At 65.8% G+C, this 85732-nt stretch carries 95 protein-coding genes; 44 read left to right on the top strand and 51 right to left on the bottom strand.

Going from position 1 to position 85732, the window contains the following annotated elements; translation table 11 throughout:
- The first annotated feature begins 281 nt into the window (after positions 1–281).
- Complete coding sequence (locus EKH81_RS02720; RefSeq protein WP_132057874.1) at positions 282–590, top strand: DUF8065 family protein; 309 nt, start codon at positions 282–284, stop codon at positions 588–590.
- A 2-nt stretch (positions 591–592) separates the two neighbouring features.
- Complete coding sequence (locus EKH81_RS02715) at positions 593–1204, top strand: hypothetical protein (RefSeq protein WP_202935036.1); 612 nt, start codon at positions 593–595, stop codon at positions 1202–1204.
- Positions 1205–1261: 57 nt separating this feature from the next.
- Here the strand turns inward: EKH81_RS02715 and EKH81_RS02710 are convergent, their stop codons facing one another.
- On the bottom strand, positions 1262–2434 hold the full coding sequence (locus EKH81_RS02710) for a M20 family metallopeptidase (protein WP_132057875.1): 1173 nt from the start codon (positions 2432–2434) through the stop codon (positions 1262–1264).
- Between the two features lie 31 nt (positions 2435–2465).
- Positions 2466–3629 (bottom strand): trans-sulfuration enzyme family protein, encoded by a 1164-nt coding sequence (locus EKH81_RS02705; RefSeq protein WP_132057876.1) that lies wholly within the window; start codon positions 3627–3629, stop codon positions 2466–2468.
- A 275-nt stretch (positions 3630–3904) separates the two neighbouring features.
- Here EKH81_RS02705 and EKH81_RS02700 point away from each other — a divergent pair, with 275 nt between their 5' ends.
- On the top strand, positions 3905–4420 hold the full coding sequence (locus EKH81_RS02700; protein WP_132057877.1) for a P-loop nucleotide/nucleoside kinase family protein: 516 nt from the start codon (positions 3905–3907) through the stop codon (positions 4418–4420).
- 550 nt (positions 4421–4970) lie between these two features.
- On the opposite strand, the gene EKH81_RS02695 is transcribed toward EKH81_RS02700, so the two are convergent.
- Positions 4971–5864 (bottom strand): glycosyltransferase family 2 protein, encoded by an 894-nt coding sequence (locus tag EKH81_RS02695; RefSeq protein WP_132057878.1) that lies wholly within the window; start codon positions 5862–5864, stop codon positions 4971–4973.
- 218 nt (positions 5865–6082) lie between these two features.
- On the opposite strand from EKH81_RS02695, the gene nucS reads away from it, so the two are divergent.
- Complete coding sequence (gene nucS / locus EKH81_RS02690) at positions 6083–6835, top strand: endonuclease NucS (RefSeq protein ID WP_132057879.1); 753 nt, start codon at positions 6083–6085, stop codon at positions 6833–6835.
- A 25-nt stretch (positions 6836–6860) separates the two neighbouring features.
- On the opposite strand, the gene EKH81_RS02685 is transcribed toward nucS, so the two are convergent.
- Positions 6861–7586 (bottom strand): hypothetical protein, encoded by a 726-nt coding sequence (locus EKH81_RS02685; protein WP_132057880.1) that lies wholly within the window; start codon positions 7584–7586, stop codon positions 6861–6863.
- Positions 7587–7815: 229 nt separating this feature from the next.
- On the opposite strand from EKH81_RS02685, the gene EKH81_RS02680 reads away from it, so the two are divergent.
- On the top strand, positions 7816–8418 hold the full coding sequence (locus tag EKH81_RS02680; protein ID WP_132057881.1) for an NUDIX hydrolase: 603 nt from the start codon (positions 7816–7818) through the stop codon (positions 8416–8418).
- A gap of 61 nt (positions 8419–8479) precedes the next feature.
- On the opposite strand, the gene EKH81_RS02675 is transcribed toward EKH81_RS02680, so the two are convergent.
- From EKH81_RS02675 to EKH81_RS02655, 5 genes are all read right to left on the bottom strand, one after another.
- Positions 8480–8839: a DUF8048 family protein gene (locus EKH81_RS02675; protein WP_132057882.1), complete on the bottom strand. Its 360-nt coding sequence runs from the start codon at positions 8837–8839 to the stop codon at positions 8480–8482.
- Positions 8836–9105, bottom strand: a complete 270-nt coding sequence (locus tag EKH81_RS02670; protein ID WP_132057883.1) for a MoaD-like domain-containing protein — start codon at positions 9103–9105, stop codon at positions 8836–8838. Before EKH81_RS02670 ends, EKH81_RS02675 begins: the two co-directional genes overlap by 4 nt.
- Positions 9106–9375, bottom strand: a complete 270-nt coding sequence (locus EKH81_RS02665) for a ubiquitin-like small modifier protein 1 (protein WP_132057884.1) — start codon at positions 9373–9375, stop codon at positions 9106–9108.
- 84 nt (positions 9376–9459) lie between these two features.
- Positions 9460–9918 carry a hypothetical protein gene (locus EKH81_RS02660; RefSeq protein ID WP_132057885.1) on the bottom strand — a complete coding sequence of 153 codons (459 nt, stop codon included), beginning with the start codon at positions 9916–9918 and terminating at the stop codon, positions 9460–9462.
- Between the two features lie 21 nt (positions 9919–9939).
- A complete protein-coding gene (locus EKH81_RS02655) occupies positions 9940–10323 on the bottom strand; it encodes a DUF7971 family protein (protein ID WP_132057886.1) in 384 nt (127 codons plus the stop codon).
- A 386-nt stretch (positions 10324–10709) separates the two neighbouring features.
- Here EKH81_RS02655 and EKH81_RS02650 point away from each other — a divergent pair, with 386 nt between their 5' ends.
- Together EKH81_RS02650 and EKH81_RS02645 are read left to right on the top strand one after the other, a co-directional pair.
- Positions 10710–11123 carry a MoaD/ThiS family protein gene (locus EKH81_RS02650; RefSeq protein ID WP_132057887.1) on the top strand — a complete coding sequence of 138 codons (414 nt, stop codon included), beginning with the start codon at positions 10710–10712 and terminating at the stop codon, positions 11121–11123.
- On the top strand, positions 11123–12301 hold the full coding sequence (locus tag EKH81_RS02645; protein WP_132057888.1) for a hypothetical protein: 1179 nt from the start codon (positions 11123–11125) through the stop codon (positions 12299–12301). The genes EKH81_RS02650 and EKH81_RS02645 overlap by 1 nt, the downstream gene beginning before the upstream one ends.
- Here EKH81_RS02645 and EKH81_RS02640 read toward each other — a convergent pair.
- The 9 genes from EKH81_RS02640 to EKH81_RS02600 all read right to left on the bottom strand — a co-directional run bounded on the left by EKH81_RS02640 (position 12298) and on the right by EKH81_RS02600 (position 21995).
- Complete coding sequence (locus tag EKH81_RS02640; RefSeq protein WP_132057889.1) at positions 12298–13107, bottom strand: GNAT family N-acetyltransferase; 810 nt, start codon at positions 13105–13107, stop codon at positions 12298–12300. The genes EKH81_RS02645 and EKH81_RS02640 overlap by 4 nt on opposite strands.
- Positions 13108–13181: 74 nt before the next feature.
- Positions 13182–13769, bottom strand: a complete 588-nt coding sequence (locus EKH81_RS02635) for a hypothetical protein (protein ID WP_132057890.1) — start codon at positions 13767–13769, stop codon at positions 13182–13184.
- A gap of 4 nt (positions 13770–13773) precedes the next feature.
- Positions 13774–13968, bottom strand: a complete 195-nt coding sequence (locus EKH81_RS02630; RefSeq protein WP_132057891.1) for a hypothetical protein — start codon at positions 13966–13968, stop codon at positions 13774–13776.
- Between the two features lie 139 nt (positions 13969–14107).
- Positions 14108–15859, bottom strand: a complete 1752-nt coding sequence (gene arcS / locus EKH81_RS02625) for an archaeosine synthase subunit alpha (RefSeq protein WP_132057892.1) — start codon at positions 15857–15859, stop codon at positions 14108–14110.
- A 278-nt stretch (positions 15860–16137) separates the two neighbouring features.
- Entirely contained in the window at positions 16138–17616 is a 1479-nt protein-coding gene (gene tgtA / locus EKH81_RS02620) for a tRNA guanosine(15) transglycosylase TgtA (RefSeq protein WP_132057893.1), read from the bottom strand.
- Positions 17617–17811: 195 nt separating this feature from the next.
- Complete coding sequence (locus tag EKH81_RS02615; protein ID WP_132057894.1) at positions 17812–18951, bottom strand: NAD(P)/FAD-dependent oxidoreductase; 1140 nt, start codon at positions 18949–18951, stop codon at positions 17812–17814.
- A gap of 131 nt (positions 18952–19082) precedes the next feature.
- On the bottom strand, positions 19083–19661 hold the full coding sequence (locus EKH81_RS02610; protein ID WP_132057895.1) for a DUF302 domain-containing protein: 579 nt from the start codon (positions 19659–19661) through the stop codon (positions 19083–19085).
- A 100-nt stretch (positions 19662–19761) separates the two neighbouring features.
- On the bottom strand, positions 19762–20724 hold the full coding sequence (locus EKH81_RS02605; protein ID WP_132057896.1) for a ribose 1,5-bisphosphate isomerase: 963 nt from the start codon (positions 20722–20724) through the stop codon (positions 19762–19764).
- Between the two features lie 854 nt (positions 20725–21578).
- Complete coding sequence (locus tag EKH81_RS02600; RefSeq protein WP_132057897.1) at positions 21579–21995, bottom strand: SPW repeat domain-containing protein; 417 nt, start codon at positions 21993–21995, stop codon at positions 21579–21581.
- Positions 21996–22153: 158 nt separating this feature from the next.
- Here EKH81_RS02600 and EKH81_RS02595 point away from each other — a divergent pair, with 158 nt between their 5' ends.
- The 7 genes from EKH81_RS02595 (at position 22154) to EKH81_RS02565 (ending at position 27123) form a co-directional block, all read left to right on the top strand.
- Complete coding sequence (locus EKH81_RS02595) at positions 22154–22963, top strand: DUF63 family protein (RefSeq protein WP_132057898.1); 810 nt, start codon at positions 22154–22156, stop codon at positions 22961–22963.
- 432 nt (positions 22964–23395) lie between these two features.
- Positions 23396–24304, top strand: a complete 909-nt coding sequence (locus tag EKH81_RS02590; RefSeq protein WP_132057899.1) for an ATP-dependent ribose-1-phosphate kinase — start codon at positions 23396–23398, stop codon at positions 24302–24304.
- 171 nt (positions 24305–24475) lie between these two features.
- Positions 24476–24742: a hypothetical protein gene (locus tag EKH81_RS02585; protein ID WP_132057900.1), complete on the top strand. Its 267-nt coding sequence runs from the start codon at positions 24476–24478 to the stop codon at positions 24740–24742.
- A 228-nt stretch (positions 24743–24970) separates the two neighbouring features.
- Complete coding sequence (locus EKH81_RS02580; protein ID WP_132057901.1) at positions 24971–25702, top strand: guanosine phosphorylase; 732 nt, start codon at positions 24971–24973, stop codon at positions 25700–25702.
- 74 nt (positions 25703–25776) lie between these two features.
- Entirely contained in the window at positions 25777–26418 is a 642-nt protein-coding gene (locus tag EKH81_RS02575) for a helix-turn-helix domain-containing protein (RefSeq protein WP_132057902.1), read from the top strand.
- A gap of 89 nt (positions 26419–26507) precedes the next feature.
- Positions 26508–26840 (top strand): DdfA family disk-determining factor, encoded by a 333-nt coding sequence (locus tag EKH81_RS02570; protein ID WP_162224349.1) that lies wholly within the window; start codon positions 26508–26510, stop codon positions 26838–26840.
- Positions 26827–27123, top strand: coding sequence for a hypothetical protein (locus EKH81_RS02565; RefSeq protein WP_162224348.1), 297 nt, complete (start codon positions 26827–26829; stop codon positions 27121–27123). Before EKH81_RS02570 ends, EKH81_RS02565 begins: the two co-directional genes overlap by 14 nt.
- A gap of 202 nt (positions 27124–27325) precedes the next feature.
- On the opposite strand, the gene EKH81_RS02560 is transcribed toward EKH81_RS02565, so the two are convergent.
- Both EKH81_RS02560 and EKH81_RS02555 read right to left on the bottom strand, forming a co-directional pair.
- On the bottom strand, positions 27326–27679 hold the full coding sequence (locus EKH81_RS02560; protein ID WP_132057904.1) for a hypothetical protein: 354 nt from the start codon (positions 27677–27679) through the stop codon (positions 27326–27328).
- Between the two features lie 64 nt (positions 27680–27743).
- Positions 27744–28928 carry an NAD-binding protein gene (locus EKH81_RS02555; RefSeq protein ID WP_132057905.1) on the bottom strand — a complete coding sequence of 395 codons (1185 nt, stop codon included), beginning with the start codon at positions 28926–28928 and terminating at the stop codon, positions 27744–27746.
- 92 nt (positions 28929–29020) lie between these two features.
- On the opposite strand from EKH81_RS02555, the gene EKH81_RS02550 reads away from it, so the two are divergent.
- The 3 genes from EKH81_RS02550 (at position 29021) to EKH81_RS02540 (ending at position 31853) form a co-directional block, all read left to right on the top strand.
- On the top strand, positions 29021–30322 hold the full coding sequence (locus EKH81_RS02550; protein ID WP_132057906.1) for a DUF8167 domain-containing protein: 1302 nt from the start codon (positions 29021–29023) through the stop codon (positions 30320–30322).
- Positions 30319–31479, top strand: coding sequence for a cation:proton antiporter regulatory subunit (locus EKH81_RS02545; RefSeq protein WP_132057907.1), 1161 nt, complete (start codon positions 30319–30321; stop codon positions 31477–31479). The genes EKH81_RS02550 and EKH81_RS02545 overlap by 4 nt, the downstream gene beginning before the upstream one ends.
- Before the next feature lie 101 nt (positions 31480–31580).
- Entirely contained in the window at positions 31581–31853 is a 273-nt protein-coding gene (locus tag EKH81_RS02540) for a ubiquitin-like small modifier protein 1 (RefSeq protein WP_132057908.1), read from the top strand.
- Between the two features lie 27 nt (positions 31854–31880).
- On the opposite strand, the gene EKH81_RS02535 is transcribed toward EKH81_RS02540, so the two are convergent.
- Positions 31881–32879, bottom strand: coding sequence for a GNAT family N-acetyltransferase (locus EKH81_RS02535; RefSeq protein ID WP_132057909.1), 999 nt, complete (start codon positions 32877–32879; stop codon positions 31881–31883).
- A gap of 4 nt (positions 32880–32883) precedes the next feature.
- On the bottom strand, positions 32884–34125 hold the full coding sequence (gatD, locus tag EKH81_RS02530) for a Glu-tRNA(Gln) amidotransferase subunit GatD (protein ID WP_132057910.1): 1242 nt from the start codon (positions 34123–34125) through the stop codon (positions 32884–32886).
- A gap of 331 nt (positions 34126–34456) precedes the next feature.
- Between gatD and EKH81_RS02525 the strand changes: the two genes are divergently transcribed.
- Positions 34457–34975 (top strand): hypothetical protein, encoded by a 519-nt coding sequence (locus EKH81_RS02525; RefSeq protein ID WP_132057911.1) that lies wholly within the window; start codon positions 34457–34459, stop codon positions 34973–34975.
- 29 nt (positions 34976–35004) lie between these two features.
- On the opposite strand, the gene EKH81_RS02520 is transcribed toward EKH81_RS02525, so the two are convergent.
- From EKH81_RS02520 to EKH81_RS02510, 3 genes are all read right to left on the bottom strand, one after another.
- Positions 35005–35808, bottom strand: a complete 804-nt coding sequence (locus EKH81_RS02520) for a metalloregulator ArsR/SmtB family transcription factor (protein WP_132057912.1) — start codon at positions 35806–35808, stop codon at positions 35005–35007.
- A gap of 92 nt (positions 35809–35900) precedes the next feature.
- On the bottom strand, positions 35901–36851 hold the full coding sequence (locus EKH81_RS02515) for a DUF7096 domain-containing protein (RefSeq protein WP_132057913.1): 951 nt from the start codon (positions 36849–36851) through the stop codon (positions 35901–35903).
- A 115-nt stretch (positions 36852–36966) separates the two neighbouring features.
- Positions 36967–37629, bottom strand: a complete 663-nt coding sequence (locus EKH81_RS02510; RefSeq protein WP_132057914.1) for a DUF1405 domain-containing protein — start codon at positions 37627–37629, stop codon at positions 36967–36969.
- A 300-nt stretch (positions 37630–37929) separates the two neighbouring features.
- Between EKH81_RS02510 and EKH81_RS02505 the strand changes: the two genes are divergently transcribed.
- A complete protein-coding gene (locus EKH81_RS02505; protein WP_132057915.1) occupies positions 37930–38292 on the top strand; it encodes a DUF5802 family protein in 363 nt (120 codons plus the stop codon).
- A gap of 30 nt (positions 38293–38322) precedes the next feature.
- On the opposite strand, the gene carB is transcribed toward EKH81_RS02505, so the two are convergent.
- The 3 genes from carB to EKH81_RS02490 all read right to left on the bottom strand — a co-directional run bounded on the left by carB (position 38323) and on the right by EKH81_RS02490 (position 42622).
- Entirely contained in the window at positions 38323–41520 is a 3198-nt protein-coding gene (carB, locus tag EKH81_RS02500) for a carbamoyl-phosphate synthase large subunit (RefSeq protein ID WP_132057916.1), read from the bottom strand.
- 432 nt (positions 41521–41952) lie between these two features.
- The gene (locus tag EKH81_RS02495; RefSeq protein ID WP_132057917.1) at positions 41953–42363 is read right to left on the bottom strand and encodes a type II toxin-antitoxin system VapC family toxin; all 411 of its coding nucleotides are present in this window, start codon (positions 42361–42363) and stop codon (positions 41953–41955) included.
- Positions 42344–42622: an antitoxin VapB family protein gene (locus tag EKH81_RS02490; protein WP_132057918.1), complete on the bottom strand. Its 279-nt coding sequence runs from the start codon at positions 42620–42622 to the stop codon at positions 42344–42346. The genes EKH81_RS02495 and EKH81_RS02490 overlap by 20 nt, the downstream gene beginning before the upstream one ends.
- A 106-nt stretch (positions 42623–42728) precedes the next feature.
- Here EKH81_RS02490 and EKH81_RS02485 point away from each other — a divergent pair, with 106 nt between their 5' ends.
- Complete coding sequence (locus EKH81_RS02485) at positions 42729–43316, top strand: NUDIX hydrolase (protein WP_132057919.1); 588 nt, start codon at positions 42729–42731, stop codon at positions 43314–43316.
- Positions 43317–43337: 21 nt separating this feature from the next.
- On the opposite strand, the gene EKH81_RS02480 is transcribed toward EKH81_RS02485, so the two are convergent.
- From EKH81_RS02480 to EKH81_RS02470, 3 genes are all read right to left on the bottom strand, one after another.
- Positions 43338–43967, bottom strand: coding sequence for a MogA/MoaB family molybdenum cofactor biosynthesis protein (locus EKH81_RS02480; protein WP_132057920.1), 630 nt, complete (start codon positions 43965–43967; stop codon positions 43338–43340).
- Between the two features lie 189 nt (positions 43968–44156).
- Positions 44157–44474 carry a cupin domain-containing protein gene (locus EKH81_RS02475; protein WP_132057921.1) on the bottom strand — a complete coding sequence of 106 codons (318 nt, stop codon included), beginning with the start codon at positions 44472–44474 and terminating at the stop codon, positions 44157–44159.
- Between the two features lie 352 nt (positions 44475–44826).
- Positions 44827–45039, bottom strand: a complete 213-nt coding sequence (locus EKH81_RS02470) for a DUF8142 family protein (protein WP_132057922.1) — start codon at positions 45037–45039, stop codon at positions 44827–44829.
- 116 nt (positions 45040–45155) lie between these two features.
- Between EKH81_RS02470 and EKH81_RS02465 the strand changes: the two genes are divergently transcribed.
- The 3 genes from EKH81_RS02465 to EKH81_RS02455 all read left to right on the top strand — a co-directional run bounded on the left by EKH81_RS02465 (position 45156) and on the right by EKH81_RS02455 (position 47908).
- Complete coding sequence (locus EKH81_RS02465; protein ID WP_132057923.1) at positions 45156–45839, top strand: MBL fold metallo-hydrolase; 684 nt, start codon at positions 45156–45158, stop codon at positions 45837–45839.
- An 87-nt stretch (positions 45840–45926) separates the two neighbouring features.
- Positions 45927–47312 (top strand): 7,8-didemethyl-8-hydroxy-5-deazariboflavin synthase subunit CofH, encoded by a 1386-nt coding sequence (gene cofH, locus EKH81_RS02460; RefSeq protein ID WP_132057924.1) that lies wholly within the window; start codon positions 45927–45929, stop codon positions 47310–47312.
- A 38-nt stretch (positions 47313–47350) separates the two neighbouring features.
- A complete protein-coding gene (locus EKH81_RS02455; protein WP_132057925.1) occupies positions 47351–47908 on the top strand; it encodes a metal-dependent hydrolase in 558 nt (185 codons plus the stop codon).
- A 23-nt stretch (positions 47909–47931) separates the two neighbouring features.
- On the opposite strand, the gene cofG is transcribed toward EKH81_RS02455, so the two are convergent.
- The 5 genes from cofG to EKH81_RS02430 form a co-directional block, all read right to left on the bottom strand.
- Positions 47932–49059, bottom strand: coding sequence for a 7,8-didemethyl-8-hydroxy-5-deazariboflavin synthase subunit CofG (gene cofG, locus EKH81_RS02450; protein ID WP_132057926.1), 1128 nt, complete (start codon positions 49057–49059; stop codon positions 47932–47934).
- 54 nt (positions 49060–49113) lie between these two features.
- Positions 49114–49722, bottom strand: coding sequence for a hypothetical protein (locus tag EKH81_RS02445; RefSeq protein ID WP_132057927.1), 609 nt, complete (start codon positions 49720–49722; stop codon positions 49114–49116).
- Positions 49723–50988 (bottom strand): ATP-dependent nuclease, encoded by a 1266-nt coding sequence (locus EKH81_RS02440; protein WP_132057928.1) that lies wholly within the window; start codon positions 50986–50988, stop codon positions 49723–49725.
- A gap of 55 nt (positions 50989–51043) precedes the next feature.
- A complete protein-coding gene (cofC, locus tag EKH81_RS02435) occupies positions 51044–51712 on the bottom strand; it encodes a 2-phospho-L-lactate guanylyltransferase (RefSeq protein ID WP_132057929.1) in 669 nt (222 codons plus the stop codon).
- Positions 51713–51785: 73 nt separating this feature from the next.
- Positions 51786–52223, bottom strand: coding sequence for a VanZ family protein (locus EKH81_RS02430; RefSeq protein WP_132057930.1), 438 nt, complete (start codon positions 52221–52223; stop codon positions 51786–51788).
- Between the two features lie 144 nt (positions 52224–52367).
- On the opposite strand from EKH81_RS02430, the gene EKH81_RS02425 reads away from it, so the two are divergent.
- Positions 52368–54299 carry an aldehyde ferredoxin oxidoreductase family protein gene (locus EKH81_RS02425; RefSeq protein WP_132057931.1) on the top strand — a complete coding sequence of 644 codons (1932 nt, stop codon included), beginning with the start codon at positions 52368–52370 and terminating at the stop codon, positions 54297–54299.
- 66 nt (positions 54300–54365) lie between these two features.
- Here the strand turns inward: EKH81_RS02425 and EKH81_RS02420 are convergent, their stop codons facing one another.
- Entirely contained in the window at positions 54366–54704 is a 339-nt protein-coding gene (locus tag EKH81_RS02420; RefSeq protein WP_132057932.1) for a DUF6176 family protein, read from the bottom strand.
- Between the two features lie 128 nt (positions 54705–54832).
- On the opposite strand from EKH81_RS02420, the gene EKH81_RS02415 reads away from it, so the two are divergent.
- Both EKH81_RS02415 and EKH81_RS02410 read left to right on the top strand, forming a co-directional pair.
- Complete coding sequence (locus tag EKH81_RS02415; RefSeq protein ID WP_162224347.1) at positions 54833–55366, top strand: GNAT family N-acetyltransferase; 534 nt, start codon at positions 54833–54835, stop codon at positions 55364–55366.
- 169 nt (positions 55367–55535) lie between these two features.
- Positions 55536–56849 carry a trans-sulfuration enzyme family protein gene (locus tag EKH81_RS02410; RefSeq protein WP_202935035.1) on the top strand — a complete coding sequence of 438 codons (1314 nt, stop codon included), beginning with the start codon at positions 55536–55538 and terminating at the stop codon, positions 56847–56849.
- A gap of 18 nt (positions 56850–56867) precedes the next feature.
- On the opposite strand, the gene EKH81_RS02405 is transcribed toward EKH81_RS02410, so the two are convergent.
- A complete protein-coding gene (locus tag EKH81_RS02405) occupies positions 56868–57710 on the bottom strand; it encodes an MOSC domain-containing protein (RefSeq protein WP_132057934.1) in 843 nt (280 codons plus the stop codon).
- 132 nt (positions 57711–57842) lie between these two features.
- On the opposite strand from EKH81_RS02405, the gene EKH81_RS02400 reads away from it, so the two are divergent.
- Positions 57843–58166, top strand: a complete 324-nt coding sequence (locus EKH81_RS02400) for a DUF7991 family protein (protein ID WP_132057935.1) — start codon at positions 57843–57845, stop codon at positions 58164–58166.
- Positions 58167–58267: 101 nt separating this feature from the next.
- Positions 58268–59122, top strand: coding sequence for an isoaspartyl peptidase/L-asparaginase (locus EKH81_RS02395; RefSeq protein ID WP_132057936.1), 855 nt, complete (start codon positions 58268–58270; stop codon positions 59120–59122).
- A 63-nt stretch (positions 59123–59185) separates the two neighbouring features.
- Here EKH81_RS02395 and EKH81_RS02390 read toward each other — a convergent pair whose 3' ends face one another.
- Positions 59186–61159 (bottom strand): hypothetical protein, encoded by a 1974-nt coding sequence (locus tag EKH81_RS02390; RefSeq protein ID WP_132057937.1) that lies wholly within the window; start codon positions 61157–61159, stop codon positions 59186–59188.
- Between the two features lie 257 nt (positions 61160–61416).
- Here EKH81_RS02390 and map point away from each other — a divergent pair, with 257 nt between their 5' ends.
- The gene (gene map / locus EKH81_RS02385; protein ID WP_132057938.1) at positions 61417–62313 is read left to right on the top strand and encodes a type II methionyl aminopeptidase; all 897 of its coding nucleotides are present in this window, start codon (positions 61417–61419) and stop codon (positions 62311–62313) included.
- Positions 62314–62428: 115 nt separating this feature from the next.
- Here the strand turns inward: map and EKH81_RS02380 are convergent, their stop codons facing one another.
- Entirely contained in the window at positions 62429–62629 is a 201-nt protein-coding gene (locus tag EKH81_RS02380) for a DUF7835 family putative zinc beta-ribbon protein (protein ID WP_132057939.1), read from the bottom strand.
- 385 nt (positions 62630–63014) lie between these two features.
- Between EKH81_RS02380 and EKH81_RS02375 the strand changes: the two genes are divergently transcribed.
- Positions 63015–64499 (top strand): TrkH family potassium uptake protein, encoded by a 1485-nt coding sequence (locus EKH81_RS02375; RefSeq protein ID WP_394352034.1) that lies wholly within the window; start codon positions 63015–63017, stop codon positions 64497–64499.
- 113 nt (positions 64500–64612) lie between these two features.
- Positions 64613–65146 (top strand): HIT family protein, encoded by a 534-nt coding sequence (locus EKH81_RS02370; RefSeq protein ID WP_132057941.1) that lies wholly within the window; start codon positions 64613–64615, stop codon positions 65144–65146.
- Here EKH81_RS02370 and EKH81_RS02365 read toward each other — a convergent pair whose 3' ends face one another.
- Positions 65147–65536: a winged helix-turn-helix transcriptional regulator gene (locus EKH81_RS02365; RefSeq protein ID WP_132057942.1), complete on the bottom strand. Its 390-nt coding sequence runs from the start codon at positions 65534–65536 to the stop codon at positions 65147–65149.
- Between the two features lie 379 nt (positions 65537–65915).
- Here EKH81_RS02365 and EKH81_RS02360 point away from each other — a divergent pair, with 379 nt between their 5' ends.
- A complete protein-coding gene (locus EKH81_RS02360; protein WP_132057943.1) occupies positions 65916–66848 on the top strand; it encodes a cation diffusion facilitator family transporter in 933 nt (310 codons plus the stop codon).
- A gap of 9 nt (positions 66849–66857) precedes the next feature.
- Here the strand turns inward: EKH81_RS02360 and EKH81_RS02355 are convergent, their stop codons facing one another.
- Both EKH81_RS02355 and EKH81_RS02350 read right to left on the bottom strand, forming a co-directional pair.
- Positions 66858–68108, bottom strand: coding sequence for a tRNA (N(6)-L-threonylcarbamoyladenosine(37)-C(2))-methylthiotransferase (locus tag EKH81_RS02355; RefSeq protein ID WP_132057944.1), 1251 nt, complete (start codon positions 68106–68108; stop codon positions 66858–66860).
- Positions 68109–68168: 60 nt separating this feature from the next.
- On the bottom strand, positions 68169–68381 hold the full coding sequence (locus tag EKH81_RS02350) for a hypothetical protein (protein ID WP_132057945.1): 213 nt from the start codon (positions 68379–68381) through the stop codon (positions 68169–68171).
- A gap of 111 nt (positions 68382–68492) precedes the next feature.
- Between EKH81_RS02350 and EKH81_RS02345 the strand changes: the two genes are divergently transcribed.
- Together EKH81_RS02345 and EKH81_RS02340 are read left to right on the top strand one after the other, a co-directional pair.
- Entirely contained in the window at positions 68493–69503 is a 1011-nt protein-coding gene (locus EKH81_RS02345; protein ID WP_132057946.1) for a sodium:calcium antiporter, read from the top strand.
- A 409-nt stretch (positions 69504–69912) separates the two neighbouring features.
- Positions 69913–70674: a mechanosensitive ion channel family protein gene (locus EKH81_RS02340; protein ID WP_132057947.1), complete on the top strand. Its 762-nt coding sequence runs from the start codon at positions 69913–69915 to the stop codon at positions 70672–70674.
- 146 nt (positions 70675–70820) lie between these two features.
- Here EKH81_RS02340 and deoC read toward each other — a convergent pair whose 3' ends face one another.
- Positions 70821–71465, bottom strand: coding sequence for a deoxyribose-phosphate aldolase (deoC, locus tag EKH81_RS02335; RefSeq protein ID WP_132057948.1), 645 nt, complete (start codon positions 71463–71465; stop codon positions 70821–70823).
- Between the two features lie 90 nt (positions 71466–71555).
- On the opposite strand from deoC, the gene EKH81_RS02330 reads away from it, so the two are divergent.
- Both EKH81_RS02330 and hmgA read left to right on the top strand, forming a co-directional pair.
- Positions 71556–72086 (top strand): DUF5817 domain-containing protein, encoded by a 531-nt coding sequence (locus tag EKH81_RS02330; protein WP_132057949.1) that lies wholly within the window; start codon positions 71556–71558, stop codon positions 72084–72086.
- A 421-nt stretch (positions 72087–72507) separates the two neighbouring features.
- Complete coding sequence (gene hmgA / locus EKH81_RS02325; protein ID WP_132058228.1) at positions 72508–73758, top strand: hydroxymethylglutaryl-CoA reductase (NADPH); 1251 nt, start codon at positions 72508–72510, stop codon at positions 73756–73758.
- A gap of 147 nt (positions 73759–73905) precedes the next feature.
- Here hmgA and EKH81_RS02320 read toward each other — a convergent pair whose 3' ends face one another.
- Complete coding sequence (locus EKH81_RS02320; RefSeq protein ID WP_132057950.1) at positions 73906–74262, bottom strand: hypothetical protein; 357 nt, start codon at positions 74260–74262, stop codon at positions 73906–73908.
- A gap of 304 nt (positions 74263–74566) precedes the next feature.
- On the opposite strand from EKH81_RS02320, the gene EKH81_RS02315 reads away from it, so the two are divergent.
- Positions 74567–74905 carry a cupin domain-containing protein gene (locus EKH81_RS02315; protein ID WP_132057951.1) on the top strand — a complete coding sequence of 113 codons (339 nt, stop codon included), beginning with the start codon at positions 74567–74569 and terminating at the stop codon, positions 74903–74905.
- Positions 74906–74911: 6 nt separating this feature from the next.
- Here EKH81_RS02315 and EKH81_RS02310 read toward each other — a convergent pair whose 3' ends face one another.
- From EKH81_RS02310 to tmk, 4 genes are all read right to left on the bottom strand, one after another.
- A complete protein-coding gene (locus tag EKH81_RS02310; protein ID WP_132057952.1) occupies positions 74912–75814 on the bottom strand; it encodes a hypothetical protein in 903 nt (300 codons plus the stop codon).
- 85 nt (positions 75815–75899) lie between these two features.
- The gene (gene icd / locus EKH81_RS02305; RefSeq protein WP_132057953.1) at positions 75900–77177 is read right to left on the bottom strand and encodes an isocitrate dehydrogenase (NADP(+)); all 1278 of its coding nucleotides are present in this window, start codon (positions 77175–77177) and stop codon (positions 75900–75902) included.
- Between the two features lie 118 nt (positions 77178–77295).
- Positions 77296–77742 (bottom strand): hypothetical protein, encoded by a 447-nt coding sequence (locus tag EKH81_RS02300; RefSeq protein WP_132057954.1) that lies wholly within the window; start codon positions 77740–77742, stop codon positions 77296–77298.
- Between the two features lie 50 nt (positions 77743–77792).
- Positions 77793–78395, bottom strand: a complete 603-nt coding sequence (gene tmk / locus EKH81_RS02295; protein WP_132057955.1) for a dTMP kinase — start codon at positions 78393–78395, stop codon at positions 77793–77795.
- Between the two features lie 214 nt (positions 78396–78609).
- Here tmk and EKH81_RS02290 point away from each other — a divergent pair, with 214 nt between their 5' ends.
- The 6 genes from EKH81_RS02290 (at position 78610) to EKH81_RS02270 (ending at position 83502) form a co-directional block, all read left to right on the top strand.
- Positions 78610–79494: a complex I NDUFA9 subunit family protein gene (locus tag EKH81_RS02290; RefSeq protein ID WP_132057956.1), complete on the top strand. Its 885-nt coding sequence runs from the start codon at positions 78610–78612 to the stop codon at positions 79492–79494.
- 288 nt (positions 79495–79782) lie between these two features.
- Positions 79783–80961 carry a tubulin/FtsZ family protein gene (locus EKH81_RS02285; protein ID WP_132057957.1) on the top strand — a complete coding sequence of 393 codons (1179 nt, stop codon included), beginning with the start codon at positions 79783–79785 and terminating at the stop codon, positions 80959–80961.
- Positions 80939–81730: a TrbJ/VirB5 family protein gene (locus EKH81_RS02280; protein WP_132057958.1), complete on the top strand. Its 792-nt coding sequence runs from the start codon at positions 80939–80941 to the stop codon at positions 81728–81730. The genes EKH81_RS02285 and EKH81_RS02280 overlap by 23 nt, the downstream gene beginning before the upstream one ends.
- 172 nt (positions 81731–81902) lie before the next feature.
- Complete coding sequence (locus EKH81_RS02275) at positions 81903–82988, top strand: archaeosine biosynthesis radical SAM protein RaSEA (protein WP_132057959.1); 1086 nt, start codon at positions 81903–81905, stop codon at positions 82986–82988.
- Positions 82989–83203: 215 nt separating this feature from the next.
- Entirely contained in the window at positions 83204–83329 is a 126-nt protein-coding gene (locus EKH81_RS19710; protein WP_274380463.1) for a hypothetical protein, read from the top strand.
- Complete coding sequence (locus tag EKH81_RS02270; protein WP_162224346.1) at positions 83326–83502, top strand: hypothetical protein; 177 nt, start codon at positions 83326–83328, stop codon at positions 83500–83502. The genes EKH81_RS19710 and EKH81_RS02270 overlap by 4 nt, the downstream gene beginning before the upstream one ends.
- Positions 83503–83521: 19 nt before the next feature.
- Here the strand turns inward: EKH81_RS02270 and purQ are convergent, their stop codons facing one another.
- Together purQ and purS are read right to left on the bottom strand one after the other, a co-directional pair.
- A complete protein-coding gene (gene purQ / locus EKH81_RS02265; RefSeq protein WP_132057960.1) occupies positions 83522–84199 on the bottom strand; it encodes a phosphoribosylformylglycinamidine synthase I in 678 nt (225 codons plus the stop codon).
- Positions 84200–84254: 55 nt separating this feature from the next.
- Complete coding sequence (purS, locus tag EKH81_RS02260) at positions 84255–84506, bottom strand: phosphoribosylformylglycinamidine synthase subunit PurS (RefSeq protein WP_132058229.1); 252 nt, start codon at positions 84504–84506, stop codon at positions 84255–84257.
- A 155-nt stretch (positions 84507–84661) separates the two neighbouring features.
- On the opposite strand from purS, the gene EKH81_RS02255 reads away from it, so the two are divergent.
- Entirely contained in the window at positions 84662–85618 is a 957-nt protein-coding gene (locus EKH81_RS02255) for a formyltetrahydrofolate deformylase (RefSeq protein WP_132057961.1), read from the top strand.
- The last annotated feature ends 114 nt before the right edge of the window (positions 85619–85732 follow it).

The following is an 85732-nucleotide window of genomic DNA, read 5'->3' as shown; positions in this document are numbered from 1 at the left end:
GGGGGCCCCCCGGGGCTTGGTTTTCTGGGTTTTTTGGGGCGGTGTGCGCCGCCCGCCCCCCCCCCCCACGACCTGCTTCGAACGGTTCGGTGCGCTGAATACCTCGGTTCCAGTAGTCGAAAATCCGGTTCCAGTGTCGAAACCCCGGTCCCAGTAGTCGAGCACACGAGTTCGTCGTCCGAGGGAGCGATATGTCGTGTCCTGCCTCCCCAACCAGATTGTAATGACACGGATGGCTCGTCACAACAGCTATATCCGAGGAGAGCGAACCGACATCCAAGATGGCGACCAACGACGACAAAATTCAGTTCCGCGGGAGAGCCGAGAAGGAGGCGTCGCAAGCCGTCGACGAGATGCGTCTCGGTGGCATCAATATTAGCGAACTCGCCCGACAAGGTCTCCAAGAAAAACTCCGAGAGACGCTTTCGGACGAGGAGAAAATCAGCTTTCACCAGAAGTACAAGAAGGGCGAACTCTCCGACGAAGCCGCTGAAATCCTCCTCGGAGACGCCTTAGAGGAAATTGAGCGGGAGCAGGAGGCCTTCGAAGCGGCGACGGAGTTGGATACCGATGGCGTATTTCAAGAGTGAGGATGGGAGACGACACGCTTCGAAGTCCGGTCATCGTCGATACGGATGCGCTGATTGCGGTCGCGAACACGTCTCTCTGGAATCGTATCACGGATACCTTGCAGTTGACGACGACGAATGTCTGTCTTCACGAACTCAAACGCCATCTTCGTGAGAAATCCGAGCATGCACGCGAAGGGACGAGAGAACGCCGGATTCACGACGGAAGTAAGCGCGCTGTCGGACTGTTCGATACCGAAGAGAACGAATCGTTCAGCGTGGTGACCTGCGTCCCACGACCGCACGGGGAAGACGCCGGAGAACGGTCGGTGAAGGCCGAAGTCGAACAGCACACTGCGTTCTACACGTTCGCCATTCTAATGGACAAGCACGGTCGGAAATCCATCAACCGAGTGTTCGACGAAGCCGAGGGGGCCGCGGGAAAAGCAGTCGCCCCCACGTTTCTACTGTACCTACTGCTAGACAGCGAAGCGTGTACGGAACGGGAGTTTTGCGAGGCTTGCGGTGAGATGCTGCGCGGAGAGGGTTGGACCGGGTATCAAGCGATTCAAGCGGCGTGGGAAGCCATCCCCGTCGATTGCTCGCGGTATCTCTCCGGCGATTTGCTTCCCTGAGTGGTGTGAACACAGAAATCGAATTACCGCCGACCGCTACTCCGACCGACGGGGGGGCTACTCCGACAACAGCCCTCTCGTCGCGTCTTTCAGAATCTCCAAACCGAGCGCGGCGTCGTCCAAGTCGATGTACTCGTCGGCCGAGTGGGCCTGCGAGAGGTTCCCCGGCCCCCAGATGATGGCGGGCGTCCCGTCTTTCACGAACTCGCGGGCGTCGGTCGAGGCCTCCATCCCCCACGGGTCGTCGGGTGCATCGGCGCGCTCGGCCGAGAGTCGCCGGAATCGCTCGGCGAGGGGGCTGTCGTCCGGGATTCCGGCCGACGCGTAGTGCTGGACGAGTTCGCGGTCGGTCACGACGTCCGACTCGCGCTCGACGGTCTCGAAGAGGGCGTCAAGTTCGTCCTCCACGTCATCGAAGCTCTCGTCGGGGAGGATGCGCCGGTCGAGCAGGAACTCCGCGCGCTCGGGAATCACGGCCATGTTCGAGTCGGTGCCCGCGGTGAACTCCGTGACCGTGGCGTACGCCCGGCCGCAGAGGTCGTCTTCGCGCTCGCGGATTCGGGCGTCGTACTCGTCGATAGCGTCGAACACCGGACGGGCCTGGTCCACCGCGTTCGTCCCCTCGTCGGGGTGGCTCGCGTGCGAGGACTCGCCCGAGACGCCGACGCGGTAGGTCGCGACCCCCTTCGCGCGAGTAGCGACCCGGAAGTCGGTCGGCTCCAGCACGATTGCACAATCGCCGTCGTAGCCCGCGTCGATGAGGCTCCGCGTTCCGGGGTCGCCGGTCTCCTCGCCCATCGCGGCGTGGACCACTATCGACCCATCGAGGTCGCCCGATTCGAGGTCGGCCGCGAGGTCGCGGGCGGTCAGCATCGCGAGCGCGACCCCGGTCTTCATGTCCACGCTCCCCCGGCCGTAGAGCCGCCCGTCCGCGATTTCGCCGCCGTAGGGGTCGTGGCTCCACTGGTCGGGGTCGCCCGCCGGAACCACGTCGAGGTGGCCGTTCAGGACCACGGTAGGTCCGGCGTCCGGGTCGCCCACTTCGGCGGCGGCCTGGGCGCGCTCGGCGCTCGGTTCCTCGACCAGCACGGCGTCGAGCCCCTGCGATTCGAACCACTCGACCACGAACTCCGACCCCGGTCGCTCGTTGCCCGGCGGATTCTCGGTCTCGATGCGGACGAGGTCGCGTGCGAGGGACGCGAGTTCGTCGGCGGTTTCGGTTTCCGTCATGGTATCACTCGGTCGGGCGTCCGTGATAGTCTTACTCGAACGCCGTCTCGATTGCCTGTTCTACGTCCGCCAGCAGGTCGTCCTCGTGTTCGGTGCCGACGCTGAGTCGGACCAGACTCACCGGGATGCCCGCGTCGGCGAGTTCGTCGGCCGAAAAGTCCTGATGAGTCATCGTGGCTGGCTGTTCGGCGAGGCTCTCGACGCCCCCGAGACTCTCGGCGAGCGCGACGACGTCGAGGTTCGAGACGAAGTCGCTGGCCTCCTCGATACCGCCCGCGAGTTCGAAGCTCATCATCCCGCCGAAGTCGGCCATCTGGCGCGCCGCGACCTCGTGGTTCGGGTGGCTTTCCAGACCGGGGTAGTGGACGCGTTCGACCTTCTCGTGGCCGTCGAGGAACTCGGCGACCGCGCGGGCGTTCGCGCAGTGGCGCTCCATCCGAGCCGAGAGGGTCTTCATCCCTCTGAGGACGAGGAAGGCGTCGAACGGACTCGGAATCCCGCCGCGAGCGTACTGGTAGTACGCGATTTCCTCGGCGAGGTCGGCGTCGTCGCGGGTCGCGACTGCACCCGCGATTACGTCGGAGTGGCCGCCGAGGTACTTGGTGAGCGACTCAATGACGATGTCCGCGCCGAGTTCGAGCGGTCGCTGGAGGTACGGCGACGCGAAGGTGTTGTCCACCGCGAGCAGGGCGTCGTTGGCGTCGGCGACCGCCGCGGCGGCTTCGATGTCCGCGATTCGGAGCATCGGGTTCGTGGGCGTCTCGAAGTACACCATCGTCGTTTCGGAGGTCACGGCGTCCGCGATAGCGTCGGCGTCGGTGATATCGACGTGCTCGACTTCGACGCCGTACTCCGAGTATACGTTCGCGAGCAGTTCGTGGGTCTCGGCGTAGAGATTCTTGCCCGCGACCACGCGGTCGCCCGACGAGAGGAGCGAGAACACCGCGTCGATGGCGGCCATTCCGCTCGCGAACGCCGAAGCGTCCGTACCGCCCTCCAAGTCGGCGAACGCGGCTTCGAGGTCGTCGCGAGTCGGTTCGGACATCCGGGAGTAGCGGTGGTCGCCCCGGAGGTCGCTCGGCGTGTCGTACTCGTAGGTCGCAGTGGCGTAAATCGGCGTCGTGAGCGCGCCGTGTGCGTCGTCGTCGGGACCAGTATGAATCTCCTTCGTCTCGAACCGCCGGTCGTCGTTCATGTCTCCCCGTGGGAACAGCGGGCGTATAAGTCCGGTTCATTCGGGCGACGAAACCGAAACTGTCGTGGCGATTCGGGATGTCAAGTGACAAATCGTCAGTCTGTGGCCTCGCGGCTCGGAGAGAGGAACGGCGTTGACACCGCCCGTCCCGTCGCGTGAACGAATCGGATTCCCCACACATTCATAACGAGCGGCGCGCGAGAGTACCGATACGCAGATGACTTGGGGACCCGCACTCGCTGGCACGCGCCGTCCGCGCACACACGGTGGTATCGATGGCTGACTCGCTCGTCGTGGTGTGCGGTCTACCCGGCGTCGGGAAGACCACCGTCGCCGAGACCGTCGCCGACCGACTCGACGGCCGACTCCTCCGGACCGACGTGGTTCGCAAGGAGATTCTGACCGACCCCGACTACACCGAAGAGGAGTCCCGGATGGTGTACCGGGAACTGTTCGACCGGGCGCGCGCGACCGTCGAACAGGGTCGGAGCGTCGTCCTCGACGGCACCTTCCAGGACGAAGTCCGCAGGACCGACGCCGCCGACCTCGCCGCGACCCTCGGCGCGGAGTTCCGACTCGTGAAAGTCGAGTGCGACGAGGCGGTCGTCAGAGAGCGAATCGAGAGCAGAGAAGGCGACGAGAGCGACGCCGACTTCGAGGTCCACCGGATGTACCGCGAGACGTTCGACGACCTCGCGCGCGACCACGCGACCGTGGACAACTCCGACGGACTCGATTCGACGCTCCGGCAGGTGGACGAGCAGTTCCCGGAAAAACGAGTGACGCAGTAGGAGTCGAACTGTTTATTGTCTGGGTTCGAACTGTACTGTGGGACAATCGGCTCGGACATCTCTGCTCAGTCGCTTCGAATCGCAGAGACAGAGCTGCAGAGAACAGCCAGAAAGCCTCGCTTCGAATCACAGTCTATAGAATCAACAACAGTTAGAAAGCCCCCGCCCGGTCGCTACGCACCCTATAAAATCCGAGAACCAACAACACTCAGAAAGCCCCGGCCCGGTCGCCACCGGCAGACGGTCCTGCTCGCTTCGCTGCGCGGGCTGCGACTGCCGAGGTCTCGTTCGCTTCGCTCACGAGACGGTCGCTGACCGACATATCTGCGCTCTCAGCACCACCCGCGCAGATAGGGGTCGGTCAGGCGACTAAACTGGACGCGACCGGCCCGCCCCTTTCATTCCCGCGAGGGAACCGAGCGGGAAGTCGAAAGACGTGTCTTTCGGAAGTCCCACCCCTGTTGATTGGTCAGTCGGCCGTTTTCCGTGGATAGTTCACCGGCAGTTTCCCGTCGATTGTGTCACCGAGCGTAGCGACCGAGAACCCGACTCAGGACAGAATCCGGTCGGCGGCGCGCACGCCCGGCCGACCGAAGACCGACGCGAGACACTCGCCGACGTAGTCCGCCCGGTCGTCGGGCGTGTAGTACGCCGCGCGAGCGAACTCCACCGTCGCTCGGGGCGACCACCCCCGCTCTTCGAGGTGCTTTCGCGCGGCCTGATAGTGAGTCTCGCGGACCGCCCGACGGCGGACTCGCGGGGGAAACGACCGATACACGTCGGCGAACGTCCGGAGCACCTGCTTGCGGCCGTCGAGGTAGGCCCACGACTCCGACAGCGAGGTGTCGGTCCGCCCCCGGAACACCAGCGGTTCGTTCACGAAGTCGAACTCGGTGTGCATCGCGAGTTCGATTTTCAGGCCGGTGTCGTCCGCGCCGTGACGGTGCCGGAGCGGGAGCATCTCCGCCAGCACGTCGGCGTCGATGAGCATCGTGGAGTTGATGCAGGGGAACGTTCGCATCTCCAGCGCGTATTCGAGCACGTCGCCCCGGACCGCGGGGTTCGGGAGAATCTCGCCGCGGAGTTCGTCTATCATCCCGGAGTAGGCCACGCCGACCGGCGAGTCGAGGAGGGCGACCTGCTCGCGGAGTTTCGAGGGGGCGAGCCGGTCGTCGTCATCGAGGAACTGAACGTACTCGCCCGACGCGCGCTCCGCGCCGAGGCTCCGGGCGGCCTGCGGTCCCTCGTCGCGCTCGGTGAGTCGGTACTCGGCCCCCTCGAACGACTCGGCGACCGGGCGGGCGTGGCCGTCGTCGGAGCTATCGACCACCACGACCTCGATGGGGTCGTACTCCTGAGCCTCGACGCTTTCGAGCGCCGCCCGGAGTCGGTCGTTCCGGTAGTACGTCGGAATCACGACCGAGACGAGGCCGTCCGAACTCATGGTTTCGGACGACTACGACTCGCAGGCTAAAAGCCGCCACGGCCCTCGGGCGGGAAATCACTGGCCGACCAAACCGCGGCGAGTGGTCCGACCAATCGTGGGCGGGCGGGGGCTTTCGAGGTGTTCTCAGAGAAAGTGTCCGCGAACGTAAACGCCCCACGTATCGAACTCCAAGTAGCTACCTTTTTGCCCCCGAGGTGACCACCGAGCAAAGACAGATGGTGGTCGAGAAACTCGACGCGCCCGACCCCGAGACCGTCGCGGAAGCGACCAAAGCGGCGGTCCGGGACGGCGCGGTGTTGACGGTGGAGGCTCGCTGCGAGGTGGAGTACGAGGGTCGGACGAGCGGCTATCTCGGACCGGGCGACCGCGTGCTGGTCGCCAAGCCCGACGGCACGTTTCTGGTCCACCAGCCGACCGGCCACAAGCCGGTCAACTGGATGCCCGGCGGCGGGAGCGTCTCGGCGCGCGTGAGCGAAGGAGACGCGGTCCTGCTCGCGCGGCGCACGAACCCGAACGAGCGCGTGGAGGCCCGCGTGCGCGAGGCGTACGGCCTGACGCGGTTCGACGCCACCGACGGCGCGACCTACGAGGAGTCGGGCACCGAGGCCGAGATGCACGAGTACATCGAGGCCAATCCCGAGGTGCTGGAACCGGGCCTCCGAATCGTAGAGCACGAACGCGAGTCGAAGTACGGCTTCATCGACTTCTTCGCCCGTGACAGCGATAGCGTGCCGGTCGTGGTCGAAGTCAAGCGAATTCAGGCCACGCTGAACCACTTCGACCAGCTTCAGCGATACGTCTCGCTCTACGAGGAAACGAACGAGGAGGTCCGGGGCATGTTGGTGGCTCCGTCGGCGTCAGAACGCGTGAAGCGCGCGCTCCGGGACAACGGTCTAGAGTTCGTCGGTCTCTCGGAGTTCGGGACCGACGCGAAGGGTTCGACCGAGGCGAAACTGACGGATTTTTAACTGTCTTGGGACGCCGGTCGCGTCGTCAGCCCCGTCGCCCGTCTCCGGCGTGTCTAGCGGCGATTCCGGCTTCGAGATTCCATGGCCCGGCGAAGGGGTTCTCGGCGGCGTGGACCACTGTCCCGTCCCGCCCGTCGTACAGTTCGACCGAGTCGAGTGCGAACGGATACGCGTCGTTCTCGCGGGTGAGCGTCGTCTTCGCGCCGGTCGCCGCGCCCAGCGACTCGTACTCGGTGCCGACGCCGTCGGCGTACATCGTCGTGACGTGGCCCCGAGCGTCGGTCCACTCGCCCGAGACGACGGCGGTGTGGCCGTCCACGAACTCGACGGGGGTCTCGGCGGCGGGGTGCGACCCGATTCGGTCGAGTGCGAGGCGGTCGCCGTTTCGGAACACCCGAATCGAATCGGCGGTCTCGGCGGTCACCGACGCGCCGAAGTTGACGATTCCGCCCGAGTACCGAAAGGCGACACCTCCTCCGGCGAGGGTGCCGCGGACGATGCCGCCCTCGACGACCGTCCCGTCGCCGTCGCGCGAGACGCATTCGTCGGCGACCGGCGCGGTGGAGGCGTCGTCGGTTCGCTCGACGTCCTCGCTGACGACGAGCATGTATTCGAGCGTGCGGTCAGGGCCGTCGGCCGCGATAACGAGGTGGTCGCTCAGTCCGTCGGAATCGGAGTCAGACGTTTCGAACGCGGCGCTCGTGGTTCCTGCGACGCGACTTCGGAACGTGCGCCGATTGGAGTCGTCCATCGTGTTGGCTAAATACAATGAAGACACTGATAAAAGATGGGAACTGTTCGGCGACTTGAGTAGACCGGGGCTGTTGTCCGATATTTGATTGGATGGGGTCGCGTGACTCGAAGCCGGTTCGCCATCGACGCCGACTCGCGTTCGCGAGTCGGCGTCGATTTACGAGTCGTGGAAGCCGCCACCAGTCGCAAGCGGTGACTCTTTGACGCGTCTACCCCATACCCCGCACATGCGTAGCGACGAACCGACGACCGGCGGCGACGAGACCGACGACCCGCTCGCGTGGGAGACGTTCGACACGCGAGTCGCGTACTCGTGTCCGGGCTTCGACGTGCGCCACGACGACGTTCGCCTGCCCGACGGCACCGAGACGGACTTCGACTACCTCGACGAGTCGCCGAGCGTCGTCGTCCTGCCGTTCACGCCCGACGGCGACGTGGTCGTCATCGAAGAGTGGCGGCAGGCGGTCCGGCGCGTGAACCGAAGCCTCCCGGTCGGCGGGATGGAACCCGAAGACGACGACCGGGCGGCCGCGGCGCGGCGCGAACTCCGAGAGGAGACCGGACACGAGGCCGACAGCGTGGAGTTTCTCACCAGCGTCGAACCGGCGAACGGCATCGCCGACTCGGTACTTCACTTCTTCGTCGCCCGCGGGTGTACCCCGACCGCAGAACAGGAGTTGGACCACAACGAGTCGATTCGCGTCGATACCACGACGCTCGACGACCTCCGGGAGCACGTCGCTTCGAGGGAGATTCGGGACGGCCGGACCACGCTCGGGATACTCTACTACGAGGCGTTCGGAACCGAGAGCGCGGCGTCGGAACGGTAAGCGGCACCGCAGAAACCGAATCACTCGCGGGGGCACTCCGAACGCCAGAATCGCCTCAGTTTCACGCCCCGACGACGACCGCCTCCCGGAGTTCGAGCGCGGTCTCGAACTCCTCGCGGCGGTCCTCGCGCCTGCCGACTCGAAGCAGTTGCTCGGCGTGAGCGCGGGCCACGGCTTCGTGTTCGCGGCGCGACCAGCCGAGGTCGTCGCCGACCTCCGCCCAGAACCCCTCGGGCACGAGGAAGACGGTCCGAACGTCGTCCTCGTGGACGCACTCGTAGGACCGCCGGAGGTCGTCGGCGCGGGGTTCGACCTCCCGGCGGGCCTCGGCCACGAGGTCCGGCAGGCGCTGGCCGCCGACGCTCGCCTTCGCCGCGGTGAGGACGAGGATTTGGCCCTCGATGGGGTTATCGATGGTCATCCGCCAGCACGCATCGCCTTCCGCGAGAAGTCCTCGATGAGGGCGTCGAGCGCGTCTTCGTCGCCCTCGAAGACGACCGTCACCTCGGTCAGTTGGACTGACGGCCCGATGCCCACCTTCTCGGACGTGATGGCCGCCCGCCAGTCGTCACCGAGGACGTCGGCGTCGCCCTCCGGGTCGCCGTCGGCAATCTCGCCGCCGAGGTTCGAGAGGTAGTGGTGCGCGAGTCGCTCGGAGATGCCCCGGTAGGACTTCTCGACCCGCATCTAACCCCCCGCGACCGGCGGGAACACGCTCAGGGTGTCGCCGTCTTCGAGCGGCGTGTCGAGACCGTCGAGGTGGTACACGTCCTTGCCGTTTTTCATCACCGACACCTGCGGTCGGATGTCGCCGTCTTCGAACAAATCGAGGTCGTACTCGGCCACGAGGTCCGAGAGCACGTCGCCGACGATTGTGTCGCCGTCAACGTCGCGTTCGAGGACCTTCTGGCCGACCGCCTCGCGGAAGTTGGCGAAGAATCGGAGTTCGAGAGTCACGTCACGACCTTCGAACGCCGTGGGCATAAAGACTCATAGTGATTGCTGTGACTACCTCCCGGGACAGCGTCACAGCAATCACTATCATGCGTCGGCGCGGCGGCGACCGCCGAGAGAGCCGATTAGCGCGCCCACGCCACCCCCGACCGCGACCGCCGAGACCAGCGCGACCGGGAACGTCGCCCCGCCGAGCATCGACGCCATCCGGTCGGGAGTGAGCAGGACGGCCGCGAACGCCGCGCCCGCGGTCGATGCGGCGAGCGCCGTCGCTCCGTGGCGCGCGCCGCGACCCGCGCCCGGGCCGCCGAGCCATCCCGCGACGTAGGCTCCGAACAGGACCGCGAGCAGCGTGACCGACGCGACCACGCGCACCATCGACTCGGGGATGCTGGCGGCCAGCAGGAACGCCGGAAGCGTCTGCGGGCCGAGGGCGCCGACCACGCCGGCCGCGACCGCGCCGCCGTCGAGCCATCGGTCGCTCCGCTGGCGCGTCTTCGCGCGTCGGACCCGGTCGAGGGTGTCGGCTTCGTCGTCACTCGTCATCTGTCGCCTCACTCGGCTCTCTTACCGTCCGGGTCGGATGCCGTCGCTGACGAGACGCGAGTGGCGCTCGCGGTCGATGTACTCCGAGAGGTCCTCGTGGTCGTAGAGTTGGCGCATGAGCGCGACGTGGAGGTCGCGCCACGCCATCGCGTAGATGGGCGACTGGCCCCACGCCCGGAGTTCGACCACGAAGTCGTCGTAGCGTTCGAGCCTGTCTTCGAAGCGTTCGAGCGCGTCCACGACCGCGCCCGCGGCCGCCTCGTCGGTGTCGGCCTCGTCGGCCGCGCGGTTGAGTCGTCGCTCCCACCCAGCGACCGCCCGCTCCATGTCGCGGGCGGCGTCCTCGCCGTCGGCGGGGAGCGACTCGACGATTCGGTCGGGCAAAGTCAGCGTGATGTCTTCCATGCCCGTGGGTTGTTCCTTATCGTTCAAATACCTACGGTGGAGCGAACTGGCGAGAGTGTGGATTCTGGACGAGACTGGTGAGGTTATGGTAGGGTCGGAGTATCGGTAGAGGAGAGTGTCGGTACGGGAGAGTGTCGCTTGTGTATCAAATAGCTAGCTATCTCCGGTACCTATGAGGGCCACGCCGCAACCGCGACAGCCACACGCCTCCCCAGCCGATTCGCTCACTCCCGTTGGTCGCTCACTCATCCCTCGCGCGCATGGGCGCAACGTCAAACCACGACGTTGCGCCAGCGCGCGCCGGGAGTGAGGATTCCTCGCCGACACCACCTCAACCGAACATGTTCGCGACGGCCTATTTTCCCGCGGAGCGCGTACCGTCGAACATGAAGACGGCCACAGAGCGGACGGCCGAGAGTTCGACCGGCGAGACGGGCGAGCGAACCACGGTCGAGGTGCGGTGTACCGGCCACGTCAGGGGTGCAGTCGGGGAACCACGGCTGGAGTACACCTTCGAGGGAACCACGCTCCGGGACTTCCTCGACGCCTTCTTCGCGGAGTACGACGTGAAGGACCTCCTCATCGCCGAGACCGAGGAAGACGCGACGACGTCCGGGTGGGCGTCCCCGCCCGACGAACTCCCCGGCACGTGGAAGAAGAACCCCGAGGGCGAGCAGACCCGCCAGTTCGCCCGCGTGGCGGTCAACGGCCAGTTCAACGAACACCTCGCCGGACTCGACACCGAACTCGAAGCGGACGACAGAGTCTCGCTGATGTACCCGTTCATCTTCTGCTGTTGATGGGCGCCCAATCCGTGACACGGTGGGCGCGCCGGTTCGTCGGCGCGAGCGCGCTGTTTCTCGTCGCGTGGCAAGTCGCGGCGCTCGCCGAAGCCCCCCGACAGGTCGAAGTGAGCCTCGCGGTCTACGGGTTCGTCCTCCACGCGGTTTTCGGAAAGGCGTATTCGCTCGTCCCATCGTACTTCGACCGCAGGCTCGCGCTCCCGCGCGCGCCTGCGGTCCACTTCCCGTTCGCGGTAATCGGCACTCTCGGACTCGCCCTCGCACCCTTTCGAGGCGTCCCGGAGGGGGTCGGACTCGTCGGCGCGGTCTGCTGGACGGCGGGCGCGGCCGTCTTCGTCGCCGCGCTCGGGTGGACCCTCCGCGGGAATCTCGCCGGGCGCGAGACCGGGACCGGCGGCCCGAACGCCCACCGCAGGGGAGTGGACCGGTACGCCAACGCCTTCGTCCCGGTCGTCTTCGCGTACCTCGTAGCGGGGAGCTACGGGACGCTCGCGGCACACACTGAGATTCCCACACCCATCCCGTTCGGATTCGCACAGACCGCCCACCTGCTCGCCGCGGGGACCGCCGCGCTCCTCGTCTTCGCGGTCGGCTTTCGGCTGTTCCCGCGGTTTCTGGCGGCCGACCCCCCGAGCGTCCTCGTCGCCGTCGTCCTCCCGGCGGGCGCGGTCGCCCCCGCGATTCTCGCGTCGAATTTCTACCGCGACCCGTGGTTCCGGGTCGGTGCGGCGCTCGAAGCCGTCGCAGTCGTGGGGTTCGCGCTTGCCTACGCCGCGCTGTTCGCTCGCTCGGAGCGCCCCCGTGTCGGCTTCTACGCGGTGCTGGTCGGGGCGGTCTGCGGCGTCGGCGGGGTTCTCCTCGGCCTGCATTTCGCGTTCGGCGGGGCCGCGCCCGCGCTCGTCGCGGTCCACTTCCGCCTGAACGCCCTCGGCTTCCTCGGTCTGACGATTGCGGGCGCGACCTACCAGTTCTACCCGCCCGCAGTCGGCGAATTTCCGGGTGCCTCCGACCGGACCGCGCTGGCGTCTGTCGGGCTCATCGGTGGCGGCCTGCTCGCGGAAACCGCGAGCGTCCTCGCGGGCGTCGAGGGCGGGGTCGTCGCCGGGCACGTGCTCGCCCTCGCCGGAGCGGCGATTTTCGCAGGCCTCACGATTGGCGCGTTTCTCGACCGCTAATCGTCGAGTCGCTTCGCCATCTGGACCTCGTCCACGAGGTCGTCGCCGACCCGGTAGTGGTCGGTCCGGGTGGCTTCGCGCTCCCAGCCGTGTTCTTCGAGCAGGTCGAAGGCGTCGTCGTTGGTCGCCGGGAGGCTCTGGTACACCTTGATACACTCGCGGTCTGCGGCCCACGACATCCCGCGTTCGAGGAGGTTCCCGCCGATTCCCTGCCCGCGGTGTTCGGATGCCACCCCGACGGTGAGTTCGGCGGTGTGGTCGCGCGCCGGGAGTTCGAAGCCGTGGACATGGACCCAGCCGAGGAGTTCCGATTCGTCGCGTTCGCCCTCCTCGGCGTCTCGCTCCGCGACGAAGAACATCCGCGATTCGCGCTCGTTGAGCCGAATTAGCGCGCTCTCCTCGATAGCGTCGGCCACGCGCTCGTCCACGACGATGGCTCCTTCGGCGGCCACCTCGCGGATGAGTCGGGCGATTTCGTGGCGGTCGTCCTCGTCGGCCGGGCGCACGACGTACTCGAAGTCGGCGGCCTCGTGGGTCTCGGCCTCCGCGTCGGGCGAGACGTAGAGGGTGCCGTCGCGCTCGGTCAGGGGACCACCGTCGAGGAGGTCGTCGATGTACGCGTTCAGGTCCGGCACCGAGAGGCGGGCGGGCGATTCGGTGCCCGACCGGGGCGGCTTGGCTCCGGCGGTCTGCTCGACCCGAACCGCGTCTCGGACCTCCTCGCGCGTGGCCGACCCGCGGCGCTCGACGTACTCGTAGATTCGACCCTCGACGTCGCTTTCGAACTCCAAATCGGGCGCGGACATACGGCCGGATTCGCGGTCAGCCACCAAGGTTATTCACCGAGTACGGTCGCGGTATGCACTCACTTCTCGCCGACTCACCGGCCGGAATCGTCGCGCAGGGGCGTCGAGTACGGCAGGACGGGAATTTCGAACGTGTCGGCGAGCGTGGCGAGCGTCCCGTCGAAGGTGAACAGATACACGGGGACGTTTCGGTTCCGGTTCTCGCGGGCGAGACCCAAAACGAGGGCGGCCTCGGGAAAGCTGAACTCGATTTTCGGCCGTCGCTGATACAGTTCGGCAACCGCCCGGAATACTGCTCTTGGTGACCTGTTCTGAGCAGATGTGGTCCACTCGTCGCGACCATCGTAAACGCGAACGATGGACCCCACGAGGTTTTCGTGGAACGCGACAGTCGCTCTCGCGGAACGTTCGTATCGAATCTTCGTGAAGACTTCTACGAGTGGATAGATGCTGGTCTTGAATAGCACTCTCGGGTGACCGACATCGTACAGGCGGTCGAGCACCTCTCGGTGTGTTTCCGACCGGACTTCGGTAAACCACGAGAGCAACACTTCCTTTCCGAGATACGCGACCACGTTTTGCGGTCCCGGTGGAAGAAGCACATCGTCGGGATGATGTGCCAACGGCTCGGTCTCCTTCGAAGCGCCAGCGGAAGGCGTCACGGAGTCAGTCCCCGTCGCCTTCCATTCTGATACGGCCGCCGTGGATGAACGGGTCCTTCTCGTCTTCGTCCGGCCATTCCAGTTCCGGCAGTTCGTCGGGGTCGCCGTAGATGAACTCCTTCAACTCCGGAGAGAGGTCCTCGTCGGCGGGATGCGGGTCGTCCATCGTGTACCGGCGTTCGTCCTCGTCAGTTGCCACAGTGACACCTCCTCGGCGCGAAGTTGTTCGTCGGTCTACTAAAATCCACGGTGCGGTTCGCGGCCGAAAGTCGTCCAGTTCGAGTCACACTCCGGGTTGGCTCCGCTCTCCGATTTAAACCTGAGCCTCCTTCTCTCGCCTACTTTTCTTCGACGTGCCTGACGCTGGTCGCGATGCCGCGCGTGCTCTCGGCCATCTCCGGGCCGGACATCTCGGCGCGACCCACCGCGAACGCCTTCGGGCCTTCGACGACCACCTCGTCGCCGACTCGGATGTCGTCGTCCGCGTCCACGACGCCCGGCGCGAGGACGCTCCCGTGAGGCGCGAAGGCGTCGATTTCGACGCGCTTCGTGGGGGCGTCGGACTCGACCCACCGCTTGCCGCCTTCGAGGGTGAACGAGAGGACGCCGTACTGGGGAACCATCGCCGCGAGCTGTTCGCCCTCGCCGTCGAGAACGCGGAGTTTGGGGTATCTGCTCTCGGTTTGAATGTCTTCGAACAAGTCGTCGCCAGCGCCGTCTCCGAGTTGGTAGTCGGCGATGGCTCGAATGGTGTTGTGCTGGCGCTCGCGCTTGCCGTACTTGAGTTCGCCGTCGAGGGTTCGCATGAGATTCCCGAGCGATTCGGTGGTCGTGGGATGTTCCTCGACGGTGTACTCGAACTCCATTCCCAGCGCCTCCTCGACGCGTTCGCACACCTCGCGGTAGCCCTCGGGCGGAACGTGGGCGATGACACGGGGGTAGTCGTTGCGTTCGAGGTAGCGCCGGAGGACCTCGGCGACGAACTCCTTCTCGTCCTCGGACCACCGCCCGGTCACCACCGAATCGTAGTGCTGGGCGGGGTAGGTGAGTTCGAGTTCTTGGGGCACGACTCCGATTGGGGAGGTCATCGAGACGGTGTGGCCCCGGAACTGAATCGCGTCGTGGAACTGGCCGTGGCTCTGAGAGTCGCTGTAGGGCTTCGTCGCCGAGCAGGGCACGAGGACGAGCGGATTGTCGAACCGGTTCCGGTACCGGGTCGTCACGCGCTCGGCGAACCGCTGAATCTCGACTCGCCTGAGCGAATCCTCGGTGGCGGCGGTGAGTTCGGTGTCCCGAATGACGGGCGTGCGCTCCTCGACGTAGCTCCACTGCTGGTCGAACTCCCGGAACGCGGCGGTGAGCCACTGGTCGTGGCGGGCCTGTCCCTCGATGTAGTCCCGGAGTCGTCCCGCCCGGATGCGCTCGCGGACGATTCCCAACTCGGCACGGAGCGCGTTCTCGTTGTGCTCGGCGCAGTCGGCGCGGGTGAACTCCGAGACGGGCTTTTGGCACGCCGGGCACGCGCACGGGAGTTCCGAGAGGTCTTCGAGGAAGTGGCTCCCCTCGGTCGTGAGGTACTTTCCGCGCGTGCCTTCGACCACGGCGCGGTCCGAGTCCACGAGGTCCGCGCCAGCGTACACGAGCGTCGAAACGTTCGCGGGCGTGGCGACCCCCGAGAGGTAGAGCGCGCTGTCGGCCGGAATCGCCTCGCGGGTCTCGATTACCGCCTCTTTGAATCCCGCGCCGTGGCCGACGAACCCCTGCGCGCCCGAGAGGACGTAGGCATCGGCTGCGTAATCCGCGGCGGTCTCGGGCGCGACGACCGCCGCGCTCGGGTAGTCCACGTCGGGGTACTCGACCGCGAACGAGTCCATGACTTCCTCGTCGGTGCCGCTCGGGAAGCCGCGATGGGGCAGAATCGTGAGTTCATCGTCGCTCCCCTCGGGCATCTCGCGGTCGGCGACCCAGAGGCTTCCGGCGTCCGAGACGAAATCGTCGGCGAGAGCGGGCGTCGTCACCGGGTCGGAGAGGCGCAACTCCGCGACCCGCGCCGCGCCGTCGCGGTGGTGAACTTCGAAGTAGTCGGTCATACCGTCGGGTCGGGGAGCGAGACGCAATTATCTTCCGAGATAGGAGCGCTCCCGCGACAGTTTCTGTTCTCCGTACAGTTTCTCGTTCTCCGTTTGGACTACAGGGGAGAACACTCCGAAAGCCCCCGGGTGCTAAACTCCCGCGGCTCGCTGTGCGCTTCACTCGGTCGCTACGCTCCCTCGTTCCAGTGCTTGCGTCGCCGGGGTTCGTTTAGCACCCGGCCCCTTTCAGTCCCACCCCGCGGTGGTCTGCGAAGGGTTCGATACCTCGGGGAACGTCACTCCCCGTTCAGGTCCACCACGTCCACGCGTTCGGGAACCAGATTCAGCGCGCTCTCGGGCCATCCTCGATGGGCCAGCGTGAACGCCACGTCGGGGTTCACGTCCGCGAGCCGAGCGACTCCTTCCGCGGCCGCTCGGTACCCTTCGGCGTCCATCCGGTCGGGCACCTCGGCGGTCAGGGGGTACGACTCGGAGAGGTGACGCGGGAACGGGCCGAACGGCGGGACGACCCGCCACGACGCGTCGAAGTTGTCGCTCGGGCCGCCCTCGGTCAGGAGAACGCGCTCGCCGGGGTCGAGACTGAGGCGTTCGAGTCGCTCGTGGTGGCGGACGACTTCGGGCCGCCGGGCACTCTCGCCCGAGAGGTAGAAGAACGCGCCCTTCGAGACCGAGTCCTCGCGTTCGAGTTGGTCTGCGTGGTCGGTCAGCGCGCGGTAGCCGTCGAGCATCGCGGGGTGGGCACGGGCGCGGGTCTCCACGAGTTCGAGTAGATTGCCCGCCCGAAGCGCCTGCTTGATGGTCCGAATCTCCTCGAAGGTGACGTGGAGATTGTGTTCGGCGAGCAGTTCCTCGCGGGCGCGGCCTCCCACGTTCCGGAGTTCGGCGGGCGCGTAGTCGGCGCACACCGGACACGAGCAGGGGAAGTAATCGAGGTCGTCGAGGTGTTCGGTCCCGCGAACCGTGAGATACCGGTCGTCGCGGGCGTAGAGCGCGTAGGCCGCCGAATCGAACAAGTCGCATCCCATCGCGACCGCCAGCGCGAACATCATCGGGTGGCCCGCCCCGAACAGGTGGACGGGGGCGTCCCGGCCCAAACCGCGCTTCGCGCCAGCCACCACGTCCACCATGTCGCCGTACCGGTAGTCGTTCATCAGCGGCACGACCGCGCCCACCGGGAACACGTCGAGGTCGGTCGCGTCGGCGTGTCTCCCCGCCCGCTCGCGGAGGTCGGGGTAGGTCGAACCCTGGACTGGAGCGTTGACGAGCATCTCGCCCACGTCCACGCCCTCGGCGACTTCGAGGCGTTCCTGCGTGGTCCGGAGTTCCTCCTCTGCTCGTTCGCGCGCCACGTCGGGGGGCGTCGGAATATCGACGGGCGTGCCGATGTCGCTCCCGATGTCGCGCTGGAACGCGAGGATTTCGGGCGTCGTCACGTCGATTTCGCCGTACTCGGCCAACTGGAACGACCCCGAGTCGGTCATGATGGCTCCGTCGAAGCCGAGCACGTCGTGGAGACCGTCTTCGAGCGCGTCGTCGCGGTACTCGTCGCTCCCGTAGAAGCTGTAGGAGTTGGTAATGAGGATGTCCGCGCCGAACTCCGACCGGAGCCGCGAGGGTTCGACGGTCCGGACGTGGGGGTTGATGACGGGGAGGAGCGCGGGCGTCTCGACGGTCACGCCCGCCCGCGGGACGGAGAGTTCGCCGATGCGACCCAAGCCGTCCTGGTCGCGGATTTCGAAGGTCTCTCTGGTCATTGTGGCGAGGTAGCCCCACGACGGGGGTAAGGATTGCGTTCCGCGGCGTTCGGATTGCATTCTGCGACGTTCGGGGCGATTTCGCGCGCAGGACTGCGCGCGAAATCGCCTTCGTGACTGCGAGCGATTAAAGCTCCCCCGCGACTGCGAACGACCGGATTCTCGGCTCCCCCGCGAATCCCGGTCGGCCGAGTCTCATCCCTCGAATCGCTCGACGCCGAACGCCGAGATGTCGGTCTCCACGTCCGCGCCCCGGGCCGCCTGCGCGACCAGTTTCCCGCTGTAGGGGCCGAGCTGAAGCCCGGTCGCGCCGTGACCCGTGGCGATGAACGCGCCGTCCACGTCGGGCACCTCGCCGAGGACCGGAAGCTTGTCGGCCGAAACGGGTCGGAGACCCACCCGGATTTCCTCCAGTTCGGCGTCGTCGAGTCCCGGGACGACCCGGAGACACTCGTCGAGGACCTCGCGAACCCCGCCCGCGGTCTTGTAGGGCGCGAACCCCGACCCGGCTTCTCGGGTCGCGCCCGCGACGACTCGGTCGTCCGGCCACGGGACCACGTAGTGGCCCCGGAACGGGCTGACGATGGGCCAGTCGGCGGTGTCGAGTTCGGCCGCGCCGAGGTGGGCGATTTGGCCGCGCTTGGGTTCGACCGGAATCTCGACGCCGAGGTCGTCGCCGAACGCGCCCGACCACGCGCCGCCAGCGACCACGACGCGCTCGGCATCGAGCGCGCCGTCTTCGGTTTCGACGCCCGCGACCGCGCCGTCTTCGACCCGAATCCCCTCAGCTTCGGTTCGGCGGATTTCGAGTCCGTGCGCTCTTCCGGCCCGCCGGAGCGCCTCAGTGAAGATTCGGCCGTCCACGCGCGCGGCGTTCTCGTAGGAGGCCGCGCGCCGAACGTCCTCGGCGAGCGCGGGGAGTCGCTCGCGCGCCTCAGCGGGCGAAAGCTCGCGGAACGAACCGGGTTCGGGACTCCCGAGGTCGGCCTGCCTGCGCTCGATTCGGCTCATCGCCGCCTCGAACGCCTCGACCTCGGCGTCGTCCAGCGCCACGCTCAGCAGGCCGGGCCGAGCGTAGCCGGTATCGCCGTCCTGCTCGGCTTCGAGCGCGGCCACGAGGTCGTCGTAGTACGCGACCGCCTCGATGGCGAACTCGAACCACGTGTCGGAGTCCGTGCGACTGCTCGTCGCGGGCGAGAGGATGCCCGCGCCCGCGGCGGTCGCCCGCCCCTCGTCCTCGCGGTCGAGGAGGACGGTATCAACCCCGGCGCGCGCGAGGTGGTACCCGACCGACGACCCGACGATTCCGCCGCCGATGACTGCGACTTCGTGCATGCGTATTCTGCCCTCCGATTGGACCGGGTGGGTCTAAGAAGTGGGGTTCGCGGCGGTTTGGACGGCGCGCGAGACGCGCAGGGCGCGTCTCGCGCGGTCCGCCGTCTCGTCCGGTCAGTCGTCTCGCCCGGTCAGTTGCCGCCGGTCGCCAGCGATTCGAGCGCGCCGGAAATCTGAGCCAGCACCTCGTCGCGACCCTCGACGCCGTGGCGGTCGGCGAGCCACGCGGGGTCGTTGTAGGTCACGTTCACCGACCCGTCCTCGGCCTCCCAGACCAGCATCTTCTGGGGGAGGTCGATGGCCGCGCTCCGACTCGCCTGCATCAACTGCGTGCCGAGTTGCGGATTGCCGAACGCGAGGAGCGTGGTCGGCGGGAGGTCCAGCCCCGCCGATTCGGCGTTCTCGGCGTGGTCTACTGTCGTCACGAGCGTGAGATTCTCGTTGCCCTCGATGGCCCCGGTGATGCGCTCGACCGTCGTCTCGAAGTCGTCGTCGCTCTCGACCGTGACGAGACCGGCGTCGTCGCTCGCACCGGTCGTTGTCTCGTCGCTTTCGGTGGTCGCCTCGCCGCCTTCGGTCGTCGTCTCGTCTCCGCTCGCGGTGGTGTCACCTTCGGTGGTCTCCTGCCCGGCGGCGGTTCCCGCGAGCGCGAGGCCGCTCGCGCCCGCGAACGCGGCCCGGAGAATCGTCCGTCTGTCTGGTTCTCGCATCGCCGCGAGACAACCACGTCCCGGCGATTAGGTATTGGGAGACTAAAGCCGCGAAACGAGGCGTTCGAGTCCGAAGTGGGCCGATACCCGACTGACGCGATTACGTCTCCCACGGCTCGCCGCCCTGCTGGTCGCCGAACAGTTCGCGCATCAGCGTCACGATGCTCTCGGGCGGGAACTGACCGCGCTCGGTCACGATGGCGTCCACGTACCGCGGCGGGGTCACGTCGAACGCGGGGTTCTCGACGGTCACGTCGCCGATGTCGGCCTCGTCGTCGAGCGTGAGGACCTCGCGCTCGTCGCGCATCTCGATTTCGACCGTGTGGCCCGTCATGGTGTCGGGGTGGAGTTTGAGCGTCTGGGCCGCGACCATGATGGGGACGCCGCGCTCGCGGGCGTTGACCGCGAGACCGGAGGTGCCGATTTTGTTGATAACCGAGCCGTCGGCCGCGATGGAGTCCGCGCCGACGAGGACGTGGTCGGTCTGGTCCAAGTACCGGCGGGCCGCGTTGTCCACGATGAGCGTGACGGGCACGTCCATCTCCCGGAGCCAGCGGGCGGTGATGTGGCCCTGCTTTCGCGGGCGGGTCTCCTTCACGATGGCGTGAATCTCCTTGCCCTGGTCGAGCGCGTGTTCGACACAGGAGAGCGCGTCGGTCGAGTGGCAGTGGGTCATCACGGTGTCGCCGTCCCGGAGGCGGTTCGCGCCGATTCGTCCGAGGTTGTCCTGCGCCTGGTCGAGTTCTCGGCGGAACTCCGCCGCGCTGTCGAGGATGCTTGACCGAAGCCCTTCGACCGACTCGCCCCCCATCCCTCGCAGGACGTACCGCAGGGCGTTCGGCAGACTGACCGCGGTCGGTCGGGTCTCCACGAGCCGTCGGCCCGCCGCGCGCATCGTCGCTCGGAACTCCGCGGGCGTCTCGGCCTCGCTCTCCTCGGCTTCGACCGCCAACGCCTCGGCCGCCGCGTCCGCGATGGTCGCCGCGCCCCGGATTTCCATCGTCGCGATGTCCTCCGCGGCCGATTCGACCGCCGGATGGACCTCGGAATCGGATTGAGTCATGGCTCGGCGTACGCGTCGTAGGTGCAAAAACGGACGGGTGGCGCAGAATGGCCGGGTGTGTTCGATTCCGAGATTCGATATAGCGCTCGAAGATTTACCCCCGCGAGGTCGTCATCCCCCGTCGAAAGACACGGGTGACGAAACCGACTCCGCATCGAATGAACCGACTCCGCATCGAATGGACTCCGGTTCGACCGTTCGCACTCACAGATGGTCACGGTGTCATATTGCTTCTGACAGTTCCCCGAGTTCGACCAGTAGTAGTTGTTACGCGCGCGAACCACCCCAACGTGAGTTGCTTTCCAGTATGTAGCGAAAGGACAGTGCGCAGTCCAGGGAACCAACGGCTCCGTGCAAATCCGTGATAGTCCGAAACAAGGGCGGTGAAAATCTGCGGTCGCCTAGCGGCCACGACTCAGTCTACGAGAGACGACACCCCCTCCAGAACGCCTCAGACATTCGGATTTTCGATAGCGACGAACAATTCGGCGACGCTCTCGCGGAAGACCCGCTTCGTGAAATCGCAGAAACCGATCCCGTCTCGGTGACTCTGACCGACTTGGAAATGCTCCATAATCAGATTCGCGTGATTTTCGCTCGCTCGACTCACCTCCCACAGGGACGTTTCCGTCGAGAACGCTTCAGCGGTCAGTCCCGCTGGCCGATTCGTTCGGCGTCGCGGTGGCTGTACCGTCGGATGTCAACGCACCTTCGAAATCGGCGAAACCCCGTCGTTGGCCGTCCTCGTACGGCGAACCCCAACCGTAGCTCGTCGGCCAACCGATTGGTGAATTACATAATGCAATATAAAATAGAGTGGTCGCGCAAAAAAGGCGGCTTAGTCGGTCGTCGGGCTACCGAGTCTCGGCCTCGGCAGTCGCGGTACGGCGCGGGGCCGACCGCGACTGATACGCGTTGTAGCCGCCGAGGACCGCGACCAGCGCACCGGTGATTACGTCGCTCCAGAACGCCGTCTCGGTCAGCGTCTCGAAGACGAACGGCGCGACGACCATCCACAGGCCGAGGAGCGCGACCAGCGACGCGGCCCCCGTGCTGACCGCCTCGTAGTCGTCGGTCTTGATGGCGTTGTAGCCCGCGATGATGCCGATGGCGGCACCGACGATGATGTCGTTCCAGAAGTTGGCGGCGGGCGGTTCGAAGACGAACGCCGATACCACCAGCCAGCCGCCGAGGAGCGCGACGATGGCCGAAATCCAGCCGCCGGTACTCCCCGTCTCGGTCGTGTCGCTTGTCGTTGCTGTTTCACTCATTGGGAACCCCCGGGCGCATCTAGTCGGTGAACAGTTTAAGTCGCACGGCCCGATTCGGGGCGGTCGATGCCGCGACGGAGAGCCGAGTAGAGGCCTCGCTCGCGGACGGTTCACGGCCAATCGCAAGCCTTTCGGCCCCGCGCTCCGCCGTTTGGCGCATGGTACTTCCAGAGGGGTTCGCGCTCCCGGCGCTTCCGTATCTCCTCGCGCTTCTCGCGGCGGTGGCGGTGGTCGGCGCGGCGCTCTACCGAGCGAAGCCACCGGTGTCCGAACGGACCGCGCTCGCGCTCGCACCGTGGGTGCTCGTCGGGTCGAGTCTCCACGTCCTCTACGTCGTCGATTGGGTGCCAACGGCGCTCCGCCCGCTGTTCGGCACGCCAGCGGTCTACCTGACGACGTTCGTGGTCGCGGGCGCGGTGTGGTTCGCGACGAGTCGCGCGGGTGCGAACGTCGAGCGCACGCTGGCCGCGACCGGTCTCGGAGCGACCATCGCAGTCGTCGGCTACGCGCTCGTCCGGGGAGCCGAGGTCGGGGAGCTCCAACTGTTCTGGCCGAGCGTGGCCGTCGCCGTCGCGTCCGTGCTGGCGCTCGCGCTCTGGCTCGCGACCCGGCGCGTCTATCCCGGCGTGGCCGCGACGACCGGCGCGGTCGGCGTCCTCGCGCTGTTCGGCCACGCGCTCGACGCGGTCTCGACCGCGGTCGGCGTGGACGTGCTCGGCTTCGGCGAGCGAACGCCGGTCTCCCGGCTCGTCCTCGACGCGGCCGGAAGTCTGCCGACCGCCGAAATTATCGGCGTCGGGTGGCTGTTCGTCCTCGTGAAGCTCGTCATCGCGGAGTTGGTGGTCGTGCTGTTCGCCGACCTCGTCCGCGAGGACCCGCGAGAGGGCTTCATCCTACTGTTCGCGGTCGCGGCCATCGGACTCGGGCCGGGCGCGCACAATCTGCTCCTGTTCGCGATTGCGGGATGAGTCACCGGCGATTCGCGCATTTTCACGGACCTCTCGGCGCGCGCTGGCGCACCCCCCGTGGGTGCGCCGAGATGCGCGAGGGATGAGTATCGCAGGGAGGAGCGAAGTCGTTCGAAAATCGAAGATTTTCGTGATCACGAGAGAGCAAAGCTCTCTCGGACGACGACGACCGAGAAACGCAGTCGGTTGGGGAGGCGTGTGGTCTGCGGTCGCGGTGCGGTGCGGTTTTCATAGGTACCGGGAGTCGCTCGCTTCGACAGTTCTCTGAGCAAATCAAAAACACGGTTCCAAAGATAACAGCCGAGTACGACCGGACGACGAACTCGACACGAGGAAAAACATCTGTCCCGCGAAGGTGACCCAAGCGTTTTGACGAGCGGGTGCATACCGTGGCGGTATGTCGCTCTCCGAACGCCCCCATCGCCGCGAGTCATGGTCGAGGTAGTCACCGCCGGGCACGTCAACTGGGACGTGACCCTCCGGGTGGATGCGCTTCCTGTCCCGGACGGGGAAGCACGCATCGACTCCCAGCGCCGGTCCGGCGGCGGGAGCGCCGCCAACGTCGCAGTCGCGCTCTCGGGAATGGAGTTCGAGACGGGGCTGGTCGGGAGCGTCGGCGACGACGACACCGGTCTGCTCGCCCGTCGGGAACTCCGGGACGCGGGCGTGGACTGCACCCACCTGCTCGAAGTCGAGGACGCCGAAACCACCACGAAGTACCTCATCGTGGACGAGGGCGGCGAGGTGATGGTCCTCGGCAACGAGGGCGCGAACGAGGCGGTCGCGCCAGCAGACGTGACTCCCGAGTACGTCGAGGGTGCACGCCACCTCCACCTCACCAGCCAGCGGCCCGACACGGCGGCCGAACTCGCCCGGGTCGCGACCGAGGCGGGCGTGACCGTGAGCTTCGACCCGGGCCGCCGACTCGCCGACCGCGACTTCGCGGCCGCGCTGGCCCACTCCGATGTGGTGTTTCTCAACGACCGCGAGGCCCGGACGATTCTGGACGACGACCTCGAAGCGCCCGCCTCGGAACTCCACGGTCGCGTGGTCGTCATCAAGCACGGCGAGGACGGGGCGCGCGTCGATACCCCCGACGGGTCGTACAGCCACCCCGGTTTCGACGCCGAAGCCGTGGATACGACGGGCGCTGGTGACGCCTTCGCCGCCGGATTTCTGGCGGTGCTCGTGCGCGGGGACAACCCGGTCGGCCCCGACGCCGACTACGAGCGCGCGCTGGAGTTCGCGAACGCGTGTGGAGCCTTGGCGGCGATGGAGGACGGTGCGCGGACCGCGCCGACGTGGGAGGACGTGCAGGCGTTTCTCGACGGGCAGTTCTAGGGGTCAGCGTTCGAGCAGGACTTCTCGATACCCGGGCCGTTCAATTCTCCCGTCAGTTCCCTACTGACGAGCGCGAACGATTGGGATAGTGGGACTCCAGTCGGCGTTTATTTCATTTTCAACAAAGATTCTATTGGAATTCTTATTACTCACCGATTCATCGAACTCCTTATGGGCCGGACCAATGGCGACAGTGGTTTCTGGAAAGTAGCAGTCATAACTGTTACCGTAGCCACGTTTCTGGTCGGAGCCTGGATGATTCTCTGGAATAATCTGGTCACGGCAACCGGCTTGTTCGTAATCACCACCTTTGGCGTGTTGAGGCTTTACTCACGTGATTTTCGGCTCTGGATGGACGACAATCGGTACAAGGTGCTGGTAATTCTCCTGATTGATTACCTTATCGCATTGGCTGGCGTTGCTCCTTTGGGGTGGTGATTTCGATTAAGAGTTACAAGACGCGGTCATCACTGCGTTTCATCAGTGGCTCCGGTGTCGCTTCTCGCACTACAAGCGCTACCTCGATTCACTCGGTAGTTCGGTGAGGCGGTCGAATTCGGGCAGAGACCACCACGAATTCCAATCGCCTCATCCCTCACCCTTGTCCGAACAGTCGCCCACAGCGAACCCCTACGCTTTTTCTCCCTCTCGCGAGAATCGACCGGTATGGCGAAACAGCCCCACCTTCTCGTCGAGCAGGGCGACGTGAACGACATCGCGCTCATCCCCGGCGACCCCGGTCGCGTGGACCGCATCGCGGGCCTGTGCGACGACTCCGAAGTCGTCGCGCAGAACCGCGAGTACAAGGTCGTCAACGCCGAGTACGAGGGCACGCCCCTCACCATCTGCTCGACCGGAATCGGCTGCCCGTCGGCCGCAATCGCAATCGAAGAACTCCACGCGGTCGGCGTCGAGACCGTGATTCGGGTCGGGACGACCGGCGCGCTCCAGTCCGACATCGAAATCGGCGACATGATAGTCGCGACCGGCGCGGCGAAAAACGAGGGCACGAGCAGGCGCTACGAGGCCGTCGAGTACCCCGCTGTCCCCGACTACGGCGTCCTCTCGGCGCTGGTGGACTCCGCGAAAGCCAACGACGAAGACGTTCACGTCGGCGCGATTGCGAGCGACGACGCCTTCTACGCCGAGACCGACGAGTACGTCGCCGACTGGGAGGCCGCCAACATTCTCTCGGTCGAGATGGAGGCCGCCGCGGTGTTCTCGCTCGCGCGCCGGAAGGGCATGCGCGCGGGAGCCATCTGTACCGTGGACGGCAACCTCGTGGCAGGGACCCAGAAGGGCGAGACCGAAGACGACGAACTCCCCGAGAAGGCGAAGAACAACGTCGAGCGCGCGATTCTAATCACGCTCGACGCCGTGGTGGACCTCGCGGCGTAGTCGGTCGTTCGCGACACGACCGTCGTTGACTGATAAGGCACGGCCATTATTTCCGTCCCGTGCTGTAAGTGCACATGGCTACGATAGCCGAGTTTTCCATCCCGGCCGACGACTTCCCGCTGGGCCACATCTTCGAGAGTCTGCCGGACGTGACTATCGAAATCGAGCGCGTCGTCCCCACGGAAGACGCGATTCTGCCGTACTTCTGGGTCCGAAACGTTTCGGTCGAGCGCGTACGGGAGACGCTCGAAGCGCGGGGGGCGCTCCAGTCGTTCGCCGTCGTGGACGACCTCGGCACGCAAGGGCTGTTTCGCGCCAACTGGGACGCGAACGTCGAGGGCGTCCTCACCGGTATCGTGGACGCGGAACTCACGTTGCTGTCGGCGACCGGCACGCAGGAGGAGTGGATTTTCGAGTTCCGCGCGGAGGACACCGACCGAATCGCGGCGTTCCAACAGTACTGCACGACCCACGACATCGACATCGAGTTGAGTCGCCTCCACGCAGTCGGGGGCCGAAACGGCACAAATCAGTACAGTCTCACGCCCGAACAGCGAGAAGCCCTGCTTCTCGCGTACAACGAGGGATACTACGAGACGCCCCCGCAGACGAACCTCGCGGAGTTGGCCGAGAAACTCGGTATCGCGCGACAGTCGTTCACCGACAGGCTTCGCCGAGGGTACAAAAATCTCCTCGGAGACACGCTGGCTCACTGATAGACATCCTCCCCCTTTTGAAAGGCCTGCATGCGCCGTCTCGGGACTCAACCGACTCAGAACCGTACGGTACGGTGGAGATAGTTCGAATGACTCATTCAAATTCAGCAGAGATTACAGCATCAAAAGGTGGCGGCGAAGGGATACAAAAAGACGGGGAGACGACGTACCGCATAGAGGAGGGTGAAACGGTTACGGAGGCCGTCGTCCGGGCCGTGAGTCCGGGGGCGAAGTCCGGCCGAGCGGAGTTGAAACCGCTCTACTCGGTCATCGACACCGACGCGCTGAACGCGCTGTTCGCCCCGCTCGAAAACGGCGTCTCGCGCCGGACGAGCGGCACCGTCGAATTCGATTACGGCGGCAAGCACGTTCGGGTCGTGAGCGATGGCAGCGTCGAAGTCGAACGGGGTGGCACGAGATAGCGTGTTTCAGCTCGATTGTGAGTTCTGTGACTCGAAAGTCGAGGCCGAGGCAGTCGCCAGGGCGAAAACGCGAGCGAGCGACCACCTGCAGCAGAACCATCACGACGGCGTGGTCGCCGAACTGGGCGACAGATACGACGAGATAGCCTGCGAGTCCGGGTGCGGGTACACATTTCCGGTCGGTGTCGAGGACGTAACAGGGATGAACTGTCCGAAATGCGGTCACGACAACGCCGAGTCGCTGCTAGAGCGGTACGTGTACTGGCAAATCGCCGAAAAGTGATTCGAACCGCGACGGCTTCCCGATGCGTCGGTCGGTCAGCGGTAGCGGCCGCGAGAAGGGACTCGAAGCGCTCGATTCGTATCTGCAAACCAAGAACATCTCGGTGAGTATCGACGAGCGGTAGGCGATTGGTCGCGAATCCGCAATCTTCGCGGCACGTTCGAGCGATTCAGCCACCGAAAATTCGCTCGCCGAACCGAAGTCAGGAGGCGAACGGTTCACAGGCGGCGACGCCGACTACCAGACAGACCAACACGCCGCCGTACAGCAACAGGTGTACCGGACTGTCGGGGACCAGAATCGATTCGATGAGAACCATTCCGACGAGGTAGGCGACCAGCCCCCCGCCCGCGAAGTTGCGCGGCGAAATCGACGCGAACAGACACACGACGACGCCGACACCGACGCAGACGCCCGCGACGAGCAGGAGCGTGACCGGCACGCCAACCACGTCGGAAACCGCGGTCCAGTACACGCGTCGGGGAGGCCAAATCAGATAGCCCACGACGAACGCGAGGATTCCGCTGAGGAGGATTTCCGGCACATCCCTCGACATATCGGAGAGTCTGTGACGGCAGTCAAATAAACTTCGGGCGACGGCCGTCGCCCCGAAATCTCGTTCAGTCGCTCCCCGGCTTTTCAGGCGACCCCGACGACTTCCCAGTGAGTCGGTCGGCGATGCTCTCCATCTCGTCGCTCCCGAGCGCCGACCGCACGAGCAGGTGGCCGCCGATGGTCGCCGGACTGATGACGGTGTCGGCTCCCGCCCGCTTGAGTTTGTCCACGTTCTCGCGGTCGGTCGCGGCCGCCACGATGCGAATTTCGGGATTGAGTTGGCGCGCGGTCAGCACCGCGAGCGCGTCCTCGGCGTCGTTGTTAGTGGCCGTGAGGACCGCCCTCGCGCGCTCGATGCCGACCCGTTCGAGCGTCTCCTCGTCGCTCGGGTCGGCGGTCAGGACGTTCATTCCGCGGTCGGTCAACTCCGCGGCGCGCGCCGAGTCGTTCGTGACGACGACGAACGGCGTGCGGTCGCGGAGTTCCGACAGAATCGGTTCGGTCAGGTCGCCGTGCCCGAGAACGATGACGTGGTTTTCGAGGAGTTCGAGTTGTGTTTCGGTCATTTTTCCGAGTGCGGAGGCGAGGCGGGCTTCGATTGCGGGGCCGAGCAGCGACGCGAGCGCGATGGCGAACGAGGCCGTGCCGACCACGACCACCGACAGCGCGAACACTCGGGCGGTCTGAGTGGCCGGGGTGGCATCGCCGTAGCCAACGGTGCTCGCGGTAACGAGCGTGAAGTAGAACGCGTCGAGCGGCGTATCGACCCCGTTGAACTGGTCGGCGAGCGCGTAGGTTCCCATGGTGCCGTAGACGAGGACGCCGACGAGCGCGGTGACCGCCGCGAGCTGTGCGGTCGAGAGTTGGACTTCGCGGTCGAAGTGGCGGCGGCCGAGCGCGACGACCGGGAACGCCACGGCCGAGACGACGACCAGCGGCACCGAGTAGGGACTGGACTGGACCACGCCCTGCACCGCGGTCAGCGGGAGGAGAAGCGCGGTCGAGTACCACGCGGCTCGGAGGTGTCGGCGCATGCCGAACGCGCTGGCGAGCATCAGAAAGCCCGTGAGCGTGCCGGTGAATCCCGCGGTCTCCTGTGCCCACACCGGAATCGTGTCGCCGAACAGGTCGGTCCCGGCCGCGAGACCGATGCTGGAGATGCCGGTCGCTATCGAGAGCACCGCCACCGCGAACGTGAGCGTGATGGACGCTCGCACGCCCACCCAGTCCCGACGCGTGCCCGACTCCATACGTTGCTGTCCTCTCGGCGTGATAGATAAACTGTCGGTACTGTCTACAAACGTCGATACTGATTTACGGCGGGTGTGCATGCCAAAACCCAATGGATTCGCTTCCGGTTCAGGTCGCTCTCGGTCTCTATCTCGGCGCGTTGACCGCGGTCGTTCCCGCGCTCGTGGCGTGGTCGCTCGGGTTCACCTTCAAGTACTTCACCGGCGTCACGATTCCCGGCTTCGGTGTCCTCGTCCTCGGCGTCGCCATCGCGGGCGTGCAGGGCGGTCTGCTCGGCCTGCTCGACACCCAAATCATCAATTCGCCCATCGCGCTGGTCTCGGCGCTCGTCGTGATGATGGTGACGCTGTACGCCCACGCCCAGGGCGACAAGATGGGCGCGGAGTTCCCCCGGCGGTTCACCCTCCGAAAGCTCCGCGAGCGCGGCCTGTCGAGCGACGTGGTCGAACGGGTCGGCCAGTTCGGACAGGCGCGAATCAGGGTCCGGGGCGAGGTGGCCGACATCGAGGGCTACCCGCCGCTCCCCGACGACCTCCGGGCGACCATCCGCGAGGGCGAGTGGACGTTCCCCGACGACCTCCCCATCTCGGAACTCGAATCCCGACTCGAAGAGCGCCTTCGCACCGACCACGACCTCGCGGAAGCGACCGCGAGCATCGACGCCGACGGCCGGGCGACCGTGAGCGCCGCACCCCCAGTCGGCGCGCTCTCGCGTCGGATTCCGGCGGGCAAGCGCGCGGTCTCGACCGACGCGCTCGTCCCGACCGGTCTCGCCCGAAGCGACGAGGTCACGGTGGCGACCCCCGACGGCGACGTGACGGGGACCGTCGTGAGCGTGCGCTCCGACGGCGGAACGGCGGGCGGGCGGTCCGCGGGCGAGACGGCGGGCGGACCGCCCGCCGTCTCGCCCGCGAGCGGAGCGGTGAGTTCGAAAGACGCCGCGCCCGGAAGTGCTAGCTCCGGAAACCCCGACTCCAGAGACGCCGAGACCCGGCCGCCAACGGCGGCCGGGTCGTCGCCGCGCGCGACCGGCGGCGACGGCCGCGTGACCGTCGCGGTGCCGATACGGGCGGCCCGGACGCTCCTCGACGCGGATTCGGCGGCAGTCCGGGTCCACGCCCGCGGGACGCGCCGGGAGTTCGAACTCCTCTCGCTCCTCCGTCGCGACGGCAAGCGACTCCGACGAGTGAAGATTCGGGAAACCGGGTCGCTCGCGAGCGAGACCGACGAGGACGCCGCCCTAGCCGACCCGGAAATCGCAGTGCTCGCGGTTCGGCACGGCCGAACGTGGACGTTCGCACCGACAGACATCGGTGACCTCGCCGCGGGCGACGAACTCTACGTGGTCGGGAGTCCCGGTGCGCTCGACCGCTTCGAGGAGGTGGTCGCGTGAGCGCCCTCACCGCGGTCTCGGAGCTAGTGTCACCGGTCGGGCGCGCGGTCGGTCTGACTCTCCTCTCGGGCGCGGTCGCCACCGTCCTCGGCCTGCTCTACAAGTCCTACGCCCGCGAGCGGATGCCCGAGGGCCTCGCTGTCCTCGTGGGTCTCGGCACGGTCGGTCTGTGGCTCAACACCGCGACCGCGCTCCAGCAGTTCCTCGGGGGCGGCGAGGCGCTCCCCTCTCACGCGACCGCGGTCACGAACGTCGCGGCGTTCGTCTTCGGTGCCGTCGCGGGGGTCGCGGGCGCTCGCGTCGGCGACCGACTCGCGACCGACGCGGTCGCGCTCACGGGCGCGGCCGAACTCGACGGCGACGTGAGCAGACTCGTCCGAACCGTGGGTCGGTTCACCACGGTCGAGCTTCCGGGCGAAATCGACGATATGGAGGGGTACGAGCCGGTCGCACCCGAGACGAAGGAGTCGCTCGCAGGCAAGACGCTCCGATTCCCGCGTAGGCTCACGGTCGCCGAACTCCGCGACAGGCTCGCGACCCGACTCCGCGACGACTACGGCGTCGGCCACGTGGATGCCGACATCGGCGACGACGGCGCGGTCGAGTTCCTCGCGCTCGGCGGTCGGGTCGCCGGTATCGGTCCGACGCTCCCCTCGGGCACCGTCGCAGTCGCGGTCCGGGCCGACCCCGCGTTCAGCGCGGGAGCGGGCGACCTCGTCCAAGTCTGGACTCGTGAACCCGACCCCGAGCGGGTCGCCACCGCGGAACTCCGCGCGGCGGTCGGCGACGTGGCGACCCTCGCGGTCGGCGCGGACGACGCGACCAACCTCGACCCCGACGCGGAGTATCGGCTGGTAACGCTCCCGACCGAACCCCGCGCCGACCGGGAGTTCTCGGCGCAACTCCGGGCGGCCGACGAGACGGTCGGCGTGGTCGAAATCGCCGGGGGGAGCGCGCTCGACGGCGCGACGGCCGGCGGTCTCGACGTGAGCGTGGTCGCGGTCCGAACCGACGCGGGCGTCGAGACGCTCCCCGCCCCGGACCGCGTTTTCGCGCCGGGCGACACCCTTTACGTCATCGCCCGGCCCGACCGACTTCGAAAGGTCGAATCCGCGGCGACCGAGACCGCGGAATCGGCCGCCCCGGACGTCCGGTGAGTCGTCCGTCCGGACGCCCGATAAATCGACGGGAGCCACGACCGAACCCGTGTCCCGAACGCTTGGGCAACCCTCTTTGCGCTCCCATTCCCACACCGACTATGGAGTGGAAACTGTTCGCGGACCTCGCCGAGATAGCCGGGGGAAAGCAGGTCGAAGTGGACGCCGAACCGGGCGATACGGTCGGCGAGGCGCTGTCGGCGCTGGTCGCCGACCACCCCGACCTCGAAGACAGAGTCTACGACGACGGCGACCTGCGCGAGCACATCAACGTCCTCCGGAACGGCGAGAACGTCAGCGACAAGAGGGGACTCGACACCGAACTCGAAGCGGGCGACGAACTCGCGCTGTTCCCGCCCGTAAGCGGCGGGTGAGAATCGAACGGACGATACCGCGAAGAATTACTCGACCGTCAGGTCGGCGGCCAACACGAAGTCGGGGTCGTCGGAAACCTCGACCCGACAGAGCGCGGCGTCGCTGACCGCCCGGACCGTCTCGGGAATCGGAAGCCTGACGCGGTCGGCCCCGCGGTCGGCGGCGTGACGCGCGATTGCAGCGAACAGGGCGTCGGCGCTCGCGGCGTCCCGCCACGCGCCGACGCCGTACTCGACCCACGTTTCGGTCTCGCCGTCGCTTCCATCGTTTTCGCCGCCCTCGCGCTCGAACTCCCTGACCCGATGGGCGAACCCCGCGGTTCCGTCGGCCTGCACCACGAGCAAATCGCCCGCGTCGGCCGCGCGTTCGAGGTCCTCGCGGGTCAGATACGAGACCGCCCACGATTCGTCGTCGTCGAGCGCCAGCCCCCGGAAGTGGTCGCGGGCCGCGCTGTCGGTCCAGAACCGCCACGCCGCGTCGGGGTTCGAAGTGATTTCGAACTCGGCGGACGCGGCGCTCGCCGAGGCGAGCGCCGCGTCCGCGTTCGGTTCGACGTTCGAGCGGAGTTCAGCGTCCGGATTGGGTTCGGCGTCCGGGTCGGGGTCGGGGTGCGCCCACCGGAACTCGGTCACGGGGTCGTAGCCGGTCGCCCGCGACTGGCCGAGTCCGGGCGCGTTCCACGAGAACACCATGTTCCGGGCGACGGTCGCGCCCTGCTCGCGCGCCCAGTCGAACAGGTCATCGGTAATCACGGTGCTGACGCCCCGCCCACGGTAGTCCGGATTCACGCGGAGTCCCTGATTCCACGCCTCCCACGGAGAGAGCAGGACGGTTTGGGCGAGGCCCGCGACCACGCCATCGACTTCGGCGACGACGGTGTGCTTTTGCGGGTCGTCGTCCCCGAGCCAGTCGTGGTAGACCCGCGGGATGTAGTCGCCGCCGTCGCGGCCGGGCCACGTGTTCTGCGTGAACGCCGCGATGGCTTCGTAGTCGTCGTGGCGGGCCTCGCGAACGCGAATCGTCACGCTCTCACTCCCAGGGAACCGAGCGGTCGGTGATTTCGCCCGCGATAGGTTCGCGGACCGCCGTTGCGGGGTCGTCGCCGTTCGCGAGCGCCCACATCAGCTTCACCTTCGCGGTGCCGGGGAGCATGTCCTCGCCTTCGATGACGCCCGCGTCGAGCAGGTCCCGACCGGTGTCGTAGACGCGGTCGCAGACCCGGCCCTCGATGCACTGACTAGTCATGACGACCGTCGTGCCTGCGTCTACGAGTTCGGCGATGCGGTCGGCCCAATCCGAGTGGACGTGACCGAGACCCGTGCCTTCGAGGACGAGTCCGACCTTGCCTTCCGCAACATCGAGCGAGGACTCGTCCATGCCGGGTGTGAACTTCAGGAGTTCCACCTCGGATTCGAGGTCGGGCGCGATATCGAGGTCGGTCGCGCCGCGCTCGGCGTAGTCTCGGCGGAAGGAAACCTCGCCCGTCTCGTACTCGACTTCGCCGAGGGGTTCCGCGCCGACCGTCTCGAAGGCGTCCCGGCGCGAGGTGTGGTTCTTCCGGACGCGGGTCCCGCGATGGAGCGCACAATCGTCGTCGCTCTCTGTGGCGTGCATGCAGACCATGACCTCGGCGGCGTCGGCCTTGGCGGCCTCGACGGCGCACACCGCGTTCATCACGTTGTCCGAGGAGGGGCGGTCGGCCGACCGCTGGCTCCCGGTGAACACGATTGGGACGGGCGTGTCGAGCATAAAGGAGAGCGCGCTCGCGGTGAACTGCATCGTGTCGGTGCCGTGCATCACGACCACGCCGTCCGCGCCGTCCTCGATTTCCTCGGCGACGGCGTGGGCGAGGTCCTGCCACACGTCGGTCGTCATGTTCTCGCTGAGGATGTTTGCGACGACTCGCCCGCGGTAGTTCGCCCGGCCCGCGAGGTCGGGAACCGCGCGAAGCACGTCCTCGGCGTCGAACTGCGCGGTCACCGCGCCGGTCCGGTAGTCCACGGTCGAGGCGATGGTGCCGCCGGTCGAGATGAGCGAAATCGTCGGGAGGTCGGGGTCGAACTCCACCGCCGAGGAGTCGTCGGTTTCGCCGGTCTCGATGTCGTACACGTCGGTTTCGAGGACGTCAACGTCGGCGTCCTCGCGGTCGATACCGACGTTGTACCCGCCTTCGAGTTTGACGACGAGGTTCTCGGCCGTCGATGAGGGGAGCAGTACGCCCTCGTAGGTCTGGTCGGCCCGCTCGACGCGGACGCGGTCGCCGGGATTCATACCTCCGAGTACCGGCGCGCGCGACTTGAAACCATCTTTTCGGCGCGTGGACCAGACGTAGCGTCGTTCACGGAACGCAGGATGACAGAAGCAGTGAAAGTAGCTACTCCCGGTACCTATGAGACCGCACGGCACCGCGGGGGCTCCCCACTCGACTGCGGTCCTCGGTCGTTCGCTTTGCTGCCTCCGATTCTCATCCACCGGCGGAGAACCGTGTTTGCCGAGGTCCCGAATAAATCGGCACAGTTTCACCCCGGAATGAGCCGAAATCTCGAAGCCGATTTTTCTCCCCACGAAAAGACCCATTACCTCCGCGATTCCATACCCACGTATGACCCAGCGTTCCGACCAGCACTCCGGTGACTCGGTCGCGGACGAGTACGCCGACCTCCTCGACGACGACATCGCGACGTCGGACGCCGATACCGAATCGTCCTCGTCGCGGTCCGCCGAGTCCTCGTCGTTCGCCGGACGCCTCCAGAATCGCGCGACCAGCATCTTCTCGCCCAAGGTGTTCCTCTACGCCGTCCTCCTGCTCGGGGCCGGGATGTTCGCCGGAAACGCGTTCGTCCCGCTCCCGTTCCTCGACAGCCTCGCGGGACTCGTCGGCGTGTTCGTCAGCGCGTTCGTCCTCGGTCTCGCCGTCAAGCGCTCGACTCTGCTCGAATCCGCGGCCGCCGGAGCGGTCGCGGCCGGACTTATGACCGTCCTCGGCCACCTCGCGCTGAGTGCGTTCGGCGGGGCGGGCGTCCCGCTCGCGGTCGTCGGCGCGGGGTCGGGTCTGGTGGCTGGCGCGCTCGGCGCGCACTTCGGCGGCGACCTCCGGGACGGACTCACGCAGGACATCTGACTCTCGGTCTCTGATTACTTTCGGCCGCGCTACTCCGCGAGCGACCACTCGTCGCCGTCGCGTTCGGCGAATCCCCGGTCTTCGAGCGCGTCCAGACACTCCTCGACGACCGGGCGGGGTGCCTCGACCGCGCGGCTCACGTCCGCGGACGTACTCGCGCCGCCCGCGACCGCCGACAGCACCTCGGCGTGGAGTCGCGTCTCGCCGTCGGTGCCGGTGTCGAGTGCGTCGCTCAGTCGGTCCTGCACGTCAGCGATACGGCCGTGAACCCACCGCTGGGCGAGCGAGAGTTCGCTCTGGAGCTGCTGGAGTTCGTCGAGTTCGGACGCCAGACCGGTCGCGCGTCCGACGGCTTCGTCGTCGGACGCGCCGGTCTCGTCGGCGTCCGTCCGAGACGCGCGGTCCGCATCGGCGTCCCCGGTTCCGGTCTCGTCCGCGTCGGTCTCGCTCGCGTCGGCCTCTCCCCCTCCTTCGCTCGGTGGCGTTTCCGCCAAGTCCGCGAGCTGGACGTTGAGAGAGATGTGCCGACACCGACTCACGTCGAGGCTCTTGCTCGCGGGGTAGGCGCTCTTCATCCCGAACTCGTACGGCGAGACGCTCACTTCGAGTCGGAGGTTCCGCGAGATGCTGAAGTATTTTCGGCGCTGGTCGTCGGTCCGACTCTCGACGAGACCGGCGTCTTCGAGCTTTCGGAGGTGGTCGATGACCGCCTTGGGACTCACGCCGAGGTACTCGCTGATTTCGGTGACGTAACACGGTTTGCGCGCGAGCAGTCGGAGGATACGCCGACGGTTTTCGTTTCCGAGGATGTCGAGTAGTTCGGCGGAGTCCATTCCGGCGAAGAGTAGGAAACGAGCGCCCAAAAGGGTGTCTCTCGTCCGGTGGGTCGCGTCTCGCTCGCCGACCCACGCGGGGTCCGAACTCGCTACACGTCGTCGAACGCGCTCGACGCGACCGAGACGGAATCGGTGGCGTTCGCGTTCGAGTCGCTGGCTTCGCTGGAGTCGTTCGCCGCCGAGGGCGGGGTGGCGTTCGACGCGCTACTGGCGTCGGTCGGATTCTCGGAGTCGCCGTCCACCGGACGCTTCTCGGGCGGTCCACGCTCGCCAGAGGCGTTCGTATCTGTGGTGTTGGGCGGCTTCGCGGCGTTGGAACCGGTGGCGGCCGTGTCGTTGGCGCTTTCGTCGATTCCCGTCTCGTTCACGCCTTCCCCGACGCCGGTCGGGGGACCGCTTTCGTTGCCCTCGGCTCCGGCGCTTCCGGGCGGTCCGTTCCCGACGCCGGTCGTGTTCCGAGCGACCGCGGCGATTTCGGGACCGGACAGATTCCGAGTGTCGGCTTCGAGCGTCCGAATCTCGTCGGTGTTCATGCCAGCCTGTTTCGCCCGCGATTCGGTCGCGTTGATGGCCGACTGGAGCGCGTTGATTCGTCCCGTCAGTTGTCCGACCTGCGCTCTGTAGGCCGGTTTCGATATCTCGCCCGCCTCGCGCTCGGCGGCGAGTTCCTCCTTGCGCTCCTGAAGGTCGGTCAGGTCGCCGCGGAGTTTGTCGGTTCGGCGCTCGACGAGTCGCTCCTGACTCGAGCGGTTCGCGGTCGCGTTGAACGACGCCGACCACATGCCGGTCTCGACCGCGCCGCCGATTTCGGCGGCGCTCGACTGCATGAACGACGAGATGTTCGCACCGAACGAATCGTTCGTCTCGTTCTCCGTCGTTTCGTCCTGGGTCGCGTCGGTCTGGGCGGTCGAAGGCCGGAGGTCTTCCGACGCGAGCGCATCGTCGGCGCTCGCGTCTGTCATCGCACTCGTCGGCGCGGCGACCACCAGCGAGCCACAGATGACGAGCAACGTCAGGAGGACGGCTCGATGGGCACTCATCAGTTCGACGTATAGCGCCCCCGTTTAAAAAGGCAGACATTCGTTCGTTCCGTTCACGTCGGACGCTTACACGTCGAGAGCGCGTATTAGCGTTCAAAGCCCGATTAGCTCGCGCCTACTCGGTTTCAAGCCGGTTCTGACCCTCGGTTCGGGGGAGGCGGTCGAACGCGCGCGCCGCGGCCCCGACCGCGAGGACCGAGAGCGCGACGGTCGCAATCGGCAGGACGACGCCGGGTTCGTACCGCAGGGGCGGGTGGTAGCCGAGCAGGTAGTCGAGCGCGTCGTTGGCGAGGAGCGCGGCGAGCGCGGCCGCGAGCGCCCCGCGAGTCGTCGCGCCGTAGTGAGGGAGGAGATACGCCTCGACCACGAACCCGAGGTGCGTGAGGACGATGAACCAGTACGACCACAGCGCGTCCTCGCTCCACGGCGGCCCGAAGTACGACGAGAAGCCGAGGTTCAGCGAGACCGCGGTCCAGAGACCGTACTTTACGAGCCACGCGAACGCGAACGTGTGGAGGTACGCGAGCGCGCGGTTGCGCGGCGCGTCGGACACCCGATTGCCGAGATTCGGCAGGAGCGTGACGAGCGACAGCGTGACCAGAAACAGCGCGGCGGGCGAGTCGGCGTACAGCGGCCAGAGGTACGTCGGCACCTCGGGGAGTGTCTCGACGTAGAACAGCACCCCGACCAGCATCGCCAGTACGTTCACCGAGACGAGCCACGCGAGATTCGGCCCGTCTTCGAGAAACTGGCGCGCGTACCGGTCGGGAATCACCATACGTCCTCGCGGGCCGCGAGCGCCAAAGTTCTTATCGGTCGAAAGACGTGTGACGGGATGCGAGCGAAGACGGAGACGGAGCACAGAATGCGACGGGCCTCGGACCCCCGAAACGTCCCCGCCGGTCGCGCGAGCGCGACCGGCGGGGACGTTCGGTCCCCTCGGAGGGGAGCCGTCTCACCGAGAAACGTCCGCCCGAACGACGGGAGAGATTGCGAGTAGTTAAATAGTGTTTTTGCGCGACTATATAAACCTATCCGAAACGCTTATTCCTGGTCCTGATATACGTTAGCTTGTCCCATGTTCGAGGAGTTCTCCAGCGGCTACTACCTCGGTCGGTTGTACGTCGAACCGTCCGACGGCGAGCAGGCGGCCATGCGGCGCGACCACCACGAGCAAATCAACGAGCAGTTGTACGCGACCGGCGAGGGAATCGAGCGACTCGACAATCCACTCGTGATGAAAGTCGATAGCCACCACCTCGCGGTCCACGGCGAGGACGACGTTCCGGAGGGAACGCTGGCGCTCCCGAGAGACGTACTCGAAGACACCCGAATCAGGAATCCGCCCGCGCTCAAGGAAGTGCTGTTGGCGAAGGCCGACCGGGCGGCGCAGTTGCTCCGGATTCAGGGGACGCATCCGGGTATGGACGCCGGAGTCTGAATTTTTGCTCGAAAAGCGAAGGTCCGCCGCTTACCGGCCCCACTCGCGAGTCGTCTTCGGCCGGTCGCCGACGGGCAGCACGTCGAGGGGTTCGTCGCGCGCGTCGAGCGCCTCCAGCGCGGCCTGCGCGCTCGCCTCGGTCGAGAAGTAGGTCACTTCCTCCTCGACCGCAGTCTCCAGCACGTCGCGGTTCCGCGAGACGATGAGGTCGATGTCGCCGCTGAGAATCGCTTCCTTGGCGGCGTCGGCCTGCTCGGTCGGGTCGTCGCCGAACTCCTCGGGCGTGACGACCTCGAAGTAGTCGCCGAACTCGTCGATGCTGAAGTACTCGCCGAAGTCGTCGGTCAGGTCCACGAGGGCGGTGCCCGAGTCGGGGATGGGCTTGCCGGTCGCGTCCTGAGCCTTGTCGTAGGCCTTGCCGAAGGTGTCGGCGCTCCCCATCACCTCGCCCGTGGACTTCATCTCCGGGCCGAGGCGCGGGTCGCTTCCCGGCAGGCGGTCGAACGGGAGGACGACCTCCTTCACGCTAATCTGGTCGGGCACCTGCTCGGCCACGCCGAGGTCGGCGAGCGAGTCGCCCGCCATCACTTTTGCGGCGAGTTTCGCGATTGGGACGCCGGTCGCCTTCGAGACGAATGGGACCGTGCGCGACGAACGGGGGTTGGCTTCGAGGACGTACACTTCGCCGTCTTGGACGGCCAACTGGACGTTCAGCAGGCCCACGGTGTCGAGCGCGACCGCGATGTCCTCGACCACGCTCCGGACGCGCCCGAGCGTCTCCTCGGAGAGCGACCGGGTGGGAATCAGGCAGGCCGAGTCGCCCGAGTGGACACCGGCACTCTCGACGTGTTCCATGATTCCCCCAATCAGCACGTCGTCCCCATCGGCCACCGCGTCCACGTCGAGTTCGACCGCGTTGGCGAGGAACTGGTCCACGAGGATGGGCTTGTCGGGGCTGACCCGGACCGCCTCCTCGATGTACTCCTTGAGTTCGTCGTCGTCGTGGACGACTTCCATCGCGCGTCCGCCGAGGACGTAGGAGGGACGGACGAGGACCGGGTAGCCGATATCGTGAGCGAGGTCGAGCGCCTCCGATTCGCTGGTCGCGGAGCCGCCGACCGGCTGTGCGATGCCCAAATCGTCCATCAGGCGGTTGAAGCGGTCGCGGTCCTCCGCGAGGTCCATCGCGTCCACGGTCGTACCGAGAATCTCACAATCGAGGTCCCGGCGCTCGATTTCGTCTTCGAGCGGCCGTCCGATATCGACCGAGGTCTGGCCGCCGAACTGCACCATCACGCCGTCGGCGTCGGTGGTCTCGATGACGTCGGCGACCTCCTCGGCGGTGATGGGTTCGAAGAAGAGGCCGTCGGAGGTGTCGTAGTCCGTGCTGACGGTCTCGGGGTTGTTGTTGACGACGTGGGCGTCGATGCCCTGTTCGCGGAGCGCCTGAACCGCGTGGACCGAGCAGTAGTCGAACTCGACGCCCTGCCCGATGCGGATGGGACCGCCGCCGACCACGACCACGCTCTCGGCGTCGGTATCGACCTGCACCTCGTTCCGGCCGAGTCCGACGCCGGGACGGCGCGAGGAGTAGTAGTACGGCGTCGAGGCCGCGAACTCGCCCGCGCAGGTGTCCACCTGCTTGAAGTCGCGCTCGGGTGCAGCGGATTCGACAGCGCCGACATCCGCGCCAGCCTTGGCCGCGACCTCTTGATTCGTGAAGCCCGTTTCGGCGGCCTGCTCGAAGGTGCCCTCTTGGGCCGCGACCGAAGCGTCGGCCACGTTCTCGTAGCGCTCGACGTACCACTCCTCGATGCCGGTGAGTTCGACCACGTCGGCCACGGTGTACCCGCGCTCGAACGCCTCGAACATCGCGTACGGGCGGTCAGGCGTCGGCGATTCGAGGTAGTCGGCTTCGAGGGTCGCGTCGTCCACCTCGGGCCAGTCCACGTCGGGGTCGTACTCCGAGGAGCGCAGGGCTTTGAGGAGGCTTTCCTCGAACGTCCGGCCGATTGCCATCGCTTCGCCCGTCGATTTCATCGCGGTGCCGAGTTCGAAGTCCACGTCGGTGAACTTGTCCTTGGGCCAGCGCGGTACCTTCGTGACCACGTAGTCGATGGCGGGTTCGAACGCGGCGGTGGTCTCGCCCGTAATCTCGTTCTCGATTTCGTGGAGTCGTTTTCCGAGCGCGACCTTCGCGGTCACGCGGGCGATGGGGTACCCCGTCGCCTTCGAGGCGAGTGCCGAGGAGCGCGAGACGCGCGGATTCACTTCCACGACGCGGTACTCGCCGCCGGGGGTGCCGTCGTCGCGCCACGCGAACTGGATGTTACACCCGCCCTGAATCTTGAGGTCGCGGATGACTTCGAGGGCGGCGTCGCGCATCTCCTGGTGGCCCTCGTCGGGGATGACCTGCGAGGGCGTGACGACCGTGGACTCGCCGGTGTGGATGCCCATCGGGTCGATGTTCTCCATGTTGCAGATGATGATGCACGAGTCGCCCGCGTCGCGCATCACCTCGTATTCGAGTTCGACCCAGCCCGCGATGGACTCGGTGATGAGGACCTCGCTGTTGCGCGAGAGGCGCAGACCCTTCCGAACGCGGGCCACGAGTTCGTCCATCTCGTGGACGACGCCCGACCCCGACCCGCCGAGGGTGTAGGTGGTCCGGGCGATGACGGGGAGGCCGCCGACAGTCTCGACGGCGTCCTCGACGCGCTCGCGCAGAGCCTCCTCGTCGAAGTCGGTGACCGACTCGTCCTCGTCGAGCGCGATGGTGGTCGAGCGCGGCACCGGCTGATTCAGCTCCTCCATGCGCTGGCGGAACAGGTCGCGGTCCTCGGTGGCGTAGATGGTCTCCAGCGGCGTGCCCATGATGTCCACGTCGTACTCCTCCAAGACGCCCTCCTCGGAGAGTTCGGCGGTGACGTTCAGGCCGGTCTGGCCGCCGAGACCCGCGATGACGCCGTCGGGGCGCTCTTCCCGGATAATCTCGGCGATGGCCTCGGTGGTGATTGGCTCGATGTACACCTTGTCGGCCATCTCGGGGTCGGTCATGATGGTCGCGGGGTTGGAGTTGACCAGCACGACTCGCGCGCCCTCCTCCTGAAGCGCGCGGCAGGCCTGCGCGCCGGAGTAGTCGAACTCCGCGGCCTGTCCGATTTGGATGGGGCCACTTCCGATGAGCAGGATGGTCCGTCCGTCGCCAGTCGTGGTATCCTCGGTCATTCTGTTGATAGACCGAAGTTCGCTCATCGTAATAAATCCGACGATAGATTACGACTTCCGAAACGAAATTTCGAATTTCGAATTTGCGAGAGAGTGCCACGCAAGGTGGGCGAGCGGCGATTTGTGCGAATTTGGAGAAGCGACGGTTTCGACCATCTGGCCATCCACCCCGGCGCGCGCTGGCGCGGCCCGCAAGTGGCCGCGCTATCATTCGCGCGAGGGATGACGGAGCGACTGAAAGGAGCGACGGAATCGGTTGGGGAGGGTGTGGCCGTCGCGGTCGCGGTGCGGTTCTCAGAGGCGACGTGCGAGCAGGACGCTTCAATCGAAAAATCAGCGTTTCTGATACGGTGACAGAATGACGGGCGAACGAGACGCTTCAATCGAAAAAGGGTGGCGGGGAATCTCCAAAGCTCTCGGACACGCTCGCTCTTAGTACGTCTCGACAGAAACGCCATCGAACAGCTCAAAATCCTCGACGTTTCGCGTGACGACGGGCGCGCCCAACTCCGCCGCGACCGACGCGATGAGGAGGTCGCCAGCGAGCGCGTTCACCTTCTGCTGATTGATGTCGTCGTCTTCGCGCAGACTCGCTTCCAGCTCGCCAGCCGAGAAGGCGTGTTCGACGCCGAACGGCACGAGACGAACCCACTCGAACTTCGAACGTATCTCGCGCGGGTCGAACTGGCCCTGTAGCTTCCGTCCGACCGCAATCTCTTTGAGATTGATGGCGGTCGTGGCGAACTCGCAGGTGTCCTCGCGGGCTTCGAGGTACTCCGCCACGGCGTCTCGTCCCGCCCAGTAGTGGATGAGAAACGTCGTATCAAGCAGTTTCGTCGTCATCCGTCACCTCCGCCAGCGCTTCGAGCGCCTCCGCCTGTCGATTCGTCACTCCTTCAGCCGTCGCTTCGCGCGATTCGCGGACGACCGATTCGAGTTCGTCAGCCTCCCCATCCGAGAGCGTCCCGAATCCCTCTCGCCAGTCGGGCGTCGTCTCGTCCATCAGGCGGTCCATCACGTCCGTGAAGCTCTCGCCCTCCCGCTTTCGGGATTTCAGACGCTCGTACACGTCGTCCCGGAGGCCGATGGTCTTCGTCCCCATGGTTTGTGTTTGTGCGCACAAGCACAAAAGTATTCTTCCGCGGTCTCGCTCGTGCCACCGCGAACTATCGAAGACGGTTTTACCTATCCCCCGCAATTCGAGTCCAATGAGCGTAGACGACACGACGACGGACGCGAGCGCACCCGAGACCGACGAGCGCCACAAGAACGCCCGACAGAACGTCGTCGCGGTGGACGAAGACGACAACGAAGAGGGACTCGTCAACCGACTCGACGCCCACACGAACGGCGGCACCCGCCACCGGGCGTTCACCTCGCTGGTGTTCGACGGCGACGGCAACATCCTGCTGGCCCAGCGCGCGCCCGGCAAGCGCCTCTGGGGGACGTGGTGGGACGGCACCGTGGCCTCCCACCCCGTGCAAGGTCAGTCTCAGGAGGACGCCACCCGCCAGCGACTCGAAGAAGAACTCGGCGTCACGCCCGACCAGTACGACGACCTCCGGGTCACCGACCGCTTCGAATACAAGCGCTACTTCGAGAACGCGGGCGTCGAACACGAGGTCTGTGCCGTCCTCAAACTCACCCTCGACGACCGCTCGCTCGACCCCGACGAGGAGGAGGTCGCGGGCCTGATGTGGGTGCCCTACGAGCGACTCCACGAGCACCCCGAGTGGTACCGCCAACTCCGACTTTGTCCGTGGTTCGAAATCGCGATGCGCCGGGATTTCGAGTAAGACGCGCCACTTCCGACCGACTCACTCCCGACTCGCCAACCCCGCGAGGTGGCCCGCCTCCTCGACGATTATCTCCTCGGTTCCGAGTCGGGCGGCGTTCTCGCTCCCCGGCAGGCAGAAGACCGGGACGCCGTCGGCCACGCCCGCTGTCGCGCGCGTGCCGACGATTTTCGTTCCGATTTCCTCGAACGACAGCGACCGGAACAGTTCGCCGAACCCCGGCAGTTCCTTCTCGAACAGCGGCGAAATCGCCTCGACGGTCACGTCGTCGGGCGTGACGCCGGTCCCGCCGGTCGTGACGACGATGTCCACGTCGTCGCGCCGGACCAGCGCGTCGAGCGACCCCTGCACGCCGTCGCGGTCGTCGTTCACGAGGTCGCGGCTGACGACGGTGTGGCCCGCGTCTTCGAGGGCGGCCACGACCGCGTCGCCCGAGGGGTCGTCCGAGAGCGACCGCGACGAGGAGACGGTGACGACCGCCGCACCGAGCGATTCCACGTCGTGCGCGTGATGGTCGTCCTCGTCGTGAGAGTGGTCGCCCTCCCCGTGGTCGTGGCCCTCGTCGTGACCGTCCTCGGCGGGGGAATCGTCGTCGGGGGAGTCCTCGTCGTCGAATCCGCGGCTCGTATCGCGCGATTGGAAATCGACCATATTCGACCATTCGGCGGACGGCCCCTTAAAACACGGTCGCGAAGCGCCACCGCGCTCCGCGCCCGCCGCCCCGTTGTGACTCCGCGAAGGTTCGAAAAAGCGTTCCCGCCGGACTCGTCGGGCGACCGCGGCGCGTTCGCCCGACGATGGCCGAACCGAGTTCGGACTGCGACGAAAACTGGATTCGGGCTACGAGGGGAGCGGACAGAGGCTCGCGGTCAGCACCACGCGCTCGTCGGTGTCGTTTCGCGCGCCGTGGACCTCCCCGCGCTCGTGGAGGACCACGCCCGGAGCTTCGATTGCTTCCTCGTCGTCGCCCTGCACGACGGTCGCAGTGCCTTCGAGGACGTGAAAGACGTTCGTGGCGTTCGGGTGGTCGTGTGCGGAAAGCTCCGCGCCCGGACCGAGCGCGAACGCCTTCACGAGTACGTCGTCGGTCACGGCCAACTCCGCGTCGAGGACCTCGCCCTCGTCGGGGTCGAGGTCGGGGTACCGGTCGAGTCCCATGCCACTCCGAACGCGGGGCGGAGCCTTAAAGGTCGGCTCGAAGGAGGGCTGAAAGGGCGGCGGTGGTGCGAGCCGTGTGTGCCTCTGTGGCGGCCGGGTGTCGGCGGTGACGAGCGCGGTGGTCGGCTGTCGTGCTGGCGGAAACCGGACCGATGGGCGGGTCCGGCCCGGTCGGGTGTGCTCGTCGTCGCGCCGGGATGTGCGGTCGTCGTCGCGCGCCGCCGGAGCGGAGACGGCGCGAATCCGTCCGCGACCGCACTCGCTCGTACGGACGGATTCCACTTCAACCGAGGTGACCGTCCAGACCGTTTCGCGCCGTTCACCCCGAATAAACGGTCGTGAACGGTCCGAACTACTCGCGGTCGTCGATGAACCCGGTCGAGAACGCTATCCACGCCAGCGCGCTCACGAACAGAATCGGCGGCAGGATGGCGAAGCCCCAGAGGGGGTCGACCCCCCACAGGAGCAACAGGGCGAGGTCGGCGAGACCGAGCGCGAGGAAGGGTAGCACCGCGAGCGCGGCACGCTTGCGGTCGCGCGACTCCGACGGGAAGCGACTCTCCATACCCGAGGTCGGTTCCGCGCGGACAAAAATCGACCGTTCGACGCGTCGGCGGAGGGAGCGTAAGGCGATAGCCGTCTGGGGGGTAGGATTTTGGTTCGCGGTCTCGTACCGCGGTCATGGCGAGTACGACCGAACTTCGGGAGGGCGAACAGGCTGGCGTCTGGTGGTTCGACCTCGGACACGTGAACGCGTATCTGGTCGAGGACGGCGACGACGTGGTGCTCGTGGACGCCGGGACGCCGCGAGACGCCGACGCGATTGCGGCTGGCATCCGCGACGCCGGCTACGCCGTCGGCGACGTGACCCGAGTTTTGCTCACGCACTTCGACGTAGACCACGTGGGCGCGCTCGGAAAACTCGGATTCGACGCGCCCGTCTACGTCGGACGCGAAGACGCCGCCGTGCTGGCCGGGCAAGACCGCCCCGACTGGCGGAACCACAAGGGACTGTTACAGCGCGTGACGCTCCCGTTCGTGGTCGCGCCCGGCGTGCCGATTCGCCCCGTCTCGGACGGCGACGAAATCGGGGGGTTCACCGCGTACCACACGCCCGGACACTCGCCGGGCCACGTCGTCTACGTCGGCGACGATGTGGCGTTTCTCGGCGACCTCGTGCGCGAACGCGGCGGTCGGCTCGAACCCTCGCCGTGGCACCTGAGCGACGACACCACCGAAGTCAGGCGGAGCGTCCGGGCGTTCGCCGACCGCGCGCCCGACTTCGAGGTCGCCGCGATGGGTCACGGTACGCCCATCCTGCGAAACGGGGGCGACCGCCTCCGGGAGTTGGCCGACCGGGTCTGAGACCGCTGTCGCCGGACCTGCTATCGCTTTTCGTCCGCCTGCCGGAATCCCCTCGGTTTTTATCTCTCCCGCTCAACGTGACGGACGATGGAAGACGCGGCCCGGTCCAACGTCCCGCGCGGGCGCTTCGATTTCGAGTACGTCCCCGACACCGACCAGTCGTTCGAGTCGGCGATAGCCAAAGCGAGGGACGGCGACAGGCTCTCGGTCGCCGACGGCGTCGAACTCATGACGACCGGGACCGACCGCGAGGGAATCGACATCGCGCGCAAGGAGGCGGTCCTCGAAGCCGCCGACCGCCGCCGGGCCGAGGTGGTCGGCGACGACGTGACGTTCGTCGCCAACCTCAACAACAACGTCACCACCGCGTGCAACACCGGGTGTCTGTTCTGCAATTTCAAGGACACCGCGCAAGATTTTGAGGCGGACAGCAGCGAGGACCACGGCGGATTCACCAAGACGCCGGAGGAGTCGCGAGAAACCGTCACCGCGGCGCGCGAGATGGGTATCTACGAGGTCACGTCGGTCAGCGGCCTCCACCCCGCGCTGGCGCTCGACGACGAACACCTCGAAATGCTGGAGGCGAGCGACCGAGGCGATTTGAACTACAAATCTCCGAGCGCCTACGACACCGACCCCGGTACCTACGTCGAGCAGATGGAGGCGATGGACGTTGACGGCCTCCACCTCCACTCGATGACGCCCGAGGAGGCGTATCACGCCCGGAGGGGCACCGACTGGTCGTACGAGGAGGTGTACGGCCGTCTGAAGGACGCGGGCCTCGACAGCGTTCCGGGCACCGCGGCCGAGATTCTGGTGGACGAAGTCCGGGGGGTCATCTGCCCCGGCAAAATCCGGTCGGACGAGTGGGTCGAAGCGATGGAGGCCGCCGCCGCGGTCGGTCTCGACACGACCGCGACCATCATGTACGGCCACGTCGAGAACGAGGCCCACCGCGTGATGCACCTGAAGCGAATCCGCGACCTTCAGGACCGGACCGACAACATCACCGAGTTCGTTCCCCTATCCTTTGTCCACCGGAACACCCCGCTGTTCGACCGCGGGATGGTCGAGGGCGGCGCGACTACCCACGAGGACGAACTCATGATTGCCGTGTCGCGGCTCTTTCTCGACAATATCGACAACATCCAGTCGTCGTGGGTCAAGTACGGCGACGAGCAGGGCCTCAAGATGCTCTCGTGTGGCGCGAACGACTTCATGGGCACCATCCTGAGCGAGGAGATTACCAAGCGCGCGGGCGGGGAGTTCGGCGAGTTCCGGTCGTTCGCGGAGTACGTCGAGATGATAACCGCGGTCGGACGCACCCCGGTCGAACGCTCGACCGACTACCGAAAGAAACGGGAAATCGACCCCGACGACCCGCCGCTCGGCCCCGAACTCGGACCCGCCGCCGACGGGACGCCGCTCTTGCCCGACGAGCGAGCGAGTCCCGAGACGGTCGCAGACGACTGAGCCATGACGACTCACGCACACAGGACCCTCAGCCACGCATGATGAACACTACCCACGCCGCGATGGGCGTGACGCTCGCCGCCCCGGTCGCGGTCGTCGCGCCGGAGTTCGCGTCGGTGGCGGCGTTGGGCGCAATCGTCGGCGGCGTACTCCCCGACCTCGACCTGCTCGCCGGACAGCACCGCCGGACGCTCCACTTTCCGGTGTACTACGCGGCGGCCGGAGCGGTCGCGGGTGCGGTCGCGGCGTTCTCGCCGACGAACGCGACCGTCGCGGTCGCGTTCGTCCTGCTCTCGGCCGCGATTCACTGTATCACCGACGCGGCGGGCGGCGGCCTCGAACTCCGCCCGTGGGAGGCCACCGACGACCGCGGGGTGTACGTCCACCCGGCGAAACAATGGGTCGCCCCCCGGCGCTGGATTCGCTACGACGGCGCGCCCGAAGACCTCCTGCTCGCCGCGATTTTCTCGGTGCCGGGCCTCGTGCTGTTCGACGGGTGGGTCCGGACGTTCACCGTCGTCGGACTCGCGGTGTCGGTACTCTACGTCGCCGTCAGAAAGCGCCTGCCGGGAATCGAGATGCGGTATCTGCGGTGAGTGCCCGGCGACACCTGCGGTGACTACTCGGCGTCGAGAACGGCCCGATACCGCTTGCCAGCCTCGTCGTCGGCCTCGATTGCTCGCCGAATCGTCTCGGAAACCCACTCGTTCTCTGTGGCCTCGCCACCGACTCCGTCCGACAGAAACCGCCGATACACCGGGAGTCGCTCGCGGAGCGGAACCCCGGCCTCGTCGGCGATATCCTCCAACTCCCGGAGCGCGGGCCACTCGTACTCGGGGTTGATATAGTCGTCCGTAATCGGCGAGACGCCGCCCAAGTCGTCCACGCCGCAGTCGAGGAGGTCGCGGGTCGGAGAGAGGTTCGGCGGGACCTGCACCGAAATCTCGTCCGGCAAGCAGTACCGCGCCATCGACACCACCCGGCGCATCGTCTCGACGGAGGGTTGGTCGAAGTTCGAGCGCTCGTTCGGAACCACGTTCTGGACGATGACCTCCTGCACGTGACCGTATCGCTCGTGCAGGTCGCGGATGGCGAGCAGGCTTTTCGCGCGGTCGCGCCAATCTTCGCCGATGCCGACCAGCAGGCCAGTGGTGAACGGCACGCCGAGTTCGCCCGCGGTTCGAATCGTGTCGAGTCGCTGGCCCGGATTCTTTCGGCGGGGTCCCGCGTGGGCGTCCACGTCGGCGACCGTTTCGAGCATCACGCCCATCGAGGCGTTCACGTCGGCGACCGTCGCCATCTGCTCGCGGGTCTGGTCGCCGGGGTTGCTGTGGGGGAGCAGGCCCACGTCGAGCGCTATTTCGCAGACTTCCCGGAGGTAGGTGTGAATCGAATCGTGGCCCCACGAGTCGAGTTGTTCGTGAATCCGGTCGTAGCGGTCGTCGGGGTCGTCGCCGAACGTAAAGAGCGCCTCGGTGCATCCGGCGTCAGCGCCGGTTTCGAGGATGTCTCTGACTTCCTCGGGCGAGAGCAGGGACGCCTCTCCCGGCGGGTCGAAGTAGGTGCAGTAGGTGCAGGTGTACCGGCAGGCCGTGGTGAGCGGGACGAAGACGTTCTTGGCGAACGTGAGTTCGTCGGCGGGGGATACGTCACCGGGGTTGATTTCAAGGAGGTTCGAGGCCTCGCGCTCGTCGAACTCGATTCGGATATCGTACTCGGCGGCCCCCGGGATCTCGGCACCTGCCATTGTATCGAGTTCTGGCTTCGGCGGGAAAATCCTTGCTTTCGCGGTTACTTGGAATCAGTTCTCTTTGTCCGGTAGTACCGAATGGAGAAAGTCGTAGATGTGGTCTGCTTCGCCGAGAAAGTCCTCGATTCCGGCTTTCCATTCGTCGGTCTCGTCGTCGCGAGACACGTCAGCAACGCGTTCTAGGGTCTGCTCGAAGGCGACGATTTGGAACTCTCCTTTCTTCTTGCCGTTCGTCGTTAGGACTTCACAGACCCCGGCCACCATGTCGTGGTTTCGCTCGGCTACTTCAGGAGCATCGAGTTCCAGCCTGTCGTGTCGAGTGCGGATTCGCTCGTCTAGCCCATCTACGAAAGTTTCGAGAGTTCCGCCGTCGAGGTCTACGAGAACGGTAATCTCGGGGTCGATTCGAAGCAGTTGGTTCACGACGACCGAGAAGACCTTCTCCAACTCCTGTTTTCCATTGTCAGACTTGACGAGGACGTGGTACGGATTCCGTCTCTCCCGGAAGTTCGAAATTTGACGGGACTCTTCACCTCGCATCGAGGATTGGATTTCCTCGCCGAGAACGGTTTTCAGCTCGAAACTTCCGCCCCGCTCCTCAAAGAAAGATGATACAAGGTGAACGTCGTGCTTCCCCTCACAGAGAATGATGTGTTTCATTCAAATCCCTCGCAGGTCGAGGTGGAGGTCTTTCAGATTCTCGCGGGCAGTCGCGTAGTCCTCGACCACTGCCGAGTCCTCTTCCATCCGGAGGAGGGAGAATTCGTCTTCGAGATAGGCTTCCTCTTCGTCAGTCAGATTCTCGGTGAAAAAGCCGTTGATGAAGTCGCTGTCGTGGGTAGTGATGAAGAGTTGCACGTCCTCCTCGCGGGCGAGGTTGATAAGGAAGTAGACGACTTCACGAATGTATCCGGGATGCATGTGGGTTTCCGGTTCTTCGAGAAGGACGATGTCGTTTTGAACGTCTTCGTCCATGAGTTCCCAGAGCAAGCCGACTATCGACTTGAAACCGTCACCCATGAAATCGAACGGTATTTGATTTTTCTCCCCGGTTTCGTCTTCGAAAACGAGGTAGTCAAGCGTGAAAGTTTTGAGGTTATCTACTATCCCTGTTTGTTTTATGTAGTCGCTGATATCGTCTGTCTTGATCGGTTCTTGATTGTCGTCAGCTTGCCCAATGCGCTCAGTAGGATTTGTCGATTGGATGAATGTGACTGAATCAGTTAGTTCTGGTTGGTTTATAAATGTGTTTTCGGGAGGGAGACCAAGATCTAGTCTTCTTGAATAAAATTCGAAGAACCCTCTTGGACCCATTTGGTTATGATAGAGCCCCAAATCAGTGACATTCTCGTTCTGGCTAAATTCATCAACTATCTCCTCTAGAATACTTCTCATGAGTGAGGTGCTTCTTTCTCCACCCAAAAAACACGGATATTCGTTATCCGTTGTCGACAATATTAGTATCTCATCTTGGAGTCCTTCAGTGGACTCCGTGACCATCTTTTCCTTTATCGTGTTTGCTAATGAGTTCCGGATTTCTTCGTAGATTTGTTTTGGAGCATCAGACTCTTCTTTTTCGGCAGTAAACTGTGAAAGCGACATCTGAAAGCCACCGGTGGTAGAAGCTATCTCGAAAAACATAGTCTCCGCTTCCGATAATGATGGATATCTTATATTGGTTTTGATGGTTGGTAGGTCAGTCTCTCCACAAATCTCAGTACGGTCGAAATCTACATGGATCACGGAATCGATGTTTTCATCGAAGTTTTCGAGACTTCGAGGATTAAAGAACAGATCCACAGCTTCCAAGAACGAAGTCTTCCCGGTGTTGTTCCGCCCGGTAATCAAATTAATATCTGACGGCTCGAACTCCACATGCTCCAACCCTTTGAACCCCTCAATCTCGATGTGTTCGAGTTCCGTCATCGGTAATCGCTTACGCCCATCTTAGCCCTCATCGTATTAAAACGGTGGCCTTCTCTCAGATTCCGTCCCGAACCACACCGACCCGACTCTCGTCGCTCGCCAGTTCGAACCCCGCCTCTTTCAGCCACTTGAACGACTCGCTCCGCGCTCGCGGTTTCACCGCTCGCATTTCCGAGGCGCGTTGCGCCTCGCTCTTTCCGTGAATCAGCACCTCCGCCAAGTCCTTGCGCTCGTCCACATCAGTCGCGAGTCGGTGCGAGTCAACGACCTCGACCTCCGCCCCGACCTCTCGCGCAATCTCCAGATGGTCCAGATACGAAGTCCCGTGGTAGTCCACCCGAAACTCGGGGTGGCGCGCGACGAGCGCGTTCGTGCCGCCGCCTCGTCCCGGCACGAGTGCGACCTCAGCGTCGGTTCCGAACAGTCGCGCCAGCGCGTCGGGGGTCGCCAGCGCGAGGTCGGCCATCACGATTGCGACGGGTCCCTCGGTCTCGGCCAGCACGGCGTTGACTGCGGGCGTGAGCGGTCGGTCGTCCACCGTCACCGGCGCGTCCACCGCGACTGGAGCCGTCGCGAGCACTTCGGGGTCGCGACCGGTCGCGCGCACGGCCGCCAGCACGTCCGCGAGCATCGCTTCGGCGAACGAAGACCGCTCGGCGGCGGAGAGCACGCCTTCGAGTCGGGTCTTCGGCTCACTGGCGGCGAAGGGGACGACGACTCTCATTCGTGCCCGTCGTTGGGTCGGCGGTCGTTAAGAGGCTGTGGAATGGCGTCGAGACGGGCGTACATCCGGAGGCTCACCGCCCCGCGTTCGTCTCAGCGGTCTGGGCGGCTTCGAGTCGCTGGGTGACCGCGAACGCCGTCCGCCAGCACACCGCCCCGACCGTCACGCCGACGACGTTCGCGAGGATGTCGCCGACCGAGAACGCCCGCGTGGGGACCACGGCCTGTGCGAACTCGATGCCGACGCCGTACGCGAGCGCGAGCGCGGCCGCCAGCACGACCGCCCGGCCGACCCCGCGACCGGGGGCGAGTGCGGTCGCGAGCGCGCCTGCGAGTCCCCCGTACGCCAGCACGTGGAGCCACTTGTCGAAGCCGAACAGTCCGAGCGGGCCGGTGTGAGGCACGCCCGAACTCGGCGGCTCGATTACCGAACTGTAGAAGATGACGCCAGCCACGGCGACGACGCCGACCCAGCGGAGCCACCCCGGCGGGCGGAGACGGTCGAAGTTCATCGACTCGGCGTTCGCACGCGCACCGATAAAAGACGGTGGTGTCGGTCGGGAAACTCGACCTCGGTCGGGCGTAACCTATTCCGGTTACGCCATTACGGCAATGACTAACACGTTTCCGGCCTAATACAATTATAGGACGTTACCATGACTGATTTAGGCGGATTCCAAGACCACGTCGCTCGCGTCGACCTCTCCGAGGAGGCCGTTGGCTACGAGGGTATCGACGACGACGACGCTCGGAAGTACATCGGCGCGCGAGGGCTGGGGGTAAAGTACGTCTTCGACAACGGGGCGGACGTGGACCCGCTCGGCTCGGACAACCTCCTCGCGTTCATGACGGGGCCGCTCACCGGGACTCAGACCGTGATGAGCGGGCGAATCGCGGTCGTCACGAAGTCGCCGCTCACGAACACCGTGACCGATTCGCACCACGGCGGGTGGTCGGGCGCGCGACTCAAGTGGTCCGGGTTCGACGGCCTGCTGTTCGAGGGGAAAGCAGACGACCCTGTCTACGCGGTCGTCGAAGACGGCGAAGTCGAACTCCGGGACGCCTCGCACATGTGGGGATGGGGCGTCCACGATACGATGGCCGAAATAGAAGACAAGATGGACGGCGCGTTCGGCAAGAACCTCTCGGCGATGGCCATCGGACCGGGCGGCGAGAATCAGGTCCGGTACGCCTGCATCATGAACGAGGACGACCGGGCTTCCGGCCGAGGTGGCACGGGCGCGGTGATGGGGTCGAAGAACCTCAAGGCGGTCGTGGTCAAATCCTCGACCAAGATGCCCAAGCCCGCCGACTCCGAGACGTTCCAGAAGGGCCACAAGCAGGCGATGCGCGTGATTCAGGAGTCCGACGTGACCGCGCCGAACGAGGGCGGCCTGTCGCTGTACGGCACCAACGTCCTGATGAACGTCACCGAGGAGATGGACGGCCTGCCGACCCGGAACGCAAAGTACACCTCCACCAGCAGCGAGGCCGAGGGCGACGCCGACGAACCCAACATCGACGCCGAGAAGGTGTCGGGCGAGAACGTCCGCGAGAACATCCTCGTGGACGAACCCACCTGCCACTCCTGCCCCGTGGCGTGCAAGAAGGAGGTCGAGGTGCAGGTCAACCACAAGGGCGAGGACCACAACATCCGGATGGAGTCCTACGAGTACGAGTCGGCGTGGGCGCTCGGCCCGAACTCGATGACCGACGACCGCGACAAGGTCGCGATGATGATAGACCGGTGTAACGACATGGCGGTCGACACCATCGAGATGGGCAACACGATGGCGATGGCGATGGAAGCCACCGAGGAGGGCCACCTCGAAGAAGGACTCGACTGGGGCGACACCGAGACGATGATAGAGATGATAGAGCGCGTCGCCAACCGCGAGGACGACCTCGCCGACCTCCTCGCGGAGGGTGCGAAGCGCGCGGCCGAGGAACTCGGCGACGAGGACATGTCCCTCGACGTGAAGGGCCAGACGATGGCGGCCTACGACCCGCGCGGCATGAAGGGGATGGCAATCGGCTACGCCACCTCGAACCGCGGCGCGTGCCACCTCCGGGGGTACACCCCGGCCGCCGAGATTCTCGGCATCCCGGAGAAGGTCGACCCCCACGAACCCGAGGGGAAAGGCGAACTCTGCGCCACCTTCCAGGACATGCACGCGGTCTCCGACAGCTTCGACATCTGCAAGTTCAACGCCTTCGCGGAGGGCGTCGAGGAGTACGTCCTCCAGTACAACGGCATGACCGGCCTCGACCTCTCCGAGGAGGAGATTATGGAGGCGGGCGAGCGCATCTACAACCTCGAACGCTACTACAACAACCTCGTCGGCTTCGACGGGAGCGACGACGACCTGCCGGTCCGGTTCGTGGAAGGCGAACCCAAGGCGATTCCGGGACAGGGCGGCTCCGAAGGCTCGCTCGTGGAACTCGACCAACTCAAAGACGAGTATTACGAGGTCCGCGGCTGGGAAGACGGCGTGGTGCCCGACGAGAAATTGGAGGAACTCGGTATCGACGTGGGGCCGGGCACGGGCGTGAGCAGTGGCGGCGCGGCGGCCTCGGGCGACGACTGAGCGAACGTCCTCTTTTCCGGACGCGAGCGACTTTCCCGGTTCACTTGCTTCGAGGTAGCTTCGCTCTCAGGTCCGGTCCGGGTTCGTGAAGTGGCCGATGGATTCGAACTTCCGGTCGTCGTCGGTCAGCGTCTCGGCCAGCACCTCGTGGTGCTGTTCGTCTATCTCGTAGGCTTCTTCGTCGCCAGCCTCGTCGGCCACCTCCATATCGGCGGCTTCCATGAACATGTAGAAGTAGTCGCTGTCGTCGGTGGTCTCGATAAACGCAGTTTCGGTGTACATCCCCTCGTGATGGAGGGTTTCGAGGACTTCGTCTTCACGGTCTGATAGTTCTGTGAACCACGTGCGCAGACGTTCGGTCTTTCCGGGTTTGATTCGCGCCCGGACCAATGTGGCTTCGGTCATGTTCTCACGTCAAAGCGCCGTCGCATAAGGTCGTCGTCCGACCGTGCACCCCAACCCTCATCCTTCAACCAGAATTCCCGACGAAACCGACCGTCACGGCTACCACCTTCCTCGTGGCACTCACTCGCATGGAAATCAGAGACGCCACGAAAGACGACATCTCGACCATTCGCTCGGTCGCCCGCGAGTCGTGGAAGCGCGCCTACGCCGACGTCGTGCCCGAATCGGTCATCGAGGACGCGGTTTCGGAGTGGTACGCCGACGACGCGATGAACCGAATCATCGGCGACGACGAGCAGGTGTGTCTGGTCGCGAGCGAGTCGCAACGCGACTCGGAAAGCGCGAGCGGAGAGCGAAGCGAACCGCGAGCGGGCGAAATTCTCGGGTTCGCGCACGGAGCCACAGACAACGGCGAGGGCGACGTGCTCCGACTCTACGTTCACCCCGAGCGATGGCACGAGGGCATCGGAACCTCCCTGCTGGAAGCCACGGAGGAACGACTGAGAGAGATGGGCGCGGAGACGATGCAGGCGATGGTACTCGCCGAAAACGAGATGGGCAACGCGTTCTACGAGGAGCGAGGCTTCGAGAAGACCGGCGAAGCCGAGACCCATCTCGACGGCGAGACCCGGACCGAGAACGTCTACGCGAGAGCGTCGTGACCGCGCGCGAGTTCGGTTCGGTATTGTGCGCGTCTGAAATTTCGCCGCATACCTCGGCAGTTATTGCCAGTATACTCGGCGGTAATCTTTCGACCCGAGACATTCTTTCGGCGCATTAAATAGTCGAAGGAATCAAATGGCTCGTCGTGAAACGATGGTATGGTTGTGCATGTCATCTGAAAATCTGTCTGAGTCCGACGCCAAACGCTTCGAAACGCTCGCGGTCACGCACGGCGAGGAACCGGACCTCTCGAACGGGGTGGGCGACGTGACCTCGCCGATACACCTCGCCTCGACGTTCGCCGTCGAGGGCATCGATATGAATACCGCGCTCGAGGACTTGGACCCCGACGCCGACGAATTTCTGTACACGCGACTCTCGAATCCGACCCGTCACGCGGTCGAAAAGCGGGTCGCGGCCCTGGAGGGCGGCGAACACGCGATGGCGTTCGCCTCCGGGACGAGCGCCATCGTGGCGGCCGTCATGGCCGCGGTCGAACCCGGCGACCACGTAGTGGCGTTCGACGACCTCTACGGCGGGACGAACACGATGCTCAAGGAGCTTTTCCGCGACAAACTCAACGTCGCGGTGGACTTCGTGGACGCGACCGACCCCGAAACGGTCCGGTCGGCGATGCGTCCCGAGACGAGTCTCGTCTGGATGGAGACGCCCACGAACCCCCTGCTCAAACTCTGCGACATCGAGGCGATGGCCGATATCGCCCACGAGGGCGGCGCGCTCCTCGGCGTGGACAACACCTTCATGGGACCGTACTTCCAGCGTCCGCTCGAACTCGGCGCGGACGTGGTGGTCCACAGCACCACGAAGTACATCAACGGTCACAGCGACTCGCTCGGCGGCGTGGCGGTCGTTTCGGACGACGACTACGCCCAAGAAATCGGCTTCCTCCAGCAGGTCGGGATGGGCAACGTGATGGCTCCGTTCGACGCCTACATGGTGCTTCGGGGGCTAAAGACGCTCCCGCTCCGCATGCGCCAGCACGAGACCAACGCCGCGGAAGTCGCGGCCTACCTCGAATCCCACGACGCGGTCGCCGCGGTCCACTACCCCGGACTCGAATCTCACCCCCAACACGAACTCGCCGACGAACAGATGGACGGCCACGGCGGCGTCCTCTCGTTCGAAATCGACGGCGACCTCGAAGACGTAGAGCGGTTCGTCGCCGCCTTGGAGGAGTTCACGCTCGCGGTCAGCCTCGGCGGCGTCGAGAGCCTCATCGAACACCCCGCGAGCATGACCCACTCGCCGCTTCCCGCCGAGGAGCGCGCGGAACTCGGCATCACCGACGCTCTGCTCCGGGTGTCGGTCGGCGTCGAACACCCCAAGGACCTGCTCTCAGACCTCGAACGCGGCTTCGAAGCGGTGGAGAAAGGACGGGCAAACGCGGCCGACGCCGAATCCGGGGCTTCGGAGGCGTCCGACGAGTCGGACGCCTCCGAAGCGTCCGCGTCGATGGATTAGTCGCTCGTTTTATCGGCTCTACTCCTCGGACTCGACGCCCGCAATTCGAACCTCGTCGCCGACCGAAATCTCCGCGCCCCACTCGGATTCGGGGACGTTGGTGTTGACCATCAGCCGATAGTCGTGGTCGAAGCGGTCCGAATCGGTCCACTCAGGCATGGTCTCGGCGCGCTTTTCGAGGAACGTCTCGCGGAACGCCGGCGTCTCCTCGCCCGTGTCGGGGTCTCGGGCCGGGACCACGCACCGCGCACAGGGATTGACGCCCGCGAATCGCACGTCGCCGATTTCGAAGGCGACGACTTCGCCGGCGTCGGCGAACAGGCGGTCTTCCCAGAACGCGGGCACGCCGCCGATTTCGAGGCTCGCACGGAATCGGCGGCGCATCTCCCCGACGCCGATTCCGGGGAACCACGACGCCACCTCCCGGAGCGTTCCGGTCGAGATGACGGTCGGGCCGGACGCCGAATCGTCGTCGGGGTAGCCGCCTGCCGGCTCCCGGCGGACGCTCACCGGTCGGTCGAAGTAGTCGCTCAGCCAGTCGTTTAGCTCCGTACGGTCGTCGAGGTCGAACGTTCGGAAGTCGTCGTCGCCCTCCACGCGAAGCGTGAGGGTTCCCGCCTCGGAGTCGAACGACGACCGAAGCCGGTGGACCGCGGCGGTTCGCTTGCCGTTGATGTAGTCGCCGTTGCCGGAAACCGAGGCGGTCGCCCTGTCGTGAGGCTCGTCGGCGGGCGCGTCTACGATGGCGTATTCGCGGTCGCCTGCGAGCGCGCCGCGTTCGGTCAGTCGCGCCGAGTCGCGGGTCTCGGGGTCGAGCGACTTGACCGGGTAGACCGTGATGCGTTCGAGCGTCGGCGTCATTGGTGGTCGGTGGCGGGCGAGCGTGGTGAATCCTCCGGTCGAGGCCCCCGCTTTCGGCGACCGGGGACGCGCCCGGTCGAACCGCCGAATCCGGTACTCACAAGACCGCCCGACACCAAGGGGCAGGTAACGATGTCACAGGCCGCGACCCTCATCGGCTTCCTGATAATCATCGTCGTCAACACCCTCGTCGCGGCGGTCGCAATCCGGTTCTTCCGGCTCAGGCTCTCGACCGCGTGGGGCGCGGCGGTGTACACCGTGCTGTTCGTGCCGCTCATCTACCTCGTCACCACCATCCTGCTGTCGGGGTTCGTCGGCTTCGGCGGCGAAGGAGTACAGGACACGGGGACTGCACTCATCCTCGTCTGGGTCCTCCCGTTCACGCTCGCGCTCTCGCTCGACATCTTCTGGCTGCCGCCGCCCGAGGAGGCTGGAACGCCCGACCGCACCCGGTGACGCCGCGACACCCGACCGCACCGGTGACGCCGTCGAGACGCCGCGCCGCCCGGACTGCCGATTGACCGATGCTTAAGGTCTCTCCCGAACCACCTCCGTGCATGAAGGTCATCGTCCACGGCGGAGCAGGCGGCGTCCCCGACGAACCCGAACCCAGACAGGCGGTCCTCGACGACGCCGCGGCGGCGGGCGCGAGCGAGTCGTCAGTCGTCGATGCGGTCGAAGCCGCGGTCCACGTCCTCGAATCCTCGCCCCGATTCAACGCCGGAGTCGGCGGCGCGGTCCAGAGCGACGGCGAGATTCGGACCGACGCTGGCGTGATGACCAGCGACCGCGACGCGGGCGCAGCCTGCTCGATGCTCGGCGTCGAACACGCAGTGTCGGCCGCCCGCGTCGTGATGGAGGAGACCCCGCACGTCCTCGTCTCGGGCGACCACGCGGTCGAACTCGCGGCCGACTTCGGCGTCGAGACCGACGCCGACCTCTGGACCGAGCAGTCCCGCGAGCGATGGGAGGACTACGAAACCCCCGACGGGTCGCCGAGCGAACACCTCGACTGGCTCCGCGAGAAGTTCGGCGGAAGCGACACCGTGGGCGCGGTCGCGTTCGACGGCGACGAGTTCGCCGCGGCGACCTCCACCGGGGGCCGGTGGCTCGCGCTCGCGGGCCGGGTCGGCGACGTGCCACAAATCGGGAGCGGCTTCTTCGCGGCCCCCGCGGGCGCGGCGAGCGCCACGGGCGCGGGCGAGGACATCGCCAAGGCGACCCTGACCCGCCGAGCGGTCCGCCACCTCGAAGCCGGGTACGGTGCCCAAGCGGCCGCCGACCGGGCCATCGAGGAGTTCGGTGAACTCACGGGGTCGCGAGCGGGCGTCATCGTCCTCGACACCGACGGCGAGGCCGGGAGCGCGTTCAACAGCGACGACATGCAGACCGCGGTTGACAGCGGCGAGTAGCGCCGCTGGTGACTGGCGGCGCGGTCGAAAGAAAAGTTGCGTCAGTTCGACCCGAAAGCTGCGTCAGGCTTCTTCGGTCGTTGTCTCTTCGTCGTCAGCGCCGAGTTCGTCTTCTTCCTCGTCCTCTTCGGTCGTCGTTTCTTCGTCCTCAGCGGCTTCCTCGTCGTCAGCCGCGTCTTCCTCGGTCGTCGTTTCTTCGTCCTCACCGTCCGCTTCGTCGTCCTCCTCTTCGGTCGTGGTTTCCTCGTCGTCAGCGGCGTCTTCCTCAGTCGTGGTTTCTTCGTCCTCACCGTCTTCGTCTTCGGTCGTGGTCTCGTTACCCGGTTCGGTCGTCTCCGCGCCACCGTCCGCGGTGTCGTTCGCTTCGGTGATGGTCAGATTACCGGTCTGGTTCGCGCCCAGCGTGTACACGCCGTGGGTGTACTCCCCGGCGGGGAACGCGCCGATATCGCTTTCGGTGATGTTGAACGTCACCGTGGTCGAGTTCCCGGCCGGAATCTGAGTCAGGTCGGAATCGACGACGTTGCCCTCGATGCGGTAGGACACCTGCTGGACGACCTGGTCGCCGCCCTCGTTCGAGACGGTCGCCTCGACGGTGTAGTTGTCGCCCTGCTGGACTTCCGAGGGTGCCGAGAGGTCCTGGATGGAGAGGATAGCGACCTGGCCCTCCTCGACGCTCGACTCCTCGGCCGCGGCCGACCCGACGGTCGCGTTCTCGACGCTTACGGTCCCGACCGAGACGTTCTCGATGACCGTGCCGTCTTGGCCGCCGTCGGTCGCGGTGGTCGTCTCTTCGTCGTCAGCTTCGTCCTCCTCGTCAGCGGCGTCTTCCTCGGTGGTCGTCTCTTCGTCCTCGGCGTCTTCCTCGTCAGCCGCATCTTCCTCCTCCTCTTCGGTCGTGGTCTCCTCGTCTTGGAGGGCGAGGTCGTCTTCTTCGGTCGTGGTTTCCTCTTCGTCAGCGCCGTCGGCTTCCTCCTCGGTCGTCTCTTCGTCGTCAGCGCCGAGGTCGTCGTCCTCCTCCTCTGTCGTGGTCTCTTCGGCTTCCTCGTCCTCGGCGTCTTCTTCCTCAGCATCCTCCTCTTCAGTCGTCGTTTCGGTCTCCTCGGTGGTCGTCTCCTCGTCGTCAGCACCGGTGTCGAGACTCTCGACCACCATGTTCGAGACCATCATCTCCTGTACGTCGACGGTCTGGATGGTCGCGCTCTCGACTTCGACCGACTCGACTTCCTGGTCCATCTCGGCGGTCTGATTGTCGTCAGCGACCGTGGTTTCCGCGTCCTCTTCGGTCGTCGTTTCTTCCTCGTCGTCCGCTTCGTCTTCTTCGGTCGTGGTCTCGTCCTCGTCGTCAGCCGCGTCTTCCTCCTCAGTCGTGGTCTCCTCGTCTTGGAGCGCGAGGTCGTCTTCCTCGGTCGTGGTCTCCTCGTCGTCAGCGCCGTCGGCTTCCTCCTCGGTCGTCTCTTCGTCGTCAGCGCCGAGGTCATCTTCCTCGTCCTCCTCGGTCGTGGTTTCCTCGTCCTCCTCGGCGTCTTCCTCCTCAGCGTCCTCCTCCTCCTCCTCGGTCGTGGTTTCGGTCTCCTCAGCCGTGGTCTCCTCGGCGGTCGCCTCACCGTCGGTCTGGACGGTCAGGCTCTCGACCGTGAGCTGTGAGACGTTCATCTCCTCGATGGTGAGGTCCTGCACCGTGACCTCCTGGACCGAGGCGTTCCCGCTGAGTTGCTGGGAGAGCGACTCGTCGTCGGTCTCGACGCTCTCCATCGTCACGTTCTCGAAGGACAGTTCCCCGAGCGTGACGTTCTGGAGCGTCGCGTCGTCGAGCGTCTCGTCGCGATTCTCGATTTCGACCGACTCGACGTTCATCTCCTCAATCGTCGCGTTCTCGACCGTGGCGTTCGCGAGTTCGAGTCGCTCGACGGTCGTGTCTTGAAGTGTGACTCCGTTCGTGTCTGTCGCGTCCGACGGACCCCCGAGCGTCGCCATCGGAACGCCGGCGAGCATCAGGAGCATCGCCATCAATACCGCACCGGTCTCTCGTTGCATAGGCGTCCAGTCATATCGCCAGAACCGCCAATAAACGGGACCAACCGTTTCGTACCGTTCGGGGCGTTGACGGCCTATTACCCGCGTTACCACCGAGTTACGGACTCGGTACGTCGGCCTTAACCGAATCGGTGACATGTGGACGCACGGAGGCGTCGCAGTGGCGCACGCGGGCGATTCGGACTCGTCTCGAAAGCGATTTCGGCGAGACGAGTCGAGACGCAAACTCTTTCCCCCATTCGGGCAAAGCAAGAGCCATGAGCGACACCGAGGTCGACCTCGAAGCCGAGAAGTACGAGAAGCACCGCGAGGCGGGCGAGATTCTCGCCCAAGTCCGCTCGGAGGCCGCAGAACGGGTCGAAGTCGGCGCGAGCCACCTCGACGTGGCCGAGTACGCCGAAGACCGCATCCGCGAACTCGGCGGCAAGCCCGCGTTCCCGGTCAACATCAGCGTGGACGAGGAGGCCGCCCACGCCACGCCCGCCCCCGACGACGAGACCGAGTTCGGCGAGGAGATGGTCAACCTCGACATCGGCGTCCACATCGACGGCTGGATTGCCGACACCGCGATTACGGTGGACCTCTCGGGGAACCCCGAACTCGCGGAGGCGAGCGCCGAGGCGCTCGACGCCGCGCTCGACCTCGTCGAACCCGGCGTCGAGACCGGCGACATCGGCGCGGAAATCGAGTCGGTCATCGACGGCTACGGCTACAACCCCGTGGTGAACCTCACCGGCCACGGTCTCGACCAGTACCAGCAGCACGTCTCGCCAAACATCCCGAACCGCGCGGTCTCCCAGGGCGTCGAACTCGAAGTCGGCGACGTGGTCGCCATCGAACCGTTCGCCACCGACGGCACCGGAAAGGTAACCGAGGGCAACGACGAGCAGATTTTCGCGCTCGAACGCGAGGGGTCGGTCCGCGACCGGCAGGCCCGGAAGGCGCTCGACCAGATAACCGAGGAGTTCAAGACGCTCCCGTTCGCGACGCGATGGCTCGACGCCCCCCGCGCGGAGATGGCGCTCCGACGCCTCAAGATGAGCAACGTCGTTCACGGCTACCCCGTCCTGAAAGAGGACGACGGCCGTCTCGTCAGCCAGAAAGAACACACCGTCATCGTGACCGAAGACGGCTGTGAAGTCACGACGAAGTAGCGCCGCAAAACGAGTTCGTTTTCGAGTCGCGTTCGAACCGCGTGTCGCGTCGAGTCGTCGCGAAGACCCGACCCCCCATCGTCCCACACCCCGCTCGACCCACTACCCCCTCGGCTCAGGCGTTGTTCATCCGCTGGCTCGACGTGTCGCCACAGACCTGACATTCTGTGACGCGGTACGGTTCGCGCGAGAACTCGGCGTTTTCGCGCTTCTGACTCTCGGTGCGAATCTGGACGGAGACCTCGTGCGGGGTGTCGCGGCCGCATTCGTCGCACGATTCGGTTATCGCCTGGAAGCCCGGATTTTGTGTTGCCATGGTGACTTTCCTCTCGGTCTCTCCTTGCGCTGATATGAGCATAAAAACCCCCTTCCGTTGGGGGGCGTTCGAACCGTTCATCAGGTTCACGTATGGCGGTTTCACCCCGATATTTGACGAGAGGCGACGAAACCGTTTATAGCGTCGTTAGACTGAGTAATGAAACAAAAACCCCGTGAAACGGCCGAAGGGTTTAAATACCAGAATGGGCGTTCGCGGTCGAAACGCCCGACCGCCGCGAACGCGTGGGAGAGACCCACTCACTGGCGTATTTGCGCCGTCCGGGAGATTCGTCGGGTATACGGTAGTGGAGTTCAGAGAGAAGGCTAGAGGAAGTGACAGAGTGTACGTAGACTACCGCGCGACCCTGGGATTCGTCGGCACGATACTCAAGTACCTCTCGGTGACGCCGCTCCTCCCCGCCGCCGTCGCGCTCTACTACGGCGAGAGCGTCCTCCCGTTCGTCGTGACGATAGTCGTGATGGCGGCGCTCGGCGTCGGACTCGAACGACTCCGCTCGGCCGACGACCTCGGCCACCGGGAGGCGTTTCTGCTGGTGGCGCTCACGTGGCTCGCGGTTCCCGTCCTCGGGACGATTCCGTATCTGGTCGCGGGGCAGGGAACGGTCGCCCACCCGGTGGACGCGCTGTTCGAGAGCATGAGCGGCTTCACGACCACCGGTTCGACCGTCCTCGGCGAGATTTCGTTCGAGCGCCACTCCCACGGGATACTGCTGTGGCGACAGCTCACCCAGTGGCTCGGCGGGATGGGCATCATCGTGCTGATGGTCGCCATCCTGCCCGAGCTCTCGGTGGGTGGCGCGCAGGTGATGGACGCCGAGGCTCCGGGACCGTCGCTCGAAAAGCTCACGCCCCGGATTCAGGACACGGCTCGCGCGCTGTGGAAGATTTACGTCGGCTTCACGGTGGCCGCAATCGCGGTGTACTACGGACTCCACCTCGCCGGGTTCGCGGACAACATGGACTTTTACAACGCGGTCTCCCACGCGCTCACGACGCTTCCGACCGGCGGGTTCTCGCCCGAAGGCCGGAGCATCGAGGCCTTCTCGCCCGCGATTCAGTGGGCGGTCATCGGGTTCATGGTCGTCGCCGGGACCAACTTCGCGCTGTTCTGGCACGTCCTGAACGGCGACTCCGACCGGCTCACCGGCAACTCGGAGTTCCGGGCGTATCTCGCCTCGATGGGCGTCATCGGCGCGCTGTTGGCGATTCTGCTGTTCACCGGGGCGGGTCTCGAACGAGTGCCCGAGAGCATCGGTCAGCTCTCGGGCGACTTCGAGAACTCGCTCCGCCAGAGCCTGTTCCAGACCGCGGCAATCGTGACGACCACCGGGTACGCCAGCATGGACTTCAACGCGTGGGACGCCTCGGCGAAGACCGTCCTCCTGCTGGCGATGTTCCTCGGCGGGTCGGCGGGGTCGGCCGCGGGGTCCATCAAAATCGTCCGGTGGGTCCTCGTCCGGAAGACGATTGCGCGAGAACTGTTTACGACGGTGCATCCCGAGGCGGTCCGCCCGGTTCGGCTGAGAGACGACGTGGTGGACGAGGAGCCTCTCCGAGGCGTGTTCGTCTTCGTGCTGACGTTCCTCGCCATCTTCGCCGTCTCGACCGTCGTCATCTTCCTCGACGGTCTCTGGATGGGTCTCGACCTCTCGGGTCTCGAAGCCATCAGCGTCGCCATCGCAACGCTCGGAAACATCGGACCGGGCGTCGGCATCGTCGGGCCGATGAACAGCTTCCACGACTTCTCGGCCCCCGCGAAGCTCTACATGGTGTTTCTGATGTGGATTGGACGGCTGGAGATTCTGTCGGTGCTCGTCATCCTCACGCCCACCTACTGGCGGCGGTAGGGCGTCGGATTCGGGACCGTCCCGATTCAATCGGCGATTACTTTGGTTTCGAAGCGTGAGACGGCCGCACCGAATCGCCGAAAGCTAAAGCGCTCGCGCACGTTCGACCCGACATGGAACAGGTGTTCGCACCGTGGCGAATCGAGTGGGTCGAGCGCGACGACAAAAATTCCGGCGTGGACTGCGTGTTCTGCGAGTTCCCCGAGCGCGACGACGACCGCGAGAACCTCGTGGTCGCCCGGAGTCCTCGGGCGTTCGTGATGCTCAACAACTACCCCTACAACCCCGGTCACGTCATGGTGATTCCCCGCGTCCACACCGGGGAGTACCCCGACCTCTCCGAAGAAGTCCTGCTCGACCACGCGCGACTCAAACAGCGAACCTTCGACGCGCTCGAAACCGCGCTCTCGCCCGACGGCTTCAACGCGGGGCTGAACCTCGGACGCGGCGCGGGCGGGTCAATCGGCGACCACCTACACACCCATATCGTACCCCGATGGGAGGGCGACACCAACTTCATGCCGGTCATCTCGGACACGAAGGTCGTCGTGGAGGCGATAGACGACACCTACGACCGACTCCGCAAGGCGTTCGCCGAGCAGGAGGGCGTCGACGGGTCGGGCGACGGCGCGGTTCGAATCGAGTGATTAGCAGTCGCACGCGCATTCGGGCGTGGTCGTCGCCGGAACGGGACAGTCTCGGTCGCGACACTCGACCACGTCTACGAGCGATTCCACGTCGCCCATAATCGCGGCGAGCGACTCGCCGTAGTCGGTGAGGCGATACGTCGTCGTGGGCGGCGAAGTGGCGTGGACTTCCTTCTCCACGAATCCGAGACACCGAAGCTCTCGGAGTCGTTCCGAGAGCGTCTTGGCGGTCACGCCAGCCAAGTCGCGCTTGAGGTCGTTGAACCCTCGTTCCTCGACCGCGAGCGCCCGGACGACGTGGAACGCCCACTTCGAACCGAGCACGTCGCGGACCGCGTGCCACGTGCGACGCCAGTCGTCGCCCGAAGCGTCGGCGGAGCGTTCGGTCATACCACAACCTTGGCGCGCGAACGGGATAAACGCCACCGGGGAGTTTCGGCGGAGAAACCACCTTTCTCTCGGGACGCTGACTTCTTTATCCATGTCCGGGGCCTACCAGCGAGTGCGATGTCCGACAACTGCGAGACCGACTGTTGTACTGACTCGGAAACGACCGCGGTCGCGGTCGTCTGCTGTTGTGGCGGGTGTTGCGGTGGCGGCGCGGCTTGCTGTGGCGGTGGCAATGCGGCCTGCTGTTGCGGTAACGGCAGCAATTCGGCCTGTTGTGACGGCGGCAGCGCGGCCTGCTGTTGACGTCGGTCGGTCGAAACGGTACGACCGACCGAGGAGAACGATACACCCTTCTTTCCGGCGGCCAAAGCCACGCCCGATGAATCGAAGAGCGGCCGTTCGGCGGGTCGGCGCGCTCGTGCTGGCGGTCAACGTCGCGCTGGTCGCGGCCAAGGGCGTCGTCTGGTGGACGACCGGGAGCCTCGCGGTGGGTTCGGAGGCGGTCAACAGCCTCGCCGACGTAGCCTACAGCATGGTCGTGGTCGCGGGCCTCTACCTGACGACCCAACCGCCCGACTTCGGCCACCCGCACGGCCACGAGCGCATCGAACCGTTCGTCTCGCTGTTCGTCGCGGTCGGGGTGTTCGCGGCGGGCGGGGCGGTCCTCTGGCAGGCCACGACCAGCGTCCTCTCCGGCGACGTCGCGGTCGCGTCGGGTCCGGCCCCACTGGTCGTCCTCGCGGGGACCGCCGCGGTCAAAATCGGCCTGTATCGCTACTGCCTGAACGTCGCCGAGCGCGTGCGGTCGCCCGCGGTGCGCGCGACCGCGCTCGACAACCGCATCGACGTGTTGACCGCGAGCGCGGCGCTCGTCGGGGTCGCGGGCGCGAACCTCGGCTACCCGATTCTCGACCCGGTGGCGGCCGGAGCGGTCGCGCTCGGCATCCTCTACACCGGGTACGAAATCGTGGAAGACAACGTGGACTACCTCGTCGGGAGCGCGCCGCCCGAAGACCTCCGGGTCGAAATCGTGCGCCGGGCGCTCGCCCACCCCGACGTGGAAGGTGCCCACGACGTCATCGCCCACTACGTCGGCCCGGAGATAGACGTGAGCCTCCACATCGAGGTCGAGGGCGACCGCACGCTCATGGCGGCCCACGATATCGAGACCGACGTGGTCGAGGCGATTCGAGACCTCGACGAGGTGGACGACGTGTTCGTCCACATCGACCCGAAGGAACTCGGCGAGTGGAAAGACGACGAGAACGTAGAGCAGTTGGTCGGCGGCGAGACCGAGCGAGCGAGAAACTGACAGCGGAGTTCACACCGGTTCGCCGAACGCGTACACCGTGCTGTGGCCGGTAATTTCCACGTTCACGAAGTCGCCGACCTCGACGCCGTACTCCGGCGCGTTCTGGACGATGACCTGCCGATACGCTTCGTCGTAGCACTTGACCGAATCCGCGGTGCCGTCCTCGACCGCCAGCACCTCGTGGGTCTCGCCCACCATCGCGTCGTAGGCGTCGGCGACCACCTCCATCTTGGCGTCGGTCATCGCCTTCGAGCGCTCCTTCTTGAGGGTCCCGCCGAGACCCTTCATGTCGGCGGCGTCGGTGCCGGGGCGCTTCGAGAACCGAGTCACGTTGATTTTCTCGGGGCGCGTCTCGCGCAGGAGCGCCATGCTCTGGGCGTGGTCGGCGTCGGTCTCGGTGGGAAAGCCCACGATAAAATCGGTCGAGAGCGTCCAGTAGTCGAGATGTTCGTCGAACGTCTCGACGATTTCGACGTACTCGGAGACCTGATGCTGGCGGCGCATGTCGCCGAGTACGTCGTCCGACCCCGACTGGACCGGCGCGTGGATGAAGTTGTAGAGCTTCTCGTTTTCGGCGAACACCTCGGCGAGTTCCTCGCGGATGCCGTGGACGCCCTTCGGGTTCGCCATCCCGACCCGAACCCTGAACTCGCCGTCGATGTCGCAGATTCGCTCCAAGAGTTCGTGGAGCTTTCGCTCGCCGGTGTCCCAGCCGTAGACGCCGGTGTCCTGGCCGGTAATCCGTATCTCCTTCGCGCCCGCGTGGACGAGCGCACGAGCCTTCTCGACGTTCTCGGAGACGGGCGGCGAGTCTATCTTCCCGGTCGCCTGCTTGGTGATGCAGTACGAGCAGTCGGACATGCACCCCCGAGCGATGGGCAAGATTCCGATGACGCCGTCCAACACGGGTTCGGCGTCGGGCGTCGTGGTCGGACACTCGCCGTTCGTGACCGCGGTGGGGACCTCGTCCCAGTGGAGCACGTCGGCGTCCACGCCCGCCTGCCGGAACTCCTCGCCTTGGGCGAGCGCCATGCACCCCGTCACGATGAGGTCCGCCGTCTCGGATTCGAGTTCCTCGGCCCGCCGGAGCATGTTGCGCTCGGTTTTCTCGACTACGGTGCAGGTGTTGAGGATGGCGACGTCGGCCTCGTCGGCCCCCTCGACCCGGTGGTGTCCGGCGTCTCGGAGCCGTCGCTCTATCTCGCGGCTCTCGCCCCGATTCGAGGTGCACCCGTAGGTTTCGATGTGGTAGCGGGCCATTCGCTGTGGAACGTTCGGACTACGCGGCCAAAAACGCGACGGATTCGGGTTCGCGACGGCTCACCTTCGGACGGACAGCGCGGCAAACGACGCGCCGAGCGCGCCGAGTACCGGAACGACCCACGCTTGGGCCGCGACCGCTTCGCCAGCGAGGACGCTCCCGCCAGCGTAGCCCACCGCGAGGAACGCGACTGCGAGGACGGCCAGCATTACGCCGAATCCGTCGCCCTGTTCTCGTATCGTATCGAGCGGTCCGTTGGCGTTTAAGTCCATCTTTCGATAGGTTTCTCAGCCCGACTACTTAGCGTTATCCCTTAGAACGGCCGTCGTGTCCCGTCTCCGATTTCCGTAACGTCCAAGACTCGCCGCGGGCGAGTCTTGGACATGTTGGCCATCGCCGGGTATCTCGCACTCGCCGCAGTCGCCACCGCGGTCGTCTGGCAGGGCAGCGTCCGTCTGGAGGCCGCCGCAGAGCGACTCGCGGCCTACTACGGCGTCCCGGCCATCATCCAAGGCGCAATCATCGCCGCCATCGGGTCGAGCTTTCCCGAGCTTTCGAGCGTCGTGCTGGCCGCGCTCGTCCACAACGAGTTCGAGCTCGGCGTGGCGGCCATCGTCGGGTCGGCCATCTTCAACATCCTCGTGATTCCCGCCGCCGCGGCGCTCGCCGGACAGGGGAGACTCCAGTCGAACCGAAGCCTCGTCTACAAGGAGGCGCAGTTCTACATGCTCTCGGTCGCGGTCCTGCTGCTCACGTTCTCGTTCGCGGTCATCTACTACCCGGTGGCAGACGGCCGACTCGCCGGGGAACTCACCCGCCCGCTGGTGTTGCTTCCGCTCGCGCTCTACGGCCTGTACATCTTCATTCAGTACCAGGACGCCCGCGACATGCGCGAGGAACCCGACACCGGAGGCGTGAGCCAGCTTCGGGTCTGGGGGACGCTCGCGGTGAGTCTGGTCGTGATTCTGGTCGGCGTCGAGGGACTCGTCCGGGCCGCGCTCGGTCTCGGCGAGGCCTTCGGAACGCCGAGTTTCTTCTGGGGGCTGACGGTCGTCGCGGCGGGCACCAGCCTCCCCGACGCCTTCGTGAGCGTTCGGGCCGCCCAGAAAGACAGCGACGTGACCAGCCTCGCGAACGTCCTCGGGAGCAACGTCTTCGACCTGCTGGTGGCGATTCCGGTCGGAATCCTGCTCGTGGGCGCGACCGCCATCGACTTCGGCGTCGCCGCGCCCATGATGGGCGCGCTGACCATCGCCACGATTCTGCTGTTCGGCGTGATGCGAACCGACCTCGAACTCACCGACCGGGAGGCGTACGCCCTGCTCGCGGCCTACGCCGCGTTCGTGGGGTGGATGCTGCTGGAGACGTTCGGCGTGACCGGTCTCGTCCTCTGACCTCGCGCAAGGGACCGTTTCACCCCTCCGAGAACGAACCAGTTTGCTGTAAATCAGTTCACGAATCCCGGCTCGAATCCGAGACCCGCCGACTCGTCCGGGCGCTGACAGTCAATGGAAACCGATTACCGGTCGGAACGCTCGCTCTCTCCGCCGTTTCTCCGTCGCTGAGAGGAGCGCCGAACCGGCGCGGCTCACGTGTCAGCTCCGGGTTATTTTTCACACGGTTGCAGTTCGAGCGAACCGCCAGTCGAGGAGGTGTTCGGCGTTCGATGTGTCCGAAACCGAGACGGGGGTCGCGACCCGAAGACCCGCCTCAGCGCCGGTCTCGCACTCCGAAAGTAGGCACCCAACAACAAACTGCGTCGGGTCCGTGGTACGTGTGCCGGTCGAATCCGGCGAGAAAACCATGAAAGCGCACTTCGTACTACAGCAAGACGGCGTGCTGGGCGACTTGCCGGGCTGGCTCGGCGACGCCCTCTCACAGATAATCGCCGCGATTCCGCGACTCGTCGGTGCAATACTCATCCTGCTCGTGGGATGGGTCGTCGGGAGGGCCGTCCGGCGGGTCGTCGCTGGCGTAGCGGACAGAGCGGGAATCGACAAACAGGCACGCGACACGCCGCTCGGTCGGATGTTCGGCGACTCCCGAAACGCGGTGTCGAACTTCCTCGGCAGCGTCGGCGCGTGGTTCGTCTACGCGCTCGCCATCCTCGCGGCCGCGAACACGCTCGCGATTCCGATTCTGTCGGAGTGGATTTCGACCGCGGTGTCGTACCTTCCGGCGTTCATCGCGGGGTTGGTCGTTATCATTGGTGGGTTCATCGTCTCGGACTTCATCGGCGACGCGATAGAGCGGACGCGCGCGGCGACCGAGACCGCGTACACGTCGTGGTTCGCCAACGGCGTCAGATTCTTCCTCTACTTCGTCGCCCTCGTCATCGGTCTCGACACGATGGGCATCGACGTGGAGATACTCTACCTGTTCGCTCGCGCGATGGCGTGGGGTCTCGCGGCGGGCGTGGCGCTCGCGGTCGGCATCGCGTTCGGGTGGGGCGGCCACGACTACGTCGCCAACAACATCAACCGCTGGGCCGGAACTGCCCGAAGCGGCGCGTCGAGCATGTCCACGCAGGGCCAAGGCTCGCCCTCGGGCGATGACGACGACTGAATTCCCAGACCTTTTTCGTGATTCGAGCGGCTTTGCGAGAGCGGTCTCGAGGTTCGAGCGACGGGTGTAAGCTTCGAGATTCGGAACGACCGGCGTAACGCTGTATTTCTATCGCCAGCGGGCGCTCGGTTCGACCGCTCGCGGGGTCAGTTGTCGGCGTCTCGGAAGTCTGCAACGATTTCGACGCCCGAACTCGCGCCGATTCGCTCGGCCCCGGCGTCGAGCATCGCCTTCGCCTTCTCGTAGTCGCCGATGCCGCCGCTCGCCTTCACGGGGAGGTACTCGCTCATGAGTTCGACGTCGGCGACCTTCGCGCCGCCGTCGGCGAACCCGGTGGAGGTCTTGACGAACGCGGCGTCGGCCTCCGCGACGGCCTCGCACGCGGCGTGCTTCTCGTCGTCGGTCAGGAGCGCGGTCTCGATAATTACCTTGACCGGAATCGGTACCGCGGCGACGACCTCCTCGATGTCCTCACGGACCGCCTCGGTCTCTCCGGCCTTCAGGCGGCCGATATTGAGTACCATGTCGAGTTCGTCCGCGCCGTCCTCCCACGCGAGGACCGCCTCGTCGCGCTTGGCCCCGGTGGCGTGCTGGCCGTGCGGGAATCCGACGACGGTGGCGAGGGTCACACTCGGTGCGTACTCGTCGGCCTCGGCAACGTAGCACGGCGGGATGCAGGCGTTCATGCCGTACTCGGCGGCCTCGTCGAGAACGCGTTCCACGTCGGTGACGGTCGTCTCGGGGCCGAGGACGGTGTGGTCTATCTTCGCGGCGAGTTCGGACTCGTTCATACGGGAGGTGTGTCCGGCGGGCGATAAAAAGGTCGCCATGAGAGGTGCCGAGTCCGAACGTTCACGTAGGAAGCGGCCCGAGAGAGACCCATGTACGCCGTCGTGGGATGTAGCGACTGCGGGGCGCTCAAAATCGTGGAGGGGCGGCCCGACACGACCCAGTGTCTGCGGTGTGGCAAGCGCCGGAAGTTCGAGAAACTCAAGAAATTCGTGCAGACGGACGACGAGGACCACGCCCGCGAGGTCCGGGCGTCGATGCTCGCGAACCGACGAGGCGAGGGCGAAGCCTTCGCCGAACTCGACTCGTTCGCGGAGATGGAGTCCCGGGTCGAGGACGCGGGCGTCTCCGACGACGAGTTCCTCGAAGCGTCGGGTATCGACGCCGAGGAGGTGGCGGCCGCGGCCGAGCGCGCCGAGAACCGGTCGGCCAGCACTCGCGGCGGGTCCCGGAAAGAGACGGTTCGGGACGCCCTGCGCGAACTCGACCGACCGACCGAAGACGAGGTGGTCGGGTACGCGAGCGAGCGCGGGGTTCCGGGCGAGTACGTGCGCGAGGCGCTCGAAAAGCTGGCGCGGCGCGGCGAGGTCAGCGAGAGTCGGGGTCGGTACAGGCTACTCTGAGAACGAGCGACGTGCAGATTTTGAGAACGAGCGATTTGTCGAGCGCTTCGGTCGAAGGATGACAGGGGGCGGTTCCCGACCGACGCGAGTCTCGCGGGTCGCTCATCCGGCGACCCGCGAGCGACTGCCCGGCGTGCCGCCGAGACGGGAATGGAGACCGAATCGGGCACGCGGGCGGTCCACCACACCTCCGGGGAAACGGGCGGGAGACCGCGGCGAACGCCGCGGTCTCCTGCCCGCAAGCAGGAACGTCCGCCGAACGATGCGCGGCGGTCCGGGAACCGATTTCGAGTTCGAACGCCGGGGAAATAAACCCCGGGCATGTCCGCGGTGAAAGTAAAAGTGGTCGGGCGGGCACGAAAAAGTGGTCGGTCCGGCGAGAATGAGAACTGTTAGGGGCCGACCCGCCGACCATCCGGACATGACCGACGCCGATTCGGACGCCGACACCCCCGACTCGACCGACCCCGCGACCCTCGCCGACCGGGTCCGGGAGGGCGAACTGCGACTCCACGAACTCGACGACTGCGCTGACGCCGAGACTGCGGCCGCGGCCCGACGCCGCCTGCTCGAAACCGAGACCGACGCCGACTTCGACGTGGTCGGCGACTACGCGCTCGACGCCGAACTGGCCGCCGACACCAGCGTCGAGAACATGGTCGGCGCGGCCCAGATTCCGATGGGCGTCGTGGGTCCCGTCGAGGTGGCGGGCGGCGCGGCCGACGGCGACTACTACCTCCCGCTGGCGACTACCGAGGGCGCGCTCGTCGCGAGCGTGAACCGCGGGTGTTCGGTCATCGCCACGGCGGGCGGCGCGGACGCCCGAGTCACCAAGACCGGGATGACCCGAGCGCCCGTCTTTCGGGTCGCGGGCATCGCGGAGGCCGAGGAAGTCGTCTCGTGGGTCGGCGAGAATCGCGACCGACTCCGCGAGGCCGCCGAATCCACGACCAGCCACGGCGAACTCCTCGACGTGGACACCTACGTCGTCGGCGACTCGGTGTTCCTGCGATTCGTCTACGACACCAAGGACGCGATGGGGATGAACATGGCGACCATCGCCACCCGCGAGGCCGCCGAAGTCGTGGAGGCCGAGACCCCCGCCTCGCTCGTCGCGCTCTCCGGAAACCTCTGCACCGACAAGAAGCCCGCCGCAATCAACGCGGTCGAGGGCCGAGGTCGGAGCGTGACCGCCGACGTGAAAATCCCGAGCGAGACCGTCGAAGACCGACTCCACACCACGCCGGAGGCCATCGAGGAGGCCAACACCCGGAAGAATCTGGTCGGGAGCGCGAAGGCCGGGAGCCTCGGCTTCAACGCCCACGCCGCGAACGTGGTCGCCGCGGCGTTCCTCGCGACGGGACAGGACGCCGCGCAGGTCGTAGAGGGGTCGAACGCCATCACGACCGTCGAAGCGCGCGAGGACGCGCTCTACGCGAGTGTGAGTCTGGCGAGTCTGGAGGTCGGGACGGTCGGCGGCGGAACGAAGCTCGGTACCCAGTCGGAGGCGCTCGACGTGCTCGGACTCCGAGGGGGCGGCGACCCCGCCGGAGCCAACGCCGACGCGCTCGCCGAAATCATCGCGGTCGGCGCGCTCGCGGGCGAACTCTCGCTGCTCGCGGCGCTCGCGTCCCGGCACCTGTCGAGCGCCCACGAGGACCTCGGGCGGTAGGGCGCGTCGGCTCTGTCGAAATCCTCGGCAAGTGATAACAGTCGCGTGCTGAATAGAGAGGATGTATCCAGCACGATGGTTGGGTTGTGGTTCGGCCCCCTATCGAGTGAGTCACCTGTTCAGGTACGCCGTGTCGGGGATACCTGTCTACGCAACGGACTCGACACGAAACACGTAGTCAGCATAGGCCGTATCGAGGTTCGTCGGGCTCTCTTCGGCGGTATGTTCTGTACACAAGAAGGCTTCTGCCTCGACGGCGCCGTGGCCGGTTTCTTCTTGATAGCGTTCGAGGACGACAAACGTCGCGGGCTCAGTACAGCCACGACGATGACACGTCCGAGGCGAGTCTGGAGGTTCGTTCCCCTCACGTCGAGATTCGTCCCGCCCGTCGCGCGGTGGTTCGGCTTCGTCGGCACGCTCACGCGACGCTTCGATTTCCCGCTCTCGCTGGCGATTCGCTGCGTCACTGGCTTGCTTGTCTCGGCCCTTCTTTGTGTCTGCCATTCTGTGATAGAGGGGAATGAGAGTGATAACGTTGTGGTCGGTACACGGTATGATATTGCAAGCTCGTTGATACCCGGGGCAGAGCAGTCTGCTCAATCGGGAAGAGAACGGTGGATACGCGGCCTGTATTCAGCATGATTCTAAAATCTATCACAGTTTAAGAATTTCTACAAGGCCGTCCCATCCGAGTAGCCGACACGTGCGCGGATTCGGCGGCACGCCGCCGAATCCGCGCATGCAACCCCGTCTCGGGTCGGATTGCCCACAGTCGAACTTTTAGTACGAGCGAGCGTGACCACTATGCATGGAAGTCGTACCCACAGACTCCGTCGAAGCGACCGAAGCCGTCGAAGGCGTCCACCTCTCGATACTCGCGGGCGGCGAGGAGATGAACGTCCAGCACTTCGAAATCGAACCCGGCGCGACCGTGCCCGAACACAGCCACCACCACGAGCAGACGGGCTACCTCACCGGCGGGACGCTGACGTTCACCGTCGACGGCGAGGAAATCGAAGTCAGTGCGGGCGACTCGTACGCCATCCCGAGCGACGAACCCCACTCGGCGGTGAACCGCGGCGACGACACCGTGACCGGCGTGGACATCTTCAGTCCGCCGCGCACGAACCCCGACTGGCAGGAGTAGGACGGCCTACAGCTCTTCGAGAAACCGCCCGAAGACCTCGCCTTCGAGCGTCCGGAGGTCGGCGGGTTCGTCGGGGTCGAAGTCGGCCCGAAGCGTCTCCGGGTCAGTGTCGGTCGCGCCGTCGCGGAGTCGCGCGAACAGCGCGGTCGCGGCTTCGGAGAGCTTCTCGCGGTGGTCGGCGACGAAGTCGAGCGTGGCGTCGCGGTCGATGTCCCGGCCCGCAGTCTCGGCGTGAGCGACCCGGCCGACCCCCGCCGCGAGGACGACCCGGAACACGTCCACCTCCTCGCGGACGACCTCGCGGCGCTCCCACGTCGCGTCGAGCAGGCGCTCGCCCGTCTCGTCGTCGCCGTCCGCGAGCGCGTCGAGCGCGAAGCCGTAGAGGCGGCCCGCGCTGTCCTCGGAGTGAATCCGGTCGGCGTACGCCGCGACGAGTTCGTCGCGCCGGGCGTCGTCGATGTCGCTCGCCTCGGCCTGTCCGAGGACCATCATCACGTTCCCCCACCACTCCGCGAGACCGTCGTCGTCGGCCTGCTCGTCGGCGACTTCCACGACCGCCTCCATCGCGTCGAGCGCCTCGGGGGCGTTCCGCCGCCGGGAGTGGAGTTCCGCCACGCGCTCGAACTCCCGACGCGCGGCGTCGAGGTCGCCGGTCTCGCGCGCCACCGCGCCCAGTTCCATCCCGAGTTCGGCCGACGCCTCGTGGTCGCCGAGTCGCCCCCGCAAGCCGCTTGCTCGCTCGTAGTAGTCGGCGGCGGCACCGAGGTCGCCGCGAGCGCGCGCCCGCTCGGCGCGCCGCTCGCAGTACGCCGCTTCGACCCGGTGCTTTCGGTGGAGGAGCCTATCGTACTGCGCGCCGAGCCACCTGTCGAATCGGCGCGCTTTCCCCGCGATGTCGCTCGTTCCCATACGAGTTACACTCTCGCGTCATTTTATAAATCCATCTGTCGTGGAAATTAAAACGGGAGAGAGGGTAAAAGCGACCGAAGTGGGTTTACGAGAGCTTCTCGATGTTCTCGCAGATTGCGTCGGCGTACTCGCTGGTACCGAGCTTCTCGCCGCCCTCGATTTGACGTTCGAGGTCGTAGGTGACCTTGCCCGAGGAGATGGTCTCCTCGACGGCGTCGCGGATGAGCTTGCCGGTGTCGTCCCAACCGAGGTATTCGAACAGCAGACGGCCCGAGAGGATGAGCGCAGTCGGGTTCGCCATGTTCTGACCGGCGCGCTTGGGCGCGGAGCCGTGGACCGGTTCGGCGAGACAGCGGTTGTCACCGAAGTTCGCGCCGGGCGCGATGCCGAGGCCGCCGATTTGGGCACCCGCGGCGTCCGAGAGGTAGTCGCCGTTGAGGTTCGGCATGGCGAGCACGTCGAACTCGTCGGTCCGGAGTTGCATCCACTGGAGCATCGCGTCGGCGAGGCGCTCCTCGACCATCACGGCGTCCTCGGGGATGTCCACTTCGTCCTGCTCCTCCCAGAGCGAATCAGGCGCGGCGAACACCTCCTCGTCGTCGTACTCCTCTTCGGCGACCTCCATGCCCCAGTCACCGAACTGCCCCTCGGTGAACTTCATGATGTTGCCCTTGTGGACGAGCGTGACCTTGTCGCGGTCGTTCTCGATGGCGTAGTCGATGGCCTCGCGGACGAGACGCTTGCTCCCCTTCTCGGAGATGGGCTTGAGACCGAGACCGATGGGCCCCTCGTGCATGACGCCCTCGACGCCCATTTCGTCCTCCACGAAGTCACGGACCTTCTCGACTTCGTCGGTGCCGGCCTTCCACTCGATACCGGCGTACACGTCCTCGGTGTTCTCGCGGAACGTGACCATGTCCATCTTCTCGGGCGCTTTCATCGGGGACGGGACGCCGTCGAGGTAGTAGGTGGGTCGGACGTTCGCGTAGAGGTCGAGCGTCTGTCGGAGCGCGACGTTGAGCGAGCGGAAGCCAGCGCCCACGGGGGTCGTGAGCGGCCCCTTGATAGCGACTCGGTGTTCGCGGATGGCATCGACCGTCTCGTCGGGGAGGTTGACGTCCTCGCCGTACTTTTCTCGTGCGCTCTCGCCAGCGTAGAGACGCATCCAGTGGACTTCGTGGCCGGTCTCCTCGGCGGCCTTCTGGAGCACCTTCTGGGCGGCCGGGCCGACGTCCTGTCCGATTCCGTCGCCGTGGATAATCGGGATGATGGGGTTGTCGGGGACGTGAAGTCCGTCCTCGCCCTCGTTTTCGACCGTGACCTTCTCCCCGCCTTCGGGGACTTCGACCTTGTCGTAGCTCATAACACCTGGACCTGCGTGCGAGGAGGATAAAAGGCCTGCCGTTTGCTTGCGTGTGGTAGCTAAACGCACTTTGATTCCTAGAATTCGACTCCCGCCCCGCTACGGCCCGTTCCCCCGCTCACCGCCCAACGACCAACCGGGCGACCGTCAACAGCAGTAGGGTCGGAGCGACCGTCAGCCAGCCGAACCCCAAAAACACCGCGAGTAGCTCCCACGCGTACAGCAGACCGGGGAGTCCGACCAACGTCACCGAGAGGAGCGTGCCGAGCGCCGCTCGTATCCACGGGAGTCCGGACGGCCCGGCCCATAAAATCGCCGCAAAGTCGAGCGCGTCGGCGAGCGCGACCACGAGCAGGACCCGTGACGCTCGGACGCGCGTGCGACGAGCGACCTTCTCGGGCGGGTCGGGAAACGGGAACACGAGCCGAATCCGGTCCGGAAGCCGAACGTCGGGGAGCGACATCGGCGGGAGCGAGAAGCTAAAGCTCGGCTTCTCGTCGGCACCGCGGTTGCGCTCGCGGGAGCGCGAACGCTCCCGCGAGCGACCGGCGTCCTCGTCGGCCATACTCGTCGTACGGGTGAGAGCGCAAAAGGCCTACCGAGAGCGCAAGAAGTCTACTCGTCGGCGTCGTCGAAGTCGTCGCGGAGTCGCGCCACCACGTCCACGACGGAGTCGAGGACCGCTTCGGGCGACTGGGTCGCATCGACCCGGACGAATCGCTCCGGTTCGGCCTTCAGCAGGCGCTCGTAGTTGCTCTGGACCTGACTCAGAAACGCGGCCTGCTCGAACTTGTTGGTCGCGCCGCTCCGGGCCGCGCCCGTCTCGGGGTCCACGTCGAGGTAGATGGTGGCGTCGGGCGGCCGGGTCCACGGCTGGTGGATGCCGCGGATGTATTCGAGCGGTCGCCGGACAGCGCCCTCGATGCTGACCGCCTGATACGCGTACCGCGAGTCGGAGTAGCGGTCCGAAACGACCACCTCGCCCGATTCGAGCGCGGGGCGAACCGTCTCCGAGAGGTGGGCGGCGTGGTCGGCGGTGTAGAGAAACAGTTCGGCGACGGGGTCGGCGTCGTCGTCGGAGACCGACCGCTCGACCGCCTCGCCGTACCACGTGTCGGTCGGTTCGCGGGTGTAGACGAACTCCGGGAACTCCTCGCGGAGCACCTCCCACACCGTCGTCTTACCGCTCCCGTCGAGGCCCTCCAGCGTGATGAGCATACTCGCAGGTGGTCGCGGCTCGGTATAAATGGCTGTGGGTCCGAGGCGAAGCGTGAGTAGAAATCCGGACCGGGCGTTCGAGCGAGTCGCGTCCGCGGACGCGACTCGCTCGAACCGGGTGACAGAGTGTCCCGGTACCAAGGCAGAGAATGGCCCGATACCGAGACAAGGAGTGGCCCAGTACCTTTACTTGCCGTCGCTACCTATCCCGTATATGAACATTCTCGTAGCTGGAGGAACCGGATTCATCGGGACGAACCTCGTGGCCGAACTCGACGACCGCGGCCACGACGTGACCGTCCTCGCGCGCGACCCCGACGACGCCGACCTCCCGGCCGGGGTCGAGCGAGCGAAGGGTGACGTGACCGACGTCGATTCCATCGAGGCCGCGTTCGAGGACCAAGACGCGGTCGTGAATCTGGTGTCGCTCTCGCCGCTGTTCAAGCCCTCCGGCGGAGCGTCCCACATGGCGGTCCACCTCGGCGGCACGCAGAACGTCATCGAGGCGGCCGAGCGCCACGGCGTGCGAAAAATCGTCCAGATGAGCGCGCTCGGTGCCGACCCCGACGGGCCGACCGAGTACATCCGAGCCAAGGGACAGGCCGAGCAGGTGGTCGAGGACTCCGGACTCGCGTACACCACGTTTCGGCCATCGGTGGTGTTCGGCGACGGCGGGGAGTTCGTCGGCTTCACGAAGAAGCTGACGACGCCGTACGTCACCGCGCTCCCCGGCGGCGGCAAGACCCGCTTCCAGCCGATTTGGGTCGGCGACCTCGTGCCGATTCTCGCCGACGGGGTGGACGAAGACCACGACGGCGAGACCTACGAAATCGGCGGTCCCGAGGTGCTGACGATGGCCGACGTCGCAAAACTCGCGTACCGCGCGGAGGGGAAGTCGCTGACCGTCCTCCCGGTTCCGATGGCGCTGTCGAAGCTCGGTCTCACCGCTGCCGACCCGATTCCGTTCGTCCCGTTCGGGGCCGACCAGTTCCGGTCGCTAAAGATGGACAACACGGTTGCGCACAACGACATCGACGCGTTCGGCGTCGAAGCGGCCGATTTGACCACGCTCGCGGCGTATCTCGGCGTCGAGAAGTGACGGTTCGAGGTCGGGTTCTGTCCGCGCGCCCGCGGCGGACGGGCGTCTGACGCGGGCGCAGAATCACCCTCAGGAAGGCGCCAAACGGACCCGGAGATGATACATCGAGCCGCGTATAAACTTAAAAGAACATGTCCGCGAGTCGTAGTTGATAGCGCCATTTGAGTAACGACCCGTTACCGTCTTGCGGTTTTCCGTAACGAGGGCGTTCTCGGTGTCGGCCAGCGGACCAAAAAGCTTAACCACGCGTCACCGTTGTGTTTCTCCCAACGGAGTACGGTACGGAAAATGAAGCTCGCAATGATTGGTTTCGGGCAGGCCGGTGGGAAGATAGTCGACAGGTTCCTGGAGCACGACCAGCGAACCGGAAGTGACATCGTCAGGTCCGCAGTCGCGGTGAACTCCGCGAAGGCGGACCTGATGGGACTCGAGAACATTCCGCAGGACCAACGGGTCCTTATCGGACAGTCTCGGGTCAAAGGTCACGGCGTCGGCGCAGACAACGAACTCGGCGCGGAAATCGCCGAGGAGGACATCGACGAGATTCAGGGGGCAATCGACACCATCCCTGTCCACGAAGTCGACGCGTTCCTCATCATCGCCGGGATGGGCGGCGGGACGGGGTCGGGCGGTGCCCCGGTCCTCGCCAAGCATCTCAAGCGAATCTACACCGAACCGGTGTACGGGCTCGGCATCCTGCCCGGCGGCGACGAGGGGGGTATCTACACGCTCAACGCCGCGCGGTCGTTCCAGACGTTCGTCCGCGAAGTGGACAATCTGATGGTGTTCGACAACGACGCGTGGCGACAGTCCGGCGAGTCCATCACCAGCGGCTACGCCGAAATCAACGAGGAAATCGTGCGCCGATTCGGCATCCTGTTCGGCGCGGGCGAAGTCGGCGGCGGCGACCAGGTCGCCGAGAGCGTCGTGGACTCCAGCGAAATCATCAACACGCTCGCCGGGGGCGGCGTCTCGACCATCGGCTACGCGGCCGAGGAAGTCGAGAACAGCAACTCCGGTGGCGGCCTGCTCTCGCGGTTCACCGGCGGTGACGACGAACCCACCGACACCGCCAACACGACCAATCGTATCACGAGCCTCGTCCGGAAGGCGGCGCTCGGCCGACTCACCCTGCCCTGCGAAATCGAAGGCACCGAGCGCGCCCTCCTCGTCATGAGCGGCCCGCCCCAGCACCTCAATCGGAAAGGCATAGAGCGCGGGCGGAAGTGGCTGGAGGAGCAGACCGGTTCGATGGAGGTCCGGGGCGGCGACTACCCGGTGGCCGACTCCAACTTCGTCGCGGGCGTCATTCTCCTGTCGGGCGTGAACAACGTCCCGCGCATCAAGGAGCTACAGGAAGTCGCGATAGAGGCCCAGGACAACATCGACGACATCCGGGAGGAGAGCGAAGAGAACTTGGAAGAACTCGTGGAGGACGACGACGATGAACTCGAACCACTATTCTAAACTCCTGACCCTGCTGTTCGCCACAACGCTGGTCGTCTCGGCGGCCGCACCGGCCGCGGCCGCGGTGTCGGTGTCGGCGAGCGACGCCCCCTCCGACGCCGAGGTCGGCGAGGAAGTGACTACGACGTACACGCTCGACCGGCCGTTCAGCGAGTACGACGAGTGGACGCTCAACGGCGAGACCGAACTCGAAAGCGTGACGTGGACCGTCAAGCTGTACGACCAGGGCGGCGACAAGGTCTCCCAGGAGTCCTACGACGGCCAGTCGTTCAACCACACGCTCCAGAGCGACACCAACGCCGCCGAAGTCGAGGTCACCATCGAGGGAACCGTGGCGGAGGTGTCGGACTTCACCTACGACCCGGCCCAGATGCACCTGCTGACCGAACTGAATCAGGTCCGCGACGGCGGTAACAGCGACACCCTCGACTCGTGGGAGTTCCGACCGTACACCGCCGAGAGCGACGAGGCGCGCTCGGCCATCGAAGACGCCGAAGCCGCGATTTCGGACGCCGAGAGCAGCGGTGCGAGCGTCTCGGACGCCGAGGGCGACCTCGAAGACGCCATCTCGGCGTTCGACGGCGAGAACTTCGAGCTCGCGGGCAATCTGGCTGGCGAGGCCACAGAGGGTGCCGAGTCGGCCGCACAGTCGAACCAACAGACCCAGATGCTGCTGTACGGCGGCGTCGGACTGGTCGTGCTGGTCGCCATCGTGGGCGGCGCGCTCTGGTATCGCTCCCAGCAGGACGACTACGACAAACTCGGCTGACCGCGCGAGCTTCGTTTTCCGACCGTTTCGTCTCCGACCGTTTTCGCATTTGTCTCCGACTGTTTTCGCATTCGTCTCGGATATTTCACGCCCGACGCTCGGCGTTTCGCCGAGCGTCGGGCCGGGGTCGTCTCCGAAGCCGATTTACGCGGGCGACCACTACCGATTCCCAATGAGCAAGCCGACGCCCGACGTGTACGAGCAGGGGCGGGGGATGGACGCCCACAACAAGGTGATGCGGTCTATTCGCGCCCAGAAGGACAAGACGTACGACCCCCACGAGCCGACTCGGGTCTGGATAGACGAGGACAAGACGCCCGGCGGCGTCTACCAGAGTCTCACCATCATCCTCAACACCGGCGGGTGTCGGTGGGCGCGCGCCGGAGGCTGTACGATGTGCGGCTACGTCGCCGAATCGGTCGAGGGCGGGTCGGTCGCCCACGACGCGCTGATGGACCAAATCGAGGTGTGTCTCGAACACGAACGAGACAAAATCGAGGCGGGCGAGGCCGACGGGAAGTCGGGTCTCATCAAGATTTACACCTCCGGGTCGTTCTTGGACGAACGCGAAGTCGGCGCACAGACCCGCCGAGCCATCGCCGAGACGTTCGCCGACCGCGAGCGAATCGTGGTCGAGAGCCTGCCCGACTTCGTGGAGCGCGAGAAAATCGAGGACTTCACCGAGCAGGGTCTCGACACCGACGTGGCGGTCGGTCTCGAAACCGCGACCGACCGCGTGCGCCACGACTGCGTCAACAAGTACTTCGACTTCGAGGACTTCATCGAGGCGAGCGAACACGCCGAGGAGGCGGGCGCTGGCATCAAGGCCTACCTCCTGATGAAGCCGCCGTTCCTCTCCGAATCCGAGGCCGTCGAGGACATGAAGCGGTCGATTCGCAGGTGCGCCGAGTACGCTCACACCGTCTCGATGAACCCCACCAACGTCCAGCGGTACACGATGGTAGACGAACTGTACTTCCGAAACGGCTACCGCCCGCCGTGGCTCTGGTCGGTCGCCGAGGTGCTCGAAGACACCGCGGACGCCGACGCCATCGTGGTCTCGGACCCGGTCGGCCACGGAAGCGACCGCGGCGCGCACAACTGCGGCGACTGCGACGACCGGGTCCAGACCGCCATCAAGGACTTCGACCTTCGCCAAGACCCCTCGGTGTTCTCGGAGGTCTCGTGCGACTGCGAGGCGACGTGGAACGCCGTGATGGAGCGCGAGACCGGATTCAGCCTCCCGCTAACTCGATAACGTACTCGCTCCGCGACCGACCCGGTAGCGGCGTATTTCCGTCGGCTCGGGACGATTCAACGGAAGCTTCTCGGACGTAGGACGACCGTACCGCCCGGATACTCGCCGGATAACAAAGTCGGTCTCGGTCCTCGTGTTCGCTCGGGGGGCACGCCGAAGGCGGCCCGGCGACCGGGGGAGTTCGCCGGTGGTCGCCGACCCGGCGTGTAGACGAAATGTCTCAGGGACGGGGCGACTACGAAACTATCTTCTGTTCGAACGGGTGGATGGAGATTCGGAACAGCGAGGAGAGCGACGACCAGTGGATAGCGACCGACGCGCCCGCGGAGATAGAGCGATGACGGCGACCACCGGCGCGGCGGCGATTGGAGTTGCGTCGGTGACTGCGGGGCCGCTATCGGTGATTGCGGGGCCGCTGTCGGCGTGGTCCGTACTCGTCGTCGTGGGGTGGCTACTCGTCATGCTGTTCGTCTGGGTCCTGCTCGCGGCCCACGGGCGACGCTCGTCGGGGTGAGTTCGCCGCGACGACCGGCTCAGTTCTCGAACCCGCGGAGGATTCCCTGTCCGTCGGTCTCGCCGATGTCGGGGAGCGTGATGCGCTCGGGGTGGGGCATCAGCACCGCGACGTTCTCGCGCTCGCCAGCCACGCCAGCGACGTTCCCCTTCGAGCCGTTGGGGTTCGCCTCGGGCGTGACCGCGCCGTCTTCGTCGCAGTACCGGAACAGAATCCGGTCCTCGCGTTCGAGTTCTTCGAGGTGGTCGTCGGTGACTTCGAACCGCCCCTCGCCGTGGGCGATGGGGAGTTCGACGACCTCGCCCTCGTCGTAGGCCGCGGTCCACGGCGTGTCGGCGTTCTCGACCCGGACGTGGACGCGCTCACACTGGAACCGCGCGGAGGCGTTCGTGGTGAACGCGCCGGGCGTGAGCCGGGATTCGGAGCCGATTTGCGCGCCGTTGCAGACGCCCAGAAGCGGCGTGCCCTTCTCGGTGGCTTCACGGACCTCCGCCATGATGGGGCTGTTCGCGGCAATCGCGCCCGCCCGGAGGTAGTCGCCGTACGAGAAGCCGCCGGGGAGCATGATGCCCGAGGCGGCGTCGGGCAGGCCGTCCTCGTGCCAGACGAGTTCGGCGTCGATGCCGAGGTGCGCGAGCGCGCGCTCGGCGTCCCGGTCGCAGTTGCTGCCGCCGAATTGGACGACAGCGACCGTCACTTCGACCACCTCCCGTGGTGTCGGAAGACGGTCGGTGTCGGAGAGATTGCGACCGTCATCGCTCGCTGACCGCGACCTCGTAGTCGTGGATGGTCGGGTTCGCCAGCAGGCGCTCGGCCATCTCCTCGGCGCGCTCGCCCGCCGAGTCGGCGGAGTCGGCGTCGAGGTCGAGTTCGAACTGGTCGGCCGACCGCAGGCCCTCGACTTCGAAACCGAGTCGTTCGAGCGCCTGCTTGGTCGTCTCGGCCTCCGGGTCGAGGACGCCGTGTTTCAGGCGCACCGTGACCGTGGCGGTGTAGGCAGTCATCACTCGAAGGTGGTCGTCCATGCTCAAAAGCTCTTTTGGAATCCCGATTCGTTGCACGAACGTGGTCATGTCTCCGGGAGTGTTGCGCAAAAGCGTCACCTTTTCAGTCTCCCGGGCGTAGCCGGTCCAACAATGTCTCTGAGCCGGGTGGTCCGATGAGCCAGCACGAACTGACCGAAATTACCGTCGTCGGCGACGACGACACCGGACTCATCGCCCGCATCACGACCCTGCTGTTCGAGCGCGAAATCAACATCGAGGACCTCGACCAGGCCGTCCGCGACGACCTGTTCCGGATGACCATGCGGGTCGATACCGACGGAATGGCGGTCTCGCGCGACGAACTCCGGGCCGACCTCCACGAACTCGGCCGCGACCTCGACATGGACGTTCGGGTTCGCTACCCCGCCGACCGCGAGACCCGCCAGATGGCGATTCTCGTGACCAAGGAGTCTCACTGTCTCGAACGACTCCTCGCGGCGCGCGAGACCGGCGACCTCGACGCGGAAATCGGCGTCGTCATCGGCAACCATCCCGACCTCCGACCGGTCGCCGAGGAGTACGGTGTTCCGTTCCACGACATCGGCGACGGGAGCGGTACACCCGACGAGGGGAAACTTCTCGACCTGCTCGCGGAGTACGACACCGACCTCGTGGTGCTGGCCCGATACATGCGCATCCTCGGCCCGAACGTCGTGTTCCGGTACGAGGGCCGAATCATCAACGTCCACCCGAGTCTGCTGCCCGCGTTCCCCGGCGCGAAGGCCTACCGGCAGGCCAAGGAGGCGGGCGTCCGCATCGCGGGCGTGACCGCCCACTACGTCACGACCGACCTCGACCAAGGCCCCATCGTGGCCCAGCGCGCCTTCGACGTGCCCGACGGCGCGCCCATCGAGACCGTCAAGCGACGGGGGCAACCCCTCGAAGCCGACGTGCTGCTGGAGGCGGTTCGGCTCCACCTCAACGACGACGTGGCGATTCACCGCGGGCGCACCGAACTCCGGGGCGACGCCGACGACTACCAGCTCGGCATGCCGCCCGAGCTCGGCGAGGCGACTCCCGACGCGCCCATCGACGGGTCCGTGGCGTCGGCCGACCTCACCGACGACTGAATTTCTCCGTCACCCGCGACCGGCGCCGCGGTTCCGTCTTTCCGACCTTCCTGCCGTCGCCGCGGGTACGGGGGGCCCCGGAGCCCCGCAACCCCGCGGGTAGGGGGGGAGTAA

Source organism: Halorussus amylolyticus, assembly GCF_004143485.2.
Classification (GTDB): Archaea; Halobacteriota; Halobacteria; order Halobacteriales; family Haladaptataceae; genus Halorussus; species Halorussus amylolyticus.
This window is presented reverse-complemented; position numbering and strand designations above follow the sequence as displayed.

What these genes read in the sequence shown, in the direction of transcription:
- EKH81_RS02720 (WP_132057874.1), top strand. Translation starts at nt 282, where the DNA reads ATGGCGACCAACGACGACAAAATTCAGTTCCGCGGGAGAGCCGAGAAG.
- EKH81_RS02715 (WP_202935036.1), top strand. Translation starts at nt 593, where the DNA reads ATGGGAGACGACACGCTTCGAAGTCCGGTCATCGTCGATACGGATGCG.
- EKH81_RS02710 (WP_132057875.1), bottom strand. Translation starts at nt 2,434, where the DNA reads ATGACGGAAACCGAAACCGCCGACGAACTCGCGTCCCTCGCACGCGAC.
- EKH81_RS02705 (WP_132057876.1), bottom strand. Translation starts at nt 3,629, where the DNA reads ATGAACGACGACCGGCGGTTCGAGACGAAGGAGATTCATACTGGTCCC.
- EKH81_RS02700 (WP_132057877.1), top strand. Translation starts at nt 3,905, where the DNA reads ATGGCTGACTCGCTCGTCGTGGTGTGCGGTCTACCCGGCGTCGGGAAG.
- EKH81_RS02695 (WP_132057878.1), bottom strand. Translation starts at nt 5,864, where the DNA reads ATGAGTTCGGACGGCCTCGTCTCGGTCGTGATTCCGACGTACTACCGG.
- nucS (WP_132057879.1), top strand. Translation starts at nt 6,083, where the DNA reads ATGGTGGTCGAGAAACTCGACGCGCCCGACCCCGAGACCGTCGCGGAA.
- EKH81_RS02685 (WP_132057880.1), bottom strand. Translation starts at nt 7,586, where the DNA reads ATGGACGACTCCAATCGGCGCACGTTCCGAAGTCGCGTCGCAGGAACC.
- EKH81_RS02680 (WP_132057881.1), top strand. Translation starts at nt 7,816, where the DNA reads ATGCGTAGCGACGAACCGACGACCGGCGGCGACGAGACCGACGACCCG.
- EKH81_RS02675 (WP_132057882.1), bottom strand. Translation starts at nt 8,839, where the DNA reads ATGACCATCGATAACCCCATCGAGGGCCAAATCCTCGTCCTCACCGCG.
- EKH81_RS02670 (WP_132057883.1), bottom strand. Translation starts at nt 9,105, where the DNA reads ATGCGGGTCGAGAAGTCCTACCGGGGCATCTCCGAGCGACTCGCGCAC.
- EKH81_RS02660 (WP_132057885.1), bottom strand. Translation starts at nt 9,918, where the DNA reads ATGACGAGTGACGACGAAGCCGACACCCTCGACCGGGTCCGACGCGCG.
- EKH81_RS02655 (WP_132057886.1), bottom strand. Translation starts at nt 10,323, where the DNA reads ATGGAAGACATCACGCTGACTTTGCCCGACCGAATCGTCGAGTCGCTC.
- EKH81_RS02650 (WP_132057887.1), top strand. Translation starts at nt 10,710, where the DNA reads ATGAAGACGGCCACAGAGCGGACGGCCGAGAGTTCGACCGGCGAGACG.
- EKH81_RS02645 (WP_132057888.1), top strand. Translation starts at nt 11,123, where the DNA reads ATGGGCGCCCAATCCGTGACACGGTGGGCGCGCCGGTTCGTCGGCGCG.
- EKH81_RS02640 (WP_132057889.1), bottom strand. Translation starts at nt 13,107, where the DNA reads ATGTCCGCGCCCGATTTGGAGTTCGAAAGCGACGTCGAGGGTCGAATC.
- arcS (WP_132057892.1), bottom strand. Translation starts at nt 15,859, where the DNA reads ATGACCGACTACTTCGAAGTTCACCACCGCGACGGCGCGGCGCGGGTC.
- tgtA (WP_132057893.1), bottom strand. Translation starts at nt 17,616, where the DNA reads ATGACCAGAGAGACCTTCGAAATCCGCGACCAGGACGGCTTGGGTCGC.
- EKH81_RS02615 (WP_132057894.1), bottom strand. Translation starts at nt 18,951, where the DNA reads ATGCACGAAGTCGCAGTCATCGGCGGCGGAATCGTCGGGTCGTCGGTC.
- EKH81_RS02610 (WP_132057895.1), bottom strand. Translation starts at nt 19,661, where the DNA reads ATGCGAGAACCAGACAGACGGACGATTCTCCGGGCCGCGTTCGCGGGC.
- EKH81_RS02605 (WP_132057896.1), bottom strand. Translation starts at nt 20,724, where the DNA reads ATGACTCAATCCGATTCCGAGGTCCATCCGGCGGTCGAATCGGCCGCG.
- EKH81_RS02600 (WP_132057897.1), bottom strand. Translation starts at nt 21,995, where the DNA reads ATGAGTGAAACAGCAACGACAAGCGACACGACCGAGACGGGGAGTACC.
- EKH81_RS02595 (WP_132057898.1), top strand. Translation starts at nt 22,154, where the DNA reads ATGGTACTTCCAGAGGGGTTCGCGCTCCCGGCGCTTCCGTATCTCCTC.
- EKH81_RS02590 (WP_132057899.1), top strand. Translation starts at nt 23,396, where the DNA reads ATGGTCGAGGTAGTCACCGCCGGGCACGTCAACTGGGACGTGACCCTC.
- EKH81_RS02585 (WP_132057900.1), top strand. Translation starts at nt 24,476, where the DNA reads ATGGGCCGGACCAATGGCGACAGTGGTTTCTGGAAAGTAGCAGTCATA.
- EKH81_RS02580 (WP_132057901.1), top strand. Translation starts at nt 24,971, where the DNA reads ATGGCGAAACAGCCCCACCTTCTCGTCGAGCAGGGCGACGTGAACGAC.
- EKH81_RS02575 (WP_132057902.1), top strand. Translation starts at nt 25,777, where the DNA reads ATGGCTACGATAGCCGAGTTTTCCATCCCGGCCGACGACTTCCCGCTG.
- EKH81_RS02570 (WP_162224349.1), top strand. Translation starts at nt 26,508, where the DNA reads ATGACTCATTCAAATTCAGCAGAGATTACAGCATCAAAAGGTGGCGGC.
- EKH81_RS02560 (WP_132057904.1), bottom strand. Translation starts at nt 27,679, where the DNA reads ATGTCGAGGGATGTGCCGGAAATCCTCCTCAGCGGAATCCTCGCGTTC.
- EKH81_RS02555 (WP_132057905.1), bottom strand. Translation starts at nt 28,928, where the DNA reads ATGGAGTCGGGCACGCGTCGGGACTGGGTGGGCGTGCGAGCGTCCATC.
- EKH81_RS02550 (WP_132057906.1), top strand. Translation starts at nt 29,021, where the DNA reads ATGGATTCGCTTCCGGTTCAGGTCGCTCTCGGTCTCTATCTCGGCGCG.
- EKH81_RS02540 (WP_132057908.1), top strand. Translation starts at nt 31,581, where the DNA reads ATGGAGTGGAAACTGTTCGCGGACCTCGCCGAGATAGCCGGGGGAAAG.
- gatD (WP_132057910.1), bottom strand. Translation starts at nt 34,125, where the DNA reads ATGAATCCCGGCGACCGCGTCCGCGTCGAGCGGGCCGACCAGACCTAC.
- EKH81_RS02525 (WP_132057911.1), top strand. Translation starts at nt 34,457, where the DNA reads ATGACCCAGCGTTCCGACCAGCACTCCGGTGACTCGGTCGCGGACGAG.
- EKH81_RS02520 (WP_132057912.1), bottom strand. Translation starts at nt 35,808, where the DNA reads ATGGACTCCGCCGAACTACTCGACATCCTCGGAAACGAAAACCGTCGG.
- EKH81_RS02515 (WP_132057913.1), bottom strand. Translation starts at nt 36,851, where the DNA reads ATGAGTGCCCATCGAGCCGTCCTCCTGACGTTGCTCGTCATCTGTGGC.
- EKH81_RS02510 (WP_132057914.1), bottom strand. Translation starts at nt 37,629, where the DNA reads ATGGTGATTCCCGACCGGTACGCGCGCCAGTTTCTCGAAGACGGGCCG.
- EKH81_RS02505 (WP_132057915.1), top strand. Translation starts at nt 37,930, where the DNA reads ATGTTCGAGGAGTTCTCCAGCGGCTACTACCTCGGTCGGTTGTACGTC.
- carB (WP_132057916.1), bottom strand. Translation starts at nt 41,520, where the DNA reads ATGACCGAGGATACCACGACTGGCGACGGACGGACCATCCTGCTCATC.
- EKH81_RS02495 (WP_132057917.1), bottom strand. Translation starts at nt 42,363, where the DNA reads ATGACGACGAAACTGCTTGATACGACGTTTCTCATCCACTACTGGGCG.
- EKH81_RS02490 (WP_132057918.1), bottom strand. Translation starts at nt 42,622, where the DNA reads ATGGGGACGAAGACCATCGGCCTCCGGGACGACGTGTACGAGCGTCTG.
- EKH81_RS02485 (WP_132057919.1), top strand. Translation starts at nt 42,729, where the DNA reads ATGAGCGTAGACGACACGACGACGGACGCGAGCGCACCCGAGACCGAC.
- EKH81_RS02480 (WP_132057920.1), bottom strand. Translation starts at nt 43,967, where the DNA reads ATGGTCGATTTCCAATCGCGCGATACGAGCCGCGGATTCGACGACGAG.
- EKH81_RS02475 (WP_132057921.1), bottom strand. Translation starts at nt 44,474, where the DNA reads ATGGGACTCGACCGGTACCCCGACCTCGACCCCGACGAGGGCGAGGTC.
- EKH81_RS02470 (WP_132057922.1), bottom strand. Translation starts at nt 45,039, where the DNA reads ATGGAGAGTCGCTTCCCGTCGGAGTCGCGCGACCGCAAGCGTGCCGCG.
- EKH81_RS02465 (WP_132057923.1), top strand. Translation starts at nt 45,156, where the DNA reads ATGGCGAGTACGACCGAACTTCGGGAGGGCGAACAGGCTGGCGTCTGG.
- cofH (WP_132057924.1), top strand. Translation starts at nt 45,927, where the DNA reads ATGGAAGACGCGGCCCGGTCCAACGTCCCGCGCGGGCGCTTCGATTTC.
- EKH81_RS02455 (WP_132057925.1), top strand. Translation starts at nt 47,351, where the DNA reads ATGATGAACACTACCCACGCCGCGATGGGCGTGACGCTCGCCGCCCCG.
- cofG (WP_132057926.1), bottom strand. Translation starts at nt 49,059, where the DNA reads ATGGCAGGTGCCGAGATCCCGGGGGCCGCCGAGTACGATATCCGAATC.
- EKH81_RS02445 (WP_132057927.1), bottom strand. Translation starts at nt 49,722, where the DNA reads ATGAAACACATCATTCTCTGTGAGGGGAAGCACGACGTTCACCTTGTA.
- EKH81_RS02440 (WP_132057928.1), bottom strand. Translation starts at nt 50,988, where the DNA reads ATGACGGAACTCGAACACATCGAGATTGAGGGGTTCAAAGGGTTGGAG.
- cofC (WP_132057929.1), bottom strand. Translation starts at nt 51,712, where the DNA reads ATGAGAGTCGTCGTCCCCTTCGCCGCCAGTGAGCCGAAGACCCGACTC.
- EKH81_RS02430 (WP_132057930.1), bottom strand. Translation starts at nt 52,223, where the DNA reads ATGAACTTCGACCGTCTCCGCCCGCCGGGGTGGCTCCGCTGGGTCGGC.
- EKH81_RS02425 (WP_132057931.1), top strand. Translation starts at nt 52,368, where the DNA reads ATGACTGATTTAGGCGGATTCCAAGACCACGTCGCTCGCGTCGACCTC.
- EKH81_RS02420 (WP_132057932.1), bottom strand. Translation starts at nt 54,704, where the DNA reads ATGACCGAAGCCACATTGGTCCGGGCGCGAATCAAACCCGGAAAGACC.
- EKH81_RS02415 (WP_162224347.1), top strand. Translation starts at nt 54,833, where the DNA reads ATGGAAATCAGAGACGCCACGAAAGACGACATCTCGACCATTCGCTCG.
- EKH81_RS02410 (WP_202935035.1), top strand. Translation starts at nt 55,536, where the DNA reads ATGTCATCTGAAAATCTGTCTGAGTCCGACGCCAAACGCTTCGAAACG.
- EKH81_RS02405 (WP_132057934.1), bottom strand. Translation starts at nt 57,710, where the DNA reads ATGACGCCGACGCTCGAACGCATCACGGTCTACCCGGTCAAGTCGCTC.
- EKH81_RS02400 (WP_132057935.1), top strand. Translation starts at nt 57,843, where the DNA reads ATGTCACAGGCCGCGACCCTCATCGGCTTCCTGATAATCATCGTCGTC.
- EKH81_RS02395 (WP_132057936.1), top strand. Translation starts at nt 58,268, where the DNA reads ATGAAGGTCATCGTCCACGGCGGAGCAGGCGGCGTCCCCGACGAACCC.
- EKH81_RS02390 (WP_132057937.1), bottom strand. Translation starts at nt 61,159, where the DNA reads ATGCAACGAGAGACCGGTGCGGTATTGATGGCGATGCTCCTGATGCTC.
- map (WP_132057938.1), top strand. Translation starts at nt 61,417, where the DNA reads ATGAGCGACACCGAGGTCGACCTCGAAGCCGAGAAGTACGAGAAGCAC.
- EKH81_RS02380 (WP_132057939.1), bottom strand. Translation starts at nt 62,629, where the DNA reads ATGGCAACACAAAATCCGGGCTTCCAGGCGATAACCGAATCGTGCGAC.
- EKH81_RS02370 (WP_132057941.1), top strand. Translation starts at nt 64,613, where the DNA reads ATGGAACAGGTGTTCGCACCGTGGCGAATCGAGTGGGTCGAGCGCGAC.
- EKH81_RS02365 (WP_132057942.1), bottom strand. Translation starts at nt 65,536, where the DNA reads ATGACCGAACGCTCCGCCGACGCTTCGGGCGACGACTGGCGTCGCACG.
- EKH81_RS02360 (WP_132057943.1), top strand. Translation starts at nt 65,916, where the DNA reads ATGAATCGAAGAGCGGCCGTTCGGCGGGTCGGCGCGCTCGTGCTGGCG.
- EKH81_RS02355 (WP_132057944.1), bottom strand. Translation starts at nt 68,108, where the DNA reads ATGGCCCGCTACCACATCGAAACCTACGGGTGCACCTCGAATCGGGGC.
- EKH81_RS02350 (WP_132057945.1), bottom strand. Translation starts at nt 68,381, where the DNA reads ATGGACTTAAACGCCAACGGACCGCTCGATACGATACGAGAACAGGGC.
- EKH81_RS02345 (WP_132057946.1), top strand. Translation starts at nt 68,493, where the DNA reads ATGTTGGCCATCGCCGGGTATCTCGCACTCGCCGCAGTCGCCACCGCG.
- EKH81_RS02340 (WP_132057947.1), top strand. Translation starts at nt 69,913, where the DNA reads ATGAAAGCGCACTTCGTACTACAGCAAGACGGCGTGCTGGGCGACTTG.
- deoC (WP_132057948.1), bottom strand. Translation starts at nt 71,465, where the DNA reads ATGAACGAGTCCGAACTCGCCGCGAAGATAGACCACACCGTCCTCGGC.
- EKH81_RS02330 (WP_132057949.1), top strand. Translation starts at nt 71,556, where the DNA reads ATGTACGCCGTCGTGGGATGTAGCGACTGCGGGGCGCTCAAAATCGTG.
- hmgA (WP_132058228.1), top strand. Translation starts at nt 72,508, where the DNA reads ATGACCGACGCCGATTCGGACGCCGACACCCCCGACTCGACCGACCCC.
- EKH81_RS02320 (WP_132057950.1), bottom strand. Translation starts at nt 74,262, where the DNA reads ATGGCAGACACAAAGAAGGGCCGAGACAAGCAAGCCAGTGACGCAGCG.
- EKH81_RS02315 (WP_132057951.1), top strand. Translation starts at nt 74,567, where the DNA reads ATGGAAGTCGTACCCACAGACTCCGTCGAAGCGACCGAAGCCGTCGAA.
- EKH81_RS02310 (WP_132057952.1), bottom strand. Translation starts at nt 75,814, where the DNA reads ATGGGAACGAGCGACATCGCGGGGAAAGCGCGCCGATTCGACAGGTGG.
- icd (WP_132057953.1), bottom strand. Translation starts at nt 77,177, where the DNA reads ATGAGCTACGACAAGGTCGAAGTCCCCGAAGGCGGGGAGAAGGTCACG.
- EKH81_RS02300 (WP_132057954.1), bottom strand. Translation starts at nt 77,742, where the DNA reads ATGGCCGACGAGGACGCCGGTCGCTCGCGGGAGCGTTCGCGCTCCCGC.
- tmk (WP_132057955.1), bottom strand. Translation starts at nt 78,395, where the DNA reads ATGCTCATCACGCTGGAGGGCCTCGACGGGAGCGGTAAGACGACGGTG.
- EKH81_RS02290 (WP_132057956.1), top strand. Translation starts at nt 78,610, where the DNA reads ATGAACATTCTCGTAGCTGGAGGAACCGGATTCATCGGGACGAACCTC.
- EKH81_RS02285 (WP_132057957.1), top strand. Translation starts at nt 79,783, where the DNA reads ATGAAGCTCGCAATGATTGGTTTCGGGCAGGCCGGTGGGAAGATAGTC.
- EKH81_RS02280 (WP_132057958.1), top strand. Translation starts at nt 80,939, where the DNA reads ATGAACTCGAACCACTATTCTAAACTCCTGACCCTGCTGTTCGCCACA.
- EKH81_RS02275 (WP_132057959.1), top strand. Translation starts at nt 81,903, where the DNA reads ATGAGCAAGCCGACGCCCGACGTGTACGAGCAGGGGCGGGGGATGGAC.
- EKH81_RS19710 (WP_274380463.1), top strand. Translation starts at nt 83,204, where the DNA reads ATGTCTCAGGGACGGGGCGACTACGAAACTATCTTCTGTTCGAACGGG.
- EKH81_RS02270 (WP_162224346.1), top strand. Translation starts at nt 83,326, where the DNA reads ATGACGGCGACCACCGGCGCGGCGGCGATTGGAGTTGCGTCGGTGACT.
- purS (WP_132058229.1), bottom strand. Translation starts at nt 84,506, where the DNA reads ATGACTGCCTACACCGCCACGGTCACGGTGCGCCTGAAACACGGCGTC.
- EKH81_RS02255 (WP_132057961.1), top strand. Translation starts at nt 84,662, where the DNA reads ATGAGCCAGCACGAACTGACCGAAATTACCGTCGTCGGCGACGACGAC.